86 protein-coding genes, 3 rRNA genes and 9 pseudogenes (2 of these 98 only partly in view) are annotated in these 113,056 nt (G+C 56.2%); 33 read left to right on the top strand and 65 right to left on the bottom strand.

The genetic code is table 11. The annotated features are described in order from the left end of the window. The 3 genes from MME58_RS25635 to rrf (MME58_RS25625) all read left to right on the top strand — a co-directional run. A 23S ribosomal RNA gene (locus MME58_RS25635) occupies nucleotides 1-2,597 on the top strand; it begins 297 nt to the left of the window's first position. A gap of 149 nt (nucleotides 2,598-2,746) precedes the next feature. Further along, nucleotides 2,747-2,862, top strand: a 5S ribosomal RNA gene (rrf, locus tag MME58_RS25630). 107 nt (nucleotides 2,863-2,969) lie between these two features. Continuing rightward, nucleotides 2,970-3,085: ribosomal RNA gene (gene rrf / locus MME58_RS25625) — 5S ribosomal RNA — on the top strand. Nucleotides 3,086-3,201: 116 nt separating this feature from the next. Here rrf (MME58_RS25625) and MME58_RS25620 read toward each other — a convergent pair. From MME58_RS25620 to MME58_RS25590, 7 genes are all read right to left on the bottom strand, one after another. Further along, nucleotides 3,202-3,678: an SRPBCC family protein gene (locus MME58_RS25620; RefSeq protein ID WP_055005708.1), complete on the bottom strand. Its 477-nt coding sequence runs from the start codon at nucleotides 3,676-3,678 to the stop codon at nucleotides 3,202-3,204. 33 nt (nucleotides 3,679-3,711) lie between these two features. Then, entirely contained in the window at nucleotides 3,712-7,158 is a 3,447-nt protein-coding gene (locus MME58_RS25615) for a non-ribosomal peptide synthetase (RefSeq protein ID WP_055005707.1), read from the bottom strand. Next, nucleotides 7,155-8,102, bottom strand: coding sequence for a diiron oxygenase (locus MME58_RS25610; protein WP_055005706.1), 948 nt, complete (start codon nucleotides 8,100-8,102; stop codon nucleotides 7,155-7,157). The genes MME58_RS25615 and MME58_RS25610 overlap by 4 nt, the downstream gene beginning before the upstream one ends. Nucleotides 8,103-8,143: 41 nt before the next feature. Continuing rightward, complete coding sequence (locus MME58_RS25605) at nucleotides 8,144-8,920, bottom strand: DUF3050 domain-containing protein (RefSeq protein ID WP_054985027.1); 777 nt, start codon at nucleotides 8,918-8,920, stop codon at nucleotides 8,144-8,146. A gap of 801 nt (nucleotides 8,921-9,721) precedes the next feature. Continuing rightward, nucleotides 9,722-10,459: a GntR family transcriptional regulator gene (locus tag MME58_RS25600; RefSeq protein ID WP_055005705.1), complete on the bottom strand. Its 738-nt coding sequence runs from the start codon at nucleotides 10,457-10,459 to the stop codon at nucleotides 9,722-9,724. A 317-nt stretch (nucleotides 10,460-10,776) separates the two neighbouring features. Continuing rightward, nucleotides 10,777-11,784: an aldo/keto reductase gene (locus MME58_RS25595; protein ID WP_055005704.1), complete on the bottom strand. Its 1,008-nt coding sequence runs from the start codon at nucleotides 11,782-11,784 to the stop codon at nucleotides 10,777-10,779. 20 nt (nucleotides 11,785-11,804) lie between these two features. Then, on the bottom strand, nucleotides 11,805-12,494 hold the full coding sequence (locus tag MME58_RS25590; RefSeq protein ID WP_055005703.1) for an HAD-IA family hydrolase: 690 nt from the start codon (nucleotides 12,492-12,494) through the stop codon (nucleotides 11,805-11,807). Nucleotides 12,495-12,648: 154 nt separating this feature from the next. On the opposite strand from MME58_RS25590, the gene MME58_RS25585 reads away from it, so the two are divergent. Further along, complete coding sequence (locus MME58_RS25585; protein ID WP_055005702.1) at nucleotides 12,649-14,130, top strand: YdgA family protein; 1,482 nt, start codon at nucleotides 12,649-12,651, stop codon at nucleotides 14,128-14,130. 56 nt (nucleotides 14,131-14,186) lie between these two features. On the opposite strand, the pseudogene MME58_RS27925 reads toward MME58_RS25585, so the two are convergent. The 4 genes and pseudogenes from MME58_RS27925 to acpP form a co-directional block, all read right to left on the bottom strand. Continuing rightward, a pseudogene (locus tag MME58_RS27925) lies at nucleotides 14,187-14,543 on the bottom strand (methyl-accepting chemotaxis protein); the annotation flags it as partial. Between the two features lie 555 nt (nucleotides 14,544-15,098). After that, nucleotides 15,099-16,205 (bottom strand): annotated as a pseudogene (locus MME58_RS27920) (FIST signal transduction protein); the annotation flags it as partial. 118 nt (nucleotides 16,206-16,323) lie between these two features. Then, complete coding sequence (locus MME58_RS25575; protein WP_055005700.1) at nucleotides 16,324-17,124, bottom strand: mechanosensitive ion channel family protein; 801 nt, start codon at nucleotides 17,122-17,124, stop codon at nucleotides 16,324-16,326. 171 nt (nucleotides 17,125-17,295) lie between these two features. Next, nucleotides 17,296-17,532 (bottom strand): acyl carrier protein, encoded by a 237-nt coding sequence (gene acpP / locus MME58_RS25570; protein ID WP_054985035.1) that lies wholly within the window; start codon nucleotides 17,530-17,532, stop codon nucleotides 17,296-17,298. A gap of 195 nt (nucleotides 17,533-17,727) precedes the next feature. Between acpP and MME58_RS25565 the strand changes: the two genes are divergently transcribed. Next, nucleotides 17,728-18,210 (top strand): hypothetical protein, encoded by a 483-nt coding sequence (locus MME58_RS25565; RefSeq protein ID WP_055005699.1) that lies wholly within the window; start codon nucleotides 17,728-17,730, stop codon nucleotides 18,208-18,210. Then, nucleotides 18,203-20,677 carry a PEP-utilizing enzyme gene (locus MME58_RS25560; RefSeq protein ID WP_055005698.1) on the top strand — a complete coding sequence of 825 codons (2,475 nt, stop codon included), beginning with the start codon at nucleotides 18,203-18,205 and terminating at the stop codon, nucleotides 20,675-20,677. The genes MME58_RS25565 and MME58_RS25560 overlap by 8 nt, the downstream gene beginning before the upstream one ends. 215 nt (nucleotides 20,678-20,892) lie before the next feature. Here MME58_RS25560 and MME58_RS25555 read toward each other — a convergent pair. The 18 genes and pseudogenes from MME58_RS25555 to MME58_RS25470 all read right to left on the bottom strand — a co-directional run. Continuing rightward, nucleotides 20,893-21,078: pseudogene (locus MME58_RS25555) on the bottom strand (hypothetical protein); the annotation flags it as partial. Between the two features lie 48 nt (nucleotides 21,079-21,126). After that, complete coding sequence (locus MME58_RS25550) at nucleotides 21,127-22,221, bottom strand: fatty acid desaturase family protein (RefSeq protein ID WP_055005697.1); 1,095 nt, start codon at nucleotides 22,219-22,221, stop codon at nucleotides 21,127-21,129. Next, on the bottom strand, nucleotides 22,214-23,347 hold the full coding sequence (locus MME58_RS25545; protein ID WP_055005696.1) for a sterol desaturase family protein: 1,134 nt from the start codon (nucleotides 23,345-23,347) through the stop codon (nucleotides 22,214-22,216). Before MME58_RS25545 ends, MME58_RS25550 begins: the two co-directional genes overlap by 8 nt. After that, nucleotides 23,344-23,964 (bottom strand): phosphatase PAP2 family protein, encoded by a 621-nt coding sequence (locus tag MME58_RS25540; RefSeq protein WP_055005695.1) that lies wholly within the window; start codon nucleotides 23,962-23,964, stop codon nucleotides 23,344-23,346. Before MME58_RS25540 ends, MME58_RS25545 begins: the two co-directional genes overlap by 4 nt. After that, the gene (locus MME58_RS25535) at nucleotides 23,961-25,244 is read right to left on the bottom strand and encodes a F390 synthetase-related protein (protein WP_055005694.1); all 1,284 of its coding nucleotides are present in this window, start codon (nucleotides 25,242-25,244) and stop codon (nucleotides 23,961-23,963) included. The genes MME58_RS25540 and MME58_RS25535 overlap by 4 nt, the downstream gene beginning before the upstream one ends. Continuing rightward, nucleotides 25,241-26,047 carry an MBL fold metallo-hydrolase gene (locus tag MME58_RS25530; RefSeq protein WP_055005693.1) on the bottom strand — a complete coding sequence of 269 codons (807 nt, stop codon included), beginning with the start codon at nucleotides 26,045-26,047 and terminating at the stop codon, nucleotides 25,241-25,243. Before MME58_RS25530 ends, MME58_RS25535 begins: the two co-directional genes overlap by 4 nt. Next, nucleotides 26,040-27,056 carry an NAD-dependent epimerase/dehydratase family protein gene (locus MME58_RS25525; RefSeq protein WP_055005692.1) on the bottom strand — a complete coding sequence of 339 codons (1,017 nt, stop codon included), beginning with the start codon at nucleotides 27,054-27,056 and terminating at the stop codon, nucleotides 26,040-26,042. The genes MME58_RS25530 and MME58_RS25525 overlap by 8 nt, the downstream gene beginning before the upstream one ends. Continuing rightward, nucleotides 27,053-28,060 carry a 3-oxoacyl-[acyl-carrier-protein] synthase III C-terminal domain-containing protein gene (locus MME58_RS25520; RefSeq protein WP_055005691.1) on the bottom strand — a complete coding sequence of 336 codons (1,008 nt, stop codon included), beginning with the start codon at nucleotides 28,058-28,060 and terminating at the stop codon, nucleotides 27,053-27,055. The genes MME58_RS25525 and MME58_RS25520 overlap by 4 nt, the downstream gene beginning before the upstream one ends. A 139-nt stretch (nucleotides 28,061-28,199) precedes the next feature. Next, the gene (locus MME58_RS25515; protein ID WP_055005690.1) at nucleotides 28,200-28,628 is read right to left on the bottom strand and encodes a DUF2628 domain-containing protein; all 429 of its coding nucleotides are present in this window, start codon (nucleotides 28,626-28,628) and stop codon (nucleotides 28,200-28,202) included. A gap of 291 nt (nucleotides 28,629-28,919) precedes the next feature. Next, nucleotides 28,920-29,783, bottom strand: a complete 864-nt coding sequence (locus tag MME58_RS25510) for a hypothetical protein (protein WP_233590951.1) — start codon at nucleotides 29,781-29,783, stop codon at nucleotides 28,920-28,922. Further along, nucleotides 29,780-30,769 carry a DUF2515 family protein gene (locus tag MME58_RS25505; protein ID WP_082427295.1) on the bottom strand — a complete coding sequence of 330 codons (990 nt, stop codon included), beginning with the start codon at nucleotides 30,767-30,769 and terminating at the stop codon, nucleotides 29,780-29,782. The genes MME58_RS25510 and MME58_RS25505 overlap by 4 nt, the downstream gene beginning before the upstream one ends. After that, entirely contained in the window at nucleotides 30,766-33,531 is a 2,766-nt protein-coding gene (locus MME58_RS25500) for a type VI secretion system Vgr family protein (RefSeq protein WP_055005689.1), read from the bottom strand. The genes MME58_RS25505 and MME58_RS25500 overlap by 4 nt, the downstream gene beginning before the upstream one ends. Before the next feature lie 47 nt (nucleotides 33,532-33,578). Beyond that, the gene (locus MME58_RS25495; protein WP_055005688.1) at nucleotides 33,579-34,442 is read right to left on the bottom strand and encodes a hypothetical protein; all 864 of its coding nucleotides are present in this window, start codon (nucleotides 34,440-34,442) and stop codon (nucleotides 33,579-33,581) included. Then, entirely contained in the window at nucleotides 34,429-35,418 is a 990-nt protein-coding gene (locus MME58_RS25490; protein ID WP_055005687.1) for a DUF2515 family protein, read from the bottom strand. Before MME58_RS25490 ends, MME58_RS25495 begins: the two co-directional genes overlap by 14 nt. Beyond that, nucleotides 35,415-36,572 carry a hypothetical protein gene (locus tag MME58_RS25485; RefSeq protein ID WP_055005686.1) on the bottom strand — a complete coding sequence of 386 codons (1,158 nt, stop codon included), beginning with the start codon at nucleotides 36,570-36,572 and terminating at the stop codon, nucleotides 35,415-35,417. The genes MME58_RS25490 and MME58_RS25485 overlap by 4 nt, the downstream gene beginning before the upstream one ends. 10 nt (nucleotides 36,573-36,582) lie before the next feature. Then, a complete protein-coding gene (locus MME58_RS25480) occupies nucleotides 36,583-36,675 on the bottom strand; it encodes a PAAR domain-containing protein (RefSeq protein ID WP_241409111.1) in 93 nt (30 codons plus the stop codon). 575 nt (nucleotides 36,676-37,250) lie between these two features. Next, nucleotides 37,251-37,499 (bottom strand): hypothetical protein, encoded by a 249-nt coding sequence (locus MME58_RS25475; protein WP_055005685.1) that lies wholly within the window; start codon nucleotides 37,497-37,499, stop codon nucleotides 37,251-37,253. 548 nt (nucleotides 37,500-38,047) lie between these two features. Then, nucleotides 38,048-38,384, bottom strand: a pseudogene (locus MME58_RS25470) (DUF6861 domain-containing protein); the annotation flags it as partial. A 495-nt stretch (nucleotides 38,385-38,879) separates the two neighbouring features. Here MME58_RS25470 and MME58_RS25465 point away from each other — a divergent pair. The 15 genes and pseudogenes from MME58_RS25465 to MME58_RS25400 all read left to right on the top strand — a co-directional run bounded on the left by MME58_RS25465 (nucleotide 38,880) and on the right by MME58_RS25400 (nucleotide 55,842). After that, a complete protein-coding gene (locus tag MME58_RS25465) occupies nucleotides 38,880-39,953 on the top strand; it encodes a hypothetical protein (RefSeq protein ID WP_082427293.1) in 1,074 nt (357 codons plus the stop codon). After that, nucleotides 39,946-40,674 carry a hypothetical protein gene (locus tag MME58_RS25460; RefSeq protein ID WP_082427291.1) on the top strand — a complete coding sequence of 243 codons (729 nt, stop codon included), beginning with the start codon at nucleotides 39,946-39,948 and terminating at the stop codon, nucleotides 40,672-40,674. Before MME58_RS25465 ends, MME58_RS25460 begins: the two co-directional genes overlap by 8 nt. Nucleotides 40,675-40,741: 67 nt before the next feature. Next, a complete protein-coding gene (gene tssI / locus MME58_RS25455; protein ID WP_055005683.1) occupies nucleotides 40,742-42,586 on the top strand; it encodes a type VI secretion system tip protein TssI/VgrG in 1,845 nt (614 codons plus the stop codon). 11 nt (nucleotides 42,587-42,597) lie between these two features. After that, nucleotides 42,598-43,179, top strand: coding sequence for a DcrB-related protein (locus MME58_RS25450; RefSeq protein ID WP_055005682.1), 582 nt, complete (start codon nucleotides 42,598-42,600; stop codon nucleotides 43,177-43,179). A gap of 34 nt (nucleotides 43,180-43,213) precedes the next feature. Beyond that, nucleotides 43,214-43,681: a DcrB-related protein gene (locus MME58_RS25445; protein WP_054985234.1), complete on the top strand. Its 468-nt coding sequence runs from the start codon at nucleotides 43,214-43,216 to the stop codon at nucleotides 43,679-43,681. 5 nt (nucleotides 43,682-43,686) lie between these two features. Beyond that, entirely contained in the window at nucleotides 43,687-47,931 is a 4,245-nt protein-coding gene (locus MME58_RS25440; protein ID WP_241409110.1) for an RHS repeat-associated core domain-containing protein, read from the top strand. Nucleotides 47,932-47,935: 4 nt separating this feature from the next. After that, on the top strand, nucleotides 47,936-48,370 hold the full coding sequence (locus MME58_RS25435; RefSeq protein WP_055005647.1) for an SMI1/KNR4 family protein: 435 nt from the start codon (nucleotides 47,936-47,938) through the stop codon (nucleotides 48,368-48,370). A 477-nt stretch (nucleotides 48,371-48,847) separates the two neighbouring features. After that, on the top strand, nucleotides 48,848-49,174 hold the full coding sequence (locus MME58_RS25430; protein ID WP_055005645.1) for a hypothetical protein: 327 nt from the start codon (nucleotides 48,848-48,850) through the stop codon (nucleotides 49,172-49,174). Nucleotides 49,175-49,276: 102 nt separating this feature from the next. Then, nucleotides 49,277-51,826 (top strand): annotated as a pseudogene (locus tag MME58_RS25425) (RHS repeat-associated core domain-containing protein); the annotation flags it as partial. A 388-nt stretch (nucleotides 51,827-52,214) separates the two neighbouring features. Next, the gene (locus tag MME58_RS25420) at nucleotides 52,215-52,520 is read left to right on the top strand and encodes a hypothetical protein (RefSeq protein WP_055004815.1); all 306 of its coding nucleotides are present in this window, start codon (nucleotides 52,215-52,217) and stop codon (nucleotides 52,518-52,520) included. A gap of 424 nt (nucleotides 52,521-52,944) precedes the next feature. Next, a pseudogene (locus MME58_RS27915) lies at nucleotides 52,945-53,001 on the top strand (hypothetical protein); the annotation flags it as partial. A gap of 41 nt (nucleotides 53,002-53,042) precedes the next feature. Then, nucleotides 53,043-53,495 (top strand): annotated as a pseudogene (locus MME58_RS25415) (RHS repeat domain-containing protein); the annotation flags it as partial. Between the two features lie 347 nt (nucleotides 53,496-53,842). Then, nucleotides 53,843-54,388 carry a hypothetical protein gene (locus tag MME58_RS25410; RefSeq protein ID WP_055004816.1) on the top strand — a complete coding sequence of 182 codons (546 nt, stop codon included), beginning with the start codon at nucleotides 53,843-53,845 and terminating at the stop codon, nucleotides 54,386-54,388. A gap of 530 nt (nucleotides 54,389-54,918) precedes the next feature. Next, nucleotides 54,919-55,245, top strand: a complete 327-nt coding sequence (locus MME58_RS25405) for a hypothetical protein (protein ID WP_199727396.1) — start codon at nucleotides 54,919-54,921, stop codon at nucleotides 55,243-55,245. Between the two features lie 48 nt (nucleotides 55,246-55,293). After that, nucleotides 55,294-55,842: a hypothetical protein gene (locus MME58_RS25400; protein ID WP_055004817.1), complete on the top strand. Its 549-nt coding sequence runs from the start codon at nucleotides 55,294-55,296 to the stop codon at nucleotides 55,840-55,842. Nucleotides 55,843-55,980: 138 nt separating this feature from the next. On the opposite strand, the pseudogene MME58_RS25395 reads toward MME58_RS25400, so the two are convergent. The 18 genes and pseudogenes from MME58_RS25395 to MME58_RS25310 form a co-directional block, all read right to left on the bottom strand. Beyond that, nucleotides 55,981-56,313: pseudogene (locus MME58_RS25395) on the bottom strand (transposase domain-containing protein); the annotation flags it as partial. A gap of 38 nt (nucleotides 56,314-56,351) precedes the next feature. Then, nucleotides 56,352-56,660 carry an IS66 family insertion sequence element accessory protein TnpB gene (tnpB, locus tag MME58_RS25390; protein WP_233591011.1) on the bottom strand — a complete coding sequence of 103 codons (309 nt, stop codon included), beginning with the start codon at nucleotides 56,658-56,660 and terminating at the stop codon, nucleotides 56,352-56,354. A 136-nt stretch (nucleotides 56,661-56,796) separates the two neighbouring features. Next, entirely contained in the window at nucleotides 56,797-57,891 is a 1,095-nt protein-coding gene (tssA, locus tag MME58_RS25385) for a type VI secretion system protein TssA (protein WP_055004818.1), read from the bottom strand. Between the two features lie 92 nt (nucleotides 57,892-57,983). Next, nucleotides 57,984-58,502, bottom strand: a complete 519-nt coding sequence (locus MME58_RS25380; protein ID WP_002551414.1) for an Hcp family type VI secretion system effector — start codon at nucleotides 58,500-58,502, stop codon at nucleotides 57,984-57,986. Nucleotides 58,503-58,657: 155 nt separating this feature from the next. After that, the gene (gene tssM / locus MME58_RS25375; protein WP_055004819.1) at nucleotides 58,658-61,150 is read right to left on the bottom strand and encodes a type VI secretion system membrane subunit TssM; all 2,493 of its coding nucleotides are present in this window, start codon (nucleotides 61,148-61,150) and stop codon (nucleotides 58,658-58,660) included. Continuing rightward, nucleotides 61,147-62,070 carry a type VI secretion system-associated protein TagF gene (tagF, locus tag MME58_RS25370; protein ID WP_054985217.1) on the bottom strand — a complete coding sequence of 308 codons (924 nt, stop codon included), beginning with the start codon at nucleotides 62,068-62,070 and terminating at the stop codon, nucleotides 61,147-61,149. Before tagF ends, tssM begins: the two co-directional genes overlap by 4 nt. Nucleotides 62,071-62,101: 31 nt before the next feature. Continuing rightward, complete coding sequence (locus MME58_RS25365) at nucleotides 62,102-66,022, bottom strand: type VI secretion protein IcmF/TssM N-terminal domain-containing protein (protein ID WP_054985216.1); 3,921 nt, start codon at nucleotides 66,020-66,022, stop codon at nucleotides 62,102-62,104. 30 nt (nucleotides 66,023-66,052) lie between these two features. Further along, a complete protein-coding gene (gene icmH / locus MME58_RS25360; protein WP_054985215.1) occupies nucleotides 66,053-66,766 on the bottom strand; it encodes a type IVB secretion system protein IcmH/DotU in 714 nt (237 codons plus the stop codon). Then, nucleotides 66,763-68,106 carry a type VI secretion system baseplate subunit TssK gene (tssK, locus tag MME58_RS25355; RefSeq protein WP_003394238.1) on the bottom strand — a complete coding sequence of 448 codons (1,344 nt, stop codon included), beginning with the start codon at nucleotides 68,104-68,106 and terminating at the stop codon, nucleotides 66,763-66,765. The genes icmH and tssK overlap by 4 nt, the downstream gene beginning before the upstream one ends. Next, nucleotides 68,103-68,858, bottom strand: a complete 756-nt coding sequence (gene tssJ, locus MME58_RS25350; RefSeq protein ID WP_082427011.1) for a type VI secretion system lipoprotein TssJ — start codon at nucleotides 68,856-68,858, stop codon at nucleotides 68,103-68,105. Before tssJ ends, tssK begins: the two co-directional genes overlap by 4 nt. Nucleotides 68,859-68,883: 25 nt before the next feature. Next, nucleotides 68,884-71,487 carry a type VI secretion system ATPase TssH gene (gene tssH / locus MME58_RS25345; RefSeq protein WP_055004820.1) on the bottom strand — a complete coding sequence of 868 codons (2,604 nt, stop codon included), beginning with the start codon at nucleotides 71,485-71,487 and terminating at the stop codon, nucleotides 68,884-68,886. Then, entirely contained in the window at nucleotides 71,484-72,554 is a 1,071-nt protein-coding gene (gene tssG / locus MME58_RS25340; protein WP_054985211.1) for a type VI secretion system baseplate subunit TssG, read from the bottom strand. The genes tssH and tssG overlap by 4 nt, the downstream gene beginning before the upstream one ends. Further along, the gene (tssF, locus tag MME58_RS25335; RefSeq protein ID WP_055004821.1) at nucleotides 72,518-74,350 is read right to left on the bottom strand and encodes a type VI secretion system baseplate subunit TssF; all 1,833 of its coding nucleotides are present in this window, start codon (nucleotides 74,348-74,350) and stop codon (nucleotides 72,518-72,520) included. Before tssF ends, tssG begins: the two co-directional genes overlap by 37 nt. Next, nucleotides 74,350-74,832, bottom strand: coding sequence for a type VI secretion system baseplate subunit TssE (gene tssE / locus MME58_RS25330; protein WP_003318239.1), 483 nt, complete (start codon nucleotides 74,830-74,832; stop codon nucleotides 74,350-74,352). Before tssE ends, tssF begins: the two co-directional genes overlap by 1 nt. Nucleotides 74,833-74,857: 25 nt before the next feature. Further along, the gene (tssC, locus tag MME58_RS25325) at nucleotides 74,858-76,360 is read right to left on the bottom strand and encodes a type VI secretion system contractile sheath large subunit (protein WP_054985209.1); all 1,503 of its coding nucleotides are present in this window, start codon (nucleotides 76,358-76,360) and stop codon (nucleotides 74,858-74,860) included. Nucleotides 76,361-76,374: 14 nt separating this feature from the next. Then, nucleotides 76,375-76,908 (bottom strand): type VI secretion system contractile sheath small subunit, encoded by a 534-nt coding sequence (tssB, locus tag MME58_RS25320; RefSeq protein ID WP_002551425.1) that lies wholly within the window; start codon nucleotides 76,906-76,908, stop codon nucleotides 76,375-76,377. A gap of 69 nt (nucleotides 76,909-76,977) precedes the next feature. Continuing rightward, nucleotides 76,978-77,727: a hypothetical protein gene (locus tag MME58_RS25315; RefSeq protein ID WP_002551426.1), complete on the bottom strand. Its 750-nt coding sequence runs from the start codon at nucleotides 77,725-77,727 to the stop codon at nucleotides 76,978-76,980. A gap of 1,202 nt (nucleotides 77,728-78,929) precedes the next feature. Then, nucleotides 78,930-79,757: a hypothetical protein gene (locus tag MME58_RS25310; protein WP_055004912.1), complete on the bottom strand. Its 828-nt coding sequence runs from the start codon at nucleotides 79,755-79,757 to the stop codon at nucleotides 78,930-78,932. 175 nt (nucleotides 79,758-79,932) lie between these two features. Between MME58_RS25310 and MME58_RS25305 the strand changes: the two genes are divergently transcribed. Continuing rightward, nucleotides 79,933-81,861 (top strand): RecQ family ATP-dependent DNA helicase, encoded by a 1,929-nt coding sequence (locus MME58_RS25305; RefSeq protein WP_055004911.1) that lies wholly within the window; start codon nucleotides 79,933-79,935, stop codon nucleotides 81,859-81,861. 60 nt (nucleotides 81,862-81,921) lie between these two features. Here MME58_RS25305 and MME58_RS25300 read toward each other — a convergent pair whose 3' ends face one another. From MME58_RS25300 to MME58_RS25285, 4 genes are all read right to left on the bottom strand, one after another. Continuing rightward, a complete protein-coding gene (locus MME58_RS25300; RefSeq protein WP_054985206.1) occupies nucleotides 81,922-82,383 on the bottom strand; it encodes a glycine zipper domain-containing protein in 462 nt (153 codons plus the stop codon). A 211-nt stretch (nucleotides 82,384-82,594) separates the two neighbouring features. Beyond that, nucleotides 82,595-84,931: an FdhF/YdeP family oxidoreductase gene (locus MME58_RS25295; protein WP_055004910.1), complete on the bottom strand. Its 2,337-nt coding sequence runs from the start codon at nucleotides 84,929-84,931 to the stop codon at nucleotides 82,595-82,597. Then, the gene (fdhD, locus tag MME58_RS25290) at nucleotides 84,928-85,764 is read right to left on the bottom strand and encodes a formate dehydrogenase accessory sulfurtransferase FdhD (RefSeq protein WP_054985204.1); all 837 of its coding nucleotides are present in this window, start codon (nucleotides 85,762-85,764) and stop codon (nucleotides 84,928-84,930) included. The genes MME58_RS25295 and fdhD overlap by 4 nt, the downstream gene beginning before the upstream one ends. Before the next feature lie 103 nt (nucleotides 85,765-85,867). Continuing rightward, entirely contained in the window at nucleotides 85,868-86,749 is an 882-nt protein-coding gene (locus MME58_RS25285) for a LysR family transcriptional regulator (RefSeq protein ID WP_054985203.1), read from the bottom strand. A gap of 150 nt (nucleotides 86,750-86,899) precedes the next feature. On the opposite strand from MME58_RS25285, the gene lysM reads away from it, so the two are divergent. Further along, entirely contained in the window at nucleotides 86,900-87,340 is a 441-nt protein-coding gene (lysM, locus tag MME58_RS25280; RefSeq protein ID WP_054985202.1) for a peptidoglycan-binding protein LysM, read from the top strand. A 41-nt stretch (nucleotides 87,341-87,381) separates the two neighbouring features. Here the strand turns inward: lysM and yrfG are convergent, their stop codons facing one another. Further along, entirely contained in the window at nucleotides 87,382-88,044 is a 663-nt protein-coding gene (gene yrfG / locus MME58_RS25275; RefSeq protein WP_054985240.1) for a GMP/IMP nucleotidase, read from the bottom strand. A 97-nt stretch (nucleotides 88,045-88,141) separates the two neighbouring features. Here yrfG and nudE point away from each other — a divergent pair, with 97 nt between their 5' ends. Both nudE and cysQ read left to right on the top strand, forming a co-directional pair. Then, complete coding sequence (nudE, locus tag MME58_RS25270; protein WP_005734101.1) at nucleotides 88,142-88,708, top strand: ADP compounds hydrolase NudE; 567 nt, start codon at nucleotides 88,142-88,144, stop codon at nucleotides 88,706-88,708. Next, on the top strand, nucleotides 88,705-89,547 hold the full coding sequence (gene cysQ, locus MME58_RS25265) for a 3'(2'),5'-bisphosphate nucleotidase CysQ (RefSeq protein ID WP_054985201.1): 843 nt from the start codon (nucleotides 88,705-88,707) through the stop codon (nucleotides 89,545-89,547). Before nudE ends, cysQ begins: the two co-directional genes overlap by 4 nt. 347 nt (nucleotides 89,548-89,894) lie before the next feature. On the opposite strand, the gene MME58_RS25260 is transcribed toward cysQ, so the two are convergent. The 5 genes from MME58_RS25260 to rfbB form a co-directional block, all read right to left on the bottom strand. Continuing rightward, nucleotides 89,895-90,368, bottom strand: a complete 474-nt coding sequence (locus MME58_RS25260) for a YiiD C-terminal domain-containing protein (RefSeq protein ID WP_055007197.1) — start codon at nucleotides 90,366-90,368, stop codon at nucleotides 89,895-89,897. Then, nucleotides 90,355-91,740: a sigma-54-dependent transcriptional regulator gene (locus MME58_RS25255; RefSeq protein WP_054985199.1), complete on the bottom strand. Its 1,386-nt coding sequence runs from the start codon at nucleotides 91,738-91,740 to the stop codon at nucleotides 90,355-90,357. Before MME58_RS25255 ends, MME58_RS25260 begins: the two co-directional genes overlap by 14 nt. Continuing rightward, entirely contained in the window at nucleotides 91,737-93,548 is a 1,812-nt protein-coding gene (locus MME58_RS25250; protein WP_371913027.1) for a sensor histidine kinase, read from the bottom strand. The genes MME58_RS25255 and MME58_RS25250 overlap by 4 nt, the downstream gene beginning before the upstream one ends. A gap of 168 nt (nucleotides 93,549-93,716) precedes the next feature. After that, nucleotides 93,717-94,262: a dTDP-4-dehydrorhamnose 3,5-epimerase gene (gene rfbC / locus MME58_RS25245; protein WP_054985197.1), complete on the bottom strand. Its 546-nt coding sequence runs from the start codon at nucleotides 94,260-94,262 to the stop codon at nucleotides 93,717-93,719. Nucleotides 94,263-94,342: 80 nt separating this feature from the next. Next, nucleotides 94,343-95,425, bottom strand: a complete 1,083-nt coding sequence (gene rfbB / locus MME58_RS25240; RefSeq protein ID WP_055007198.1) for a dTDP-glucose 4,6-dehydratase — start codon at nucleotides 95,423-95,425, stop codon at nucleotides 94,343-94,345. Nucleotides 95,426-95,666: 241 nt separating this feature from the next. Here rfbB and MME58_RS25235 point away from each other — a divergent pair, with 241 nt between their 5' ends. From MME58_RS25235 to MME58_RS25220, 4 genes are all read left to right on the top strand, one after another. Continuing rightward, nucleotides 95,667-98,579, top strand: a complete 2,913-nt coding sequence (locus tag MME58_RS25235) for an aminotransferase (protein WP_055007195.1) — start codon at nucleotides 95,667-95,669, stop codon at nucleotides 98,577-98,579. 258 nt (nucleotides 98,580-98,837) lie between these two features. Beyond that, nucleotides 98,838-99,716 carry an N-carbamoylputrescine amidase gene (gene aguB, locus MME58_RS25230; RefSeq protein ID WP_054985195.1) on the top strand — a complete coding sequence of 293 codons (879 nt, stop codon included), beginning with the start codon at nucleotides 98,838-98,840 and terminating at the stop codon, nucleotides 99,714-99,716. Nucleotides 99,717-99,721: 5 nt separating this feature from the next. Then, the gene (gene aguA, locus MME58_RS25225) at nucleotides 99,722-100,828 is read left to right on the top strand and encodes an agmatine deiminase (protein WP_054985238.1); all 1,107 of its coding nucleotides are present in this window, start codon (nucleotides 99,722-99,724) and stop codon (nucleotides 100,826-100,828) included. A gap of 677 nt (nucleotides 100,829-101,505) precedes the next feature. Further along, nucleotides 101,506-102,780 carry an OprD family porin gene (locus MME58_RS25220; protein ID WP_055007194.1) on the top strand — a complete coding sequence of 425 codons (1,275 nt, stop codon included), beginning with the start codon at nucleotides 101,506-101,508 and terminating at the stop codon, nucleotides 102,778-102,780. A gap of 271 nt (nucleotides 102,781-103,051) precedes the next feature. On the opposite strand, the gene MME58_RS25215 is transcribed toward MME58_RS25220, so the two are convergent. Further along, nucleotides 103,052-103,546, bottom strand: a complete 495-nt coding sequence (locus tag MME58_RS25215) for a hypothetical protein (protein WP_054985237.1) — start codon at nucleotides 103,544-103,546, stop codon at nucleotides 103,052-103,054. 160 nt (nucleotides 103,547-103,706) lie between these two features. Between MME58_RS25215 and MME58_RS25210 the strand changes: the two genes are divergently transcribed. Both MME58_RS25210 and MME58_RS25205 read left to right on the top strand, forming a co-directional pair. Next, nucleotides 103,707-104,276 carry a GNAT family N-acetyltransferase gene (locus MME58_RS25210; protein WP_055007193.1) on the top strand — a complete coding sequence of 190 codons (570 nt, stop codon included), beginning with the start codon at nucleotides 103,707-103,709 and terminating at the stop codon, nucleotides 104,274-104,276. A gap of 82 nt (nucleotides 104,277-104,358) precedes the next feature. Further along, a complete protein-coding gene (locus MME58_RS25205) occupies nucleotides 104,359-104,832 on the top strand; it encodes a GNAT family N-acetyltransferase (RefSeq protein ID WP_055007192.1) in 474 nt (157 codons plus the stop codon). A gap of 10 nt (nucleotides 104,833-104,842) precedes the next feature. Here the strand turns inward: MME58_RS25205 and MME58_RS25200 are convergent, their stop codons facing one another. After that, nucleotides 104,843-105,580: a hypothetical protein gene (locus tag MME58_RS25200; protein ID WP_055007191.1), complete on the bottom strand. Its 738-nt coding sequence runs from the start codon at nucleotides 105,578-105,580 to the stop codon at nucleotides 104,843-104,845. Nucleotides 105,581-105,766: 186 nt separating this feature from the next. Beyond that, on the bottom strand, nucleotides 105,767-106,189 hold the full coding sequence (locus MME58_RS25195) for a DUF1493 family protein (RefSeq protein WP_054985190.1): 423 nt from the start codon (nucleotides 106,187-106,189) through the stop codon (nucleotides 105,767-105,769). Between the two features lie 189 nt (nucleotides 106,190-106,378). On the opposite strand from MME58_RS25195, the gene MME58_RS25190 reads away from it, so the two are divergent. After that, the gene (locus MME58_RS25190) at nucleotides 106,379-106,720 is read left to right on the top strand and encodes a DUF5713 family protein (RefSeq protein WP_055007190.1); all 342 of its coding nucleotides are present in this window, start codon (nucleotides 106,379-106,381) and stop codon (nucleotides 106,718-106,720) included. A 98-nt stretch (nucleotides 106,721-106,818) separates the two neighbouring features. Next, nucleotides 106,819-107,463, top strand: coding sequence for a histidine phosphatase family protein (locus tag MME58_RS25185; RefSeq protein WP_054985188.1), 645 nt, complete (start codon nucleotides 106,819-106,821; stop codon nucleotides 107,461-107,463). A 90-nt stretch (nucleotides 107,464-107,553) separates the two neighbouring features. Here the strand turns inward: MME58_RS25185 and MME58_RS25180 are convergent, their stop codons facing one another. The 5 genes and pseudogenes from MME58_RS25180 to MME58_RS25160 form a co-directional block, all read right to left on the bottom strand. Beyond that, nucleotides 107,554-107,919, bottom strand: coding sequence for an addiction module antidote protein (locus tag MME58_RS25180; protein ID WP_054985187.1), 366 nt, complete (start codon nucleotides 107,917-107,919; stop codon nucleotides 107,554-107,556). 166 nt (nucleotides 107,920-108,085) lie between these two features. Continuing rightward, nucleotides 108,086-108,889: an IS21-like element ISPsy20 family helper ATPase IstB gene (gene istB, locus MME58_RS25175; protein ID WP_054986916.1), complete on the bottom strand. Its 804-nt coding sequence runs from the start codon at nucleotides 108,887-108,889 to the stop codon at nucleotides 108,086-108,088. Then, nucleotides 108,882-110,382 (bottom strand): annotated as a pseudogene (gene istA, locus MME58_RS25170) (IS21 family transposase). Before istA ends, istB begins: the two are co-directional and overlap by 8 nt. A gap of 1,391 nt (nucleotides 110,383-111,773) precedes the next feature. Then, complete coding sequence (locus MME58_RS25165) at nucleotides 111,774-112,565, bottom strand: YopT-type cysteine protease domain-containing protein (protein WP_158506055.1); 792 nt, start codon at nucleotides 112,563-112,565, stop codon at nucleotides 111,774-111,776. A gap of 202 nt (nucleotides 112,566-112,767) precedes the next feature. Next, nucleotides 112,768-113,056, bottom strand: a protein-coding gene (locus tag MME58_RS25160; protein ID WP_241409109.1) for an IS3 family transposase; it runs 862 nt beyond the window's last position. Within the gene, nucleotides 112,768-113,056 belong to an annotated coding region that runs on past the window's edge; the region does not span the whole gene.

The raw sequence follows: 113,056 nt of genomic DNA, 5'->3' as shown, positions 1-113,056 counted from the left end.
TCTGGAAAGGACGGCCATAGTGGGTGATAGCCCTGTACGCGAAAATCCCTTTGCAATGAAATCGAGTAGGACGGGGCACGAGAAACCTTGTCTGAATATGGGGGGACCATCCTCCAAGGCTAAATACTACTGACTGACCGATAGTGAACCAGTACCGTGAGGGAAAGGCGAAAAGAACCGCGGAGAGCGGAGTGAAATAGATCCTGAAACCGTATGCGTACAAGCAGTGGGAGCCCACTTTGTTGGGTGACTGCGTACCTTTTGTATAATGGGTCAGCGACTTATTTTCAGTGGCGAGCTTAACCGAATAGGGGAGGCGTAGCGAAAGCGAGTCTTAATAGGGCGTCTAGTCGCTGGGAATAGACCCGAAACCGGGCGATCTATCCATGGGCAGGTTGAAGGTTGGGTAACACTAACTGGAGGACCGAACCGACTACCGTTGAAAAGTTAGCGGATGACCTGTGGATCGGAGTGAAAGGCTAATCAAGCTCGGAGATAGCTGGTTCTCCTCGAAAGCTATTTAGGTAGCGCCTCATGTATCACTGTAGGGGGTAGAGCACTGTTTCGGCTAGGGGGTCATCCCGACTTACCAAACCGATGCAAACTCCGAATACCTACAAGTGCCGAGCATGGGAGACACACGGCGGGTGCTAACGTCCGTCGTGAAAAGGGAAACAACCCAGACCGTCAGCTAAGGTCCCAAAGTCATGGTTAAGTGGGAAACGATGTGGGAAGGCTTAGACAGCTAGGAGGTTGGCTTAGAAGCAGCCACCCTTTAAAGAAAGCGTAATAGCTCACTAGTCGAGTCGGCCTGCGCGGAAGATGTAACGGGGCTCAAACCATGCACCGAAGCTACGGGTATCATCTCAGGATGATGCGGTAGAGGAGCGTTCTGTAAGCCTGTGAAGGTGAGTTGAGAAGCTTGCTGGAGGTATCAGAAGTGCGAATGCTGACATGAGTAACGACAATGGGTGTGAAAAACACCCACGCCGAAAGACCAAGGTTTCCTGCGCAACGTTAATCGACGCAGGGTTAGTCGGTCCCTAAGGCGAGGCTGAAAAGCGTAGTCGATGGAAAACAGGTTAATATTCCTGTACTTCTGGTTATTGCGATGGAGGGACGGAGAAGGCTAGGCCAGCCTGGCGTTGGTTGTCCAGGTTTAAGGTGGTAGGCTGAGATCTTAGGTAAATCCGGGGTCTCAAGGCCGAGAGCTGATGACGAGTGTTCTTTTAGAACACGAAGTGGTTGATGCCATGCTTCCAAGAAAAGCTTCTAAGCTTCAGGTAACCAGGAACCGTACCCCAAACCGACACAGGTGGTTGGGTAGAGAATACCAAGGCGCTTGAGAGAACTCGGGTGAAGGAACTAGGCAAAATGGCACCGTAACTTCGGGAGAAGGTGCGCCGGTGAGGGTGAAGCATTTACTGCGTAAGCCCACGCCGGTCGAAGATACCAGGCCGCTGCGACTGTTTATTAAAAACACAGCACTCTGCAAACACGAAAGTGGACGTATAGGGTGTGACGCCTGCCCGGTGCCGGAAGGTTAATTGATGGGGTTAGCGCAAGCGAAGCTCTTGATCGAAGCCCCGGTAAACGGCGGCCGTAACTATAACGGTCCTAAGGTAGCGAAATTCCTTGTCGGGTAAGTTCCGACCTGCACGAATGGCGTAACGATGGCGGCGCTGTCTCCACCCGAGACTCAGTGAAATTGAAATCGCTGTGAAGATGCAGTGTATCCGCGGCTAGACGGAAAGACCCCGTGAACCTTTACTATAGCTTTGCACTGGACTTTGAATTTGCTTGTGTAGGATAGGTGGGAGGCTTTGAAGCGTGGACGCCAGTCTGCGTGGAGCCAACCTTGAAATACCACCCTGGCAACTTTGAGGTTCTAACTCAGGTCCGTTATCCGGATCGAGGACAGTGTATGGTGGGTAGTTTGACTGGGGCGGTCTCCTCCTAAAGAGTAACGGAGGAGTACGAAGGTGCGCTCAGACCGGTCGGAAATCGGTCGTAGAGTATAAAGGCAAAAGCGCGCTTGACTGCGAGACAGACACGTCGAGCAGGTACGAAAGTAGGTCTTAGTGATCCGGTGGTTCTGTATGGAAGGGCCATCGCTCAACGGATAAAAGGTACTCCGGGGATAACAGGCTGATACCGCCCAAGAGTTCATATCGACGGCGGTGTTTGGCACCTCGATGTCGGCTCATCACATCCTGGGGCTGAAGCCGGTCCCAAGGGTATGGCTGTTCGCCATTTAAAGTGGTACGCGAGCTGGGTTTAGAACGTCGTGAGACAGTTCGGTCCCTATCTGCCGTGGACGTTTGAGATTTGAGAGGGGCTGCTCCTAGTACGAGAGGACCGGAGTGGACGAACCTCTGGTGTTCCGGTTGTCACGCCAGTGGCATTGCCGGGTAGCTATGTTCGGAAAAGATAACCGCTGAAAGCATCTAAGCGGGAAACTTGCCTCAAGATGAGATCTCACTGGAACCTTGAGTTCCCTGAAGGGCCGTCGAAGACTACGACGTTGATAGGTTGGGTGTGTAAGCGCTGTGAGGCGTTGAGCTAACCAATACTAATTGCCCGTGAGGCTTGACCATATAACACCCAAGCAATCTGCGTGAGATGAGCAGATTGCGGTGACTGTGAAGATGACACGAACCGAAGGTTTGCGGTCACGAACGCACCGAGCTATCACATACCCGATTTGCTGAAGCGCGCCGCAAGGCACGATTCGGTACCCGAATTTCTTGACGACCATAGAGCATTGGAACCACCTGATCCCATCCCGAACTCAGCAGTGAAACGATGTATCGCCGATGGTAGTGTGGGGTTTCCCCATGTGAGAGTAGGTCATCGTCAAGATTGAATTCCAGAAACCCTCATCGCTTACGCGTTGAGGGTTTTTGTTTAAGTAGAAGTCACCAAAATTCGCTGGAACGTTACCTGCTAACGGATCGGCAACAGAATTTCTTGACGACCATAGAGCATTGGAACCACCTGATCCCATCCCGAACTCAGCAGTGAAACGATGTATCGCCGATGGTAGTGTGGGGTTTCCCCATGTGAGAGTAGGTCATCGTCAAGATTGAATTCCGAAACCCCTCATCGCTCACGCGATGAGGGGTTTTGTCGTTATAGGCTAACAAATAAAAAGCCCGCTCAGGCATTCGCTCCGAGCGGGCTGCTGCGATGGAAGATGAATCAGCCGAACAGGCTACGCACGTTATTCATCGCGCCGTCAGCAAACCCCTGAAGAAACGCCTCAAAGTCATCCCCTTCAGGACCTCCCGGGACAGGGTCGGCAATAATGGTCCAGCTGGCCATACACGTATCCTCACCGCCAGGCTCTACAATCATTGCCGCCCATAGGTTGCTTACCGGCAAACTGGTGTGAATCAGTGACCAGGTCATGTACAGCGCTTGATCATCCCGAGAGTTCAACTGTTCGATGGCCACGCTGCCATCCTTGAAGAGCTTCTTGCGAACCGAACCCGGCCCACTGCCGGTGACTTCAGTGCTTTCCAACGCCGGTATAAACGCCTGGAAACCACCGAAATTCCCTGCGACAGCCCACACGCTAGCGGCATCACCAGGGACTTGCACGGTCGAAACCACTCGGCACGATACTGGGTTCTTGATAAGTGTGTCAGGCTTCAGATAGCTGTGAAATGTGCTCATGTCTTTCTCCATTTACATCAGTAAAGTATTGGCTCAGATAAAACCGATTTCTTTCAGGTAATCGCAGCCCTTGCGTAGCAACGCCGGGCTTTTCTGTGGGTATTGCTCGCCCATACGGCGGATGCCGGTCAGTGTGTTCTGGTACTCGATCATCGATATGTCGCCGATGTCTTCCTCGAATCCGTCGAGATAGAAACCCAGCACCCCAAACAAGGCGTTATGGCTGTCGACACGGCTGAGTTGGGCTTGCCATTGCTCCACGCTCACCAGTTCGAACTGGCGGCCTGCCTCGCGGAAGGCTTCCACGTAGTTGCTCCAGCTCAAGGGCTCGGGGTTATGCAGATTGAACACAGCGTTATCTGGCTGATAACGGCTGGCATGGAAGCCGATGAAGCGCGCCAGAAAGTCCACCGGCATCAGGTCGAAGTTGATTGAAAACTCCGGCACCTGACCCAGTTGCAAAGAGCCTTTGAGCATCAGCATCAGGCGATTTTTTTGTGGCTGGCAGACGCCGGTGAGGCTGTTAAACGAGATATTGCCCGGGCGATAAATGTTCACCCAGACACCCTGGTCCCGGGCACATTGCAGAACGCGCTCCGCCACCCACTTGGAAAGGTTGTAGCCGTTCTTGATATAGATCGGTGGAGTAGCCGCAGCGGGTTGTTCAAGCACGTTGCCTGCGGCATCGATAGCGCTGCAGGCCGACAGGGTCGAAACGAAGTTGAAGATCTTTTTACTGCGCCCCTCACACAACTTCAGGCATTCAAAGACGGGAGCAACATTGTCTGTAACAAGGGTTTCATAGTCCTGAACATGATTCACATTGGCCGCGTTATGCACCAGCGCACCGAACTCGCTGTCCAGCCGTTCGTACACCGCTCCGCCGAGACCCAGCCTGGGCTTCGTCACGTCGGCGGGATAGACCGTCACGCGGCTCAGATTCAGATGATCCAGACGGTTTTCCCGCAGTGCATATTCGAAACGTTGCTGCGCGCTTTGTCCCGGAGTTTCACGAACCAGGCAGGCGATCTCTGTCGCCCCCCAGTTCAGCAGCGCCTCAACGATGTGTACACCGAGAAAACCGTTGGCACCGGTAACAATCACCTTATGAACGTCGCCCAGCCTGCTGACCGGCAGTGTCGACAGTTGAATGTCGGGGTTTGCATCCCGCGCTGCCTGAGCGCTGATGGTGCCGGCCGAGGCACCTTTGCTGTCGATCAGGCCAGCCAGTGTCAGTACGTTGGGCGCTTCGATAAAACGGTTGATCGGGATGCTGCGCCCAAACTGTTCACGAACCCCCAGCAACAGGCGCGACAGCAGGATCGAATGACCGCCAAGGTTGAAAAAGCTTTCGTCAGTCGAGATGTCTTCCGCAGGCAGCTCCAACAGATCGGCCCATAGCACCAGCAGTGCTTGCTCGATCTCGCTCTGGGGCAGACGACACGTGCGCTGCCCACTGAAGCTCAGCGGTATTTCCAGAAGCGCCTTGCGATCTACCTTGCCATTACTGGCAAACGGCATATCGGGCAACGTCGTATAGACAGCAGGATGCATGTAGTCAGGCAGCAGGCCTTGCACATGGGCTCTCAACGCCGGTTCGTCATGCTCCAGAGAAGGTTGGGCGAGAAAAGCCAGAATTCGCCGCTGCCTGTCGATCACTACGGCGACCTGTCGATACAGTCCGCTGTCGCGCAGGCAATGCTCGATCTCTTCCGGCTCAACGCGAAAGCCGCGAATCTTCACCTGATTATCACGGCGCCCGCTCAATACAATGCCGTCAGCCGTCCACCTGGCGATATCTCCGGTGCGATAGGCCCGCAGTGGCTGCCCGTCCGGTTTGATCAGCCACACATAGCGCTCGGCGGTAAGTTCGGGATTGTTGACATAGCCTAGGCAAACGCCAGGACCTGCGATATACAACTCACCCTGCGTGTGCTCCGCCACCGGCTGCAAGTGCTCATCGAGAATCCAGGCCTGACTGTTGGCAATCGGTCTTCCCAAGTGCCGATTGCTGCTGGAAGGTCCGAACTCGCAGGCCGTGACCAGCACCGTGGCTTCGGTAGGACCATACAGGTTGTGGAAGTGGCATTGTCCGGCGAGCTGCGCAATCACGTGCGGCTCACAGACATCTCCGCCGGTCGTTACATGCTCAAGCCCCAGCGGCTGATCCAGCGGCAGAATACTCAACAGTGCCGGCGGCAGAAACGCGTGGGTGATGCCTTGTTGCAGCACGCCGACCAGTTGCAATGGATCACGCCGCTGGTCCTCATCGGGCACCACCAGCTCGGCACCACTGAGCCAGGTGGGGAAGATGTCGATGATCGACGAATCAAAACTCAGCGTAGAGAATTGCAGAACCCGGCTGTGTTCGCTCAGGTTTACATACTCGGCGTACCAGGCCGTGAAGTGGCTGAGGTTGCGTTGGCTGAGCAGTACACCTTTTGGTTGCCCGGTAGTGCCCGACGTATAAAGCGCCATGCAGGGCGCATCAGGATCGGTGCTGACGCCTATCCGCGGTGAACCCACATCTTCCAGGCGCACGGCAGCGATATCCAGCGCTGGAAACTCTGCAGCGGCCAGCGGGTGCAAGCCATCGTGAAGCAACAGCATCGCCCCCGAGTTTTCCAGAATGTACTGTTGACGCTGCACAGGCTGGCCTGGATCAAGCGGCAGATAAATCGCACCGCAGCGCAGAATCGCCAGAATGCCCGCATACAGCTCCGGTGACTTGTGCAGGCAAATGCCGATCACGGGCGGGGTGTCAGCTTTCGCCTGCGCCAGCAGCGGCAGTAACAGACGTTGGATGGCGATGCTGTGCGCGTGCAGTGCTCTATAGCTGAGCGTCTGGTTGCTAACCGACAGTGCCGGGCGTTCGGCAAACTTCAGCAGTGCCTGCTCCAACCGGTGAGTGATCGGCGTTTCAGCCAGTGTCAGCAGGTGCGATTGTTCCGTTTGATTCAGGTGGTGCTCGAAGAGCAAGTGATCAATCGCCTGCAAGCCATTCAGCCGGTCGCTATGGGCGTGGGCTATGGCAGGCAGACTGTTGAAATACTCATCGTCTCTGGACAACCGGCTGACCTGCAACGCCGCCAGATCCACCATGCCTGCGACAGCAACATCCCGCAGTACGCGGCCGTTGCCTGATGCCTCGGCCGTCAGCCATTCATGAGCGATCAAGCATCGAGCGTCGGCCGTGCCGTGCCAGCACAGCAGCTCCAGGCGAGGCAGTCCGTGTTCCAGCGCCGTGCTGAAGCCGACCCGCAGGCTCAGAACTGTGCGCTGGTCAGACGGCTCAAGCCGTACCTCGCCCAGATCCAGGCTGCCGTCGTCGATCAAGACGCACGGGGCAGGCACCGTCAACGTCTGCAGCGCCTTTTGCTCATTCAGGTGCCGTATGCCATGCCCGTGAGCTTGCAGCTCGGCATTCAGTTCACTCAGGGTCAGGCTATGACCTATGAGTACAATCTCCAGGCGCTTCATTGCAGCGTTCCTTGCGCCGGCAGGTAGTCCGCCAGTGCACGTTGCACACAGGGATCGTCCAGCATCGAGCTGCTCTTGAAGAAGCGCACGATATTGGCGACCAATGGGTGGTGGCGGTTGACGGGAAAGCTCACGGCCCTGGTCTCGTCCTTGAGAGCCTGCTTGACGGCTTCCGGCACCTGCAAGTGCTCGATCAGGGTGAAATCGAAGCCGTTCTGGATGTCGTTGGTCAAATACTGAGCGATGAATACCGGCATGATCCGGGCGATGGACTCCCGATCCTGATCGGTCGCGGTGTGCCAGTAAATTCGTACCAGCCGCGCCCAGAATCCCGAGTGACGTCCCTCGTCCAGCAAATGGTCAGCCATCAGTCCCTTCACCGATTGCTTGACCGAGTCGTCCCTGGCGAACGCCGCTACGTCATTGGTGACGGTGTTCTCCGCGATCGCCACGCAGATCAGTTCAACCGCGCTGCGCAGATGCTCGGGAGCCAGTGCCAGCGCGGCGGGTATGGCTCGGCTGAGTTCGATTTCGTCAGGCAGCCGGATAGGCTCGATGCCGGTCAGAGCGATGGTCTGTTGCATGAAATCCATCGCCACCAGCGCGTGATAGTCCTCGTCGACCACCACTGTCATGGCGTCATAGCGGCAGGCAAACGGGAAGCGAATCGTGAAGTTGTCCTTGGCGATACTGCGCGCGGTCTTGTCGACGATCTCGGTTTCAAAGATCACCACATCGTTGATGAACTTGTAGAGGCTTTGGACCAACGCGTAGTTGCGTAAATGCGCGCATTCGCGGGTAAACGTATCGCTGAGCACCAGCGGCTGGCGGCTGACCGGGTAGATCAGTTTTTCATCGTTCTCGACGATCCTGCGTGGGCGTGTGCGAATGGTGGCGCGACCTTCCCACGCATCGATGAACGACATGTAGTCTTCTGCTTTCATGATGGCTTCCTTGTAAAGGCTTCAGGATGTTGCGAGGGGGTCTACGCACTGGCCTGCATCAGCGGCGTTCGCATACTCATGCGCAGCGTGTCCCACAGCCGAGTCCTGCTTTCCACTGCGGCGATGGCCGCCTGATAAACCTCTCGCTCGCGCTGCGTGTCGCCAGCAACGAGGCGGGCCAGCAGCTGCTCGGCCGCCGGGCCGTGGTCCTCGGAGTCCACTTCGATGTGGCGCTCCAGGTAGTAGCGGAAGGTGGGTGCCTGGTCGACGGTGATGCCCCAGTCATCGAGGATGTTCTGGAACATCAGCGGGATAACGCTCTCTCGACCATGCAGGAAGGCGGCGGCAACGCTGTGTGCCGGTGCATGAAGGGCGGTGTCGAGGGTGTGGGTCACGAATGCCGAAGCGGCCTGGCCTGCGTTGACCCTTTGCAGCGCGGTCGTGTAATGCAGGCCCTGATTCTGCAGTTCGATGAAACGCTCGATCTGTAATGTGCTTGCGCCTATCTCGCGCATGGCATCCAGGTAGAGTTCGAAATGGCTGTAATGACCGGTGTCCAATCGGTCATCGGACTCTTCCCCCAGAACGATTTCATTGATCAGCCGGGCAGCGGAAGCATCCTTGGGTGGCAGCCATGGCAATTGCGTGCAGGTCAGTTCCTGTTGCAGGCGTTTGGTCAGGGACATGAAATCCCAGACGGCAAATACATGGGTTTCCATAAAACGTCGCAGAACGTCCAGTGTGGTGATTTCTGCAAAGATCGGGTGACGGCCAAGTTCAGCTTTCTTGTGTTCAAGCAACGTTTTCTCACAATGCATGATGATGTCCTTGTGCTCAGGATAGTGATAAGTAGTCGTGCAGTTATTCACGTTATAAGTTGCCGTCAGTGCAGAATGGACGTTATGAAGTACCTGGCGGCGGGGCGAGCAAGCGCCTGAGCGTGGCGACGCTCATTCGTCACGCACACGTCGGTTACTTCAATTAAACAGCCGGTCGCCGTTTTGTTTTTTCCGACAGCAGCCCTTGTAAAGGACAGTGTCGAGCCAGGCTTGCGGTCAATGACACAGACGGCGAAGAAAACTTAAAACAAATTTAATACGGTGCGCAATCATTTTTTTATAATATTAAAGTTGCTGTTTTTTGGGTGCGTAAGTTGTCATGTAAAACATGAGGAATATGTTTTACATGGGCGCAGGCAACCCGTCCGACTGATTAAGTCAGAATGATTAATAATGAGCGAATGCCTCGCTCGGCGTTGCCGTTCTGCGGAACAATCAGACTGCTGGACTTTTAATGGGCGAAGTTGGAAATGACTTCCAATGTCTGTGTGCCCCGTTCAACAACTCCTTATCCATTGAGTTCAGATGAACAGAGAACTGCCCCCCGATCTCGCGCGGGCAGTTCAGCCGCAGCCAGGGAACACCCTCCGGCAGGTTTCCTCAGGCCACGGCCGAGTTTGCCTTATTCCAGTGTCAGGCCAACCGGCAGAATCAGGAAAACAGCGATAAAAACATCACGCCAGGGGAAAGCCTGACGGTGTTCCAGGCAGACAGGCGGGGAGCACGAGCGGCCAATCTGCAGGCGTTGTGATCGCCCTGTGGATAAGCCGCCTCAATGATTCAGGCAGGGTTTTTCTTTGTTGCGCGGGGTTGTTTCGCGTCGCTGGTTTTCTTGCTGTTCAGATATTGAGTGACGGCCTGAACACCGCGATTGAGGTGGTACTGCAGTGCTTCGACACACGGCTCGACCGCTTTCTGTTCGGCAAGCCGCAGCAGTTGCCAGTGGTCATCCTGAGACAGCTTGCCCAGCCCCATGGCCGACAGGTTGAAACGCAAGAAGCGCTCCTCTTCGTTCAGGCCTTCTTCAACGAGGCGCATCAGGCGCTTGTTATGGGTCTTTGCATACAGCGACAAATGGAACATGCGATTGAGTCTGCCGATCTGGCCGAAGTCCGTCTCGACTTCAAGCTGCTCGATATAGCCCGCCGCCGCCGCCAGATCGTCCGCGTCCAGCAACGGGACGGACAGACGCAGCGCCTCGGACTCCAACAGGATCCGCAAGGCATAAGCGTCCACCGCGTCCTCGGTTATCAACGGCGCGACGACTGCGCCCTTGTGTGTTTCGACACGCAACAGCGACTGTGCCTCAAGCTGGCGCAGTGCTTCGCGCACAGGCATCCGGCTGACGCCGAACAGGGTTGCCAACTCCTGTTGGCGCAAGGCTGTGCCACTTGGAAGGCTGCCATCGATAATGGCATTTCGCAGTTTTTCTTCAATTACGGTTCTGGCAAGGTGCGCCGGAGGCTGCTCATTGCCCAGTACGGCGCCCAGAAAGGCTTCTCTATCTGATTTGCGCATCGGCCTACTTCTTCATCAACCTGGCTGGACAAGGTCCAATTAAATCGCTGGATTGCCGACAGACTAGCCAAGACTTGCCAGTAAGTCGCGAAAATAGAAGCATCGTGATGTGTTGCAGCGTGCACCGGATTACGTACCAGCCCCGCGAGCTCCAGTAAATACCCGCCTATCTTAGCGCTCATCGGCTCGGCTTACCGGTCGAGCATTCATAGATAACAGGAATTTCACGTTATGCTTTTATGACGTGACGCTCTGAAACGGGCGTTTCAGAGCGCGTCAAAACAGCGTTCGCGGCATAAGGCCGCAGGCAGATCGCCTCAGCGAATCAGGCGGCCTGACACGAAGTGCTGAACGTCATTGAAACCGGGCGTCGACGCGTGCCCGGGCGTCACCAGAGAGTCGATGAATGTTTCGTCCTCAGCGGTGATATCGACCTCCAGCGCCTTGGTGTAGCCGTCCCACTGCTGCTCGGTCCTCGGGCCAACGATTGCCGACGTCACGGCCCGATTGTTGAGCACCCAGGCAATGGCGAATTCGACAATGCCGACCCCCTTGTCCTGCACGTACTCCTGAATTCGCTGTGCGATACGCAGTGATTCCACGCGCCATTCGGTTTCCAGCAGCCGCTTGTCCTGACGCCCTGCACGGCTTTCACTGTCGGGGGCGATGTCTGGCGCGTATTTACCGCTGAGCACCCCACGTGCGAGCGGGCTGAAGGGCACCACGCCCAGACCGTGATACGCCGCTGCCGTGATCTGCTCGACCTCGGCCTGACGGTTGACGATGTTGTACAGCGGCTGGCTGATGACCGGCTTGTCCACGCCCAGGCGCTGTGCGACGTTGACGATTTCGGCAATACGCCAGCCGCGGAAGTTAGACACGCCCCAGTAGCGGATCTTGCCCTGCCGGATCAGGTCGCCAATGGCCGAGACCGTTACTTCCAGCGGCGTGTCCTGATCTTCCTTGTGCAGGTAATAGATATCCACATAGTCGGTGTCCAGGCGTCGCAGGCTGTTCTCGATGGCATTGAAGAGGTGCTTGCGATTCAGGCCGGCCCGGTTGGGCACGCCATCGACGGGTCCGATGGCAACTTTGGTGGCCAACACCCAGTCACTGCGTTGTGCGGCGATGGCGCGACCGACGATTTCTTCCGAGCGGCCGGCGTTGTAGACATCCGCCGTGTCGATGAAATTGATGCCCTGATCCCTGGCCTTGTCGATAATACGCAGGGACTCTTCGGCACCCGTCTGCTCGCCGAACATCATTGAGCCGAGTGTCAGTGTGGAAACCTTGAGGCCGGACTGGCCGAGGGTTCGATAATTCATGCTCAACATCTCCATGTCATTCAGACGAGTTCAGGCAACCCCCACGCCTTGAGCGGGAAGTCGGCCAGCGAGGCAAGCAGCAGGTCCGCATGCTCGTACTGCTCGACCGGCATGTGTGAGTCCGGCACAGCCACCGCGTACATGCCTGCAGCCTTGGCGGCTGTCACACCGAACGGCGAGTCTTCGAAGACCAGGCAATCACTCGGTGATACGCCAAGACGGCGAGCGGCGACCAGAAAGATATCCGGTGCCGGTTTGGCTGCGCCGACTTCCGGGTCATCGGCCGTCACGACGGTATCGAACAGCTCGAACCATACGCGGTGCAGGGTCGTCTTGGCTTCGAAGTAATGCACTGAAGAACTGGTGCCCACGGCGATGGGAATATTGTGAGCGGCCAGATGGCGGACCAGCGCCTCGGCTCCGGGCATTGCAGGCGCTTTGGGAAAACGCTCGTCGAGCATGGGCTCACGAATTTCGAGAAACTCGTCTATCGACATCGGCAGTTCAAGCGCCTTGATCACGTAATCCGAGAAGTCCCGGGCACCGCGGCCAATGGTGTGCTGTTTGATGGACCAGTCGAAGGTGCGACCGTGGCGGCTGGCAATCAAGTGGGTGACCTCGGTGTAAACCCCCTCGGTGTCCAGCAACAGGCCATCCATGTCGAAAATAACGGCCTTTATCGGGCCTCGTTGGTTGTGCTGTTCGCTCATGTGATCACGTCCCGTTCTCAAATTCGTTCCAGCCTAACGTTTCCTTGAATACCGTGGCTACCCTGTGTTTCTGATAATCTTTCGCGGTTTTCAAGCTGTGCTGCCGGTCCCGGTACGACTTTTCCATCATCAGAACGGATATCTTCAGGTCACTATGAATAAATCAGCAGGTATAGCGATTGGCGTCATCGTCGTAGCGGGCGCATTGGTTACGGCAGGTGCCTGGTACACCGGCAATCAGCTGGAAGGTGCGCTGAACGATTCGATCAGCAAGGCCAATCAGGAACTCGCGAAGTCGTTCAAAGGCACCGACACCAGCGTCAAACTGGAAATGCTTTCGCTGGAAAAGCATTTCTTCAGCAGCACGGCGCATTATCGAGTCGACATCCAGAACCTGTCCGATAGCACCCAGGGCGGCCAGTTTCTGTTTGTCGATCAGATCGAACACGGCCCCATTCCGTTGTCGCGTATGAAGACCCTGAACCTGATACCGGTCATGGCCCTGAGCAATTTCCAGATGGAGAAGAGCCCCAGCGCCGAGAAGTGGTTCGCCATGAGCAAGGACGTACCGCCGCTCAAAGGACAGGCCAGTATCGGCTATGACCGCGCCACCAAAGGCACACTGCAGATGGCCCCGCTGGAAATGACCGACGTGGACGGCACGTTCAGGTTTTCAGGGCTCGACCTGAACGCCGAGTCGTCCGCCGACGCGGAAAAATTCAGCCTTGCGGGCAACATGGACAACCTGCAACTCAATGTCGCATCGCCTGACGGCCCGGTGAGCATCGACGTCAAAGGCATGACTTTCGACACCGGCGGCACCAAAGGCAAGTCCGGTTTCTATCTGGGTCACACCAACATGAAAATCCAGAACGCGGGTTTTCAGGTGGTGGGTAAGCCGCCGGTACAGATCAAGGATTTCACCAACACCAACCTGGCGCAGGAAGATGCCGGTAACCTGGCGGCCCAGATCAACTACGATGCCGGCATGATTTCTTACGCGGGCAAGGACGTAGGTTCGGGGCATATGGGCTTCAAGATCGCCAACTTCGACGTAGTGGCCACTCAGGCGCTGTATCAGTTGTATCAGGAGAAGATTCTGCCGCAGCAGCAGGAGGCTGCGCTGGAGAAGCGTCCGTTCCGTCTGGAACTGAGCACGGCTGATCAAGAGCTGATGAACACGCAGATGAAGAAGCTGTTGATTGCCAAGCCGCACATCGAGCTGGAAAAACTCTCGCTCAAGACCAGCAATGGCGAAAGCCACATGCGTATCGCCGTGGACCTGGCCGATCCAGGCCCGCTTGATCAGCCTTCCGATGCGCTGCTCTTGAAGAGCCTGGGCGAAGTCAACGCCAAGATCGTCCTGTCCAGGCCGATGATCCGCGACCTCGCTACCCAGCAGGCCATTCGTGAAGGTCAGACCGACCTCAAGGTCATTGCAGAGCAGGCCAAGGCCGCAGCTGACATGGCCAGCGCGATGGCTGAGATGATGCAACTGGCCAAGGTCGACGGCGACAACATCGTCTCCGATCTGCGTTATGCCAACCAGATGGTCGACTTCAACGGCCAGAAAATGACTGTGCAGCAGTTCATGAGCAACGTCATGGGCAGGGTCGGCGTGCTGGGCAACCAGTAAGCGTCGGCAACGCGGGTGTCGGGACGGGCAGAGTGCCGACCCGACACCAGGCTCTGCTACTGAGTCAGCCCGCGCAGGGTATCGGCCAGCAGCCGGGTACGTTGCGAAGTGCCCGCGGTCATGTCACTGGACCCTTCCAGCTCCGACAGCAGCCCCGTGAGCGTTCCGACTTCCAGGGATTGCTCTTCGATGTGCTGCGCCACCTTGCGAATCTCCTCGGCCAGACGCTCGATATCCGTACCGATGTCATTCGCGTTTTGCGAGGTTTTCTGCGCCAGTTGACGCACTTCATCGGCGACCACTGCAAAGCCACGGCCCATTTCACCTGCCCGTGCCGCCTCGATGGCAGCATTCAGCGCCAGCAGGTTGGTCTGCCCGGCGATTTGCTGGATCATCTGCACGACCGACTGAATGCGCAGGCTGGATTTGGCCAGTTCCCGTGAGCCAAGCACCACATCGTCGGCCTGGCTGACCAGGCTTTTGACGGTATTGCCAGCCTTGTCGATGACGGTTTCCTGCTGCGTGATGGTCTGGGATAACTCATCCATCGAAACGTGCAGCTCGCCGGAGTAGTGGCGCAGTTGAGCGGCCATTTCTTCCTGATCCTGGTGAGCTTTGACCAGAACATCACCCAGGTCGCTCAGGCCGCCGAACACCGGGCGGATCTGCTCGTCCAGACCGCTCGGGTCAATGGTCTGAACAAAGTTACGCTGTTTGAACTGATCGATCTGCTTGACTACCACATGGCTCAGACCGGCCAGCTTCTTGATCTGCCGACGCAGAAAGAACGCCTTGAACTCGCCGTAGTAGGCAATAAAGTTGTCGATGTAATCGTCACGGAACGGCTGGCCTTCCGGCACTTTGAAAAAGAACACGGCAGTGAGGGTCTGGTTGAGATTCAGGCCCAGAATCTCGCCAAAGGTCGAGAAGCCCACCACCGGCGTTTCGCCAAACACATCGTTCATGCGGCCCAATTCACTGCCGTTGTTCAGGCGACGCAGGATGCAGTCGCTCAACAGGCCAAGCAGCGGCTTGCCGGACTTGCCCTGCAGAAAGCGTGCAAAGTCCTTGCGCGTGGTGTCTATCATCGAGGTCCGCTTGACCATGACCAGCTCTTCGCCGGGTGCCACGTCACAGAACAGATGCACCCGTTCGCTTTCGTAATCGATACGTGCAATGGAGCGTACGAACAATTCTTCGCCCACGCGGATAGCGAACGAATACTGTGCCAGCTTGCCTTCCAGCTCATGCTGCTCACACTTGAGTGCATCACACAGTGCCGCAACCATTGTGGCGATTTCGCCTCTGGAATTGACCACCTGGCTGATGTAACGCTCTTCCAGCGAGGCGGTCAGAACACTCAGGCTCAGCGGTGTTGCCTCAAAGTTCTGGCTCTTGAACACACCGAAGCGCACGTTCTTCGCACTTTTGAGAAACACCACCTGAGCATGGTTCTCATAACTGCGCTTGCCGTCGTGAATCAGGGTCTTCTTGAAGTCGCCCTTGCCACCTGCAGAACCGCCCACGAACAGGCACGGGAAACGGCCTGATTCGTAGAGGGCTTCCATGAAAAACGACTCTGACGCCGACAGCCCGTCGAACGTGACGTAGGCCAGCGTATCCCGATGATCGATTGGCGTGCTGACCTGAGCGCGCTTGATCGAGTCCGTCAGGCGCGCAATGCGCTCACGCATCGACAGTCGCTTGCCCGCGCCGCGAATATCTTCGCTGTGCAGCGGAATGTGCACCACTTCCGCGCTCTTGATCACGCTCGAGTCAAACAGCGCCAGCACAATCCGGTCCCACTGATTGCCCGCCGCGCAGTACAGCGAATCGTTGCTGGAGCACAGCTCGCCGGAAGTCGTGCACAGGCTGATTTTTGCGTTGGGAAAGCGTGCGGCGACAGATCGGGCCACTTGATCGAAGTCGACGTGCGGTGAAACGAAACCAGTCAGGTAAACCGGATCAAAGCTCAGTGCAGACAGCTTGTCGTTCAATTCCCGGGCGGACGTAATGACACTGAGTACGCCCCCGGCCCGCGAAGTGCTGGTCCGAAGACGAGATAAAAAGCTCATGGTTGAATCCGTAAGATAAAAGGCAGAGGCCACGCAGAATATGGACCGATCTCTTTTAATCGGCTGCTGACGGGTTGGGGTTAGCCGACGGGCGATGAATTTTACCTATGCGTGCCGCTCAGGATATGTGCAGCATCAACGCTCTGATGAGGGCAAGCGTCTGGAGATGCACCGAATCATAGTGATCATTGTGGCAATAGGGCCGTACCGACAGGGTGATGGAGTCGGCCGTCGTAGAGGCCAGATGCACATCCACCGCAGGGCTGCTCAATACATTGGGAAGGCGGGCTATCTGATCCCTGAGGCGCGGGATGATCGTCTGTTCATCGGCGGTGCCGGGCAATACGGCGGTCAGCTCGACGCTGCGGAAATCATTGCTGGAAAAATTGACGATGGTGTCCGAGAAAATCTTGTTGTTGCCCACCAGATTCAACACATTTTCCGGAGTATTGATCGACGTGACGAACAAGCCGATTTCGACCACGGTCCCGGTCACACCCGCCGCTGAAATCATATCGCCGACTTTGAAGGGCCGCAGCACGATGATGAAACCACCTGCCGCCAGATTGGCCAGCAAGCCCGACCACGCCATGCCGATCGCCAGCGCCACGGCCGCCAGCAGTGCCGCAAAGCTGGTGGTCTCGATGCCGCAATAACTCAGAATGGCGATCACCAGAATGATGTTCAGCGTCACCGTGATGAACGAGCCGACATAGCGCAGCACCGTCGGATCAAACCGCTGCCGGGTCAGCGAGCGTTGCGCCATCCTGACCAGCACACCGATCAGCCAGCGACCCACTATCCACAGCAACGCTGCAATCACCAACCTTAGAACAACGGTCGCCCCGTACTGCAGAACAACGTTGAACAACGAACTGACTCTGTCAGTGCCCACATTGATGACATTCAACGCATCCATGAACGCAACTCCTGAACACAGGGCTCGCCCGACAGGTGGGCTGCCGGGTGGAGCCGTACATTGCGCGCAAATACGGAAGGACAGCTACTGGTAGTTTTGACTGGAGGCAAAAGGCCTGCAACTGGCGTTTGGGGGCTCAGCAGGTGTTGTGGCTGTTAGCCTACATCGTGTCTATTTATTGTTTTTTGAGATGTAGTCAACTATGTTTTGTACCGTTTTGAATTTTTTAATTTCTTCATCCGGTATATTGATTTCGAATTCTTCTTCTAGAGCCAGGCTGAGCTCGACAAATTCTAAACTGCTAGCCGCGAAATCCTTGGTTATGTCAGATGTCGGTTTTACATCTTCTTGCGCTGCTTCCAAATGCTTGACCACCAATTCTTTTACACGTGTCATTACATCTTCCATGATGATCATCTCCTTGATCGCGTTTTTTCACTGACTACTGAAGGATGAAATTAGGCCGCGGCAGAAAAGCTGTCTACTGGCATTAATAACAGTTGTTCAACAGTGGGAGGTCTGAGCAGTTTGGTTATGCTCGTATTAAGCCTTTCGAGAAATCGCTACACTCGCCACCTCACCAGGATGACCCAAGGACCTGCAATGCCGTTTTCTTCTGACACACTGCGCCGTACGCTGGTGATGTGGCTGTATGCCGTCGCGGCCGCGCATGTGCTGGGCAGTCTAGTGTTCACCTGGGCCGGGTTTTCCGGGTTGCTCGACGGCTACCTGACCAGCCTCGAACAGGCGTTCTGGACCGAGGCGGTTCCCGCTGCTGCGCGTGCGCAACAGGTCTGGTGGATGGCGCTGTTTGGTGCCACCTTGCAAACGTATTCGGTGTATATGCTCGCGCTTGTGCATTTAGGCAATCGCCTGAAAAGCGCCATGCCCTGGGGTTGGCTGATTGCGGGCCTGCTGCTTTGGGCACCTCAGGACATCCTTATTTCCGTGCGCGGAGGCGTCTGGTCGCACGTCTGGCTCGATCTGGCGGCGCTACTGGCGTTGTTGCCGCCGCTGATCTGGCTGTATCGCCATGATCGCCGTACTTCGGCTGTGCACGCGTCGAAGGAGCCTCGTCATGTCTGACTTGCCGCTGCTGTATCTGCTGGCGGGCAACGGCAGCAGTGCCGAATGGTGGGACGACGCGCTGCCGCATTTTCAGCGCTATCAGGTCGTGCCGCTGGAGCTGCCAGGCTTCGGCAGCAATCCCCAACCACCCTGCGAAGACATTGCGGCCTATGCTGATGCTTTGCTGGCGGCGACGGTTCGAGGCAGCGCAATCGTCGCCGTGGGTGTCAATGCATTGCTGGTCATGCATGCCTTGCAGCGTCAGCCGGGGCATTTCTGCAGAAGCGTATTGCTGGCACCGGTTGGGGCTTTTCTGTGGCAGCGGCGCCTGCCGGCACTGATGTCGCCGCTGCCGATTCGCAAAACCATTCACTGGCTGCTGGCCAACAAACCCACGCTGTTTGCGCACAAGTTTTCCAGACAAGCCTGGCCTGCGGCGCACTATCAGCGCATGGGCGAAGGTTATGCCCGCTGCCGTGCTTTCGTGCCGTATTGGGACCTGTTGCGTGCCGACACCGCGCTGCCGCTGCTGGAGTGGGTGCAAGACCCGGTAGAGCTGGTCTGGGGCGATCAGGACAAGGTGTTGGGCATCGAGCAGGCAGCAGCGTGGTCTGCCATTCTGGCGCGTGCCGACCTGACCATCAGCCTGAAACCCGGATGGGGTCATTACCCTTGGATCGACTCGCCCGCCGAGTTCGCACAATGGCTGGAGTCGGGCGAGCGCGGCTTTGTTGCACACACCAAAGGTGGCCGCCTGCGTCTGGCAACCATTGCCGGGCAACCGGTGCCCGATGCACTGACTCTGGTGCAGGGCGCTGACTCGACGTTGTCCGCGTTTCTGGCCAGTCAGCCTGAAGCTATCTGGGCGGTGCGCTCGTCCAGCTTCGGTGAGGACCAGGCCGATGCGGCCAATGCCGGTCTGAGCACCACTTTCCTTCGTGAGCCCAGCCACAACGTCCCCGCGCGCGTCGCAGAACTGCACACCGCTGGCGTCGAAGAGGTGGTGGTACAGCGCTTCATCACGCCGGTGCTTTCCGGGATCGCTTTCGTGCGTCACCTGTCAGTCGAACTGGAATGGGTGCAAGGCCATCTGGAGTCGCTGGCCGACGGTCAGGCAAGCCCGGATCGAGCGATCATTTCCCGCCTTGGCGCGGCCTGGAGCAGCGGCAGCTTCAAGCCATCCCACGGTTTGACTGAGGAGCTGCTCTGGGATTTCCTGCAGGGCGTTCTGCACGTATTCCACTACGTGCCGGGCGATGTCGAATGGGCCTGGGATGGCCGTCAGCTGTGGCTGCTGCAGTACCGCCCGATCAGTGACTACGGCTGGCGCCGACACCTGACCGCCGCCAATATTGCCGAGATCCTGCCGCCACAGCCCAGCCGGCTGGTCGAGTATGCACAGCGGCGTGCCGCAGGCAGCATCCCGGCCATCATGGCGCGCTGGGATTCACGTGTACTGCAGGACAATGAGCCATTTACCGCGTTGTTCGGCGCGGCGTCCTACATCAACAACGACCTGTTTCTTGCACGTCTGGCTGACTGGGGCATTGCGTCCAGTCATTACGCCGATGAGGTCGGCGGTGCGACCCCGCATCTGCCGTGGCGACCACTGCGTCTGGTGCGCTCATTACCCGTGTTTCTGCGGATGCAGCGTGTCGCGCGCGGCCACTTGTTGACCCTGGAAAAACACCTGCACCGCTTTGACCGAGAACTGCATGCCCTGACGGCCCAAGGTGCCGACGGCCAGCAATTGGCTGACTGGTTCACACGTTTCTACGTATTCGTCGTACAAGGCAACCTGTGCATCGCTACCTCGCTGGCCAGCAGCGGCGGAGACCTGCTAGGCCGCCCGCCGACGGCTTACGACGACCTTGAAGACTGCCCGCACCGACTGCCCTGGGAAACCGATCCCGCTACGCCGCGCCCGGCGTTCACTGATCTGCCCTTGCAGGCCTTTCCGACCTGGCCGGTTTTCATTCGCATCGTCCATCGCACGGGCCTGCCAGGCATGCGCGGCTACTACCTGCAAGTGCGCGAGTGGTATCGCGATAACCTGATGCGCCTGTTTTTCCGCCTGCACCACGCCATGCCGATTGCAGACAGAGCGTACTGGTTTGCACCCCATCCGGACATTCGCAGCCGTGCAGGCAGCTTCTGGCAGGACGGCCGTGAAGGCACCGAGCAGGCGACAGGCTTTATGATCTATCCGGGTCAGGTCCAGGGCATTCTGGGCGAGGACATCCTGCTGGAAGACACCCTCGACCCCGGACGCCACGCGCACTACCAGAACGCCCGAGCAGTGATTGCGCGAATGGGCGGGCGTCTTTCCCACGGGTCTACGTTGCTGCGCGAACTGCGCAAGCCTTCGGCGGTGCTGCCGAATGTTGATATGGCGTGGGTGGGGAGGGAAGTGCGGTATGTGGATGGAGAGTTGAAGCTGGTGGAAGGGCAGGCGTGCAATCAGATCCGCGTCGACACGGTATAGCCAAACACTTACACGCGATGGAGGGATTTGGCCATTTCCGACTTGGTCCGTCCTCCGTAGTATTGGATCCATCAAGTGGTGAACAGGAGTTCACCAGGATCAAGGATGATCGACCATCGTCTCGGAGGCAGCCGACAGGGAGTCGGGATGGTCTTGGAAAAACCCGCTTCGGCGGGTTTTTTGTTGTGCGCGAGAAAGTCCTCGTTGAGCCTGGGCTACTTGCGCAGTGCCTTTCTGTTGCGCAGGCTTTCACGATGCACCTCGAGATCCCTGCGCCGCCGCATCTCCTGACGGACCTCCTTGCGTTCGGATCGAATAATCCTCCATTGCATGCGCAATTCGCGACCGCGCTCGCTGTTGAGCGATAAGAGGCCCAGCAACGGGAAAAGCAGACAAACAATATCGATGCGGTCATGCCAGAAGTCACAAAGCTTCTGGCTCTGAGTCCGTCAGGTGATGTTCGTCACCTGCGTGTCCCGGCCCATGCTGCGCAAGAACTTTCGCTGCTGCCGAAGCAACTCACGGTAGTCGATGCAGCGATAGTGCATGCCGTGGCGGGGGGCCAGGTCAGCGATGATGTTTGCCAGCGCCGGATAGTGTCGATGACTCCAGCCAGGGAACAGGTGATGAGTCAGATGAAAGTTCAGCCCGCCCACGACATGGTGCAGCCAGCGTGGAGAGGTTTGCCAGTCACAGGTTGTCGAGAAGTTATGTCGATACCAGCCGTGTGGCATCAACGGGCTGCCTGATGGCTGATAGAACTCTGCTTCTGCCCAGTGCGTACCGAGCAGCAGAAATACCACCCAGAGAGAGGCAAGCATCTGGCTGACAAAGTACGCGATCAGCACCGTGGTCCAGCTACCCTCGAATATCACCAGCGGTACTACCAGTACCAGCAGCAGATGGCATGCCTTGCTGGCCAGAAATACTGCCCAGCCTCTGTTTCCTGGAAGAATGCTTTTGGCTTTGAGCGGTGTCTTCCCAAGGCGGTCCGACCAGTCGAATATCCATGAGATGTAGGGCAGCGAAAGCGCTGCGACCATGGGCCAGTAAAGATGTTGATAGCGCATGTGCTTCCGCCAGCCCTGGAAGGGTGACTGTCGCAGGACGCCATTTTCCTCGGTGTCCAGATCGTAATGTTCAACGTTGGCATAGGCATGATGAAACTGCACATGCCTGACCCGCCAATAATCCGGATCAATCCCGAGCGGCAAGGTCATCAACCTCCCCACCAGTCGGTTTGCCCAGGCCGCCCGGAAAAAAGCATTGTGGGTGGCATCGTGAAACACCATTACGTTGAGTAGCATGCCTGTCAGGACAAACATGAAATAGCAGCCTATGAATGCCCACACAGTGTGTTGCATAAGGCTCGATGCATAAAAACCGCCGCACAGCAGGGTAAGGAGCAATGCCGTCACCTTTTGCCGAATGCTTGCGTAGCGATGGTCGTCTGCCAGGTAGGCGTGGGCCGCCTGCTTGAGGGCATGATGAAATGCCTGTTCGCCATCGGCAGGAAATGACAAAGGGGCAAGTGACTCAGCCATGATGTTTTTCCACCGGATTTGCGGCTGAAATGTTGTAGCCACGAGAGGACAGGGCCACCCATACGCCGTGCAAGGCGAGGGCGACCATCGGCAATTGCCAGTAAACCTGCGACCAGCGGTAATAACCCAGAAAAAGTAACGCCAGCCCCATGCTGACTATCAGCCAGACGGGAACACTCCAGGTCCTCGCTTCGGTCATTCCTCCCAGCGCCACCGAGCCCACCACGAGAAAAACGAACAGGACGACCTGCGGCAAGGTGATGTCGCTGTAGCCATAGCCGTATTGATAGATATAGCCCACTACCAGCGCGAAGAGCAGCAACGCGCCGCTGAAAATGCTCAAACCCGAAACGCGCGAGCGGGTCGGTTCGTTCGATTTTATCGACAGTCGCAGGTAACGCAGAAAAGGCACGTTGCTGGCCCAGAACGGGTTCGCGGAAGAGCGAGGCCCTCCGATTCCAAACGTGTAAGGCACATCGGGCAGCCTGGAAAATGTGCCGAACAGCTTGTCCCAGAAAATGAAAGTACCGCCGAAGTTCTTGTCCGAGTAGGCCCGGTCTTTGACGTGATGCACGCGATGATGGGTCGGAGTAACGAAAATCTTCTCCAGCACGCCTAGCCTGGGTGTCAGCGCATTATGGTTAAAGAACTGCATCGAGTAATGCAGGATCGACACTGCGACAAAAACATGCAGCGGTACTCCCAGCACGGCCAGCGGAATGAAGAACGGAATCGACGTGAGTGACGAATACCACGAATTACGCACGCCCAGGGACAGATTGAAGTACTCGCCCTGATGATGCACCACATGCACGGCCCAGAGAACGCCAATGTGGTGATGCAGACGGTGCAACCAGTAGAAGCAGAAATCCCAGGCCAGCAATGCGAACGCCCAGACCAATAGGGTAGGCCATGTATCCAGCAGGCCAAGGCTCAAGTACGTGGCGGCAAGTCCGTAACAGATTACTTCCAGGCCACGGAACAGCCACAGCATGAGGTGGCCGGAATTCAGATTGAACACCACGTCATGCCAGTCAACCGGCTTGCGCTGCACCCACTGCAGAATGACGGCCTCGCCTGTTACGGCCAGCAGCATGATGATGATCGGAATGGCCAGATCGCTCATTGCATATTCCCTTTAAGTGCGACTGGCCTGCTTCGGCCAAGCGCATCGACCAGCATGCCCGCCACCAATGCGAGCACGGCGCCACTGACCACGTCGATGAACAGATGACGGCGCAATTGCAGGATTGAATAGGCAATGGCGGCCACCCACAAGATAAACACTGCAGTACGCGCGCTACGCCTTGCTGCACTGATCCCCCAGACTGCCAGCACCATCAGGGCCATGTGCAGGGATGGCAGGCAATTCTGGGTCGAGTCCACATAAGTCAGCGCTGCCAGCAGTGTGGAGCTTAACGTTGTGCCCTCATCGACCGGGTACACCATCGTTGTCGGCCACAGCAGATAGACCGTTCCGGCACCCAGTGCGGTAATACGCATAGCGCGAGACAGCCAGCGCACTCGATCAAGTGGGGTCATCAGATACCCCAGCGGAACAACCACGAAGAACGACAGGTACAGCCAGATTGCGTGCGGCGTGAATGCAATCATTCGGTCGAGCGGCGAGGGTGCCATGATCTGGCCGGTGCCTTGCAAATCATCGGTCAGCGTATAGATCAAACCGACCGACCCCCAACCAAGCAGCATATGCCACAACCGAAACATCATGGGGTTGTTCATGCTTCTGCCTGCCGGACAATACGGCGTCGTTTTCGATCGAAGTTCGGCATCACGTTCTGCACCGTCAGTTGCCATTCAAGTTTGTCAGTGGCAATACCCTGTTGCGTGAACAGGGCGACAAGTTGTCTGCGGCTGTGCTCCAGTTCGGTTTGCGTACAGTCTGCAATCAGCTGCAACCGGGTTTTCGAAAGCTGAATCAAGCGGTAGTCACTGGTCAGTGGCAGTGCATTGGCAATTGCCCGACTGCACAGGTCGGCAAAGATAATCTGCATCTCACCGTGCAGGTCAGGCAGCGAAAGCTGGTCGTCGCGGCGACCTTCGATTCGGGAAATCGCCATCGAATGCTGACCACACGGGCAGGGCTCGGATTGCCTGACCAGTACATCATCCAGCCGGTAGCGTACGATAGGTTGGGTACTGCGAGTGAAGTCGGTGATCAACGGCGTGAAGCGCTGCTCATCAAGCCACTGGGGCTCGATATGCACGAACTCTTCGTTCAAATGCATTGTGCCATGCGAGCACGTGGCCGCCAGAAAACCTTCGGTTGCCTGATAGACCTCGCCGACCTCGCGGAACACCGTTTTCAGCAACTGGCGATCCTGCGCATCCAGAACTTCGGCGACGGAGATCACTTTCTTCACGTCGAGTTGGATCTGCCCGCCCAGAACGGCCAGGGCCAGGGCGCGCAGCACCTGTGCTGGCGCAACGATAATGGTCGGCGCCTGTGCTTGTAAGCGAGACAACTGCTCAGTGAACGGCGTGAACAGGTCATAAAAGGCCAGGCTCAGCCAGCGATTGTCGACGCTGTGGTACAGGTTATTGTCCGCACGTAAAAAGAGCGCCACTCGCTCACCCGCGAAAATGCCGTCTGGGAGCATCTTGGCGAGCATCCCGCCCGCCCAGATCTGCTGTTCCTGCGGACTCACGACGAAAATGCCGCGCTGCCCTGACGTACCCGAGGACAGCCCGACGCTAAAACGGCCGATGCGTGGCGTGAAGTCGCGTTCGGCTTCGCCGCGCCTTGCGCAGGCCAGCAGTTGATCACGTTGCAGACCAGCGGTGTTCATCTGGTCGAACTGCGTCATCATCAGCGCTTTGTCCATCAGCGGCCATTCGTTGAATGGCAGAGCGCTGTATGCCCGAAAATAAGGACTTTTGGCCAGCACCCTGTAGGCAAAACGTTTCAGTTGTCTATTCTGGAAATGCTCCAGTGCCTGGCGACTGGAAAAGCGCAGGCGACGCGCTCGCCAATAATGCCAGAGTGTCATCACCGGGATCATAAATCGCCCTCGTGGCACAAACGAATATCCACATGGCCTGCTGTCCACAAAAGGTTCAGACGGTTCAGCGTCTGGTAGTAGGCCTTGCTGTCGTCCATCAGCACGTTGGCAAGTACGGAAGGCCCGCGCAATTCTTGATAGCTCAGCGGCGACCATGCGGAATCACTGGCCAGCAGTGTCCAGCCATCTTCGGTGAGAATAAATGCACCCAGGTGTCCGGCGGCATGACCTGGTAGCGGCACCAGAACAATCTGCCCGTCACTGCCCGGTAGTTCGTAGCCATGTGTAAACGGTGCCAGTTGCTCAGTCAGGCTCACCCGCTCAAAGCCCTCGACGAACTGCAATGCTGCCTCGAAACCTTCCGGAATCAGTCCAGGTACGAAGGCGCGCTTGAGCGCGGCGATGCCACGTAATGAGCGGGTTTTCTGCCAGCCTTCGCCCGAGCAGATAAAGTCGAGATGACTGAAGTCCCGTAGGCCGGCGATGTGATCGGCATGAAAGTGGGAAATGATCAGCGCCTGAATATCGTTGGCTGCGTAACCTGCATTACGCAACTGATCCAGCAGCGTTTCACCCGCATCCAGGTATACCGGGGTAACCTGGCTATAGATGCGGAACACTCCCGACCGGGTATGCTCCTGAAAATGGTTGGCGTAGCCGGTATCCCATAACCAGCGGCGATCGCCGACCTCCAGCAGATACGCCCTGGACGGAAATTTGCAGACCCGCAGGCCGGCACCCTGCAACGCCATACAACCGATATGCGTGCAGTAACCCACTTCGAAAGTGGTGATGCTAGCCATGGCGCTTCACCGCTTGAGACTTAAGCCATTGCCCCGTGAGCTGAATACTTTCTTCCATCGTATACCGAGGTCGGTAGCCCAGTTCTTCAATGGCTCGCGTCTGGCTCAGGGTCATATCGAAGTTCACAGCTGCCACACTGTAGCGGGTCAGCACGGGCTCCTTACGCGTTACAGAGGCCAGCAGCTCAAGTGCAATCGCCAGTGTGTGAAGCAACCTATAGGGCATGGGCTGAACACGATAACGAAGGCCGAGTTGATCGTGCAGTAACAACTGCAGGGTATCCACCAGTCGCATGGGCTGATGATTGGTGACGTTGTAGGCGGCGCCGGAAGACAAGGAATTGTTATGGCTCGCCAGGTCCATGGCGTGCACAACGTTCAGTACAAACGTAAGGTCCAGCACTGCCTGGCCACCACCCGGCAAACGCAGCACGCCCCGGTCGCGCTCTATCTGGCCCAGAATCCGGGGCAGAATCACCCGGTCATACGGGCCAAACAGACCACGGGGCCGCAGAATGATGAAAGTGGTCTGTGGATAAAGTGGTACTAGCGCCTGTATGGATTGCTCTGCCTGGTACTTGCTGCTGGCGTAGTGATTGGCGAATCGTCGGGCACGGTATTGCTCGTCAATACACTCATGATTCTGAAAGTCGAAGTAAATGGCGGGCGTGGAAATATGCACGAATCGCGAGACGCCGCAATGTCCGGCTGCCTCGGCCAGCTTCTGTGTTGCTACAACGTTGGCCTCATCAAACTCGACCTTGCTGCCCCAGGGAGAAGACTTCGCGGCGCAGTGCCAGACGACGTCGCAGCCGAGCATCATTCGCTCGCATTCCTTCGCGGTAGCCTTGGTCAGGTCCATTGTCGTGAATTCGGCTCCCTGATTTCGCAGCAGACCTCCCACTGTTGGGTCACGTCCGATTGCATGCACCTTATGGCCAGCGTTCAACAGCCAATCAGCTGCATTGCGTCCAAGGCCACTGGTGGCGCCGGTCAGCAGAACCTTCATGGCAGCAGCACCATGCCCGCCAGTGTCAAACCTGCAGCGGTGCCTATCAGCATTACCGGCTTGCCTGGCGTGAAGCGGCCGGTAGTAAAGGCAGTATGCAGCGCTGTTGGAATTGAGGCCGATACCTGATTGCCATGATAACGATAAATATCTACCAGCACTTCAGAAGGTACTCCCAGACGTTTTCGCATGTGCTCAAGCGAAAGATGGCTGGCTTGGTGAGGTACGACGGTGACGATATCGGCCAGGGTCAAACCGCTGCTTTCGAGTAATCGTGCGAGATAGCCCTCGATCAACGCGGCAGCCTGACGAAACAGCTGCTTGCCCTTCATGTGGAACAGAAAGTCTTTGTCAGTCATGCCGGTACGCGGATTACGGCGTGTGCCGCCTGCTTGAATCTCGCACAGGTCGCTACCTTCCGGGTAAGTCTCGGAGAGGCTGCTCAGAATGCCGCTGCTGCCGTCACCGCGTTCGACAATGGCGCAGGCTGCTCCGTCGCCGAGGATCAGAGAGCTTTCTTCGTCATCCCAGTCGATACCACGTGAAACGAGATCTGCCGAGACGATCGCGATGCGCTTGTAGATCCCGGCATTGAGCAAGCCGGCAGCGACCTGTAGCGCCGTAATGAAGCCGACGCAACTGCTGTTGATATCAAAGCCCGGCGTACCCGGTGGCAGATGGGCCGCCTTGAGAATCAATGCTGCCGTGCAGGGTAAGGCCTGCATGGGTACTGCCGAGGCCGAGATCAACAGGTCAATCGAACCCGTCGGGATCTGCTTCCTTCTCAACGCATCCTGAAGTGCTTGCGCTGCCAGTCCGGCTTGGCTGACATCGAGTGTTGCGTGAAAACGGCAATGTACGCCAGAGCGCTTTTCGACATAACCCGCATGCTTGTTCAATAACGTGTCCAGCGCAGACGAGTCCACTCGATTTGCGGGCACCGCTACGCCAGTCGCAATAATTTTCAGTGGCAGCAAGGCTGCGGGGGAGGAGGGCGCTGTCATTGGAGTCCTGGCTTCGCATCCATGTGGCAATTACCTGAATGACTGATTCACTATAACGCCGGCTGAACATGGCATGGGTCGATGGATTGTGAACCCTCATGCTCGGCAAGGGGACGGTGTCATCGGTTACCTTTTCGGGTTAGAGACGCATGCCTTTGAACGGGTTCCAGCCTTGCTCGCCTTTTACTTCTTTGAGGTAGTAGGAGTAGTTGACGGTCAACGCATACATCAGGGCGTAGGCCACATTAAGACCTCCCCCAAGCGCGTAAGGAACCTCGCTTCCCAAAAGCGTGCATACCAGAAGGATCAAGGCGTTGGTCGCGAGCATTATGCCAATCAACGCAATGCCTTTTTTCCACAGGCCCAGCACGAAGAAATAAATGGGACCAAAGAAATACGCGATGACGTTGAGGTTGATCCGCATTTTCTTCCTGAAGCCAGGAAGTGATTTGAGGCCGGCCTTGAACCGTGGATCATTCGGCGCACCATACATCTCAAAGAAATTGAAGCGCTCCTGCCACTTGGCGCTGTACTTGCCAATGCTACACGTCTGATCTGCTGTGCTCATGGTGCTGCTCCTGATGTTCCATTGGGGCGACGTTTTTCTTCCGGGAAATCCTGTGGTCTGGCGTTTTTATGATCAGGATGCTGAGTGTATGGAGTTTTCAGGTGGTGTACTACGCAACCGCGCAACCTTGGCGCTAAATCGCCACAATTCTTCATCTGGTCAGCCTGATAGACAGCCACTTCATAAAGCCGCTCGTTTTTCCGGGCAGGTTGCTGTCAGATTATCGACTGCCACGGCTGCCCCATCCCCACGACTGGACGTGCCTCAACCATCTTGCCAAGCGCATCAGGTTCAATGCTGTGCTTCCAGGATACTGATCGTGGGATTCTGGTAACGTTCGTCAATGGTGACTCCCATTTCCTTCAAACGGCTTTCCGCGATCGCACGTTGCGATGCCAGCTTTTTCAGTAGGTCGGGTAAAAGCTCTTTCATGCGATCGCGATCAGATGAATCAAAGTACTCTGAAAAAAATCTTTTTTCGGATTTGAAAGTGAGCGTAAAAAGATAGGTCCCGGTTTTAGAGGGTTCTTTTTCACTGTCTTCCCGTTGAACACTGACTGTAAGGTATTCATTACCACGGTAAAATGACCAATCACTAAAGATGGGCATTGACCGCCACAGCTCTTCGGGTAGTCGTATTGACGGATCACTCCAGGGGCCTGTCATAACAGGCTTACCGAGTACTTCATTCACTGTGCTAAGCTTGCTTAGTTCTGTTCCGGAAATTCGTGGTTCACCGAGACGTATATACCGTTTCCAACCCGCATTTTGGAGTGACGTCAACAGCTCATAAAATTTTGATTCCGCTTCAGTGTGTAATGAGTCCTCGGGTACTTCAAAAGGATTCAGACTGATCAGCTCGATTTTGTTGTCGTCTTGAGTATAGATCGGTACTGAAAAAGCAAAGACTCGCTGAATTTCAAATCTGGATGTTTCTCCACCTAACATCATGGTCAGAAATTTTCCGCTACGTACGGGTTGTCGATACCGATACCAGCACAGCTCAGAGTCACAGTCACTGGAAAGATCTGATCCTAGATTTTTCTTGGTGGTCTCGATAGTATCTCCAAGCCACAATTGCACAGCGTTGTTTTTTTGCATGTTATCCCAGCAACCAGAGAGTAAAAGAAAGGTGAGGAATAAAATAAATCTCATGTTCGCTCGTTCCAGGTGGAAATAGTACTGATTGCCGAGTTCATATAGGACGCTGAAGAAAACATTTTCTCGTGATAGCTGTTGGCAATTTCAGTAATAAAGACCATTCGGTCAATTTTGTCATAAAGTTCCCCCTTGGTCATGACGTTGTCCAGCGCTTTGGTGTTTGTTTCACATGCGGTACTTAATGCAGCCAGGCGGCGTGGTACCCCCCAGTTGCCCTCGACCACGGCCTGGGCGTCCAGTAACCTTCGAAAAACGACGTCTTCATAAATAAGTGGTTGTAAAATCTTGACTTGCTCGTGGTTGGCGATAGCGATTAAAGATTGATACTGAAGCGCCCGTCGGTCTGATACCGTCGTCATGCTTTCAGTTTTCTTTATGAATTCAAAGCCCTGTCTGAGGTAGGGGGTGACTTTGAGATTATTGATTTTTGGTACGGCAGCACTAAACCAGGGGAGTTTTTTAAAACTGGCTTGAAAGTTATCTTCGCAGTCTCCAATGCTTCGACTGCCTATGCATTCAAAGAACTGCTCGGGGTAGTTTATATAAAACCAATGCCAAACAAAAATATCCTGAAAAAGCCAAAAATTCCCCATGCCCAAAAATTGCTTTGACAAGTCCAGCGATAAGTCCATTAACGGAACCGCTCTCATCTTAGTATGGGTCGTATAGTCCAGCGCACACATGACCTGCTTGCTGGCGAATGCTGCCAATCCGGTCCAGTAGAATCGCCCTTTTAACTCAGGTTTTCCCTTGGGCTCAAGCTCAAGATAGATTCGAGCGTAATTACCTGCGATACGCGCAGCGCGCGTGCTGAAGTCGCTTATCAACTGGTATCGGGGTGGCTGCTGGTAAGGTGCGCGTGTCTGTACGCTCAACCGCCTTACGGCAACTTGCTGACCGATTGACCATAATTGTCTACACTTCGGGTTCAGATCGTTGATCGAGCAAGCCTGAGTGTTAAATTTAAAGTCATTGTTCATGATTTTTTACTTGGAGAGTATTTGTCCGACCCCGCGGGCACGATCAACTCGTCAGGCACCAGCGTAACCTTGCCATTACCAGGCTTGTCGCTAAAAATCCGTGGAATATTACCGTCTTGGTCGGTAAAAAATATTTTCTTGCCTTCGTCAGGAATATCAACCTCGACCGCGACATCCTCAAGCGGTACACCGTGGGTGGTCATGAGGCGATTTTGCTCGTCATACAGCCCTGCGGGTACTGCGATGGGAAGCTCCTTATTTGCATAGTCCATGCTTGCGGGACCGCTGAGGGTCTTTTTGGCGCCTTTGATGTCTATTGTGCCTGGCGCATGCACCTCGATATTGCCGCGTATGATCCTGATATAAGCGCCGCCACTGGTGAGCAAAATTTCCTTCTGTGCAGACATTTCCACTAACTGTGCAAGAGAGGTGATTTTCATGCCCTGCTGCGCGGTCAATTCCATCGCATCACTTTGCGCCTGTAGCTCGATCTTGCACTTGGCTGCAAACAGCTTCGCTCCCGCATTCTGGGCAAAGAGGCTGATGCTTTGCGCAACGCTGGCCAGCAGGGATTTGCCGCTGGCGATGCTGATGTCTTCGCCGGTGCTCAGGGTCAGGTGTTTGCCGCTGTGCAGGTGGGTGCTTTTCGGCGTGGCGGTGGCGATGTCGGCGGGGGAGGAGGCAATCAGCAGCGGCTGCTGGTAGCCCGGTGTCTTGCCGCGTCCGCCGCTGCGGATTGCCCAGGCAGTATCACCGCCGTTGCGTTGTTGTTCGCCGGGGCCTTGGCTCGGGGCGCCGTCGTCGCTGCCGTAGGTCACGTCGGCATCGCTGTTGAGCTGGGTGAGGCTGTCCAGACCTTCCTGCATGGGCAGTGCATTGTGCTGTTGGGCGCTGTCGGACAGGGTCTTGACGCGTTGTTCGCTGTTTTTCAGTTGCTGCTGCGCTTCGCTGGCGTCGATCTGTGCGCCCTGGGCGCCGCTGCGTTTCCAGGTGCTGAGGTAAAGACCTTGCTGGGCGCGCAGGGCACCGTAAGCATCGGTGCGTAACTCGAAACCTGTACCGCGCAGGCCGCCGCGATTGTTGCCGCGCTGGTCGATCAGGTAACCGAGGTTGAGCTGGGTATGCCCGTGGCTGCTGTGGATCTGGGTGCGAACCTGACCGGTCGAGTCATCCATCACCCAGTGGTTGAAACCACCGCCGCCGACTTCCTTGCTCTTGTAACCGGCCATCAACCCGCTGGAGTGCCAGGCGGGTTTATGGCCGCCGTAGACCTGGCCCATGACCAGCGGTCGGTCGATGTCGTTGTCCAGAAAAGTGATGACCACCTCTTCACCGGCACGGGGCACATGCACACTGCCCCAGTCCGGGCCGCTGCTCGGTTGCATCATGCGCAGCCAGCAGGAACCCAGTTCGCCGTCCTGAGACAGGCGGTCCCAATGGAAGCGCACACAGATTCGGTTGAGGGTGTCGGTAAACACTTCATGGCCACTGGGCGTGACGACTACGGCGGTCTGTTGGCCGAGGCTTTTCGGTTTGGAGTGCTCGGCGGGACTGCGGAACGGCACGCTGTGCAGTTGGCCTTCGAAACGGTTTAGGAAGAAGCCATGACTGCCCACACCCAATGCATCGGCCACTGCTGCCACGCCCGGCAACCCCGACTGCTCAGGGCGCACCGACCTGAACAGCGCTGCCAGACTGCCCGGCACTTCGCGTCTCTCCTTGGCCAGTGGCAGGTTGCTCTCGGCGAACATCTCGACTTCGATCAGCAGGAACTGACGCTCTTCAGCCGGTTTACGCGCATACAGCGGATGCTGGGTCAGTTCAAACCAGCGCCCGGCTTGCATCTGCCGCACACCGCTTTGGCCCTGCACGCGACGCGCTTGCGACTCACGCTGCTCGATCTGTACGCGGCTCAGCCATTCGCCCCGGTCCTGCTTCTGCCAGCCGTACTGGCCTTGATACTCGTAACGCTCCAGCGCCTGCGGGGCCGAAGCGGCCTGCAAGGCGGGCATCACGGTTTCGCGTGGCTGTCCGTGGGCCAGGTAATCGACACTGCGCCAGTGCAGCTTGCCGCTGAGCAACTGCGAACCGCTGCTCCACTGGGTAATGCCGTCCTGTTTTTCGGTGACGTTCTGGGTGTGAAACCGGATGCTCTGCGGTGCCAGCGCGGGCAGGGTATCGACGGTATCGGTGAACACGATGCAGTGCTTGTCAGCGGTATGTTCGACGTACCAGAAAAGACCTTCCTGCTCGCACCAGCGCTGCACGAAGTTGGCGTCGCTTTCATTGAACTGGGTGACGTAGGACAGCGGGGCGTATTCACGTCGCAGGTCCAGGCGGTAATTGCCCTTGGCCTGTTCGTACAGTGAGAAAACGGCTTCCAGAATCGCCGGCAGGTTCTTGTCCTGCCAGATGCGGCAGTCGAGTCGGTATTCAAGCAGGCTGAACCAAGGGGCGAAGACCAGTTGCCAGTCGTGCAGACCGCCGTCATTGCCCAGATAGCGCACGCTTTCAACCAACCCGTGACGCTGTGCGGGAGAACCGTCATCGCAGAGAATCGCCAGGCTGACCGGCTGACCGATGAGTTTTTCAGGATCGTATTCGGTGTCCTGCACCACCACGTCGAGGGTGTAGCGGGGCACGCGGCCGATGCGCTCGACCCCATGCATGCGCAAGGCCTGAAGCTGATGCTCGCCCAGCGGCGTGGTGAGTTGCAGCAAGCGTCCGCTCTGGCTGAGGGCGGTGCCGAATGTCAGATCCATGGTGTAACTCCTTTACTGCTTGAATCGGTTTGCGACGTATCTTCGGTTTAACCCGCTTCTACGGGAGGTTTGGCATCTTTATAGTTTTCATCGATCTTGATGCCCATTTTTTTCAGCTGCGCCTCTGTCTTTTGGCGCTCTTTCCCCATTCGGGTTAATTCAGCAGGCAGGAGCTCTCTCCAGCGTTCACGGTCTTCGGCTCTCACGAATTCGGCGTAGAACTCACTTTCTGATTTGAACGTCCATGTAAACAAGTAAGATCCACGGTTCTGCGGGTCGTCTTTGCTGTTCTCGCGCTGTACCATCAGATCAAGATACTCGTTACCGCTGTAAAACATCCACGTATTGATCATAGGCAATGAGACCCATACCTGCTTCGTAAGCTTGAGGTTCGGGTCCATCCATGGACCTGTACCCACATTTTTACCCAGCACTTCATTTAAGTTGGTAAACTTGCTGGCTTCTGTACTGGGTATTCTCGCTTCATTAGGAAAAATGTAACGCTGCCATCCTGCTGCGTTTAGATGCTGTACTTGTTGATAAAAATACGCCATTGCGTCTTCATGTTTCGCATGGGTTGACACTCCTGCTACATACACGTCTATATCTGTAATAATCCCTAGGGTATTGGTGACGACAGTGGTCGAACTAACGTTCTCAATCGCTAATAGGGTGGATGCTGAGCGTACCTTGACAGTGATCAGTTCAGAGGATTTTGACGGCACTATAAATTGGTAGAGACACATCGTATCATCGCAGTCTTTTCGCAGTTTTACAGATGTTGAAGCCAGGACAGTATCAATTGATCCTCCAAGAGAGAGTTCGATCTCACGATTTTTTGTATTCATATCCGAAGCCTCACAACCGGTCAGCAGTATGAAAACCGCTATCATATATTTAAGTGCGTTCATTCCACGTCCCTATCGTCATAATTGCCTTTTCCATCTCAATATTTTTTCTCTGCATTCTCCGATGATACGTAGAGGCAATTGTTGTAATAAAGATCATTCTGTCCTCGGCGTCGTACAGCTCGCCATCGGACATGATGACATCCTGCTCCGGGTCGCCTGTATCGCATTCAACATTCAGGGACGCCAGTCGGCGCGGCACACCCCTGTACCCCTCGACCCACGTTTGCATGTGCAACAGTGCCCTGAAGCTTTTATCCTCGTATATCAACGGTTGCAATATCATCAGTTGTTCATGTTTGGCAATTGCCAGGAGGGACTGAAATTTGTATTTTTCACGCAGTGTACCTGCCGGCTCCTTCTCTATAGCCGATATCAACTTGAAGCCGCTTACCAGATAATCAGTCACCTTCAGGTTATTTATCCTTGGCAGTGCATCATCAATCCATGGCAGTTGCGCAAAACTTTGCTTGAATCGTGGGTCATACGTGCTGAAGTCCCGAGTTTTTATACACTCATCGAACTGCTGTGGGTAATTAATATAAAACCAGTGCCAGACGAAGATGTCCTGAAACAACCAGAAGTTTCCCTTGCCCAGAAATATCTTGGTAATCTCCAAGGGCGGTACGACAGGCGGCAAATAGCGCATCTTTGTGTTGCTGGAGAAATCCAGTGCACACATGACCTGTTTGCTTGCAAACGCCGCTAGCCCTGTCCAGTAAAACCGTCCTTTTTGTTCGGGCTGGCCGTTGTGCTCTTGCTCCAGGTAAATACGTGCGTAATTGCCTGCTATTCGCGCAGCCCGCGTACTGAAGTCCTTGAGCAGTTCATACCTGGCCGGTTGCTTGTATTCGGCGCGGGTTTTCACGCACAAGCGCCTGACAGCCACTTGCTGGCCAAGTGTCCACATTTCGACACAACCCGGATTCAGATCATTGATCGAGCAGGATTTTGGATTGAAATCAAAATTCTCCTTCATGAGTCTTTGCTCTGTCCGTCGTCTTCAAGTCCGCGGTGTTCGGTTACCTCATCGCCAGCTTGCGCAATCGTCTTGCCGGTACTCAGCAACCAGGCTTGAGTCTGAGTGGAGGCGTGTCTGTCAAATATCAGCACTGATCCCTGCCTCGCCCTGCCTGCGTAAAAAGCAAGTGCCAGCGACGTCAGCTGAGTCGCGCTCCTTCCTCGCTCGCCTGCCAGTAATGCCTGCCCAGCGACGTGCTCCGATACCACCAGATTCGGCAGTTGGGTACTTGCGTAATGAGAGAGCTGCTCGAGACGTCTGTCATGAAGATGGCCGTCGATGATGAGTGCCTGAATGTCGTTAGGTTGAATACCCCTCTGCTCGCAAAGGGCCTCTGCCAGCTGTTGCAGATCGGCGCTGCTCTGCCTTGGCTGCGATGCACGCGGAGAGTGTTCGCGGGTCATGGCTGGATAGAGTTGCCAGGTATTTTCCTCGTCGGGGTTGGCGTGGTCTACGCGCTGCAGGTGCACGATCGAGATGCTTTCACCGACCATGGCGTCGTTGGACAGAGCGCCAGCCCGGTCTTTTGTCGCCCAGGTGTCTATGCTGACGCACAGCAGGCAAGACGCTTCCGTATCGTTTTGAAGCGCCCAGGGCAACCATTCATCAAAGTTCAGTGAAGGGGTGTCGAAACCCTGGCCGGGTAGGTAATCAAACGGCCAGATCGGCAACGCATGGTTCTCCCATGCTGATGGGGCTATGCCCGACGGCGCAAACAGCACGACCTTCGTATTTTCCCAATCGACGCTGGCTGCGAAATCGTCCCATTGCGCAAGCATGCCTTGAAGCAGCTGTAGCGCACGGGGCAACGTATCGATTTCCGGTTTGTGCTGGGGCAGACTAATTCGGCGCAGGTTATAACGGTGGCCCGATGGACTGACCAATCTGGGGTCGTGTTCAAAATCTCCGTTAACGGCTCCAAGCCATATCCCTGACGCAGCTTGAGCAGGTTCGAGGTTCGGCAGCCACAGCCAGGCGTTGTCTATTTTGACGCGTGTGAGGTCATAGTCTGCTGGCGGACGTGCCGGAGTCGCCTGACGTTGTTCCTGTTCGCGTCGCTCGCCAATGACATCCCATAAAGAGCGATGACCTTGGCCATAGGGCTTCAACATGCTGTCGTCCTTAAAATATGCCACAGTCACTGTTGGTGGCGATCAGACTGGAGCCACACGCAGTCTTGTCGCCGTGGCGGGCAACCGGCCGGCCATCTACCAACGTTGATTACGTTGCTCTATCAACGGGTTTTAAGGGAAAAACTATTTCTACATTGTAGCTGTAAGTTAATTTCAGGACTTGCTTTTTCCACTATCGTTAGGAGTCGATAAGCCGTGATGTGAGCGTAAGCAACGTCAGAGATATATTTACACCTATAGATAGGGTGGCCGTTTAAATTTATTTAAACATCTTTTTTAGTAGTGAAATTTTGAGATTTTTTACTCAAGACTCAGAAGTAAAAGAGGCGCCGACACGCCTTGGTGTTGAAAAAACTAAGATATCGACGACTTGACTTGTGGATTTCTACCCCAAGGACGGGATTTTTGAGACTTGGCTAGAAGGATTGACGCCATCTTTATCGTATGAGTGTGAGTCTCAGTAACTTATTTGGGTTTTAAATATCCGATGAGAGGATAATATAGAAGATAGGGCATAGTGAGACGCCAACTTCAAATTAGTTATGTTGCAATCAATTCCTGCAATCATCTAATAAAGCAGCAGTCGGCGAGTTTGCACGCACAATACGCTGGTAATCAGTCTCGTATTTATGGAGTAATTACTTTGAATTCGATTCCTCAAATTGCAATTTCCCTGTTTGTACCGGACTGTAAAATGAGCAAATCATCCATCTTTCTGTGTCTACATGTGATAACGAAAACGAGGACGGCTTCAGAATCTTTTTGAAAGAGCTCGCACCTAGTTTTGTCTATTTCATAATCAACCATGCCATTACTCACTGGAATCGAAGCGTAAAAACGTTCTGAAGTCTCTTCAATACCTACTGAGAACATATTTTTTGTTGGCAAAAAATCGTTAAATATCATGGGGTCCTCTAAAATAATGAAGTGGTGTTAAACATTTTAGCAGAAATCGCGCCCGCATCAATTACTGCTACGCTGTCACCATTCGGTAGCTTTCCTTCTAACATCCCAAACTCATTGGCAGCTGCTTTATTTCCTGAGGGGATTCGCAGATCTAACTCTCTTGGGGTCGGAATGTCTACACGCACTAACGTACTGCTCTCCAGGAAGTTCTCAGGAAGGCCGAGCGTTTTTTTTCACTGCTATTTTATCACCAGCTGTTCTGGCGAGAAGCTGATTTGCCTCATGGCTGGGCATTATAAATGAAGTCCCATCCCGTTGAGCTATTCCATATTTTTCACGATTAGATTTTGTATAACAACGCGATCCGCCATTTTCAAATTTGGCAAGATGCTGTGCTACATAGTCAGGGATCAGATATGTTTTAGGATCCGGCCTGGCACCTTTCGGTATCGCTAAAATATCCTCCGCGGTAAACCCCGGCTTAAGCATTGAGGAAGGTTGGTCAATCTTATGCAACTTTTGCTCAGGAAGCTCTTGCTGCTCTAGTCTCTGCAACGGCGCAGGCTCATTAGCACGCAGCTCCGGCTGAGCCAACAACTTCTGCTCATTACGCGCCAACCAATTCGCGAACTGCTTGTTCGAAATCTCCGCCTGAAGCTTGGTACTGCGCGCTGCGATGCTATCCATGCTGCCCATAAGGCATGCCTTGACCTGCCCACGTGTCCAGTACGTCACGATGGCAGTGAAGAGCAGCAGTACGAGCTGCTCCTGACTTTTGGCCAGTTGCTGAGCCACACGATCAATGCGATCCTGGATTATGCACGCTGAACCACCGTTGGCGTCTAGGTGCTCTGGTATAAGCCTCTCACCAACGTGCCAGGTAGAGTGGCAAAGCCTTACTGAAAGATACCGTATCGCACAGGACCGCTCGTTTTCCCTCAAGCTCTGCCACCTGCTGCAATGGCCTAGAGAAAAATGCTACTTTTGTGCATGGGTAGTGGCACTTTTGCTTTTTTGGATGGTCTGAAGGGCTGACTCAGGAGAAGCCCTGCGGAACGGCTGTAGTACGGCTCCTACGAACTTTTAGGAGACTTTACACTTATCGAGTCGGCGTTAAGCGTAGAAAAATATTTCAAAACGAAATATTTTACAGACAGGCTGAAGGCATCAGCGTCGCACCTTTGGCCAGCATTTCTCCGCGGTAGCAGCCTTAGGTACATTCAAGGATATCTATATGACCATGGATAAAGCCAAACCGGCACAGCTTGACCGCTGGCCTCAGGAACCTGGGTATCCCATCTTTTCTCTGCAGAGTCCGAGCTTCCATTGGGTATGTAGGTTCAGCGGACGACGTGATCTGGCAGCTACCGAGGCCTGCAAATGAATAAATTCTTGACCCCGCCTAGCTCCGCAAGCATGAGCTGCGAACGTAGCCAACCTGGGTTACTTGGTGGAGGCCATCGCCCTTTCGCGGGAGAGTCGGCCAGCAGCTTTTACATGCCGCTTCAGAACTTTGCAGGCACTTACGAAACTGACGACTACAGCGCGGCATTGTACATAGTCAACTTGCTATTGTCTAAAGATACAGAGCTTAGCCCTGAGGAATATAAAAATTTCGTTATTCAGTTGAGAGGGTATCTAAACACACTTAAAGAGTCGGCAAACGTCCCGATTGAGGCGCTGAGATCCCTCCAGCAGATGGCTGAAAGAATTCCAGAAATTGGTCCACTCATGTTTTCACTGGGTAATCTACCTGGAACAGTTGCTAGCGCTTCAGGCGCCATGATGGCTGCAGCCAAGGCCAGAAAAGTTACCGACTTGCTAGACTTGACTGCCGAGCAGAAAAGCAAGTTACATTCTTGGGCTAATACACGAGGAGCACCAGGTGCCAAATCAGCTCATAAGACGTTTAGAAACAGCATAACGATTATTCAAAAAAATGGGAAATCCTTTTTTAAAATACCTGTTACTGCTGTTGCGCAGCACTACAAAATATTAGGGCAAGCCGGACAGCAGTTTGCTCACATCCCGCTAGTTGGTACCAGCGCATCATTGAATCAACGCGCGCACTTACACAGCAACGGCGCCACTGGAGTACTTAAGTTTATGGGAGGCAACACTGTAGGGTTAATAATCGCTACGGTCCCCCAGGGAATCCTAGACTATACAAGTTCCTCTAGCAAAAAAGAGTTCTACTCTAAAACTTTAGACAATCAACCTACAAACATTGCCTCGGTTGGTGCCGGTATAGTTGCAGGAAATTTAGCCAGAGTAGCAATTACCTCAATAGCTGCCGCTGGTACCGGGATCGCCGCTACAGGAGCCGCGCCATTAATTGCTATCATTCTCGTCGGCTGGGGTGCGGGCTTAGCGGTACAATGGGCAATGGGGTACACGGGAGCTGATAAAGCGATTGGGAGTAAATTAAAAGAAATGTTGATAGACAATGATTAATTCTGAAACAATAAAGACCGGCGGCTGGTCTGCTTTTTTTCTGCTGGCTTTATTCATGGCTTTCGGCACCCTCATGCTAGGCAATAACTGGTATATTTACTTTTTATTGTTTTTTTCAATGCTTGCATGGACACTATACATAGTCTACGTTTGCGAGAGCTACAGTACGTATATGTGGTCGCTGTTGATTTCATGCGTTGGAGGTTTTACATTGCCCGCGTGTGTTATTGCATACGGTTTGGCGGCAGATGCATCGCCCGACTCAATTGTCTACCGTTTTCTGGCAGGTCTGGCGCCAGCTACACTAGCAAGCATTGTTTATACAGTTATAATTCATACCCGCCCAGCCTACCAGCCTTTTGAATATAACGAAAATAGAATCCAGACGCGTCGAAACGTTAACCCGAAGTCCTCTATGAATTACAGTGCTCCTCTAATTAGTGGAATCACTACCCTTGCTGCCAGTATTTTCTTAAAGTGGGCAGGAATGCTAACAGGCGCGCTCGTCAGCATGACTATCATGACAGGTGCAAGCATCTTTATACTGCTCTACGGCCGTCATGTCATCCGAGGTTTGCGAACACTCCGTATTCAAGAGCGAAATATGCCAACCCCATATACGTTCATGCAGCTCGATGAAATCCGCGAAGCACGCAGCAGGTGGTGGCTAGGCAGGTTATTCAAATGGGTAGCCTCCTGGCGCAAGCCGTCGGGAGCTTGATTTCCTGAAGAAATTACGGACAAACCGTCTCGGACGATTTGTCATAAGCTAAGGAGTAGTTGAAGCAATGGATTTTTCCTCTTTGTTTACGGCGCAAAATAGACGTCTATTCAAGCTCACAATGGCTCTCTCGGGTGGGCAGGAGCTACTGCTTGAGTCATTTGTAGGACAAGAGGGGCTTTCAAGCGATTTCGGCTTTCAGCTAGACCTGATCTCTGATGATCCAGGCGTCAAGCTGAAGTCTGCCATCGGGCAGCCTGCGACAGTCGAGATCGAGCTCGCGACCGGGGGCAGTCGCTACATCAACGGCCATGTCTTTGGCTTCGGTGCCAATGGTAGCGACGGCGGCATGTCAAAATACTCGGCTTATATTGGCTCCTGGTTGGGATTTCTTGAGCAGCGTTTCGACTCCCAAATCTATCAAGATCAAACGGTCGAGCAGGTGCTCACCAAAGTTTTCAGCCACTATGAAGGGCTTGCGAAATATGAGTTTCGTGTCAACCGCGTCCTCAAGCCGCACAGCTACATTACCCAATATAGAGAAAGTGACAGCCACTTCATCAGACGGTTGCTTGAGCATGAGGGATTGTTTTTCTATTTTGAGCACACCGCTGACAGCCATAAGCTCATTATCATGGACGACTCGACCGTCCTGACGCCTCTGCCCGAGCAGCCACAAATACGCTTTCATACAGCATCTGTGACTGAAACCGCAGACTCGATCACAAGCTGGACCTCTGCTCGCGAGTTTCAGCCTAGCAAGATCTCGGTGCAAACGTTTGATTATCGGCAGCCGAATAACCGTATTCCTGTCACGATGAATAGCCTAAATCAGCAGGGAGATGTGCCGTCTTTCGAGCTGTACGACTACATGGGTCAGTACACCCATGGCACGCCAGCGGATGGTGAGCTGTTGGTGCGCAATCGTATCGAAGCCCTGGAGCTTAAAGGCAAGACTTTCGTTGGCCTTAGTAATTGTCGCGCCCTGAGACCCGGCCATACTTTCGAGCTAACCCAGCATTACGAACACGACGCTGGCTCTGCTGAAGACCGCCAATTTCTTGTAATGAGCATTGAGCATCGAGGTAGCAATAATTACACCTCGGATAGCCAAGCCGGTTATGCCAATAAATTTTACAGTGTACGCAAAAAAATCAAATTCCGGCCTCAGATGGATCTTCTCAAGCCAGGCATTTCCGGCCCTCAAACCGCCATCGTCGTCGGCCCGCCCGGCGAAGAAATCTACACCGACGAAATGGGCCGGGTAAAAGTGCAGTTCCACTGGGACCGCTACGGCAAGTTTGACGACAAAAGCTCCTGCTGGGTCCGCGTCGCTCAATCCGGCGCAAGTGGCGGTTTTGGTAGCATTCAGATCCCGCGCGTCGGTGACGAGGTGGTGGTCGTTTTCCTTGATGGCAACCCTGACCGTCCGCTCGTCATGGGCAGCCTGTACAACAGCCAGAATACGCCGCCGTGGTCGCTGCCTGCCAACAAGACCCAGAGTGGTTTCCTGACGCGTTCGGCCAAGGGGGATGGCGGTACGGCCAACTTCTTCCGCTTTGAAGACAAGGCCGGTGCCGAACAGGTGATCATGCATGCCGAGCGCAACATGGACACCGAGATCGAGCTGGATGAGACGCATGACGTGGGTAATAACCGCAAGGTGACGGTCGGTGGTACGAACACGGAAATCATTCAGAAAGATACTGTGACGAACGTTCAGCAAGGATCGTTTACGCTAAAGGTCGACAATCAATTCATTCAGGTGGATGCCAAGCAGTACATCCTTCTCAAAGTGGGTGACAGCAGCATCTCGATTACTCCGGATGGCATCCAGATAAAAGGCAAAGTGATCAATGTTCTCGGCGAGAGCACCTTCGTCAAAGGTGACCGCGTCGACATCAACAAGTGAGAACGCAGGGCATGGAACGAACAAGTCTTTACGACCGTATTTCCGCAAAACGTATTGCGGATGAGGAGGCAGCCCGCAAGGCGGCGCTGGAAGCCCCGGTCGTTGAAGCTGCCCCTGAGCCTGAGCCAGAACCGATCACGCCGTTGCAGGACCTGCCTAGCAGTTTCAATTTTGGTGGCTTCAACCTGGCCTTTCCTGAAAGCGCCCTGTTTCGTGATGTCCAGGTTACCCTTGAGTACAAAGGCGAGCCGCTCATGTTGTCTATCAAACGCAGAGACGTAATACAGGGCGAGGCGCTGGAAGCACTTTTCGAAAGCTCCGTGCAGACCTTTCGTGAGCGCGACCCTCAACTCCGTATTATTCGTCGGCGGGACTGCACCCTGGTGGGCTGTACTGCGAAAGCACTGGATTTCCACTTTAAAGAGGGCAGCGCAGAACAACACGCACGTCTGGTAGGTGCGCTTGTTCCTCTCGCGGGAAAGGATGTGCTGCAGTGGCTGGAAATTTCTTGCCTGATCGATCCGACCAAGCCAGACCTCAGCCTTTGGCTGGCGGACTTCGATAGCATGCTGGGCGGTCTTGCCGCTCAGTGATTGTTTGTTTTTTGATTTCAGGAATTCTTATCACATGGACTACGAGTTGCACGAAGGCAGTATCAAGCTGCCAGAAGGATTTCAGGACCGCACGGTGAATATGTTCGTGATGGGCTCTACGCTTCCCGCCCCATTGAGCATTACGGTCTCCAGAGACACACTGCTGCCTTCCGAGCAGCTGAAAACTTATGTTGATCGTCAGGTCAAAATGCTTTCGTCCAAGCTTCGCGGTTACACGTTGCTGAACAGAAAAGCAGTTTCGCTATCGACTGTGGCCCCTCTTGAAGGTATCCAGATCGATGCGTACTACATGACCGAAGGGCGTGCTTACTATCAACGTCAGGCCGCGTTTCTGATCGAGCCGGAACGCGCGATTGTGTTCTCGACGACTTCCCAGACGGACTTCAGTATCGAGCAGACCCAGGGGTGGGAAAATTTGTTGGCCAGTTTCCAGCCTCGCGTGCCATCTATTCCTTCAGCCGACAGTAGCGAACAGGAGTAACGCTCATGTTCGAGGCCGCGCGGTTTGGTGACGAAATATCACATACCGGTGCCCTGGGGGGCTTCCTGATCGGGGCTGTACTCGGTATTGCGCTTATTGCGACCGTAGCGATCGCGACCTTCACGTGCGGGTTCGGCGTGGCTCTTCTGGCAGGACTTGCAGCAGGCGTCGGAGGTAGCCTGCTCACTGCCGCAGGAGAGGCCATAGGGAGTATGTTTTCCTCCCCCTCCGGCACGATCCTCACGGCCTCACCCAATGTCTACATCAACAACCGCAAGGCGGCGCATGTTGAAAAAAGCATCGGAGCCTGCGACAAGCATCCGGGGCCGGTCAAGATTGCCGAAGGCTCGACCAACGTCTTCATCAACAGCGTGGCGGCGGCGCGCAAAGGCGACAAGCTGACCTGTGGCGCGACCATCTCCGGCGGCTCCAATAACGTATTCATCGGCGGCGGCAGGTATCGCTATCTGCCAGTGGACGACGAAATTCCGGGCTGGCTGCGCACTACCGTCGATGTATTGATGGCGGTAGCCGGTGCGGCGGGCGGTATTGCCCAGCTAATCAAGGCAGGGACACAGGCAGGCATGAAAGCAGTGCTGCCCTGCGCCATGAAGTTCACCGCAGGTTTCGTGGCCGGCGAAGTGGGCAGTCGCTACGTGGTTGAGCCTGTGATGCGCAGTGCCATCGGCGGCCTGAGCGGTAATCCGGTCGACACCACGACTGGCCGCAAGCTGATCCCGGATGAGATCGACTTCAGCCTGCCGGGCCTGATGCCCATCGAATGGTCGCGTTTTTACGCCAGCAATCTGAATGTCGACAGCGTACTCGGCAAAGGCTGGGTGCTGCCGTGGGAGCAAAGCCTGCGCAAGCGCGGCAGCTTCCTCTACCTTACGGATAACCAGGGCCGCACCGTTCCGTTCGTGGACATAGCGCCCGGCCAGCGCATCTACAACCCTCACGAACAGGTTTATCTGGTCTGCACGCAGGGTGGTCACTACCTGCTGCAGACGCTGGACAACATCTTCTTCTACTTCGGCGAAGTGCCTGACGACAACAAACCGGTTCCGTTGGATCGTATCGAAAACGCACTCGGTCACTTCCTGCATTTCACCCGTACCGAGCAAGGGACGCTGACCGACATCAGCGCCACGGGCGGTGTACGCGTGCATCTGCATTACGATGAAGTGACGACGCGCCTGAGTTCGGTCAAACGCATCGTCGACAACGAGGCTGTCGAAACCCTCGTTCAATACCATTACGACAGCCACGGACAGCTGTCTGAAGTGTTCAACCGCAATGGCGATTCAGTGCGCCGTTTCAGTTATACCGACGGCGTCATGACCCGTCACAGCAACGCACTGGGCCTGACCTGCGAGTACCGCTGGGAAACCATCGACGGCCAACCGCGTGTCGTCGAACACCAGACCAGCGATGGTGAGCATTTCCACTTCCGCTACGACCGCGAGGCCCGCACCACCTGGGTCACCGACGTACTGGGCCGCGAGCTGGAAATTCATTACAACAAGGATCATCGCGTCACCTCGAGCCGCGACTACAGCGGCGATCACTACGTCATCGAGATCGACGACACCGGCAACATGACCGGCCTGACGCTGCCCGATGGCAATCAGCTGGCCTTCGAGTACGACGAGTTCGCCCGGCTGCTCAAGGAAACCGATCCGCTGGGCCGTAGCATTCGTTATCAGTACCACCACCTGACCACGCTGATCACTCAGGTCGATTACCCCGACGGCAGCGTCTGGAAGGCCCGCTACGACTCCAAGGGTAATCTGGTGGCCGAGATTGACGCACTGGGCCACATGACCGAATACCTCAATGGCGAGGACGGCCTGCCGCATACCATCGTCGACCCGACGCTCAAGTCCAAATACCTGTGGTGGAACACCCTGGCGCAAGTGCAGCGCTTTCAGGATTGTTCGGGCAAAAGCACGTATTACCGCTATGACGAGCGCCACCATCTGGTGGCCGTCACCGATGCCCTGAACAACACCACCACGCTGGAACGCAAGCCCGACGGCGAAGTGCTGCGCATCAATCACCCGGATGGCACCAGCGAGACCTTTACCTATAACGAACTGGGCCAGGTCCTGACCCACACCGACGGCAAAGGCCAGACCACCCAACTGCTGCGCAATGGCCGCGGCCTGCCCAAATGGCGACAGGATGCCAAAGGGCAGACCATCACCTACGAGTACGACAAAGCCATTCGTCTTGTCGCCCTCACCAACGAAAACAACGCTACCTACAACTTCGCCTACGACAACGCGGACCGCCTGATCGAAGAAAAGCGCATCGACAACCTGACCCGCCGTTTCAGCTACGACCTCGGCGGGCACCTGACACAGGTTGAAGAGATTGGTTACGGCGAGAAAGGCGAACAGCCACGGCGCAGCACCCATCTGGAGCGCGACCCGATTGGTCGGCTGCTGGCCAAACTCAACGACGATGCGCGTCAGGACTATGCCTACGACGACGGCGACCGGCTGCTGTCAATCGAGCGCAAACCGACGGACACCGGCAGAAAACTGGGCGTCACCGCCGAAAAACTGGAATTTACCTACGACCTGCTGGGGCGACTGACCACAGAGACCACACCCCAAGGCGCGCTGGCCTGCGACTACGACCCACTGAGCAACCTGACCACGCTGACCTTGCCTACCGGCCAGCATCTGAACCACCTGTATTACGGCAGCGGCCACCTGCATCAGCTCAACCTCGACGGCCAACTGATCAGCGACATGGAGCGCGACGACCTGCACCGCGAGATCTTTCGCACCCAGGGCAAACTCACTAGCTGCTTCGGCTACGACAGCATGGGCCGCAAGGCGTGGCAGTACGCCACAACCCTGCCCGCTGAAAAGCTGTCACAGATTCAGAACCCGCTCATAAAGCCAGAGCGTTACGTCGAACACGCCTACAACCCGATTCACCGCCGCTACGAATACGACCCGGCTGGCGAACTAAGCCGCACCCTCGACAAGCTGCGCGGCGAAACCCAGTACGAATACGAAGCCAACGGCCAATTGCTGGTGCGCAACACAGGCCGGGTAGTCGATGGCGAAGAGTTCCGCTACGACGCTGCGGCCAACCGCCTCAACTTCAACACCAGCCGCTTCGATCACGTCAAAGACAACCGCCTCAAGCAGTGGGCGAACCAAGAGTACAAATACGACGCCTGGGGCAACCTGATCGAAAAAGTCGTCGGCATTGTGCGCTGGCAAACCTTCACCTACGACTGCGAAAACCGCCTGGTCAAAACCGAGACCATGGCTGACACGCAGGTGGAAAGCACCAGCAGCTACCAATACGACAGCCTGGGCCGAAGAGTTGCCAAACAGTCCGAGATCAAAGGCCACACCGACCACAAACGCTTCCTCTGGCAAGGCCTGCGGATGCTGCGTGAGGAAAGCCCCGGCCAGAGCAGCCTGTACCTTTACGAGCCCGGCAGCTATGCGCCGCTGGCTCGTGTTGACGAGAAAGAAGGCGAAGTCGAGAACAAGGTTTACTACTTCCACACCGACCAGATTGGTACACCGCTTGAAATGACCGATGCCGAAGGGCAGATCGTCTGGCAGGCGAAGTACCGGGCCTGGGGGGCGGTTGAAAAGCTGGTGGTTAATGAGGTTGAGCAGAACCTGCGGTTTCAGGGGCAGTACTTTGATGCCGAGACGGGGCTGCATTACAACACGTTTCGGTATTATGATCCGGAGATTGGGCGGTTTATAACGCAGGATCCGATTGGGTTGTTGGGTGGGTTTAATCTTTATCAGTATGCCCCTAATACCAACGGATGGATTGATCCGTTTGGACTAACGGGATTTTTTACACCCTCCTCATTTACCGCTCCATCCGGTAGTACACATACAGTTTATCAGCAAGTTATAGACTGGGACCTACCTGTCAATACAAGGGAAGGAGTCAAGACAAACTTGGATCTCGCATCTGAGGGGAGAAGTCCATTTGTTGTTAAGAATGGCAGTTACTCTCAGCTTAATCTCCATCATTCTAAACAAGATGGATTAGGCTCTCTCTTCGAGTTATCTGCCGATACACATAAAAAATTTGGTAATACTAACGCGTTGCATCCTCATCTACCTGCACAGCATCCGATCAACCCTGTTAATAGAGACCTATTCAACGGTGATCGCGGCGCTTACTGGGAAGGACGTGCGCAAACAGAAATTAATAGAAGAGCCGGGAGCCCTAAGCTTTCGGGAAACTGCGGATAAAGTTATGATATCTAAAAAACTGATAGACTTTTTTAAGCAACAAGGCTGGTGGTATGAAGATGCAAGCGCAGATTATGAAGTAGAGCTTAAGAAGCTGGGCATTGACTTATCATCTGATTTCGCTCAGTTCTACTTACACGTAGAAGACGGTCCAACATTCATGCAGCACGGAAAGGAAATATATCAGGTATGCTGGTTCTCCAAAAATACCAATTTTGATCTAGATTTGAAGAGCACACATGAAACATTGCAGCTCCCACAGGAGTATATTCCGCTAGATAGCTTCGAAGGCGAGAGTGGCTATTTCTATAATAGAGACACTGGCGAGGTACTTAGCGTATCTTTGGGAAATGAGCTCTTGGATTTCAAACAAGGAAAATTGAGACCTCAGTGGGCAAATTTTAACGATTTCTTGGAAAGTTATTTCGAACAGGCTTGACGATTTAATGATTAATGCTGCGCAAATAAACCTTTGCTATATGATCTTAGGTTCAAATCACTTATATTGATTTAGCTACAGAGAGTGTTAAAAAATACAGTAGGGAATTTATTTTTTTGATAGGGTATTTGGCTTTTGCTGCTAGCCTTTGCCCTAACAATAAGATTCATTTAGACTACAAAAATATAATTAGTCTAAGTTAAGCTTGTAAGAAAGCTTGTTGCTAGTATTTTGTAACTCTGGCTTTTTAGAGGCTTTGCACTTTCACGATGAGATAGCGCTAGCGCCACAGTAGTGATCTTTAAAGCCTGACTGAGATGGGCAACTTCAATACCGTCCTGGCTTTGTACCAAGGTGATAAAAACCTTGTGCAAAAGAGTCCGAAATCCGGCAAATAGGTGGTACTTTTGTAAGAGTTCCTAAAACAAAACAGCTCGTTGAGCTTTCAGACGCTTCACGTATTTTGAGGGTAAAATAATGTTGGATCTCGTCAAATTCAGCGTGCCTCTTTTATACAGCAGGAACAAAAACCTACAATACAAAGAAAATATAATCCAGATGTCGACTGCGCTTTTAAAATTCTTGAAAGATGAGAATCTGATATGCACTACACCTTTCACCGAAAGTGGAGAGCTTAAGAAGGATTTTGAAATTCGCGAGTCTGATTTGACTGAGGAAGGAGTGGAGCTATTTAAAAGCGCCATTCATAAATGGTGGAAAAAAATAGACGCCGGGCTCGATAGATCAGATGTTAGCTTTCTTAAGTCTGAGCTTGAAAAAATAAAAAACTCTAAGCAACATTGATATTTCTATAGAGCCTAAATCCAGACTATCTTGGAACTCTAAAGCTCTTTAAAAAATTAATCTGGAAGAGAGGCTGCTAACACTAGCGCAGCCTCCTTTCTATTGCATCAACACAATGGCGACTCAGTGCGCCGTTTCAGTTATACCGATGGCGTCATGACCCGCCACAGCAACGCACTGGGCCTGACCTGCGAGTACCGCTGGGAAACCATCGACGGCCAGCCGCGTGTCGTCGAACACCAGACCAGCGATGGCGAGCATTTCCACTTCCGCTACGACCGCGAGGCCCGCACCACCTGGGTCACCGACCTACTGGGCCGCGAGCTGGAAATTCATTACAACAAGGATCATCGCGTCACCTCGAGCCGCGACTACAGCGGCGATCACTACGTCATCGAGATCGACGACACCGGCAACATGACCGGCCTGACGCTGCCCGATGGCAATCAGCTGGCCTTCGAGTACGACGAGTTCGCTCGGCTGCTCAAGGAAACCGATCCGCTGGGCCGTAGCATTCGTTATCAGTACCACCACCTGACCACGCTGATCACTCAGGTCGATTACCCCGACGGCAGCGTCTGGAAGGCCCGCTACGACTCCAAGGGTAATCTGGTGGCCGAGATTGACGCACTGGGCCACATGACCGAATACCTCAATGGCGAGGACGGCCTGCCGCATACCATCGTCGACCCGACGCTCAAGTCCAAATACCTGTGGTGGAACACCCTGGCGCAAGTGCAGCGCTTTCAGGATTGTTCGGGCAAAAGCACGTATTACCGCTATGACGAGCGCCACCATCTGGTGGCCGTCACCGATGCCCTGAACAACACCACCACGCTGGAACGCAAGCCCGACGGCGAAGTGCTGCGCATCAATCACCCGGATGGCACCAGCGAGACCTTTACCTATAACGAACTGGGCCAGGTCCTGACCCACACCGACGGCAAAGGCCAGACCACCCAGCTGCTGCGCAATGGCCGCGGCCTGCCCAAATGGCGACAGGATGCCAAAGGGCAGACCATCACCTACGAGTACGACAAAGCCATTCGTCTTGTCGCCCTCACCAACGAAAACAACGCTACCTACAACTTCGCCTACGACAACGCGGACCGCCTGGTCGAAGAAAAACGCATCGACAACCTGACGCGCCGTTTCAGCTACAACCTCGGCGGGCACCTGACACAGGTCGAAGAAATTGGCTACGGCGAGAAAGGCGAACAGCCACGGCGCAGCACCCATCTGGAGCGCGACCCGATTGGTCGGCTGCTGGCCAAACTCAACGACGATGCGCGTCAGGACTATGCCTACGACGACGGCGACCGGCTGCTGTCAATCGAGCGCAAACCGACGGACACCGGCAGAAAACTGGGCGTCACCGCCGAAAAACTGGAATTTGCCTACGACCTGCTAGGGCGACTGACCACAGAGACCACGCCGCAAGGCGCACTGTCCTACGAGTACGATCCACTGAGCAACCTGACCACGCTGACGCTTCCTACCGGCCAGCACCTGAACCACCTCTACTACGGCAGCGGTCACCTGCACCAGTTGAATCTGGATGGCCAACTGATCAGCGACATGGAGCGCGACGACCTGCACCGCGAGATCTTTCGCACCCAGGGCAAACTCACTAGCTGCTTCGGCTACGACAGCATGGGCCGCAAGGCGTGGCAGTACGCCACAACCCTGCCCGCTGAAAAGCTGTCACAGATTCAGAACCCGCTCATAAAGCCAGAGCGTTACGTCGAACACGCCTACAACCCGATTCACCGCCGCTACGAATACGACCCAGCCGGTGAACTGAGCCGCACCCTCGACAAACTGCGCGGCGAAACTCAGTACGAATACGAAGCCAACGGCCAGTTGCTGGCGCGCAATACAGGTCGAGTGGTCGACGGCGAAGAATTCCGCTACGACGCAGCGGCCAACCGCCTCAACTTCAACACCAGCCGCTTCGACCACGTCAAAGACAACCGCCTCAAACAATGGGCGAACCAAGAGTACAAATACGACGCCTGGGGCAACCTGATCGAAAAAGTCGTCGGCATTGTGCGCTGGCAAACCTTCACCTACGACTGCGAAAACCGCCTGGTCAAGACCGAGACCATGGCCGACACGCAGGTGGAAAGCACCAGCAGCTACCAATACGACAGCCTGGGCCGAAGAGTCGCCAAACAGTCCGAGATCAAAGGCCGCACCGAACACAAACGCTTCCTCTGGCAAGGCTTGCGCATGCTGCGCGAAGAAAGCCCCGGCCAGAGCAGCCTGTACCTTTACGAGCCCGGCAGCTATGCGCCGCTGGCCCGTGTGGATGAGAAAGAAGGCGAAGTCGAGAACAAGGTTTACTACTTCCACACCGACCAGATTGGTACACCGCTGGAAATGACCGACGCCGAAGGGCTGATCGTCTGGCAAGCCAAGTATCGGGCGTGGGGTGCGGTTGAGAAGCTGGTGGTGAACGAGGTCGAGCATAACCTGCGGTTTCAAGGGCAGTATTTTGATGTCGAGACGGGGCTGCATTACAACACGTTTCGGTATTATGACCCGGAGATTGGGCGGTTTATAACGCAGGATCCGATTGGGTTGTTGGGTGGGTTTAATTTATACATATACGCTCCAAACTCTACAGGCTGGATAGATCCTATTGGCTGGGTGAAGGTATACCGGAACCTAAGACCAGACGAGCTTGTAAGCGACGGTATCTCTGCTAAAAATCCCGGAAGAGGCATGTCACCCGCGGGCCATGTTCGCAACGGTAGCGCACCTAACTTTAAAGGTTCTCAGTATGTCTCTACCACAACAGATATGGAAGTTATAAACAAATATAAAGGAGCGGGACAAACCACTGTAAGTTTTGATACTGATGATGTAGTAAGCGACAGTCACGGTAACAAAAGTATTGTGGATATTTCCACTCCTGATAAGGCTGCATCGGCGGGGCTGAAAGGTCCTGCTGCTCATTATGCCGCAGCATCAAGAGAAATATTAGTCGAAGGGCATGTTCCATCAAGTAAGATCACTATTTGCTAAGGTAATAAATATGAACACTGAAATTGCCGTTGATCTGATCGTTACAAGACTTCTGGGAGCAGATTCTATACCAGTAAAAATACGAACCAGGGTTAAAGTTTCTGAAGAAGAAGTGGCCGAGTTATTTTCAGCCATTGACTTTATAATTAGCTATTACAGTGAGAAAGACATTATACCCAAAAAAATAGCACTAGCCTTCGTAGATATATACATCAACTTCAACATCTCGGATGACTTTTATAATGAAAGCGAAACTCAAAGATACGAAGACATCGGAATAGCCCTACAAGAAAAGGCGTATGAGCTATTTGAATAAATAGTATATAATTAGATAGTTGACTGAACTGGTCTTCATCGACGTATGGTTAAGGCTGGACGTTGTCGAATGCCGGATCAGCGATAGTGAGCACTTCGATTGCCGTTACGACTTTAAATAGTGTACACAGTGGGTAGTCGATATGCTTGGTCGTGAATTGGAGATTCATTACAGCAAAGACCGGCGCATCATCGGGCATTATTACAGCGTATTCGGGGGATTATCTCCCACAGCAAATGGCCTGTGAAGGTTGGAGATGCCTGAAAAGGGATGGCTTCTACCAAGACTTATTTTTTGTTAATGCAACTTTAACATCGATGGCTACCCTTTTACGCAAATCGACAATCTATGCTCTCACCCATCTGAACCGTAAGAATATGACGCTTGTACATGCTAACCACGCCTTGCGAAAAGTCCTATACTGATGTCTTTTTCTTTCTTTACGGACACCGCCACGCTTGCGACATTCGATCTCGACACCCTCAAACACAGGGTGGAAGATACCTGCGATTGGTGGAGTACCACAAACGCTTCCTCTGGCAAGGCCTGCGCATGCTGCGCGAAGAAAGCCCCGGCCAGAGCAGCCTGTACCTTTACGAGCCCGGCAGCTATGCGCCACTGGCCCGTGTTGACGAGAAAGAAGGCGAAGTCGAGAACAAGGTTTACTACTTCCACACCGACCAGATCGGTACACCGCTGGAAATGACCGATACCGAAGGGCAGATCGTCTGGCAAGCCAAGTACCGAGCCTGGGGGGCGGTTGAAAAGCTGGTGGTGAACGAGGTTGAACAGAACCTGCGGTTTCAGGGGCAGTACTTTGATGTCGAGACGGGGCTGCATTACAACACGTTTCGGTATTATGATCCGGAGATTGGGCGGTTTATAACGCAGGATCCGATTGGGTTGGAAGGTGGGTTTAATTTATATCAGTATGCACATAATCCAGCAGCTTGGATTGATCCATGGGGCTTATCTGAATTACTAGGCCTTGTAAATTAAGCTCACGCTTTGCTTGATCCTACCGTGCAAAAGTTCAAGACTACTGCTTTGGGAATGGATAGCAAAGGGGGATTATTCATTGCATCAAGCGATAAGACCGTGCCTAAAATTCAACGAGAGTGGGCCCAAGGTAAAGGGATTAACGTCGTAAATGGGCAGGGCCATGCAGAGGAAACTATAATAAAAGCAGGTAAAGGCGCGACCAATATAGATGCATCGAGAGGGGTATGTTTGGATTGTGAACACTTAATGAAGGAGCACGGCGTTAAGGCTGACACACATACAACTGGTAAAAAAAGTCGGAGACGGTTAGGAGGAAGCACATGCAGTGGAATTTGATTTTTGAGGACGCCACTGTGTCGTCCTATATCGAAAAACTTGATTCTCAACAAAAATCCTTGCTGATAGCAAGCTATTTGTATAGGCAAATACGTCTTATAAAAGCTTTTGATAGTTGCTATTCAGAAAATCTTGAAGATTTAGTTGTGGAAGCGCTCAAAACCTCGCTATCCGAAAAGAAAGGTTCTATTATAAAAATTGAGCATACTATAAATAAAAGCATACCAGATACCGAGGAGTTTTCTGAGCAAGAAGGTAGCTATGCACAAAACCTGATGATTGCATTAGATTATTTTTTATTATTTCTTATCGATTCCGACACTTTCAAGCTTCATAAATGCATAGACATGGCCCTGCAGAATATAGACTTATTGAACTATGAGATTGACGAGCTCTATGATGAAGATGAAGTAACCTCAAATGAAATTACCGTTGTATTAGATCTAGCCACAAAAATATCAAATACAAAATTCTCTTTTGGCGTAAGTATTAGCGAGCTAGAAAAATTAGTGAGCAGCCATATGCTTTGAATATACTATAGCATTATACCCCTAACTAAAGACAGCTCTTCCTCCACAAGCGGCAGAGCATATTCAACCTGGTGCTAGAGGGGATCTCAGTGATAGAAGCCATCCAAACCATTAGTGGTATTGTAATGCTGAAAGTCTTAAAGATTTTGAATTTATTTCTAGAGCGCAACATAAGGTTCCAAGCCAGAACAGAACAGAACAGAACAGAACAGAATTAATAGTAAAACTGGAAAGTCACTAAAAGGAGGATGTTGATGAAAAGCTTAAGTGTGGGGCAGCCCAATTACTGTTGCCGATTTGATCGACTGCATACAGTTCGGCGCTACCCTTAAAGACAATTTATGCTTGTGTGTCAACAACGACGTCGACGTAATTGCCGCCGAAACAATATGCTATTTGGATTATTATCCGGAAGTTGTAAACGACAAAGGGGTCTATAGCGAATTTGTTGCCTTCAAGGGGCTTCAACTGCTTTATTATGAGCAGCAATTCAATGATGTTTTAATGAACGCATCTAGCCAGAAAAAACCATGGAAGTAGCTGTGATCATTAAAGCTTTAAATTATCACCTCGAAAATTATGACTTTTTGGATATAATCTCATCTCATGACTTAGTCGCTGAGGTATATTTGAAAATGGCGTTGCTTCATGGCTCTTTAAAAACCTATAGGGCAGGTGGTTGCCAATCTTCTCTCAGCCACTTGCTAACTTTAAATGATGAGATATGCACGACAAACTCTATGGGGCCAATCGATTGGTCGCTTGCAGGCCAGACTCAACGACGATGCGCGCCAACCGACAGAACCCGTTGGAATGAAGAACCCAAACAGAAACAATTAGTTGACTGCAGCAGATGAGTATCGTGCAAAAGCAGCAGGTGCAAAACTTAAAACCGGAGCATCGGGATGTTGAAAAGCATAAAGTGGTCAGAAGATTCAGTACTCGTTGTCAAGGTCGACGATGTTACATATACATTAGCCCAAATGAGGAAAAATGGGCTGATCGAGTTTTTTGATGTATTTAGGTCAAATGACAGCTGGGAAGATGTTGACCTTAACGAGTGCAAGTTACTATTTTGTATTTTTGTAGCTGAGAAACGCATAAAAAATATATTCGTAAGAGTTCTCAACGACAATGAGGTTATAAAAAACTCTAGACCTATAATAAAAGAAATGCTTTCTTTTGAGTGGGTTTCAGAAAATGTATATACATCAAATCTTATAGAGTTGAGTGATAGCTATTCCAGCGTTGGTGGACGAGTGATCAAGACTGCTCTTTCAGACAAAACCGATATTGAAACCATCAATGCACATGAATTTTGTGGCGTTTTCGGGGACTCTAAAAAACTCCTCGATAGGCTCAAGTTTTTTAAAGATACGGGGATAAACTGGGATGAACAAAAAAAGTTTATTTATCCATCGATAGAAAGACCCACTGGATTTCCTGTAGATTAGCTTCTAGGACCAAATATGAATCCACCTCAGCTGGAGCTTTTAAGGCTGAAACTTTTAGAAGTTTCAGTCCTAGACCTTCAACCTCTAACACTACCAGTAATGGAAAAGCTTTTTGGTCGACTTTCTGAGTTAACTGAAGGCGCAAGTGACTTTCAAAAAATGTTTTTCGTGGATAACTTCGATGCGCGGTAGATCGGGCAGGCAATGGGTTACGCTTGCCACGGCGCTTTGCGGGTGTGACGACCTCTTCTTCAGTGGTCTCGCACGCCAACTCGACCTCGTGCTCCACTTCATTGAACAACGCCATTTGAGGCGTTGCCGGATCGACGGCCTGCTCTGATTTTCGACCGAGAAGGCGCTGCCTTAGTAGTGCAACTTGCTCTTCGAGCACGCCCATCCTGGACTGCATCTTCGCAGCATCTGCTTGAGCAATTCAGGATCATCAGGAGGTTTGTAGGGCACGAATTTCATGCCCGGGATTATACCGAATCAGGCCACGAATCGCGGCGTCAAAACCTGATGGGACGGTTACGCCAAAGGTCAAAGCCGTCGAGCATCCAATTGAGCTGCTGGACAGTCAGGACAATTGCTTCGTCGGTCACATCGGGCAATGTTTTGAAACGCTCAGACTCCAGGCGCTTGAGCCAAAGGCAGAAGCCGTTGCGCTCCCAGTACAAGATCTTCACGCGGTTGCGTGGCTCGTTGAGGAAGACGAAAAGCACGGGGTCGAACACCGCGACCTTGATGTCCAACTCGACCAAGGCTGCCAGACCGTCGATGGATTTTCGGAAGTCGACGGGCTTGGGGTACAGATACACTTATTCGACTTTTGCATCGGGACGCATCATGGTTGGCGGGCTCCAGAAAAAAATCGGGAGCACAGCATCCGGGATCAAGCAGCGGCTTTGAATGTGAGATTCATGGAGCGCTTACGATCCTACGAACTGCCCTCACTCACTGCTTAGGCTCTTTCGTACCCAGCACATCGCGAATGCTGTCCACGACGTTGCTGTCCTTGATAACGTCGTTCAGCCAGCCTTCCAGCGGCATGTTGCCCCACTTGATGGCGCGCTCGATGAGGTACGGGACGGGGCTTTGCGGCTCGGTGTTTTTGAAGAACTGTGCAATACCGGCGAGCATGGTGAAGGCTTCATCGCGAGTGGCAGGAGTAGTGCGCAGTGGTGCGGACGCGCTGTCCTGGCTGGCCTGGGTCATTACGGCACCTGCGGGTTGGTCGACGACGGTTTCGGGGCCGTCCTGAGCAGCGGCGGGGGCGGGGCTCAGTTCGATGCCTCGGTCCTTGAGCAGCTTTTCGGTCAGTTGCCCGGCGCGTTGCAGAATGTCGCTGAGGGTGACGAGGCTCGGTGCGTCGCGGCCGAACAGGGTGTCGGCAGTGGCCTGGAGTTGCTGGCAGGCGTACAGGCTGGCGGCGATTTCGCTGGCCTTGAGGCGCAAGTGGTCCGAGTCGGTCAGGACCACCGAGCGCTGGAAGATTTCGGCGTTGATCTTGCCTTCTTCAACAGCGGACTGCATGGCCTTGGGGATTTGCAACGCGAGGTTTTCAACGTGGCGCGACTCGTCGTAGCGCAACAGGCCAAAGTTCTGCCCCTGCGTGATCGGCAGGCCGCCAACGACTTCGGTCAGCGTGGTTTTCAGCCAAGCCAGGCGGGCGGCACGTTCCTCTACGCCATCCTCTAAGGATGGGTACAGATCGTCCCAGAAATTTTGCAGGATCCGTTCGGCCACAGTCAGGCCGAAGGTGATGCCGACAAAGTGGTATTTGTGCGCCAGGGCTTCGCTGAGCCAGGCAACGAGCATCAGATCCTTGCTTTGTTCGGCAAGGCCCTGTGCGGCCAACGTGATGGTCTGATCCCAGTCCGAGGACTTCAGATCGGTTTGCCAGTCACCTTGGGTGAGGTAGTCGGGGTCTGCTCGACGAGCTTCCTTGACCTGATCGAACAGGGTGGAAAAGCTCATGTCTTCGCCGCTTCCCCCGTTGATGGGAGCCGTCAGATCGGCAAGCGAAAGGTCGTTGAGAAATTCAGACATAGTCAACTCTGATCAGGGGATAAAAGAACACCGTGCCTGAGCAGACACGGTGTTGAAGACGGGCCGCTTGCGCGACCCGAGGTGTCACGGACTTATGCGAATACTTTGTTCGCAGTGCGGTCCCAGCCGCCAGTGACGTTACCGCCACCCTGGCCATCGGAACGGCTCTGTTGGGTGTAGGTGGTCTTGATGCGAGCGAAGTTGAAGCTGATTTCTTCAATCGGCAGATCGCTGACGGCGTTGTCTTCGCCTTTCTGGTTGCCGCCTGCTACAGCCTTCACGGAAGACACGACCACTTCTTCCAGGTTGATGGTCAGGTAGGTCAGCTTGTCGCCGCCTGCACGGTTGACGTTCAACTGGATCTTGGCAATGTGAGTGCCCTTGCAGCACGCTTCGAACAGCTTGGCGGAAGCCTTGTCCACAGATTTGCGGATGCTGAAGTCGCTCAGTGCAACGCGCTCGGACGAAGCACCGCCCGACGAGCTGGCGGTAGCGGAGGTGGCCTGGGTAGCGCCGAACTCGTAGCCCAACACTTCGATCCAGTCCTTGTGCTTGTCGTCCAGAACTTCGCCTGGGATGCCGTCGATTTGGATGTATGCGTCAAATGCCATTTTCTGCTTCTCCTTCTTCATTTAAAGCCGTGGCGTCTGCGGACAGAACACGGCCCTTTTGATTAACCTTCCTGAAACGATCAAGAAAGGTTCTCTTGCCACGGCCAAGGTCTCATATGGACAACCCGGGCTTCGGTTTGCTCGCTAATGTGCGGTCAATTAAGCGCGCGGACTTCGATCTCCACACGCCGATTTGGCTCAAGGCACTGAATCAACTGAGCCCTCGGCTGCTGCATATCGCATTTGACCAAGGGTTTCTCGCTGCCTTCACCGATTGCGTCCACCAGCTCGGCAGGCACGCCTTTGCCGACCAGATAGGTCTTGATGGTCTGCGCACGCTGCTTGGACACCTGCATGTTGCTTTGCGGGTCGCCTAGCTGGTCGGCGTGACCTGCAATCACGATCTTGCCGATGTTCGGTGTACTCAACAGCTTGCCGGCAATTGCACTCAGCTGATTTTGTCCTTCGGTTTTCAGGCTCTGGAAATCGGCGCGACCAAAGGCAAACAGGGTGTCCGATTCGAGCGTGATCGTCTCGATAGCCTTCAACGACTGCGTCAGCAGGCTATTGATGTAGTTACGCGAACTGGAGGTCAGGAAGGCGTTGTCGAGAATGCGTGGCACGTCCAGTTCGTGAATCTGATCGCTATAGAAATTGATCTGTCGACTGGCGTACTCGTAATCCTGACTGGAGCCTGCCTCGGCATTCGCGGTGATGGTTTTGCCGGTCTGACGGGCAATGGCCGGATACCAGTAATCAGGCATCTTCGCTTTCAGGAAGGCGGGTTCGGCCTTTTCACGCTGGGCTCGCGACAGCATCACGTAAGTGTCCAGCGTGGCCTTGCCGAAGGCGGCAATCGACTGTGCACGGTTGTCCGGCGGCAGCGCCTTGGGCTCGACGCTGTCGACGCCCGTGACCGGCATCAGGTCCTTGGCATTACGTTGATAGACCTTGATGGTGGTCAGCAGGTAAAGCGAGCGTGTCAGGTTGTCTGCGGTCGGTTTGAGCATCACCGTTTCCAGACGGTTGAAGTAGCGCGTGCGCAGCAGCGGTTCGACGTCATAGCCCCGATAGAGACCCAGGCGCAGGCGCAGCGGTACGCCTTCATCGTGGTGACGGTCGTAATAAAGCGATGTCCAGAAGCGCAGGCGATCCAGCGTTTGCCACTCGGTGTACTGCGCCGTGGCTTTGCTGTCATCGGCTGCGGCCTGGGCAAGTTCGGTAGAAATGGACTGGATGTTGTCCTTGTTGTTCCAGTACGACCAGCCCCACAGACTGCACAGCAGCAACGCCACAAGGCTTGCGCCACCGATCCAGGCAGCTTTGCGACGACGCTCGCGGTGGTTGGTGGTGTACAGCGCCACCAGATGCTGGTCGGGGATGATCACTTTGCGGAACAGGCTGTTGATGAACAGCGGGTGAGGCTGCGCATTCCCGTCGACAGCTTCCTGCTCGCTTTCCAGCAGGAATCGCTCGGTGACCTGACGCGTGTGCCCACCCATCTCGGGCTGGTCGGCATCCAGTGCGCTGGTGAAGTAGAAGCCGCGCAGCATCTCGGCGCTCTGATAAGGATTGGCGCGCAGCAGGGCATCGACGAACAGCAGCAGACGCGGTTTCAGTGCTTCCAGCTCCAGTGGGAAGCGATACACCGCCGTGTCCTGACGCGTGATCTGGATGTCCTGAAGCACCAGTTGCTGGTTGGCCACCTCTTTCCAGTAATGGATCAGTTCGGTCATCGCTACACCAAAGCGCTGGCCCCAGTCGGCTTGCTCGAAGCCCTTGTGCGGGAAGGTCTTGCCCATCACTTCGCCACGCGCCACCTCGTCAAGCTGGCGATAGAACGGCACAAAACCCGGCACCAGGTCGCACTTGGTGAACACCAGATACACCGGCAGGCGCACTTCCAGCAGCGCATGGGTTTCCTGGATTCGCTCGCGAAGACGCTTGGCAATGCGCTCCTGATCCTCGACCGAGGATTGCAGGATGTCATGAATGCTGACCGTGACAATCAGACCGTTAAGCGGCCTGCGCTGGCGATGCTGACGCAGCAATTGCAGGAAGGCCCGCCATTTGCCGGCTTCTTCCTGGTCATTCATGTAGCGACCGGCAGTGTCCAGCAGTACGGCTTCCGAGCTGAAAAACCAGTCGCAATTGCGCGTGCCGCCCAACCCGGCGACGCGTGCGCCTTCGCGCTCGGCGTAGGGGAAGTTGAGTCCCGACTGATACAGCATGGTGCTTTTGCCCGCTGCGGGCTGACCCACCACCAGATACCAGGGCAGGGCATAAAGCGCGTCCTTGGAGTTGCTGCCGTTCGGCTTGTTGCTCTGCAGGCGTTCGAGGCTTTGCAGCAGGCGCTCGCGCAGCAGGCTGACTTCTTCACGGTCCGCCGGGCTGGCGTTGAGCACCGCCTGGTCGGCGTCGTCACGCAGCAGGCCTTCCAGGTTCTGGTGCTGTGATACGCCTCGGTAAAGCAACAGCACATAGGCTGCCGACAACAGCAGAAACAGGCCGATCCCCGTCAGCAGGCTGTTCATCGAGCTGAAGCCCAAGGCACGGCCGATGCTCCAGATGATAAAGATCGCCAGGAAAAAGCAGACCCCGAGAACGTAGGGCTGGTAGCGCAGAAAGTAGTATTTGATCTTGTTCATACGGACTTCAAATCCAGCACATCGACAAAGCGGTCGATAACGTCATAAAGAGGGCGGTCAATGTCGGGAAACACATGGCCTCGGTGGTGTTCATCGAATGCGTCGAAAGGTGCCAGTACGTCATAACTCTCCGAATGCTCGCCCACGCCCGTCACCACGCGGTATACGCCAGAAGTGTTGCGCGACGGGAAGCAGAACAGCCGCGGGCGCATGAAGTCATCTGCCAGAATGCTGATCTGCGGCACTGATTTGTTCGGGTCAATACGCGTCAGCCAGTTGACCCACAGATCTGCCGTCGGGTTCTTCAGGCCGCGTTCCGCAGGCAGCGGCAGGGAAATCCCGACCGGTGCCTTGTACGACGGGCGACCTAGCGCTTGCAGCCGGGTCAGCACGGCGTTGCTGATGAACTCCGGGTAAGAGCTTTCCAGCGAAGTCGCAATGTCACGCAGGGTGAAGTTCACCAGAAACTTCTCGTGCACGCGCCGGAACAGTTCGAAGTCCTGACCTTGCAGCGGGCGCAAGGCTCTGATGCGTTCGAACAGCACCGAAGTGCCTTCGCCCTGTGCGGCCATGTGCAGCAGCGGTTTGATCTGCCCGGCGAACAGTTCGCTCAGGGTGAACGGGTTTACAAACAGCCCGGCATCACTGGACTTCACCGTTTGAAAGATGAAGAACGGGTAACGCCGTGCGCTTGAGTCCCGCGAGCTGATCAAACCGCCCACCAGCCAGTTGCCGCTGCGTGCCCGATAGCTGAAAAAGCACACGGGCAAGCGGTCGAACAGCGTGCGCCAGTCTTCGCGCTGCTGCATGTCGGCGAGTGCGCCTTGCAGCCAGGCGTCGAACTCGCAGACATCGTCGCTTGCACCGTGCAGGCTGACGAAATCTGCGCTTGCGGGCACTTTTCCGAAGCAGCCAATCATCGACCGTCCTCCAGATCCGGCATACGCATCCTCACTTGGTCCGCCCATCCGTTGCGTTAAGCGCGCTCAGCGCCTTGACGTTCGCCAGGTCCGTCAGCTTAACGCCGCCGTAGTTGCGCACCACCAGGCTGACCGGCCCTTTGGCGGTGTTCCAGCTGAAACGCTGCTGTATGCCGTCGAGGTCGGCGACGCGTGCGCTGTCGTTCATGCGCAGCAGGCCCCAGCGACCGGTGTAGTCGAACACGGTGATGCGCTCGCCGGTCAGCGTGACCACATCCAGGCGCGCGCCCGGTGCTGTGGTGGTGCCAGGCCACGAGAAGCGGCTCCAGCTGGTCTTGCCATTGCGGTAGTGCTGCTCCTGACCATCCAGCGTGAAGATGATGTCGGTGAAGTAGGCCGACGGCTCCAGCATGATCTCGAAACCGTTGTCACGGTCTGACAGGCTGGCGATGACCTCGCCCAGCGAACTGGCCTTGTCGATGTTGCTGACCATTTTCGGATTGACCAGCGGCGCAGCCTTGGCGCCGCTGCCCATGCCCAGACCTTCGCCATCGGACAGGTTGCCGATTTCATTGCGTTTGAAGTTGGGCAGCAGGCCCGATTCCGGGTCGACGAAGCGTTGCAGGTCTTTCACCGATGCCTCGTTGCGACTGTCTGCAGCAATCGGGTAACGGTGAGCCATGACCTGTTCCCAGGGTTTGGCGACCTGTTTGGCCCAGGCTTTGGCGATCTGTTCGCCTGCCGGATCGCGCAGGGTTTCCCAGGCAAACTGGATCGGCAGGCTGAACAGGCTTTGCAGCGAGGTGGAAAGCCCGCCCTGGCTGGTATCGACCGTGGTTTCAACGTAATTGCGTACGTTGGTGACTTCGCTCGGCTGCCCTTCAAGGGTTTCGCTGATCAACTGCTTGCTGCTCTTGCCGACATCCTGCGAGCGCTGGATGTTATTCATGCGCACCTTGAGTTTGCGCAGCGCCGCGAGGTAGCGATCCATGATGGTGCTGTCTGCACCCTCGGCATTCTGCGCCGCGAAAACCCGTGATACAGGTTCGAAGCGTTTGGCCAGACTGCCGTCATCAACCGCAGGCAGCGGTGAGGCCAGTACGCTGGCAGCCGCTTCCTTGTTGTCGAAGATGCCGGTGACCTTGCCCCAGAAGCCATCGTCGCGCTTGACCCCGGTCTGTTGCGCCTCGCGAACTGCCGGGACGTCCCATTGCGTGTTGTCGTTGACGGCGGCGAGCAGCAGCTTGACCGGCGAATTGCGTACATCACTGAGCAATGACAACTGCTGGGTGGCGTTGGCCATGTCGCTGAAGCGGCGCACACCGACGCTGTCGATCATGGTGTACCAGACCTGCGTGTAGTCACGTTTGTAGCGAGCCATGAATTCGCGGACGAAGTTGGCTTTCTGCACCACGCTGTCGCCGCCTTCGCCATCAAGGACCCAGTCCGACTCGTTCCGCAGGTTGCCGGACACCAGTTTGATCAGTTCGGGTTTCACAAACTCTTCCCAGCCCTGACGGGTGAAAATCGCAGGTACAGCTTCCGAACCGTACAGCAGTTGGCGACCTGGCATTGGCACCAGGTCATTCAGGCCGATAGCCGGAAACTGACGGCTGGACTCCAATTGCAGACGCAGGTATTCACGGTCCACCAGCGAGCTGGAGATCATGAAAAACTTCAGGCTCTTGCGGGTCTCGTCGATCAACTGCTCGTTGCGCGGCATGGCCGGAGCGTCGCCGTTCTTGAGCAGTTGTACGTAGACCGGCGAGTTGTCTTCGATGACGTCGTCGCTGATCGGATTAGCCTCGCTGGAAATGTCCGCCCAGGCCACCGGCAACGCCGCATTGACGAACTCGGTTTCCGGGTGCGTGGTCGGCTGAGTCAGAATCAGATAGAGCTTGAGAGCGTTATATGACTCGATGATGGACGCTACCTGCCGTTCATCGAGTCGCCCTAGCATTTCCTCTGACAACGACAGGCCGCCTGTGGTGGCCGACAACTCGGCCGCGTCGTTTGCGGTCGCCGGGTTGCGTAACGCGGCAATGGCCTCGCTGCGTGTCTGGCTGGCTGTGCCCCTCGCTGCGCCGGTCAGACGATTGGCAACTTCACCGGTGCTGCGCGGGATGCTGCTCAGGCTGGTCGGACGGCCCGCGGCGACGTTGCGGGTGCCACGATCCAGCAGTTTCCGCGCTTGTGCGCGGGCCTTGCCGGTTTTGGTATCCGAACCGGCGGGTGCAGCCCCGAAGCCATACTGCGGGTCCATGGTCTTGGCAAACTCGTTGAATTCACGCATCTGCAATTGCAGTTTCAGCGTGATCGGTTCGAGTGCCTGGGTTCGCAGTTGCTGCAGGTAGGCGGTCTGGGTGGCGAAATAGATATCGTCGCCACGGTACAGGCCCCCACTGAGCTGAAGAGGTACGCCCTTGGTGCGGTATTTTTCGATGGTCGCCAGTTGATTACGCAGTAACTCCAGGCCTTGGCCAGAGGCAAGACGTTGTGCCCGGTCCGGAGACTGCTCCAGTTCGGTCAACTGTTGGCTGATATTGGCCAGCCACTCGCGATTCTTTTGAAACGACAAGGCTTGCCAGCCGATGAATGCCAGCCCGGCGAACAGCGCCAGTGCGATGACAATCGGCCCCAGCGATCTGTCGCGGCCATGACGCGACTGGTACAGCGTCAGATCACGGTCAGGGAAAATGACGCGGCGGAAGGTATCGGTGATGAAGTAACTGCGATCACTGATTTTCCGGTTCTCATCTCCTTCCAGCGCATCGGGTGCGCTCGCTGGCCGCAAAACGAACGACTCTGAAAGCTCGTCCTCATACACCGGCGTGAGTTGCTTGTCGGTTTGCAGGGCACTGGTGAAATACAGGCCGCGCAGTAACAACTGAGTACCGTTGACGTTACTGCGCGCGAAATGCTGCAGGAACTGCTCGAGTATCGTCGACAGCTCGGCAAAGTAGCTGGGGAAGTTCAGCAGGGCGCTGTTGGCATCGGCACCCAGCGCGATTATCTGTGCATCGACGTGGCGGCTGACATGCGCCTGAAGATTCGCCAGTTTGCGATCAAGCACCGCACGCAGGCTGTCGGTGTTGATCTCGGTCAGACCGAACGTCATACCCAGTGGCTGCTGACGCTCGTGCAGGTCCATGCCTTCGAAGGCCTGGTTGAAGCCGGGCAGTTGGTCAGTCTTGGTCAACATCAGATAGATTGGCGGATTGGCGTCCAGGCAATCGGTGTACTCCTCGATCCGCGTGACCAGGCGCGCACCCATTTCGTTACGCTCGGCGGCGGAGGCGGCCAACAGTTCCGGCAGGCTGACCACCAGTACCAGGCCATTGACGGCGGCCTTGCTGCGCTGCTTTTTGAGCATGCGCAGGAACGCTGCGAATTCGCTGGCGGACTGATCGTCACGAAGGTAGCGGCCAGCGGTGTCGATCATCACGGCTTCAGGGCTGAAGTACCAATCGCAGTGCTGGGTCCCGCTTTCAGTGTCGTTGGCACTGCTGGCGATGCTGGCGGACAGGCCGGAACGCGTCAGCAATGAGGTCTTGCCGGCTGCCGACATGCCGATCACCAGATACCACGGCAGGTCGTAAAGCGCCGATGAGCCGCCACCGCCAGCCGAGCGATCGGTGCGCAGCATGGCAATGGCATGCTTGAGGCGGTCGCGCAGCACTTGCTGATCGCGGAACTCGCCGGTGGACTTCAGCGAGCGGTCAACTTCGATCTGAACCAGATTTTCGAGGTTGTGCTCAGTGCGAATCCTCCGGTACTGGCGCAGCACGATCAACAGCAGGTAGAAGGCGCTGATGATCGCCATCGCTTCGAGCGTGTAGCCTTGCAGCCAACTGATCCTCGGGGCGAAAAACCAGCAGACAGCCAGGCTGATCAGCCACAATATCGGGACCAGGAACCAGAAACTTTTTAACAGGCGCAGTAATGTCTTCATGTCTTCCTGACTCGGTTACCTGATCGGGACTCAAGCATTGAACAGTTGGCTGATTTGTTCGGCCAAAGCGGCCACGTCTTTGCCCAGCAACCAGTCCAGCGTCAGATAGACACACAGGCACACAAGGGCAATGAGTGCCAGGTAGAGCCATACCGGAACCTCATGGCGCAGCATCTGCGATACCTGATCAGGCAATGCCCAGTCAGGTGACAGTGCTTTGGGTGTCTTGCGATACCGTGCGATGTCCTGGCCCAGCGTGTTGGCCAGATAGCGCAGTTGGTCCTTCTGACCAAGGCCGAATTTGCCTTCGAAACCCAGCGCCAGACACAGGTGGTACACCTCAAGCACGTCCAGGTTCTTTTTCACGTCGGCGCGCAGCAGCTCGATCTTTTCGAAGAAACCTTCGCCTGCGAGGTGGACCCCGAAATAACGGAACTGCAACGGCTCCATTTCGAAGTGACGACGCATATCGTTGTCGCCCGAGCGCAGCACGCTTTCATCAAGGAATGCGCACAGCGCGTACTGGGCGTCCTTGACCTGTTCGACGCTGTAGTTGGCGCTGCGAGCCTGACGCTCCAGATTGGCAAAAAAAGTATCGACACTGGCTTCGAACGCTGTGACCGAGATCGCCTGGCGACCGCGACGAACAATCAGCGCCATGGTGATGAAGTCACGTACCAGATCTTTGAGCGTAGGTTTTTCGGTTGCGGCCGCAGCGGCACCTTGCATCACGGCTTCAGTCATTTAAGCACCGCCAACAGTTCAAGCTTGAGATTGGTAAACGCGCTGGGCGCGTAGAAGGAAATGGCCTGGGCTTCCATCATGCGTTCGTACACCCGGCCATGCGGCTCAATGGAGAAGTAATGGTTGTCCAGACGCACCGGAATGGCGTTTGGCAGGCGTGTCGAGTGGTTCAGGGTGACGCCCGGCATGGCACTGTTGACCACCACCTCGATGTCTTCCGGCGAACCCACCTTGAACGCACGCGGCACCAGTTCCAGCAGGCTGGAGCCGGGCATGTCGGCATGCACCGAAATGTAAAAGTCGGCCTCGGTAAGGCGCGGGTCCAGTAACTGGCCCTGCCAGTAGGAAGGCCTGACCTGACTGAGATTGATGACGATGCACTGGTTCGGAATCACGTTTTCAAGCAACAGACGAACCAGCTCGTCGAGCTTGACCAATGAGGCCGCCGGGTCCTGATGATCGTAATCCGGGATGTCGGTGAGCTGGGTGTCCAGCGAGAACGTCAGCAAACCGCCCGCCAGTTCCGCAAGAAACAGGTACAGACGCTCCGGGTGCAGGCGTGGATGCGCCAGCAGGTGGGCCAGCTGCGGGTAGGCGCGGTTGACCGTATTCAACAGCCAGAACAGCGTCACGTCGCTGGAACCGAATTCGGCGATCTGGTCGGCACGCTCGCGGCGCCGGCCTGAAAGCGCCTTGCTCTTGGCTTGCAGCACGCTGATCAAACGTCTGCCGAGACCGACCAGCGTCTCGTGGGTGCCAACATGCAGCGTCGGGTGCACAAAATGCGCATCCAGGTTGAAGCCTCCGATGCTGTTGCGTGCCAGCCGGGCAATCGGGCAGTAGCTGTAACCATCCAGACTGTCGCCATCGACCAGCATCACCACATTCAGGCGCAGGCTGGTGATTTCGTTTTCCAGATCGCCTTCGTTAAGGTCCGGCAAGGTGTCGAACTGTTTGCGGAAGCGCCGGGCGCTCTTCTGTTCCTGACCGTCTTCGACGTAATTCAGGCCAAAGGGCTCGGGCAGCTTGAGCGCTGCGTAGACCTTGATTTCCCCGCCCTTGGTCAGGTTTTTCAGATCGCGGGCGGCGGGCAGCGGGTCGTGCTGCGGCGCGTCGTAAAGGCTGCCGTCCGGGAACACGAGCTTCAGACGCTTCAGTTGCAGGGAGCCTGTCGCCAGTGCCTCAACGTCGACTTCCAGCGTCTGCACTCCCCAGTGAAAGGGCGTCGAGCGCAGTGTCGACTCAGCAAGCTGATGTTGGTGAAACTCATCCTGATATTGGAAATGTTGCGGCAAAAGGAACATGCCTTCCGACCACATCACGCGGCTTTGTTTACTCATTTGGCGCCTTCCAACAGAGAATTGAATTGTGAGTCCGCTGCTTTTTTGGCAGCACTGCCGGCCGAGTCCTGAACCTGCTGGACCGCTGCATCCTGCACACGCTCGGTAAGGCCTTTGCTTGCGGGCTGTTCCGGCATTGAATTGGATTGGGTGAATTGCTCTTCAGTCTTGAGCCGGTTCAAAACGTCCACGCCACGGACGGCGAGAATGTAGTTATTGTCGACCAGCACGCGCACGCCGTCGGACGAGAACCAGATACCATCCTTGCGCAGCGTGTTGGCGTCGAACGCTACCTTCCAGCGGCTGTTCTCGTCGGTCCGGAAGAACGCCGCGATGCCTACGTAGGAGGCGTTCGGGTTCAGCGGCCATTGATCGGTCTGCCCCATGCCGGGCAATAGAATCAGCTCCCGGCTTTCGACCAGCGTGTTGCCCAAAGCCTTTTGCGGGTCATCCCAGAGAGTGTCGGCATTGATCGACTCGAAGCGCTCCAGAGAGGACAGTTGATAAACGCGGACCACCACCGAGAGCGGTTTGCCGTATTCGTCGGGGTTGAGCTGGTTGCCGCCATCGGAAGTCAAAATGACCTTCTCGTTGTCGCCAAACATCATGTCGCCAGCCCAGGTGTCATCCATGCGCTTGGCGACGCGGTCTGTCACGCCACAGGCGGACAGGGCCATCATCATTGCCAGAACAGCCAGGCACCTTGCCAAGGCTGGCTTCGAGGAACAATTGCCTTGAAGTCTTTTATTCATGACGTGTTACCTATGGGGTGATCGATCAGGTCAGGCTGTAAGCAAAATCGCCGTCGCTGCCAAGGTCGATGGTCAGGCTCTCAATCGGCTTGTCCTGCGCCATCCGCTCCAGCACCCGCTGAGCGAGCTCCGGCATGAGCGTCTTGGACAGGATGTTGTCGATGTTGCGCGCGCCGCTGTCGACTTCTGTGCAGCGGGAAGCGATGGCCTTGATCAGCGCCTCGTCGTAACGCAGCACCGCCTGGTGGTTGCGCTCGAAACGCTTGCGGATGCGCTCCAGCTTCAGGCCGACGATGCGTTCCAGGATCGCGTCCTGAACCGGGTAATACGGCACGATGGTCAGGCGACCGAGGAAGGCAGGCTTGAACACTTGATTCAGCTCGTCGCGCAGGCCTTCCACGATGTCGTCGGGTGTCGGCTTCTGCTCCGCATTCAGGCACCACTGCATGATGCGGTCAGTGCCGGTGTTGGAGGTGAGGATGATCACGGTATTGCGGAAGTTGATCTCGCGACCTTCGCCATCGTCGAGAACGCCTTTGTCGAAGACCTGGAAAAACAGCTCGAGCACATCAGGGTGGGCTTTCTCCACCTCGTCTAGCAGCACCACGCTGTACGGTTTGCGGCGCACGGCTTCGGTCAGCACGCCCCCTTCGCCATAGCCGACGTAGCCCGGCGGTGAGCCTTTGAGGCTGGAAACGGTGTGGGCTTCCTGGTATTCGGACATGTTGATGGTGATGACGTTACGCTCGCCGCCATACAGCGTGTCAGCCAGGGCCAGCGCTGTTTCGGTCTTGCCGACACCGCTCGGACCGAGCAGCAGAAACACGCCGATCGGCTTGTTCGGGTCTTCCATGCGGGCACGAGAAATCTTGATGCGCTTGCCGATCTCTTCAAGTGCATGATCCTGACCCAGCACGCGCTCACCCAACAGTGCTGGCAGGCTTTGTACGGTATCGATCTCGTCGCGCAGCATCTTGCCCAGCGGGATACCGGTCCAGCCGGAAATCACTTCACCGATGGTGCCGCCGTCTACCAGCGCGTGGACCAGCGGTTGCTCGCCCTGCACGCTGGCCAGTTCGGCACGCACTGCAGCGATCTGCTCAGCATCAGGCGCGCCGTCTTCTGGCACGCTGAGTGCGCCAAGCTTTTCGACCAGTTCCAGCTCGCGCTTCCACTGTTGTTCCAGCGCCTCGCGGGTTTCCTGTTCGGCTTTCAGCTCTTCGTGCAAGGCCGTCAAACGGCGAGCGTGGTCGCTGCCCTTGGCGGTTTCCTGCTCCAGCACGGTGATTTCGGCGTTCAGGTTGTCTATGTGGCGCTTACAGTCTTCCAGCGCGCCTGGCTGTGCCGATTGGCCCAGCGCGACGCGTGCGCAAGCGGTGTCGAGCACGCTGACGGCTTTGTCCGGCAGTTGGCGGCCGGTGATGTAGCGATTGGACAGGCGCACGGCCCGCACCAGCGCTTCGTCCATCACCGTGACCTTGTGGTGTTCCTGCATCTTGGCCAGCAAGCCGCGAAGCATGTGGATGGCCTTGTCTTCGTCAGGCTCCTCGACTTTCACGACCTGGAAGCGGCGAGCCAGCGCGGCGTCCTTTTCGAAATATTTTTTGTATTCTGCCCACGTAGTAGCGGCGATGGTGCGCAGCTCACCACGCGCCAAGGCCGGCTTGAGCAGGTTGGCGGCGTCGTTCTGACCGGCTTGCCCGCCCGAACCGATCAGGGTGTGGGCTTCGTCGATGAACAGGATGATCGGGTGCAGGCTGCGTTTGGTTTCTTCGATGACCGACTTGAGGCGGTTTTCGAACTCGCCCTTGACCCCGGCACCGGCCTGCAGCAAACCCAGATCCAGCGTGTGGATGGCGACACCCTTGAGCACCGACGGGACGTCGCCCTGGACAATGCGCAACGCCAGGCCTTCGACCACTGCGGTTTTGCCTACACCCGCTTCGCCGGTCAGGATCGGGTTGTTCTGGCGGCGGCGGGTCAGGATGTCGACCATTTGCCGCACTTCGAATTCGCGCCCCAGTACCGGGTCGATGCGACCATCGCGGGCGCTCTGGGTCAGGTTGACGGTGTACTGATCCAGTGCGGGCGTCTTGCCGTTGCCCTTGGTGGTGGCACCGGTGCTTGCGTCGGCATTCGCCAGTGGCTTGCTCAACTTCGTCTCGGGGCTGCCTTCGACCAGCGCGCTCATGTTCAGGCGCAGGTCGTCTGCGTTGATTTTCTCCAGCTCCGGCGCTGAACCGATGACCACGCGACGCAGTGCATCGTCATCAAGCAGGGCCTGAACAAGGTGGCCGGTGCGGATCTGCGACTGACCGAACTCGATCGATGCCAGCACCCAGGCCTGCTCGATCATGCGGGTAATGTGCGGCGAGAGCGCAGGCGTCCGTGTGTTGCCTTTCTTGAACGTCCCCAGCGCGGTGACCAACTGTGCTTGCAGGCGATCAGGCACTACATCGTAGTGACGCAGGATCACGGGCAGGTCGTTGTCGTTGTTATCCAGCAGTTGCAGCAGCAAGTGCTCGACTTCGACGTCGTAATGGTTCTCCGACAGGCACAGCGCAGCAGCGCTTTCAGTGGCAGTGCGGCTCGTTTCGTTCAGCTTGGCGAACAGGGACTTCAGGTTCACAGGGAGACCCCATCAAAAGGAATGTGGAAGAGGGCGCAACGGGAAGGCTCCACGTCGACACCGGGGCGTTTGAGCCAGCCAAGCCAGCCCAGAGATACATTGCCTTGGCGGCCCAGACGGGCCACGGGTACAGCTTCGCGCTTGAGCTTGGGTGCGATCTGGAAGTCCAGTTCGGCACCCACATAAAAACGCACCAGTTCAACCAGTTTTCGGTAGTCCACCGTGCCCGGCTGAAAGCGCTGGTAATCGGCCAGATCCAGAGGGCCCATTTCGATACGCACGCACGACTGGTAATCCCAGACACGATTGCCAGCCACGGCACTTTGCCCCAGCACTGCGTTCTTGCGGCCCAACTGCGTGCACTGAGTGCTGTCCAGCCTCAACCAGCGCCCGGCGAACTGCTGAATCTTGAACGGCAGCGAGAAATAAAAGCTCAGCATGACTTCAAGATTCAGTGCGTTACGCGGCTTCTGGGCAAACATCCCCGAGAAATAGCTGAACAGTTCGCGACGCAAAGGCGACTCGCCCTTGTCGAACTTTTGCTTCAACGCCTCAGGTCCGAAACCCACCAGGTTGAGCAAATAACGATCAAAGTTCGACGTGCCGTTGCGCTCGTACTCGATATAGAACTTGTACTTCTGCCACGCCTCGTAAAACAGCGTGGTCATGCGATGCGAAAAAATATCCAGAAACGCATGGGCCGCGTCGTCTCGATACTGGATGTGCCGATCGATAAGCAGCTCGGTGTATGGGCGTGGCAGCACGCCTGAAGGGCCGACCAGGCCCATGAAGGTGACCTGCACCTCGGACAGTGGCAAACCTGCGGCCGATAACCGGCCTTCGCGTTCGAAGTGCAGGTCGCTGACTTCGCTGGCGGGGAAGTTGAGCGACAGCTGCGAACGAAAGCGCAGAGGGTCCTCATGCGGCCTGGTTTCCAGGTCCATGCGGCCGGTCCTGCTGTAATGCAGGCGAAGCAAACGCACCAACTGGAAAAATTCGAATCGGTGCGGCTCAGCCCTTGCCTGGTCGATCAGACCAGGGGTTGATCGCCTGTTCGCGGGGGCCATTGGACCACTCTCTTTTCGCGCTGCAAGGTGCGAAGGGTTAATTGGGTAAAGCTGTTCATCGAGCAGTACTGACCAAAGAAGTGGTCAAGCACCATGCCGAACAGGAACACGCCGCTGCCGGTGTACTGGCTTTCATCGAATTTCAGCGTGATGCCGACGCCGCGCACAAAGTTCGGACGTGGATGCCCGATGCGCGCCACCACCGGCTCACTGGTCACCGATACAATTCCGTTGATCTGTTTGCGAATCGCCGACACGTTGCGGTAGTTGTAAAGCGACAGCAGTTCCAGCAGCACTTCGCGACCCTTCGAAACCAGCGACATGTGGTTGAGCGACAGGTGCGAGATGAGCCGCCAGATCACGCCGTTGCCCAGCGGTACGCGCACTGTCGCAGTCGGTTTGCGCAGGCAGCGGATGTCCTTGATCACCGAGTTGGACGGGATGTTGAAATCGCCACGCTCGCCGCCAAAAGGCAGCATCAGTGGTAAATCCCGGTTGCTGCATGTCAGGCGGATACTGAGTGTGTCGTTATTGGAATCAATCAGTTCCAGGTCCCGATCCACAACGCGGATGAACATGTTCGAGCCATCGCTTTGCCGGCTCTGTGTAGGGCGTCGCCGGGCGATCCAGAAACTCTGACCGGGGCCTTGATCGCCACGTGGTTCAAAGAACGGATGACAGGTGCCGACCTGGTCGTTGCCGTTGATCTTCTTTACCCGTCGCACGCGATCAATCGAGACCACTTCGGCAGCGCTTTGCAGGCGCACATCCGGGGTAACCGCGTATTCATGCTGCACGTGAGTCAGCTTGATCGGCTCGGCCTGCTGGCGGAACAGGTTGATAATCGGCGTGCAGTTGAGCTTGAAATTGTTACGGCCGATATTCTGGGTCAGGCGTGCCAGACGATCTGTCAGGTCGTAGTCGGAGAAGTAGAAATTGATTTCCACTCTAGCGATCTCTTTGCCGGCCAGAATACGGGCAAAGCCCGACAGGTCGAAGAACATGAATTTGTCAGGAAAGGTGAAGTACTCGTGCAGCAGCCGGTAGCCCAGAAACGAACGCTCCGAGTAATCCACCAACCCTTCATCCAGCCCGTAACCGACAGACTTCAAGGCACCGGCCGGTAGCACCACTTCGCGAGTGCGGCCTTCGTCTTCGAACGACAGGGTGGCCTTGGCCAGGTTGTTGAACAACAGCTCGTACAGCTGATGCATCAGCGTGCTTTCGCCATCGAGGAAAAAGCGCAGGCTGTCCAGTTCCATCTTGCCGAACATGACGTCGGAGGTGGCTCCAAGACCAATACGCAAGCGTGCGATCAGGTCTGCACTGTGGCCGTTGAATGCCGACCGCTCCATCTCGACGAACGACGCGCTTTGCACGGCGACCGGCCATAATTCGACCGGGTAGCACGTACGAAACTTGCATACCATTCCATCTATCGGCGTGGCGTGCAGCTCTGTGTGCCGTGCTATACGGTAGGATTCTGTGACCTTTTCCTGTTTGCCCATATTGAACTCGACAATGGACATCGAGGGCGTAGGGCGCAGGTAGTGCGGGTACAGCACCTCCAGGAACGACTCGACGATTTCAGGAAACTCATCATCGAGCTTTTTGTGCACGCGCGCCGACAGAAACGAGAACGCCTCGATCAGGCGCTCGGTATGCGGGTCTTCACAGTTGTCGCCCTCAATCAGCAGTCGCGAAGCGATCTTCGGATATTGAGCGGCAAACTCCTGGCCCAGAAAGCGCAGGTGCGAGAGTTCCTTCTCGTAGTAGGGCAGCAGATCGTCGAGCATCAGTTGAGGTTCTGCACTTTGTATTCCTGAGTATTGACCTGCAGCACGGCGTCAAAGGAAACCTGACGCGAAATGTCCTGCAGACGCAGTACTGCGTCCACACGAAAAGTCAGCATGCGTTGGCCGGTCTGTTGTGCAAGCAACTGGACTTTCACGCTGCGGAAGCGTCGGTCACCCACGGAAATCGCCTTTTCCAGCTGGCGCTGGATCAAAAGACGGTCCTGTGGATCAAGCACGCTTCTGCTGGTGAAGTCGGGCATACCGTAATCGAGGATGGTGCCGCTCAGATTCGCGAAACCTTCCAGCTCGCCAGCGACCAGAGACTGGCGAGTGTTCACCAGAATCTCCAGGTCACGGACGATGCTGGCCTTGTAATCGGCCAGCGAACTCAATCGTTGCGATGACGATTCCACGGACTGATGCGGACGATCGTCGAGCAACCTGTCCAGCAATGAAGGCAACAGCTTGTGTTGACTACTCATGTTGCCTCCCTGGCTAAGTGATGGATCAGCCGCGAGTCGATTGCGGCAATTCGGCGACCAGACGCAACGATGCCGTCAGTTCATCCAGTTGGTAATGCGGACGCAGGTAAGTCACGGCCTTATAGACACCAGGCTTGCCAGGGACTTCAAACACTTCGGCACGCGCCTCGCGCAGGGGGAACTTGGCCTTGGCTTCCTGGCTCGCGGTGTCATCCAGCAACACGTAGCTGGACAGCCACTTGTTGAGGAACAGTTCGACGTCCTTGCGGGATGCAAAACTGCCGATCTTGTCGCGCATGATCGCTTTCATGTAGTGAGCGATACGCGAGGTCGCGAAGATGTATTGCAGTTGCGCCGACAGGCGTGCGTTGGCGTTGGCAATGTCGGTGTTGTACTGCTTCTGCTTCTGGGTCGACTGGGTGCCGAAGAACGCGGCGTAGTCGGTGCCTTTACAGTGCACCAGAGGAATGAACCCCAGGTCTGACAGCTCCTTTTCGCGACGGTCGGTGATAGCGATTTCAGTCGGGCATTTGAGCGCGATTTCACCGTCATCGGTCTTGAACGTATGAGTGGGCAGGCCTTCGACCAGACCACCACCTTCGACACCACGGATCGCCACGCACCAGCCGTAGCGGGAGAATGCATCGGTCACGCGAGTGCCCAGTGCGTAGGCAGCGTTCATCCACAGGTATTTGTTGTGGTCGCGGCCATCGACGCTTTCGACGAAGTTGAATTCTTCGACGGGTGTGGTATCCGGGCCATACGGCAGGCGACCCAGTACGTGCGGCAGGGTCAGGCCGACGTAGCGGGAGTCTTCAGAGGCACGGAACGACTTCCACTTGGCGTATTCGACGGTGTCGAAAATCTTCGCCAGATCGCGAGGTCCGGCCATGTCGGTGAACGAGTCCCAGCCGAACAATTCAGCCGAAGCAGCGGAAATGAATGGGGCGTGGGCCGCAGCCGCAACGTGCGAGATCTCTTCCAGCAAGTACATGTCTTCCGGGCTGCGGTTGAACTCGTAGTCACCCAGCAGCATGCCGAACGGCGCACCACCGAAGGTGCCGTACTCTTCTTCGTAGATCTTCTTGAACAGTGCGCTCTGGTCGAATTCGGACGAAGCCTTGAGGTCACGCACGAGGTCTTTTTTCGACGCGTTGAGCAGGTGGATCTTCAGCGTGGTGCTGGTCTCGGTCTGGTCAACCTGGTACTTCAGGCCGCGCCAGGACGCCTCCAACTGCTGGAACTCACGGGCGTGCATGATTTCGTTCATCTGCTCGGAGAGCATCGAATCGATCTCGGCGATGCGCGCGTCCAGCACGGCAATCAGGTCCTTGCTGGGCGTCATCTCGCCTTCCAGCACCTGGGCCACCAGCTCGCCGATCAGATCGCGGGTACGGGTACGCTCGGTTTCGGAGCGCGCAACGCGGCTTTCGGAAATGATGCTGTCGAGCAGGGAGGATTGCGGGGCGAAGTTTTCAACTTCAACCGTCGTACTGTCCTGCTGAGTCACGGGTTGCTTATCGGTCATCGTCAGGCTCCTCCTTACTCTTTGCTGTCGGTGGCAGGAACAGCGGCTTCACGGCCGAATTCCTTGCCCAGGGTTTTCAGCTTTTCAGTGTTCTGCAACACGTCCATCAGCAGCTCTTCGAGCTTGTCGTTGCCGCCCATCTTGTTACGCAGGTCAGCCAGCTTGTTGCGCACCTCCAGCAACTTGCGCAGCGGCTCTACCTGACGCACGACGTTCTGCGGCTCGAAGTCTTCCAGCGCATTGAAGTTCAGCTCGACACCGAGTTGGGTGCCGTTTTTCGCCAGGGTGTTGTCGACGCGGTATGCCAGGCGCGGCTTGATGCCTTTGAGAACGCCATTGAAGTTGTCGCGGTCGATGAAGATGAACTTGCGATCCTTGAGTTTGGGCAGCGGCTCCAGCGGGTTGCCGGAGAAATCCCCCAGAACGCCTACAACAAATGGCAGCTCTTTCTTTTCCTGAGCGTCGCCGATATCTACGTCGTAGGTGATATGGACCCGAGGCGCGCGAACGCGGTCAAGCTTGTGCTGGGTACTTTCCTTCTTCGCCATCGTCATCTCCTGTGCGAGCAACTCGCTGCAAGTCGTTTGCGTACCGGGCCTGCGGCAGGCCGGGCGCGATTAGAGTCCTTCAATCGTCAGCAAGAGGCGCTGACGGATTTCATCGTTCATTTCCAGAATATTTTCGTGTCCGACCAATTCTTCAAAGCTGGTATTGCCTGCGATCTGCGTGCTGTTGCGAATGACCGACTCATCCGGCAATTCGGAGCGAACAGGCGAGCTGATCACACAGAACGGCAGATCGCCGAAGTCTTTCAAACGCTCGAAACTGACCGGGAAGCGCAACCCTTCGAACAGGCGGCTCATGCCCGGTGATTTGCTGAGGCAGTAGAACAGGACCAGATAATGCACAACGTAGCGGTACAGCTCTGCGCTGCTGCGATTCGGGTCTTTGATGACCTTGCGAAACTGCGCCAGATCGAACGAGTTGAAGCCCACCACCCAGCGCACCGGACTGGTGATGCGAATGGTCTGCCCGCTTTGTGACAACACCATGTCGTATTCGAGCGGGAACAGCTCGGGCGTCGTACTGATCAGGTTCAGCGGCACTTCCAGTTCATTGACCAGCTTGAACGGCTCTGCCGATGCAATGCGGTCGTAGAGCTCCTTGAGCTCCTTGAAGTGGTGCTGGGTCTCGCGGCCGCTGCTGCGTTGCGCGCCCTGCAGGTATTCACCGAAGAATGTCTGCGGGCGTATCAGCAACGCGAGGGTCGACAGGTAGTCAGATGCCTGCACCTTGAGCGCGTCGGAAATAGCGCGCGTCTGCTTGCGCAGCTTGATCAATGCTTCTATATCGAACGTCTGAGTCATCGGTACATCGTCCTTGAACCCTTCACGACCGCTTCCCGGATCAGACCGGGGCGGGGAAGAGCTGCGAGTTTCTCGACTGCACACCTACTCACGAAGTGGTCCTGCCCTGTGTGTCACTGCATGACACACCGCCACAATAATGAGGGAGGATTTAGTGCTGGCATATGGATGTCGTCTAGCCAGCAGTGTGGTCTATGGCACTATTTTTAGTAGGAAAGTTCCTACAGGCGGTGGATATTTTCTCGGTTTCGTTACACTAAGCAATGATGACTATGAGCCATCATTGGGTTGAATTGCACCCTTAATATAGCTGTAAGTATTGATTTTAAAGGGCTTTAGGGCGTTATTTGGATCCGATCATGGGTGCAAATTAAGCTTAGAAAGATGAACTGATTCACCCGATTCTCAAGTGTCAAAGACGATAAGTTCGCGATACTCGCTTAGAGTCGGACATTTCATGAACCGCAGATGATGGCACTGCAAGGGTTCAGGTGGGCAATGGAAGGACAGTAAAACGAGGCAGAAGAAAATACCTCAGGCGTAAGAGCGTCTGTCGCCACAGGAGGTTGGGCAGTGGGAAGGAACCCTATCGATAACTGCTCGTGGCTTTTTCGAAAGCCAATAAAAAACCCGCCGAAGCGGGTTTTTCCAAGACCATCCCGACTTCCTGTCGGACGCCTCCGAGGCGATGGTCGATCATCCTTGATCCTGGTGAACTCCCTGTTCACCACTTGATGGATCCAATCTTACGGAGGGCGAGTCAGGGCGGAAATAGCCAAGTTCCTCCACTGCGTGTAAGCCTTTCGCTATACCGCCAGGGCTCAGGTTCAAACGGCGTGGTGGGGGGAGGGGACTCTGGCGTCAGGAAAATTATCGAATCCGGCGGGGCGATTGACAGTAAAAATCACAGGCAATAAAAAACCCGCCGAAGCGGGTTTGTACCAAGACCATTTCAACTCCCTGTCGGCTGCCTTCCCGGCGATGGTCGATCGTCCCTGATCCTGGCGAACTCCTTGTTCACCAGTTGTTGGATCCAATCTTACGGCGCTGATGAAGAGTGCAAAATAGCCAATGTTCCTCATTGCGTGTAAGCCTTTGGCTATACGTGTCAGGGATTTTGCTGATTATCAGCCGTGCAGAGACCCGCCGAACACAGGTTTATGGCGGCGAGAATACCGTGCCAGAGCGGTTTCGAGCGCTTTTTAAGGTGAGAACGTCGCTGCCACTTCACAGTAGCGCTGTTCGGCATTTTTACTGCCCTCGTCGCGATTTCGCGCCGCGCGTTTGGTCCATTCCCGGCATTCTTCCCTGAAGTTAACCTGCGCGGCCTTGCGGCATTCGCGCCGTTCGACTGAGTGAATCGCGAAATTCTTGCAGACGCTGTCGCCGTCGATCGTGTTGCCGTAAACCCGCCACTGCGCGCGGTAGCGGTTTCTGCCGTCCCATTCACGGATGGACGCCGTCGCCACACTGTAGGGTCGGGAAGGACGGGCTGCATTGCGCGCAGCGTTGTTCTTGAAGTCGGCCATGTAGTCTGCAGACACCATGCCTGTAGCAGGCTCTGCCTGAGCAGGGCGAGGGATCTGGCCGAATCGGCAGTTCAATACGCTCTCGTCGATGACGTTGCCATTCTTCATGCAGTTATCCAGCGGCTGGACGTTAACAGGCTGTTCCTGTGTTGCAGAGACAGGCAAGAGCCCAAGGCTTCGGGTCGAGAGTGCTGGCGAAGTCGTTTCGACCGTTGCGGGTTCGCCTTCGGCGGATGTCGTCTGTGTTTCTGCTTCAGGCACAGGCTGCTCGACGACGGGCACCGGCACCGCTTTTGGGCCTCGCACGTGCGAGGCGACCAGCCCGGCCAGGCAACCGGCAACGATCAGGCCTGCCAGCCATAGCCCGTAGGGGCGCGACTTGCCCGGTCGAGCGTTACGTTTACGGCCTGGATGTGCGCCTAGAACGACGTCGACCTGGCCCGGCACGAGGCGCTGAATGCGGATAATCCCGTCGTCTTCGGGTTGTTGTGTGGAATCCATTCCTGCTCCAGATCAAGCGTTACTGAGTGATCGCCGCGCGCTGCTGATACAGCAGGCAGCAAATTTCAATTCTATGGGCTATGCGCTGTGTTTCTGTAACGCATCGGTGCTGTATGCCTTTGGTGCATCACGCTAAGGTTGGGGCCGTTTTATTTGACTGATGGATGGGCAACACATGCACCAGCGTCTTGAGCAGGTTTTTGGTTACACGCAGTTCCGTCCAGGTCAGGAGGCCGCAATCAGTGCCGTGCTGGCAGGCCGTTCGGCTGCGGCGATTTTCCCTACCGGCTCAGGCAAGTCGCTATGTTACCAATTACCTGCGTTGCTGCTGCCCAATTTGACGCTGGTGGTTTCACCCTTGTTGGCGTTGATTCAGGACCAGCTCGCCTTCCTGCATCGCCACGGCATCTCGGCAGCAAGCATTGATTCTGCGCAGAGCCGCGATGATGTGGCCGACGTCATGGCGCGAGCGCGCTCCGGAGCGCTGAAGATCCTGATGATCTCAGTCGAGCGTCTCAAGAACGAGCGTTTCCGCAATTTCATCGCCCAGGTGCCGATTTCATTGCTGGTGGTCGACGAAGCGCACTGCATCTCGGAATGGGGGCATAACTTCCGCCCCGACTACCTGAAGCTGCCGGACTACCAGCGCGAATTCAACATTCCCCAGGCATTGCTCCTGACCGCCACGGCGACCCCGCACGTCATCACAGACATGCAGAACAAATTTGCCATCGCCCCCGAGGATGTTATTACCACCGGCTTCTACCGCGCCAACCTGCAGCTGTGGGTCAAGCCGGTAAGTGGACGTGACAAACGACGCCTGCTGGTGGAGTGGCTCAATGGGCGACGCGAGCAGCCGACCATCGTTTACGTGACCCTGCAAAAGACAGCCGAACACATTGCGGCGCACCTGGAACAGAATGGCCTGCCCGCCAGTGCTTACCATGCCGGACTGCCCAACGATCAGCGCGAGTCGATCCAGAAACGTTTCATGGGCGGTAGTCTGAACTGCATCGTGGCAACCATCGCGTTCGGGATGGGGATCGACAAGAGCGACATCCGTAACGTCGTACATTTGGACCTGCCCAAGTCGATTGAAAACTACAGCCAGGAAATCGGCCGGGCGGGGCGTGATGGTGCCGCCTCGGATTGTCTGGTGCTGGCCAACCGCGACAGTCTCAATGTGCTGGAGAACTTTGTGTATGGCGACACGCCGGAGCGCGAGGGCATTGCGCGTGTGCTGGAAGATCTGCTCGGTGCCCGTCATGAAGGGCAGTGGGAGTTTTTGCTGGGGCCGCTGGCCGATCTCAGCAATATCCGTCAATTGCCGTTGAAGACCTTGCTGGTGCAACTGGAGCTGCGCGGGATCATTGCGCCGCGTTACGCGTACTTTGCCGAGTACCGCTTCAAGTTTCTGCTTCAGCCGCATGATCTGATGGCGCGTTTCGAGGGCGAGCGGCGTGCATTCGTTCAGGCGTTGATTGACACGTCCAGCCGGGCGCGGACCTGGGCTACGGTCAACTTCGACGCGATGTACCAGCAATACGGTGCCGAGCGCGGGCGGGTGGTCAAGGCGCTGGATTATTTTCAGGAAAAGGGCTGGATCGAGCTCGAAAGCAAACAGATGACCGAGGTCTACAGCGTGCTGCGCAGCGACTTTGACCCGCAGGCGCTGAGTCTCGAATTGTACGATTACTTCGCCCACCACGAAGCCACCGAAGTTGCCCGCATTCACGCCATGCTGGAGGTATTTTCCAGCGACCAGTGCCTGACTCATCGGCTGGCGAGCTACTTCGGCGATTACAACGCGCCCGAGCAATGCGGTCACTGCTCAGTCTGTCACGGTGAGGTTGCCCATCTTCCTGAGCCGCCCGCACTGGAGCCACTGGAAAGCCGGGACTTTCAGCAGCTGTGCGGCGAATTTATCCACAAGCACCAAGACTACACCGGCCAGCCGCCTGGTGCCGACTGCCTGACGCGCTTCCTGTGCGGCATCAGCGTGCCGTTGTTCACCAGGCTCAAGGCCCGCGCGACCAGCGGGTTTGCCGTGCTGGAAGATTATCCGTACGCGCAGGTCAGGACGTGGGTGCAGGCAGTGCGGTAGACGAAATGAAAACCGGCCGCTCAAGGGCGGCCGGTTTTGATGCATCAGCTAACAGTCGTATCAGTCACGATGACGGCGATGGCCGTGGTGTTTCGGGCGGTGGCCATGACCACGGTAGTCACGACGATCGTCCCGGCCGCCACGGTAGCGGCGATCGTCGCTACGGGTTTCGTTGCCCATGTAGTTACCAAGCGCGGCACCGCCGCCGCCACCTACCGCCGAGCCGATCAGGCTGCCGGTACTGCCGCCGACGCTACGACCCAGCACGTTACCACCTGCTGCGCCCAGACCACCGCCGATAGCTGCTTCTGTTCGGTTGCGACGGTCTGCAGCGACCGCGCCACCGGCAGCACCACCAACACCTGCGCCAATCGCTGAACCTGTGCTGCCGCCGAGCTGTTGACCGACGACCGAACCGAGTACCCCACCCAATGCTCCGCCTGCACCTGCTTCAAGGCTGCCTGCAGAGGCTGCACCGCTGATCAAGGCAAAAGACAACAACAGTATCGAGGAATACTTCATGTATGGAATCTCATAGGGATGACGGCGCGATCTTGGTGTCAAGTGAAGAATGTAGCAATGCAATTCCGACGAGTAACACGACTGCAACACAACTTGCTAAGTTATTGTTTTAGCTGAGGAACTTAAGTTGAAAAAAACAGTCTGAGGTTACTTGCGAAAGGCCCGTTTCAAGCGAAACGGGCCTTTTTTGTGGGCGTCTTTCAGGGAAGCGTCAGAGGATGCGGGCCGACTCTGCCGAACGCTCGAGACGAATGGCCACGAACTTCGACGTCGGGGTGCTGCTGCCGTCACCAACGCTTTCCAGCGGCACCAGTGGGTTGACCTCTGGGTAATAGGCCGCAGCCTGACCGGCCGGAATGTCGAACGGCAGCAAGGTGAAGCCTTTGACACGGCGCTCGCGCTTGTCGCTCCAGATCGAAATCAGATCGGCCTTTTGACCCGGCTGGAAGCCCAGACGGATAATGTCGGCCTCGTTGACGAACAGCACGTCACGCTGACCTTTTACGCCGCGATAACGATCATCCAGGCCATAAATGGTGGTGTTGTACTGATCGTGCGAACGCATCGACTGCATGATCAGGTCGGGAATCTGCCCCGTGGAACTGATGTCCTCATGAATCAGGCTCAGCGGCAGCGCGTTGGACTTGAAGTTGGCGCGTGTCGAAGCGGTGTTCCAGCGGCGCGCACCGGCGGCATTGCCCAAGTAGAAACCGCCCGGGTTCTTGACGCGCTCGTTGAAGTCCTTGAAGCCTGGGATGGTGTCGGCGATCAGGTCACGAATCCGGTCGTAGTCTTCCACCAGCCACAACCAGTCCACCGGGTTCTTGCCCAGCGTCGCGTTGGCAATGCCCGCGATGATGGCTGGCTCTGAACGCATCTGCCTGGAAGAAGGCTGCAACTGGCCGTTGGAGGCGTGCACCATGCTGAACGAATCTTCCACGGTGACCGCTTGCGGGCCATTGGCCTGGATGTCGATGTCGGTACGGCCAAAGCATGGCAGGATCAACGCATCCTTACCGTGGAACAGGTGGCTGCGGTTGAGTTTGGTGCTGATCTGCACGGTCAGGTCGCAGTTGCTGAGGGCTTCGGCAGTCCGATGGCTGTCCGGTGTCGCCTGGGCGAAGTTACCGCCCAGAGCGATAAACACCTTGGCGCGACCCTCGGCCATGGCGTGAATGGCTTCGACCACGTTGTGGCCATTGTCGCGAGGCACTTTGAACTGGAAGCGTTTTTCCAGTGCATCGAGCAGGAATACCGGTGGGCGCTCATTGATGCCCATGGTGCGGTCGCCCTGCACGTTACTGTGACCGCGCACCGGGCACAGACCGGCACCAGGGCGACCAATGTTGCCGCGCAGCAGCATCAGGTTGGCGATTTCCTGAATGGTTGCGACCGAATGCCGGTGCTGGGTGATGCCCATCGCCCAGCACATAATGACGTTCTTGCCCTTGGCGTACATGCGTGCCGACTGTTCGATGTCAGCCAGCGCCAGGCCGGACTGCTCGACGATCTCGTCCCAGGACGTGTCATCGATGGCGGCCAGGTACTCAAGCACGCCTTCGGTGTGTTCATTGAGAAATGCATGATCGAACACGGAAGGCGCATTGTTGAGCTGCGCCTCGCGCTCCCATTGCAGCAGAAACTTGGCCATGCCGCGCAACAGCGCCATATCACCGCCCAGCGCAGGGCGGAAGTACGCCGTGTTGGTCGGGCGATCACCGTTGGTGAGCATTTCAACCGGGTGCTGAGGGTGCTGGAAACGCTCCAGGCCGCGCTCTTTGAGCGGGTTGACACACACCACCTGCGCTCCGCGCTGTACTGCTTCACGCAGAGGTTCCAGCATGCGCGGGTGGTTGGTGCCGGGGTTCTGGCCAAGGACGAAGATAGCATCAGCGTGTTCGAAATCCTCGAACGTCACGGTGCCTTTGCCCACGCCGACGCTTTGCGACAGCGCTACGCCACTGGCCTCGTGGCACATGTTCGAACAGTCCGGGAAGTTGTTGGTGCCGTAGGCGCGCACGAACAGCTGATACAGGTACGCAGCTTCGTTGCTGGCGCGGCCGGAGGTATAGAACTCGGCCATGTTCGGGCTGGGCAGGTTTTTCAGGTGTTTGGCGATGAGTGCAAACGCGTTGTCCCAACTGATCGGCTTGTAACGATCGGTTTCCGCGTCATAGGTCATTGGTTCGGTCAGGCGGCCCTGATATTCAAGCCAGTAGTCGCTCTGCTCCAACAGTGCGCTGACGCTATAGCGAGCAAAGAAGGCCGGGTCGACACGACGTTTGGTGGCTTCCCAGTTGACGGCCTTGGCACCGTTCTCGCAGAACTTGACCATGCCGCTTTCCGGCGAATCGCCCCACGCGCAGCCTGGGCAGTCGAAGCCGCCGTTCTGGTTGGTCTTGAGCATCATGCGCAGGTTTTTCAGCGCGTTGTCGCTGCCCAGCCAGGCCTGGGTCACGCTGATCAGTGCGCCCCAGCCGCCTGCCGCACCTTTGTATGGCTTGTAGCGGGGGGTAGGTGTCTTGTCGGCTTGATGATGAGTGCTCACGCTTGAATCTCCATCGCAGGGCTATAGACCCGCGGCGCACTGTGCTGCGGCAGGTGAATTAAATTGAGGTTGTGACGGCGGGCCCATTGCAGGGCCAGGCCGGTGGGCGAAGACAGGCTGACCAGAGTCTGGATGCCGGCGCGCAATACTTTTTGAATCAGCTCCAGGCTGCAGCGGCTGGTGACGATGGCAACGCCGCCGGCCATGGGAATGTCCTGACGGATCAGCGCGCCGATCAGCTTGTCCAGCGCGTTGTGACGGCCGATGTCTTCGCGGCCCAGCAATAACTGGCCGTTGCTGTCCATGAAGACGGCAGCATGTACAGCGCCACAATGGCGGCCAAGTGGCTGGAACTCACCGATGCGCTGGCGCAGGCCCTCCAGCCATTCGATCGGCGGCAACGGTGCACCCGGCAATACATTCAGGTCGGGTAATGCCTGCTCGACTGCTTCAACGCCACACAGCCCGCAGCCACTGGTGCCCGCCAGTTGCCGGCGCTGCTGCTTGAGTTCCCAGAACGCGCGGCTGGCAATCTCGACCTCAGCCTGCATGGCCGAGCCGCAACCACTGAGCTTGAAGTCATATATTTCATCACGCGAGGCGATGATGCCGCTGCCCAGGCTGAAGCCGACGATAAAGTCTTCGAGATCGCTCGGGCTGACCAGCATGACCGCCTGGCTGATGCCATTGTAGGCAATGGCCAGTGCCACTTCTTCGGCCAGCGCATTGCGCGCAGAGTCCTGCCCCTCGAGGTTCGAGTAGCTGTAAAACTGGCTTGCTTCGGGGACCGGCGCAGGAGAGGGCGCCGAGCTGACCTTGCGCGTGACGTGCATGGGCTTAAATACCGGCAGATTGACATCTACAAGATTAGGCGTCTTCCCGGGTATCGTCTAATCGCAAATGCTGATGTGCCGATAGATGACGTCGATCAGTACGTCAACGAGGTATTTCTGCTACCAGCGCAAAACAGGCTTCGGCCAGTGCCGAGCGTGGTGCACTGCGGCGCATGATCAGTCCCAGCCGGGCCAGCGTTCGGGCATCGGCGATCGGATGCAGGCGCAAATGTTCGGTAAGCGTCTCCAGGCCTCCGTCCAGTGGCATGATCGCGCAGCAGAAACCACCATGCACGGCTTGCAGCAACTGATGAACGGCATCGGTCTGTATCAACGGATTAGGGTGAAGACCGCGGCTGTGGAAGTTGTGATCGATGGACTGGCGAAAATGCATGCCGCTGGTCAGCGTGCCCAGCGGCAGTTCGATCAGGTCGGCCCAGCTCAAGGGGGCATCACCGAACGTGAAATGCCGGCGGTCATACAGAAGACCCATGCGCGTGTCGTCCAGGGTCAGCGAGTCGAAGCGCTCATTGTCCAGTCTTTCCAGGTATGAAACGCCCAGATCGATACGATTGCTCGCCAGTTGTTCAAGCACTTGCTCGGAGCTGAGTGACGACAACTCAAAGCGCAGGTTGGGGTGCATCTGATGCAGGCGGTGCAGCAATGGCAGCGGATCGAAGCTCGACAGCGGCACCACACCCAGACGCAGTGTACCGACCAAATGGCCGCGGCAGGCTGCCGCTTCAGCCTGCAGGCCGTCGTACGCTGCCAGCACGGTGCGCGCCCAGGCCAATACGCGCTCGCCTGGTGCAGTAAAACCCTCGAAACGCTGGCCACGATTGACCAGAGGCAAACCAAGCTCTTCTTCGAGATTGCGAAGACGCATCGACAGGGTGGGCTGGGTGATGTTGCAACGCGCAGCCGCTTGGCCGAAGTGCCTCGTTTCATCGAGGGCGATCAGAAACTTAAGTTGCTTGATGTCCATATTCACTCCGATGGCAGTCCAGGCAGCCGATTCTACGCTTTCAGGCCGAGCCCTGGTCGAGCCACGTTGGTCGGAAGCCTGCAGCCCGCGGTTTACAAGGGCTACACTTTTACCAATACCCCTGAAAACCTACGTACGGAGATCCAGAACATGAGCCTTATCAGTTTCCTGAAAGAAGCAGGCGAGAAAATTCTGGACGCACTGACGTCAAACCATGCCAGCGCAGAAGACGCATTGAAAAAGCATATTTCCGAGGTGGGCCTGGGCAATCCCAATGTTCATATCGAAGTCGTCGGCAGCACTGTCATCGTCGAAGGCCAGGTCGCCAATCAGGAGGAAAAGGAAAAGATTGTCATGACGCTGGGCAATATTCATGGCGTGGATAAAGTCGATGACCGAATGACGGTTGCGGGCGGCGAGACTGCTGAATCCGAATATGTCGAGGTGCAGTCGGGCGACACGCTCAGCGCCATTTCCAAGCGTGTGTACGGCGATGCCAATCAGTACCAGAAAATCTTTGAAGCCAACAAACCGATGCTCAAGGACGTAAACAGGATTTATCCGGGTCAGAAGCTTCGTATCCCCAGGTGATCTGAAGCAGGTGCTCACTTGCGAGTGGGCATCTGTCAGCCTCACAACGTCTTGATAAGCTCGCGGTAGTCGTCCACTGCGGCGAACTCTTCGGTGTCCTTTGGGCCTTTCTGGCTATTGGGCTGGCTGACAGCCAGCAAATGGGCTACACCAAAGTGGCGGGCGCTGCGCAGGATCGGCAAGGTGTCGTCGATAAACAGGCTGCGTGCCGGATCAAACGCGGTTTCGGCCTTCAAGGCGTCCCAGAAATGCTGGCTTTCCTTGGGGAAGCCGTAATCGTGAGAGCTGATCAGACGCTCGAAATAAGGTGCCAGCTCGATTCGCTCCATCTTCAGCGACAAGGAATCCCGGTGCGCATTGGTGATCATGATCACCCGCTTGCCAGCCTTCTTGATGGCGGCGAGAAAGGTTTCGGCGTCAGGGCGCAGCGCAATCATGTGCGCAATTTCGCGTTTCAGGTCGCGAACCGAAAGTTTAAGCTCGGCACTCCAGAAATCCAGGCAGTACCAATTGAGCGTGCCCGCGTTGTTTTCGAACAGTGGTTTCAATTCCAGCCAGGCCATGGCGAAACTGATGCCATGCAGTTCTGCGTAGCGCTGCGGCAGGTGCTGCATCCAGAAGTGTTCGTCGTAATGCAGGTCGAGCAACGTGCCGTCCATATCCAGCAGGACGGTATCGATTTCGCTCCAGGGCATGGAAAGCATTCTGGCCTCGTCAGGGGGTTGGTAGCGGGTGAGCATATCCGACACAGACATCGGGAAAAGCTCGGTATAGTACCTCGTTCATGTAAAGGAGCCTGTCATGCGTCAGAAACCTACCGTACTTGCCCGTGCAATCGTCGCCAGCAGTCGTCTGTTCCGCGTTGAAGAGCTGCAATTGCGCTTTGCCAATGGCGTCGAGCGGACCTACGAGCGTCTGGCCAGCAGGGGGACCGGCCCCGGTGCGGTGATGATCGTGGCCATGCTCGATGCCGACCACGCGGTGCTGATCGAAGAATACTGCGGTGGTACCGATGCCTACGAGTTGTCCTTGCCCAAGGGCCTGATCGAGCCGGGCGAAGACGTGCTGGCGGCTGCCAATCGTGAACTCAAGGAGGAAGCCGGTTTCGGTGCCCGGCAACTGGAGCTGCTGACCGAGCTGTCGCTGTCTCCCGGCTACATGAGCCAGAAAATTCAGGTGGTTCTGGCCACCGATCTCTATGAAGAGCGGCTGGAGGGCGATGAGCCCGAGCCGATTCGGGTCGACCGGATCAACCTGCGGGAGCTGTCCAGCCTTGCACAGAATGCCCAGTTCAGCGAAGGCAGGGCGCTGGCGGCGCTGTACCTCACCCGTGACCTGCTGACCCAGCGTGGATTGTTCCAGCCATGACCGATTCGTTACAAAACCTGCCGCATCCACTGCTCGCTCCGGTGATTGAACTGGCACGACTGGCGGGGGAAGTGATCCTGCCTTTCTGGCGCGCCAATGTCACCGTCACCACCAAGACCGACGACTCGCCCGTAACGGCCGCCGATCTGGCAGCTCATCAGGTGTTGGTCGAGGGTCTGCAGGCGCTTGACCCGGAGATCCACGTGCTCTCCGAAGAGGATGCCGACATTCCCCTCAGCGAGCGCGCAAGCTGGGAGCGCTGGTGGCTGGTCGATCCGCTGGACGGCACCAAGGAGTTCATCTCCGGCAGTGAGGAGTTCACCGTCAATGTGGCGCTGATCGAGCGCGGTCGTGTGGTGTTTGGCGTTGTGTCGATGCCGACCAATAACCGCTGTTACTTCGGTGGTGCCGGTCTGGGCGCCTGGCGCAGCGACGACATTGACCACATCCAGCCGATTGCAGTGCGCAATCAGCCGGGTGAGGGGCAGACGTTTACCGTGGTCGCCAGCCGTCGTCATTCCAGCCCCGAACAGGAGCATCTGTTGGCTGGGCTGTCGAACGGGCTAGGGCATTTGCAACTGACCAACATCGGCAGTTCGTTGAAATTCTGCCTGCTGGCCGAAGGCGCTGCCGATTGCTACCCGAGACTGGCCCCGACCTCGCAATGGGACACCGCTGCGGCACAAGGTGTGCTTGAGGGCGCAGGTGGAGAAGTGCTGCAACTCGACGGTAAACCGTTCAGCTACCCGGCACGCGAATCGCTGCTCAACCCGTTCTTTCTGGCCCTGCCAGCCAACGCCGAATGGCGCGACAAACTGCTGGTGCTGGCGCAGTCCTGAAGGCGGGCTTCAAGGCTTCTGCCCGGCGGGCGTAGGAGCGAACTTGTTCGCGAAGAGGGCGGTGTAGTCGATACATTTCCTGCGTCAGGAATAGCGCCTTCGCGAACAAGTTCGCTCCTACAAAAGCGTGGAAATCTGTGGCGTAGTCCTGAGGTCGGCTACAAGGCTTCTGCCCAGCGGGCGTAGGAGCGGCCGGGGCCGCGTCCGCATTGTTCGCGAAAGGGCTGGTGCATCCTTAGCAGATCCAATGCTTGAAACGACGTCTTCGCGAACAAGCGAAGCGTCGCCCGGTTCGCACACAGGCCTACTTACAACGCTGAGACCAGTGAATCCACTGCGCACAAGTTTCATCTGTGCAGCACAAACTGCCCGACAAACTTCACGGCCTGATCTTCGCTGTCCTGCGCGGTAATGTAGGTATGCAGCGTCAGGCGGGCGCGGCCTCGGCGTTGGTAAGTGGTGATGAATTTGTCCCACTGCGCCGGCTCTGGCGCATCGCACCGTGCGATGGCATCGGTGCGTACGGGCAGTGGATAACTGATCTGGCCGTCCTGAATCACGATATGCCCATCGGTGATCCCGACTTCGCGCAGCCGCAGGTGCAGCCAGCCCCAGCCCGCCAGCACGGCGCCGCAGTACAGGCTGCCGCCAAACAGCGTGCTCTTGTGATTGACGTTGGGTGCCAGTGGCAGATGCAGGCGTAATGCCTGGTTGTGCCAGTCAATCACACGCATGCCCATTTCGCGGGTCAGCGGAATGTCGTGGTGCAGTACCTGTTCCAGCCCGCTGGCTGGATCATGTCCAGGTTCAATCGTTGTCATCGGACGCTCCACTGCTGTCGCCAAATGTCAGGCCGTGCTTGCGCAGCTTGTCGTGCAGGGTCTTGCGCGGCACTCCCAGCGCCTCCGCCAGGCTGCGAACCGAGCTGTGCGGGCGAGCCAGCTCGGCGGCGATCAACGCCCGTTCGAAGCTTTCCACCTGATCGCTCAGCCCTCCGCCGGGCGGTGGGGCCTGCTCTGCATCAGCGCCTTCCAGCTCCAGTTCCAGGCCCAGTGCAAAGCGTTCGGCGGCGTTTTGCAGTTCACGGACGTTGCCCGGCCAGTTATGACGCAGCAGCAGCGCCCGCTGACCCGGTTTGAGTTCATGCTTGGGGATGCCGTGGCGCATGCTCGCGGCATCGGCATAGTGTTCGAACAGCATCAGCGCGTCCTCACCCCGTTCGCGCAACGGCGGAATGCGCAGCGAGGCGACGTTCAGCCGGTAATACAGGTCCGCCCGGAACCGGCCCTGATCGGCGGCCTGACGCAAATCCTCCTTGGTCGCTGCAATGATGCGGATGTCCAGCGGGATCTGCTGATTGCTGCCCATCCGCTCGACCACGCGTTCCTGTAGCAGGCGTAGTAGTTTGACCTGCACATCCAGGCTCATGCTTTCGATTTCATCAAGAAACAGCGTACCGCCATTGGCAAATTCGAATTTGCCGATGCGGCGTTTTTGCGCGCCGGTAAAGGCCCCCGGCTCATGACCGAACAACTCGCTTTCGACCACCGATTCAGCCAGTGCCCCGGCGTTGATCGCCACAAACGGGCCGCTGCGGCGGTTGGACAGGTCGTGCAGGGCGCGGGCGACCACCTCTTTGCCCGCGCCGGTTTCGCCAAGGATCAGCACGTCGGCACGAGTCCCGGCCAATGCCCCGATCTGCTCGCGCAGACGCAGTATCGGCGCTGACTGACCGATCAGGCGCGTGCTCAATTGCTGGCGATCACTCAAGGCCAGACGCAAGCTGCGGTTATCCAGCACCAGACGGCGCAGCGCCAGGGCGCGGCGCACGCTGTCGAGCATGGCATCGCTGGCGAAGGGTTTTTCCAGAAAGTCGTAGGCACCGGCGCGCATGGCCTTGACCGCCAATGGCACATCGCCGTGACCGGTGATCAGCAACACCGGCAGATCAGGGTCCTGTGCGTGAAGCTGGTCAAGCAGTTCCAGGCCGTCCATGCCCTGCATGCGGATATCGCTGACCACCACGCCCGGCCAGTCGCGGCCGATGCGCTCGGCCAGCCCTGTGGCTTCGGACAGCGACAGAACGTTCAGGCCCGCCAGATCCAGCGTCTGGCGCAGTGCTTGACGCAAGTGCGAGTCGTCGTCGATCAGCACCACCTGAATCTGGCTGTCGATGGCTATGTCCGAACTCATGCGGAAAGGTCCTCTGGCGGTTGAAGATTGGCCCCGGAAGCACCGGCACGCAGGCGCAGGGTGAGCACTGCGCCGCCGCTCGGGTGGTTGGCGAACAGCAACTCGCCGCCCAGTGCGCGCATCAGCGTATCGCAGATCGCCAGACCCAGGCCAAGCCCCTGGGTGCGGGTCTTGGTCGTGAAAAATGGTTCGCGGGCCCGCGCCAGTGCTTCCTGAGAAAAGCCGGGGCCGTTGTCACGAATGTACAGGTTGACGCCCTCGGCGGTCTGCTCGGCACTTATCCACAGCCTGCGCGGCGGGCCTTTTTCGGTCAGCGCGTCCAGTGCGTTGGCGATCAGATTGCCGAGCACCTGACGCAGCCGGGTTTCACCGGCCTGCACCCACAGCGTTGCGTCCGGCAAGTCGCGAATCAGCTCGACTTCCATGGCGCGACGTCGCTTGGCGAGCAACGCCAGCGCATCGTCCAGCGCCGGCTGCAGCGCCACGCTTTCAGGCGCGTGCCGGTCGCGGCGGGCAAAGGCGCGCAGGTGAGCAATGATCGACGCCATGCGCCCGGTCAGTTCGCTGATCAGCTTGAGATTGCCGCGCGCGTCTTCGGTGCGCTGATGATCAAGCAGCACTTCGGCGTTTTCGGCGTAACTGCGGATGGCCGCCAGAGGCTGATTCAGTTCATGGCTGATACTCGCCGACATCGTCCCCAGTGCTGTCAGTTTGCTGGTCTGGACCAATTCGTCCTGGGCCTGAACCAGCTCCTGCTGCGCCTGTTCGCGCTCCAGCACTTCCTGGCGCAGGCGGCTGTTGAGCCCTTCCAGATCGCTGGTGCGCTCGATAACGCGCATCTCCAGCTCGCGACGCGCCTTGGCCTCGAACGCGATGCGGTCCAGATAATGGCGGCGGCGCTGCATCATCAGGCCGAGCAACAGCATCAGCACCAGAAGCGCCGCGCCGCCAATCGCCACCACCGTACGTACCTGACGGTCGACGAGGGCGCGGGGCGCGAGGATGTTCACGTTCCAGCCAGTTTCTTCGATGGCCTGGGTCTGGGTCAGCCAGGCGTGCTCATCAATTCTCAAGGGACGCGGATCGCGGGTCGGGTAGGATTGAATCGCGACAATGGCCTGTTTCTCGTCATCCGTCAGATCGCGTGTTGCCCGAAAGCGCCATTCGGGGTTGGACGTGAGGATCACCACGCCGTTCTGGTCAGTCAGCAGCAGTTGCTCGGGCGTCTTGCCCCACAGGGTTTCGGTGTGGTCCAGATCGACCTTGACCACCAGCACGCCAATCACCCGGTCACCATCGCGCACCGGACCGGCAAAAAAGTAACCGCGCTTGGCCGACGTGGTGCCGAGGCCGAAGAAACGCCCGGTTCTGCCCGCCAGCGCATCGATGAAATAAGGCCGGAAGGAGAAATTGCGGCCAATGAAGCTGTCTTTCTGATCCGAATTCGAAGCGGCCAGGGTCAGGCCGTTGGCGTCCATCAGGTACATGACGTCGGCACCGGTCTGGCGCGTTATCTCGCTGAGCAGGCGATTGGCGTTTTTCAGGGTGGTGGTGTCGCCCGGTGCCGCCAGTGCACCGCGCAAGGCAGGCAGGTCACCGAGGATCTGCGGCAGGGTTTCATAACGGTGCAGGGTGCCGAGCAGGTTGGCAACGTACAGGTCCAGGGTTTGACGGTTCTGGTTTGCCAGTACGCTGCGGTAATAACGTTCGGCCAGGTGTTCGAGCGGCCACAGCAACGGCGCCAGGCAGATCGCCAGAAGGGCAAGGCTGCGCCAGCGTGGACGGGGCGGCAGAGCAGCAGAGGTCATGGTCATCGATTGGCCGTCGCCGAAGGGTTGGCGATGCCTGCCGACGCCAGGGCCGGTACAGGCAACAGAAACACCCGGTCGATCCTGACGTGGGCATCAGGCGCGTATTATGCCCGCCGCCGACCCGTCAGGCACCCGGACATTGCACCGGGGCCTGTGGTCAAGGGTTCAAGGAAACAGATCGGCTTCTTTCAGGCTTTTGCCTTGCTGATCCTTGGCCGACAGGCTGGGGTTGCCAGCGAATTGCCAGTCGATGGCCAGCTCCGGGTCGTCCCAGGCGATGCAACGCTCGGCTGATGGCGTGTAGTAATCAGTGGTCTTGTACAGGAACTCGGCATGCTCGCTCAGTACCACGAAGCCATGCGCAAAGCCTTCCGGAACCCACAGTTGGCGGGCGTTTTCAGCGGACAGCTCCACGCCGACCCACTGACCGAAGTTCGGCGAGCTGCGGCGGATGTCCACGGCCACGTCGAGCACCTTGCCGACAGTGACACGCACCAGTTTGCCCTGAACATTCTCGATCTGATAATGCAGGCCGCGCAGTACGCCTTGTTGCGAGCGCGAGTGGTTATCCTGCACGAACTGCCGTGTCAGGCCGGTGGCTTCCTGAAAAGCCCTGGCGTTGAAGCTCTCATAGAAAAAGCCTCGATCATCACCGAATACCTTGGGCTCCAGAATCAGGACTTCCGGCAATTTTGTTGCGACTACGTTCACGTGGCTTCCCCTGCAATCTTCAGTAAATGGTGGCGGTTCGACAGTCTGCACGCACACGTGACGGTCGAAAAGCATGGCGATCAGGCAATCAGGTCCTTCGGGTCGGTGAAGCCCAGGCGTTGGCCCTGATAACTGCCGTCCTGAACCCTGCGGCACCAGTCCAGATTATCCAGATACCACTGCACCGTCTTGCGCAACCCGGACTCGAAAGTCTCTTCGGGCGTCCAGCCCAGATCCTGGTCGATCTTGCCGGCATCGATGGCATAACGCTGATCGTGGCCCGGGCGGTCGACCACGTAGGTGATCAGGTCGCTGTAATGCGCGACGCCTGCCGGGTGCTGTGGGGCCAGTTCATCGAGCAGCGCACAGATACTGCGGACGACGTCGATGTTTTTCTGCTCGTTATGACCACCGATGTTGTAGGTCTCGCCGACTTCACCTTCCGTGACCACCTTCAGAAGTGCCCGAGCGTGATCTTCGACGTACAGCCAGTCGCGCACTTGCAGGCCATTGCCGTACACCGGCAGGGGCTTGCCCGCCAGGGCGTTGAGAATCACCAGCGGGATCAGCTTTTCGGGGAAGTGGAACGGTCCGTAATTGTTGGAGCAGTTGGTCACCACCACCGGCAGGCCATAGGTGCGATGCCAGGCGCGAACCAGATGATCGGACGCGGCCTTGCTCGCGGAATAGGGCGAGCTGGGCGCGTAAGGCGTGGTTTCGGTGAACAGATCATCGACGCCGTGCAGGTCGCCATACACCTCATCGGTGGAAATGTGGTGAAAGCGGAACGCCTGACGGTGAGCGTCGGGCAGTTTAAGCCAGTAGGCGCGAGTGGCTTCCAGCAGGCTGTAGGTGCCAACGATGTTGGTCTGGATGAACTCGGCCGGGCCATCAATGGAGCGGTCGACGTGGGATTCAGCCGCCAGGTGCATGATCGCCTGCGGCGCGAACCTTTCCAATACTGCGCTGACGCTGGCCTGATCACAGATATCGGCCTGGACGAACTCATAGCGCGTGTCGGTGGCAATCGATTGCAACGATTCAAGGTTGCCCGCGTAGGTCAATTTGTCGAAGTTCAGCACTTCGTGTTCGGTGTTGTTGATCAGGTGGCGGATCAATGCCGATCCGATGAAACCTGCGCCCCCGGTAACGAGTATTCGCATGAACTGACCTTCTTGTGTGTTTTTGAAGTAATGCAGCATAGCTGCTTGAGCGCGTCTGACGGGATCAGACCATTAAACCCGAGCAGGAAATGGAATAAAACCGCAGTTGTTTTTCCGACCTGAGGTGCTCGTGCGCGTTGGCGGTGCAGCGCAATACCCGTGCAATCCCCTTATAGTTGCGCGACCGCCTGCGCCGCCTTGCTCGCCGAGCCGGGGCCTGACAACAAGATCGAGGTAATCCATGCCGCTCGCCACGCTCATTCGCCGCTCCAGTCTGCCTTGCCCCGAGGTGAGCGTGGACCAGGCGCTGCAATTGCTCGCACAGCATTACGGGCTGAGCGGTACGCTGAAAGCGCTGGGCAGCCAGCAGGATCGCAATTTTCTGCTTGAAACAGACACGCGGCGCTATGTGCTGAAAATCTGCCACGGCGCTTACTCGGCCGCCGAGCTGAATGCTCAGCACGCAGCGCTGCACCACCTCAATCGCTACAGTGCGGTCAGGGTGCCCGGCGTGATCGGTGCCAATGACACCAAGCAATTGTTATCTATCGAGATCGACGGGCAGGCGGTGCATGTTCGCCTGCTGGAATTCATCGACGGGCAGTCACTGGGGCATGCCGGTTATTTGAGCGGTGACGTGGTGATCGGGCTGGGTGAGCTCTGCGCTCATGTGGACAAAGCGCTGGCCGATTTCGAACACCCTGGCCTGGAGCGCATTCTGCAATGGGACCCGCGCCACGCCCATGCGTTGATCAAGCATCTGCTGCCGGTGATCGAGGACGCCGATGCCCGCGCCTGTGTGATCGAAGCCGGTGAGCAGGCCCATCGCCGTTTGTTGCCATTGATTGCTGCATTGCCGATACAGGCGGTGCACCTGGATATCACCGAACACAACGTCGTCTGGCTGCGCGATGCCGGGCAGCATTGGCAAATGCAGGGGCTGATTGATTTCGGCGATCTGGTCAGTACGTGGCGAGTGGCGGACCTGTCGGTAACCTGCGCGGCGCTGTTGCACCATGCCGAGGGTGACCCGCTGTACATCCTGCCGGCGATTGGTGCCTATCACGCCCTCAATCCACTGAAAACCGAGGAATTGCAGGCGCTCTGGCCGTTGATCGTCGCGCGGTCTGCGGTGCTTGTGCTGAGCAGCGAACAACAGGCCAGCGTCGAGCCTGACAACGCGTATATCCAGGCTAACCTCGCCGGGGAGTGGAACATCTTCGACGTCGCCACCTCAGTGCCGATGAGCCTGATGGAAGCCGCAATTCTGCAGTCGGTGGGCGTGGATGTGCCGCCTGTCGAGCAACCTGCCTTTTCGCCCTTGCTGCCTGGCCTGGCAGAGCTCGCACCGGCAGTGGTGGATCTGGGTGTGCTCAGCGAACACTTCGTGGCAGGCAACTGGGAGCAAAGCGGTATTGATGAATATCTGCTTTCGCAAGCCGCCGGGTACAAGGGCCTGGCGGCCAGTCGTTTCGGTGAGTACCGCCTGTCGCGCACCTTGCCCGACAGCGCTCAACAGCCTGAAACCTTCGCTCTGCATGTTGAGTTGCATGTGCCCGCCGAAACGCCGCTGCATGCACCGTTCAACGGCATCCTGCGGCTGACGGCTGATGCGGCGGTGCTGTTGGCCGGGGACGGCATCAGTTTGAAACTGTGGGGCGTGCTGCCCGAGCCTGCGTGGCAGGACGGAGTGCTGGCGGGCCAGATGATCGGGCAGTGTGGCGGCTCGTTGCTGCTGCAATTGTGCACAGCGGCAGACCTTAACCCACCGCTGTTTGCCACGCCTGCCTGGGCAGCAGCTTGGCGCACAGTGTGCCCGTCGCCATCGGGCCTGCTGGGTTTCGATTGTGATGCACCGACGCTTGAAGATTCCGCGCAGTTACTGGCGCGCCGCGATGCCAGCTTTGCCCGCTCGCAAAAGCACTACTACCAGGCCCCGCCGCAGATCGAGCGTGGCTGGCGCAATCATCTGATCGACATGCAGGGCCGCTCCTACCTGGACATGCTCAATAACGTCGCTGTGCTCGGCCATGGTCACCCGCGCATGGCCCACGAAGCGGCTCGCCAGTGGTCGCTGCTCAACACCAACTCGCGCTTTCATTACGCGGCGATTGCCGAGTTCTCCGAGCGTCTGCTCAAGCTGGCTCCCGAGGGCATGGACCGCGTGTTTCTGGTCAACAGCGGCACCGAGGCCAACGACCTCGCGATCAGGCTGGCCTGGGCCTACAGCGGTGGGCGCGACATGCTCAGTGTGCTGGAGGCGTATCACGGCTGGTCGGTGGCGACCGACGCCATTTCAACCTCCATCGCCGACAACCCGCAGGCACTCAGCACACGCCCGGACTGGGTGCATCCAGTCACCGCGCCCAACACCTATCGCGGGCCTTTTCGTGGGGCTGACAGCGCGCCGGAGTATGTGCGCAGTGTCGATCAGGTGCTGGCAATGCTGGCTGAACAGCAGCGGCAAGTGGCGGGCTTTATCTGCGAGCCGGTGTATGGCAACGCGGGTGGGATTTCCTTGCCGCCGGGTTATCTGCAACAGGTGTATCAAAAGATCCGCGCGGCCGGTGGCGTGTGCATTGCCGATGAAGTGCAAGTGGGCTATGGCCGGCTGGGGCATTACTTCTGGGGCTTCGAGGAGCAGGGCGTGGTGCCGGACATCATCAGCATGGCCAAGGGCATGGGCAACGGCCACCCGCTGGGCGCGGTCATTACCCGGCGTGAGATTGCCGAGGCGCTGGAAGCCGAGGGCTATTTCTTCTCGTCGTCAGGCGGCAGCCCGGTCAGTTGCCGGATCGGCATGGCCGTGCTGGACGTCATGGAGGAAGAAAAGCTCTGGGACAATGCCCGGCGTGTGGGCGATCACTTCAAAGCGCGTCTGCAGGCGCTGGCCGATAAACATCCGTTGGTGGGCGCGGTGCATGGTATGGGCTTCTACCTGGGCGTGGAACTGGTCCGCGACCGTCAGACGCTGGAACCCGCCACAGAAGAAACCGCACAGCTTTGCGAGCGCTTGCGCGAACTGGGCATTTTCATGCAGCCGACTGGCGATTACCTGAACATCCTGAAAATCAAACCCCCGATGTGCACCACCCGCCAAAGCGTGGACTTTTTCGTCGATAACGTATCGAAGGTTTTGCGCGAACTGGAATAGAGGACGCAGAGCGTCCAGAAGGGCATACCCGCGCAGAGCATGGGCACAATAGGTGGTTCCTGAGACCCATCTCGGAGAAATGAGCGCCGTCATAAATATTAGGCAGATTAATATCGGCAAAATTCACAAAATAATACGAAGAATTCATATTATAAGCTTTTAATGCCGATTTATATCCGCTATAAAGGCGTTCATAATCGTCATCGCCTGTCTGCTATGGTGATAAGTCCTTTTGCAACCGCCCCTGGAGATATTTTCATGAGCCGTATCGTTTCCGTCGCTGCAACCCAGATGGCCTGCTCCTGGGATCTGGAAGCCAACATCGAGACCGCTGAAAAGCTGGTGCGTGAAGCTGCCGCCAAGGGCGCACAGATCATCCTGATTCAGGAGCTGTTTGAAACCCCGTACTTCTGCCAGAAGCCGAACCCGGACTATCTGCAGTTGGCGACCACGATCGAATCCAACGTGGCAATCAAGCACTTCCAGAAGATCGCCAAAGAGCTGCAGGTCGTGCTGCCGATCAGCTTCTTCGAACTGGCGGGGCGTGCGCGCTTCAACACCATTGCGATCATCGATGCAGACGGCACCAACCTGGGCATTTACCGCAAGAGCCACATCCCGGACGGCCCTGGCTACCACGAAAAGTATTACTTCAATCCGGGCGATACCGGCTTCAAGGTGTGGCAGACCCGCTACGCGAAAATCGGCGTCGGTATCTGCTGGGACCAGTGGTTCCCGGAGTGCGCGCGCAGCATGGCATTGCAGGGTGCGGAAATCCTGTTTTACCCGACCGCCATCGGCAGCGAGCCACACGACAAGACCATCAGTTCCCGTGACCACTGGCAGCGTGTGCAACAAGGCCATGCCGGCGCGAACCTGATGCCGCTGATCGCCAGCAACCGCATCGGCAACGAAGAGCAGGACGGCTACGACATCACCTTCTACGGGTCGTCGTTCATCGCCAATCAGTTCGGCGAAAAAGTCGCCGAACTCAACGAGACCGAAGAAGGCGTACTGGTCCACAGCTTCGACCTGGACGAGCTGGAGCATATCCGTAGCGCCTGGGGCACGTTCCGTGATCGCCGTCCGAACCTTTACGGTGCGGTCAAGACCCTCGACGGTTCGCTGGAGTCTTGATGGCCATGACCACGCTCAATAGCACGCCACGCGCCGACGGTTTCCACATGCCGGCCGAATGGGCACCTCAGACCCAGATCTGGATGGTCTGGCCCGAGCGTCCGGACAACTGGCGCCTGGGCGGCAAGCCTGCTCAGGCTGCACACGTCGCAATCGCCAAGGCCATCGCTCGCTTTGAGCCGGTTACCGTGGCTGTGTCCGCCGCGCAGTACGACAACGCACGTGCGCGGCTGGACATGCCGAACATCCGGGTTGTTGAAATGAGCAGCAACGACGCCTGGGTACGCGACAGCGGTCCGACGTTCGTCATCAATGACCGTGGTGAAGTGCGCGGCGTGAACTGGGAGTTCAATGCCTGGGGTGGCTTCGATGGCGGGTTGTACGCGCCGTGGAACCTGGACGCTCAGCTGGGCAGCAAAGTACTGGAAATCGAGCGCTGCCCACGTTACGTCACCGAAGGCTTTGTCCTGGAAGGCGGCTCGATCCATGTCGATGGCGAAGGCACACTGATCACGACCGAAGAGTGCCTGCTCAATCGCAACCGCAACCCGCATCTGACCCGCGAACAGATCGAAACGATCCTGGGTGATTACCTGGCTGTGGATAAAGTGGTCTGGCTGCCGGATGGTCTGTTCAACGACGAAACCGACGGGCATGTGGATAACTTCTGCTGCTACATCCGTCCGGGCGAAGTGTTACTGGCCTGGACCGATGATCCCGAAGACCCCAACTATGCACGCTGCCATGCTGCGCTGGGTATTTTGGAAAACACCCTGGATGCCAAAGGGCGCGCATTCATCGTTCATAAAATGCCGATTCCAGGCCCATTGTTCGCCACAGAAGAAGAATGCGCAGGCGTCGATCAGGTGCACGGCAGTCAGGAACGCAACCCTTCGGTGCGTCTGGCCGGGTCGTACGTGAATTTCCTGATCGTCAACGGCGGCATCATCGCGCCGAGTTTCGACGATCCGATGGACGAAAAGGCCCGTGAGATCCTGCAAAAGCTGTTTCCAGAGCACGAGATAGTGATGGCACCTGGCCGTGAATTGCTGCTGGGTGGCGGTAATATTCACTGCCTCACGCAGCAGCAACCTGCCCCTTGTAAAGCCTAGTCCGAAATAACTAGTAACATCCGACGGGGGCCGAGTGGTCCCTTTCTTGCTGTATCAAGCCCATCACCCGATGGGCTTTTTGTTTTTACCTGTCGAGTAACATCCTGTAACAGATGCGCGAAGCGTTTCTCCTGAAGCAGGTTGGTAAACGTTCGTTTTCTTAGCTTGACTGTCACATGGCGTGAGTAGATTTAGCCCCTCATGAAATCAAGAGGTTTTCGTTATGAACGCAGGTATGAACCAGCAGCATGCTCGTGGTTTTTCTGCTTCACTCAGTAACGAGGCCCGCCAGTTAGTGGCGGATTGGTTAAGGACGACCAGGCCCGTGAAATCCAGACCGGATGTTCGCGCAATGTTGTTACAGCGTTACCCGGCAGGTCTGTTCAACGATGCCGAGTTCGAAGCATTGCTCCGCGTTCTGACCGAGCGCGCTGACTGACCTGCATTACTCTGGCTGCGCCGCTCTGGGCCGGCCATCTGCGTGTTTGACACCTCCATGCGTCGGGACTAGGATTCGCGTCCCACCGCCTGCGGCCCAACCCTTTACGTCGTGCATCGGCAGTCCACTGCGATGAATTCGCGTCCCCCTCTATACTGCTTGTTCAGAGGCTGGAGGCCCCGATAGCCATTGGCTGTCGCTGCAGCGCGTGTCAAATTTGCAGATAAAGGAAGACAAGATGCTTAACAAACGTATGGGCATGCTCGCTTTGGGCATCATCAGTGCCAGTCAGGCCATGGCCGAGGGACAGGCAGATGCAAAGGGTTTCGTCGAAGAGAGCAGGCTGACCGTCAACCTGCGTAACGCCTACATCAACCGCGACTACAAGAACGACCGTGAAGACAAGTCCGAATGGGGCCAGGCCTTCATGGGCAACTTCGCGTCCGGTTTCACTCAGGGCACCGTAGGTGTCGGCGTCGACGCGTTTGCGCTGTACGGCATTCGTCTGGATGGCGGCAAGGGTCGCAGCGGCAATGGCGGCATCGACTTTTTCAAACAGGGTGACAGCGGTGCTGCCGCTGATGACCTGTCCCGCGCTGGCGCGGCGTTGAAGGCACGTATCTCCAACACCGTCATCAAGTACGGTGACCAGATGCCCCAGTTGCCGGTGCTCAGTTACGACAACTCCCGCCTGTTGCCGGAAAGCTATACCGGCACTCTGATCACCTCCAAAGAGATTGACGGGCTTGAAGTGGTTGCCGGGCGTTTCACCCAGCAAGCGCGCAAGAGCGCCGAGGGGCGCGACAGCGGTGATCTGAAAAGCATCAACGTCTACGGTGCCAGCTACAAGTTCACCGATGAATTCAGTGCCGCGTTCTACGCCTCCGACAATGAAGACGTACTGAAGAAGCAGTACCTGAACCTGAACTACGTCTTCGCCCTGCCGAAAGACCAGTCACTGACGTTCGACTTCAACGGCTACAAGACCAAGCTGGACAAGGACTTCACCACCAGCGATGCGCGTGACAACAAGATCTGGAGCCTGGCCGCGACCTGGGCCGTGGGCATCCACTCGTTCACGCTGGCGCACCAGCGCAGTACCGGTGACATGGGCTACGCCTACGGTGGCTATCGCAACGATGGCGGCTACGGTGATGGCGGCAACACCATCTACCTCGCCAACTCCTACTGGTCCGACTTCAACGGCAAGGACGAACGTTCATGGCAGGCTGCCTACGGCGTCGACCTGTCCGGCCTGGTCCTGCCCGGCCTGAGTTACAAGGCAGCCTACGTACGCGGTGACAATATCGACGACGGCACCGCTGGCAGCGGCGATGGCACCGAACGCGAGATCTTCAGTCAGTTGACCTACGTGGTCCAGAGCGGACCGGCCAAAGACCTCTCGATCCGCCTGCGCAATTCGTTCCTGCGCGTCTCGGACGATGCATTGGCGTACAACAGCGAAGGCAATGAAACGCGTATCTTCGTCGACTACCCGATCAACGTTTTCTGATCTGAGGGAGGCGGCCTGGCAAAGGCCGTCGCCCGACTCCTGATCGTGCCCATGCTCCAGCGCTCATCGCTATACAAGTCTGCTTTTGATTCTGGCCGGAGGCCGTGGGAGCGAACTTGTTCGCGAAGAGGGCTGGATAATCGCCGAAAATGCATGACTGAAACACCGTTCGTGCTCCAGCGTGGGCATACCTTCCCTGACGCTCTCCGTCACATCTACCCATCCCAAGTCTGTCAGTCACGTCAAAGAACATGACAGGGCCGCACCTGACTCAGTCCGCAATCAACTGAACAAACACTGCGAACCCGCCGAGGAATATCCAGAAAAAGCTGAACAGCCAAGGGCTGCGCTTGGAGAACAGCAAAGACTTTTTCGGCCCTGTTTCGCTGGACTCCCAATCGCTGAACAATGGCGAGTCATCATAGGTCAGGCCGATAACAGGCTCGCTGAGCAGCAACTGAGACTGCTTGTGATGCCAGTGCTGAATGATGTCGCATGCTGCCCGAATGCCCGGCCAGGCGAACAGCGTACTGAGCAGCCCCAGCAATGCCAGCATCGGCGGCACCACCAGCGTGAACATCACGCCCCAGGCAGTGTTCATGTTCGCCATTGACGATGCGTAGGCGATTACCAGAAATGACTGCGCCGACAAATAGGCGTTGGTGCGATTGGACAGGTTGGTGGTTTCGTAATGGATTTCGCGCCGATAGAAATCCAGCCGTTCCTTGGGCGAGCCAAATAGCTTGACCTGCTGCTCATCCACCACATTCTGAGGTGTCTGATCCGTAATGATTCTGGGCACTGGCGTTACCGATGTGTAAAAGATGCTGGATAGACTCCCGTCTACATCAAGCAGTTCGACTTAAATCCCCGGCATACGGGACCGTTCATCCTGTGAGCACTGTTCCAGGGAAGGGCACATCGTCATGACTACCACCCCCACGCTGCACACCGAGCGTCTGCTGCTGACGCCGCTTCAGCTCGAGGATGCGCCAGCGGTTCAGCAGCGCTTCCCGCTATGGGACATTGTGCGTTACCTGAATAATCGCGTCCCTTGGCCTTATCCACCGGACGGTGCGCTACGTTACATTCAGGATGTCGCGCTGCCCGCCATGGCAAATGGCAGCGAGTGGCACTGGATGATGCGCCTGCAGAGTGCACCTCACGAGATCATCGGCAGCATCACCCTCATGACCCACCGCGGCAACAACCGCGGCTTCTGGCTACACCCGGACTGGCAAGGCAACGGCTACATGAAAGAGGCCTGTCGTGTGGTCAATCGACAGTGGTTCGACGTGATGGGCATGCCCCTGATGCAAGTGCCCAAAGCCGCCCCCAACGAAGCCTCGCGGCGCATCTCGATCAGCGAGGGCATGCGCAAAGTGAGTACGCAGGACGGGGAGTTTGTTGGCGGACGGTTTGAGGTGGAAATTTGGGAAATGACGCGGGAGGAGTGGTTGGCGCGAGCGCTGCAAGCAGGCGCTTCGAACGTCTGACGTAGAGGCCGACCCGGCATTAACCTGTTGCCCATAACCACCAGCCCAAGTGATATTGCCCGATAAACAGAGAGTGACCCGAATGCCGTTGACCCGCAACACCGGGCCCGACATCACCCTGGTAACCGTCCAGCCCGAAGACTTCGAAACCTTGGTGGCCATACGTATCGAGGCCATGCGCGAAAGCCTCGAGCGTGTTGGACGGTTTGATCTGGTGCGAGTCCGAGAGCGTTTCCGTGAAGGGTTTTCTGCGTCATGCACACACTACATTCAGGTAGACGGCGGCAAGGTCGGCTTCGTGGTCGTCAAACCGACCAGCGACGGCCTGTTGCTGGATCACCTGTATATCAAGCCGGCTGTTCAAGGGCAGGGCATTGGTTCTGCCGTGCTTCGGCAGGTCTTCGCACAAGCGGACGCAACTGCATCGGCAGTACGGGTGGGCGCCCTGAAAGAAAGCGACTCAAATCGCTTCTACGTTCGCCACGGATTTCAGCTCGTTGAGAGCGGCGAGTTCGACAACTACTACCTCCGCCCGCAACGTCTGCCGATGTGCTGACGGGTTGGGATCAACCCGCAGAAGCAGCCTTCTCCGCCGCACGTGCCGCGAGCATGGCTGTCTCCGTTTCCTGGGTGTGCAACTCACCCTTCTGGGCCAACTGGTTGAAGAACATGCCGTCTACCTGCTCTTTCGACGGCGTTGACGTCTTGGGAATAAACAACGCGCCCAGGTCCAGCGAGCTGGCAAAGTTTTCCTTGGTCAGGTTGTAGCGACCCAGATAACTGCCGCTCCAGGGAGAATCGGCATCGACCATGTCGATAGCCGTCTCCCGATAGGCCGTCGCTGCTGCTTTCAGCCCGCTGGACGCGTTCAGCAGCGTGTTCAACTGCTGGGTGTTAGCCTCGCTCAACTCACCGGAACTGTTGGTTGCCTTCAGATTGCCGTTTGCCTCGATCGTGAAGCCAAACTTCTTGCTGGCCAGATCCGGATAAACCGATGCCAGCGTCGACTTGAACGCCTCATACGAACTCTTCAGCGCCTCCGTCGAATTACCGTGCTGCGCCGCCTTCTGCGGGAAGTCAGGCGACTGCGAACGGCCGATCCAGGTATCGACTGCTTCCATCGGCTCGGTGCTCGCAGGCACTTCGGTACTCGGGTGATAAACAACGGCGGGCGTATTGGCAGCCGCGTTCTTCAGCGCTTCTTTCTGCGCGTCCCTGAGCGGTTGTGGCGTGAGCGTTATGCCGGAATTGGGCAGCGTGATGTGCGGAGACGTGTTGTTGCCGGGGGTGAGTGAGATAACCATTTCATCGATCCATGATTGCGGGGTGTAAGGAGAGTATCGACGGAGGTTGGGGGAGCTTGAGGGGCAGGAGGGCGGGAAGGTTTTCAGGTTGTTTCTGTGAGCTTTGCCTCGGGAGCTGTTCTTTCCCGATACACCTTGGCAGCTCATGGTCTGCTATGTATTACCACGCGCTTCGCATAGCCAAGATCACCGACTCTTTATCTTGTAGCCATCAATCGGGATATCTTCTGTGCGCTCATACAGTGGAGCATCGCTGAATGTGGCTTGTTCAAATGCTTGTGTATCCCAACGTCTCGCTTTCAAGGCTAAATACAACATGCCCACCCTCAGCGGTATGTTTCCGCGTCTGTCTTTGGCGCGCCTGAAGGAAAAGAAGCTGAAACCTTCTTCCAGAAAGTACCGATAAGGGTCGTAATCGTTAAGATCGATAGAGAACCTTTCGAAGAACTCGACCATCAAATCATTTGCGTCATCGCCATCTACGCCCATGTCCCTCGCGACATCGGTCGCCAAGCTGAAGCTTTCAAATGCCTTTCTTCCAAAGCCTGCGGTATCGTTGATGCAGACGACAATGCTATCCATTATTTTGTAATCAAGGGGGTCGTTCATGGCTAGAAAACCTGATCTTCGGTGCTCGCAATGGAGTTATAAGTTACAACTGTCTCTTTGACTATCAGCCCTGGCTCCCGCGCCGTATGCGCCCAGCACTGCAGAGTGCGCAATAATCTTGTAATAAATCTCAGATTGTCACCTCAATTGGATTCACGCGCGCCCACTGTACATCGACGAGGGATACCTATGCAGTTGACCAATGAAACCATGGCCAGACACACCTTCCTGAAAGGCATGTACCAGGACGAGTATTTCCCTGATGCCGTTGTGAAAATGTGCGAAGACGTGCTGATCAACCTGTGCCACGAAGTCGAGCAGCAAAAGCCTTCCGACCTGGACGCGCTGTATGCCCTGACTCACCAAGCGACAGAACAAATCAACGAGCTGGAGGAGGCGTTCGAAGAGAACGGCAGTGAGATCGAAACCGTCGCCCGCGAAGCCATTGCTGATGATTTCATACGAATAGCTGACGCTTATGGTTTCACCGACGCGGACATTGAGGAGCTGATTGCGCTGCGCGAATGGTAATCGACGCCCTGTATGCCCTCTGAAGCTGATAGGTTTTGCCAGAAGGGGGCGTACGCTTGAATGGACCGAGCCTCTACACTCATGCGAGTCTCTGATTAATGAAGCAGGTCAGACTAATTCGTCACGGACAAAGCGCTGCCAACGCAGGCGAAGCCAGTGTGGATCACGCGACTATTCCTCTTACGTTGAAGGGGGTGGGACAAGCACAGTCAGTGGCCCGATCATTCACACATGCGCCGGATTTGATTGTTGCCTCACCGTTTTCCAGAGCGCAGGCAACCGCCATGGCGACCGCAGCTACCTTCCCTGCCACCCCGCTTGAAACCTGGTCTATTCAGGAGTTCACCTACCTCGAACCCGCGCGATGCGCCAACACGACCGTTGCTCAGAGGCGGGATTGGGTTGAGGCTTATTGGGCCAGGTCAGATCCAGCGTTTAAGGATGGAGCAGGGGCAGAGACTTTTTCAGGATTTATAGCGAGAGTGCAGTCTTTCCTGTCGCAAATTGCGGAGCATCCTGCCCAGCGCATTGCGGTGTTTTCGCATGGGCAATTCATCAATGCCGCCGCCTGGCTGGTCGAGCGCAAGCCGCAAGACATTTGTGGCCAAGCGATGGCGGACTGGCGGGATTATGAAATCAAGAATCATGTGGCTAACGGTGGTGGCTACATACTGGTCAGGCATGTAGGCGTTGACGACTGGCAAATATGCTCACAATCCTCACAAAACGCTGAGAGCAGATAAAGCCAAACAGCTTCACTCCCGGATGGCTCTGACGACTACAAAAAACTGCTCGCTGTTGTGAAAGCGGCACCATTTCGGGGGGAGAAATCGTCACTGGTCTGAGCTCTGGCTGCCCATGTCAGCTCTGTGCGAAACGACCTTTGACATTCCCACGCCCAGTGCCTGTAGCACCTTGAGGATGGTAGATAGCTTCGGGTCACCGCCAGCAGCGATAGACCTGTAAAGGTTGGGTCTGGCCAGGCCCGTGTTTTTTGAGAGATTACCCATGCCACCTCTCGCCTCGATCAATCGACGGATGGCCGTAAGGAAAACGTCCTCACCTCCATCCTCGTCGATTTCTTCCAGCGCAACAGACAGATATTCGATGGCAAACGCTTCGTCTTCACGGAGCATTTCCAGAACGCTTTCATCATGAGAACGCGTAGAGGTTGTCATTTCTTTTTCACCTTGTGACATTTCCATGTTGGCGCTGATTGAAAACTGACCCACCCTGCCGATTGAAAATTGACCCAGGACGGATTGCTGATTTTTGCCCCAGCAATTGTGGATAAGCTTAGCAGCAGTGTGCCGATTCAAGACGCATCAAGCCCCACCGCATGCAGCAGGGCATTTATGGTGCGGATTAAAATGGCTCATCGTCCTCGACATCATATCCGTCCTTGCGCTTTCGTTCCCGTGACTTGATCTTTGTCTGGGCGGCCAAGGTGCTGTGTTGTAGGCGGTAGGACTCGTTGCCCGTTTCGACGATGTGGCAGTGGTGTGTCAGCCGATCCAGCAACGCGGTGGTCATCTTGGCGTCGCCAAACACACTCGACCATTCCGAGAAGCTCAGGTTGGTGGTGATGACCACGCTGGTGTGTTCGTACAGTTTGGACAGCAGGTGAAATAACAGGGCGCCACCGCTTTGGCTGAAGGGCAAATATCCGAGTTCATCCAGTATCACCAGGTCTGTGCGCAGCAGTGCCTGGGCGATTCGCCCTGCCTTGCCATCGTACTTCTCACGCTCCAGCAGATTCACCAGATCCACCGTGGAAAAGAAGCGCACGCGTTTGTTGTGGGCCGTGATTCCGGATACAGCCAAGGCACTGGCCAGGTGTGTTTTCCCGGTTCCAGGGCCGCCGATGAACACGACATTCTGCGCGGTTTCAGTGAACGCCAAGCTGGATAGATCGCTGACCAGCCGGGCATCAGCGCTGGAAGCGCTGAAGTCAAAGCCAGCTAAGTCACGGTGCATGGGGAGTTTTGCCATGTTCATCTGATGATTCACCGAGCGCACCGCGCGATCCGCATGTTCCTGCTGAAGCAGATGTTCCAGCAGCCATTTCGATGAAGCCGTCGACGCTGTTCCTTGAGAGACCAGTTCTTCCCAAGCACTGGCCATGCCGTGTAGACGAAGTTCTTTGAGTTCAGTCATTAGGTCACGCATTGCGATTCTCCTCATCGGTCGCACGAAGCCGGTCGTAGCGTGCCGTATTGGCAACAGGCGCGACCTTGAGTTGCAGGCTGGTTTCTACACAGGGAGGTGGTGCGGTGGAGGTCAGGCGGGCAACGACATTGAGGATGTGATCGGCGCTCAGACTTCCCGATTCAAGTACCAGCTCCACCGCCACCAGCACTGGTTCGAGACCCGCAATTGGCACAGCAGCCAGTACCTGCATCATGATTCGATCACCGTTGGTGTGACGCCTCAGTCCTCGTTTGAGAAGCCGTAACGGTTTTGGCAGATCAGCAAATGGCGCGCCGTTGCGCAATGCACCAGGCTTGCGTTCGATGAGTGGGATGTAGTGCTGCCAGTCAAAACCGACCTGATCTCGATCAAAGAGGCGCTCGTGACTGGCGATCACCGTTTCGTCGGCAATGACCACGATCCGCGAAGGGTACAAACGGCTGCTGACCCATTGGCCCACACGCTCGCAAGGTACCGAATAACGATTGCGCGCCACGCTGATCAGACAGGTGCTGGAGACCCGCACGGTACGCTCGACGTAGCCATCAAATGCCGTCGGCATTGGCATCATTTCGATCTGCTCCAGCTCCAAGACCTCGGCCACCGTAAGCCCGTTGTACTGCGGATGCACCAGTTCGCTCCAGAGCGACCGGCAACGTTGGCCGAGCCAGACATTCAGCTCCTCAAAGGTATGGAACATGCAATTTTGAGCATCGAGCCAGATTCGCCTCCGGCTGTCCTGCACGTTCTTTTCGACGATGCCTTTCTCCCAGCCAGAGGCCACGTTGCAGAAGTCCGGATCGAACAGATAGTGCGCGCACATCACGGAAAACCGGGCGTTGACCGTGCGGCTTTTGCCTTTGTTAACCTTGTCGACAGCCGTTTTCATGTTGTCGTAGATGCCGCGACGCGGCACGCCACCCAACGCTCCAAACGAACGGGTATGGGCATCAAACAGCATCTCGTGGCCTTGGCTGGGGTACGCAACCAACCAGAATGCGCGACTCGCGCACAGCTTCATGTGGGAGACCTGGATACGTCGAAAAAGACCACCGATCAGCAGACCTTCTTCGCTCCAGTCAAATTGAAAGGCCTCACCGAGCGCAAACGTCAGCGGTACAAAAGCGCGTAAAGACTTGCCTTGCTCGCCTCGCCAAGAGCGCACAAACGCCGTGAGCTGGCTGTAACCGCCGTCATAACCCTCGGCCTTGATCTGCTCAAAAAGTGCTTTGGCGCTCCTGCGGTTGTGTTTTGGCCGGAACGAATCGGCGCTTGAGCGCCTGCTCCAGGGTCTCGTGAAAAGGGCTGAGCTTATTGAAGGTTGCGCACCGTTGGTACGCTGGCTGAGTGGCTTCGGGCGCTCTGACCCATTTTCGGATGGTGTTTCTAGACAGCCCGGTACGCTTGGCTATCTGATGCAGCGAGAGCTTGTCGCGGAAATACATCCGCCGGATTTTTCCCAACATTTCCATGCTGATCACCCTGTGTTCTCCTGCTCGAAAAGTGAGCAGAAGCAGTTGAACACCTGGGTCAGTTTTCAGTCGGCAGAAGAGCCTCTACTGGGTCAGTTTTCGGTCAGCGGCAACAGGCACCATCATCTGCGTCGCTGTTGCGGGTGACTACGGTGTTTGTCACGCCGATTGTCACGAGGGGGAATGCCGCAAAGCCTTGTACGAGTTGGGCTGCAGCAGCGGTAGGAGCGCCCGTCTCTTTCCAGGAGAAAGAGACGGGCGCAGGTTGGCGCAAGGAAATGGCCAAGCGGATAGGTTGCTGCGGGGCCGCTATGAAAGGGGATGAGTTGCCGCAGTGGGCACACTGGTAAAAGTAGGCATCCATCACATCGCTGTGACCGTGCGAGCCGCCGGACGCTAATCGCACTTTGGGAGAACCACCACGGTGTGGCGTAGCCTTAAAGGTTCTGGCTGCCTGGGTTGCTGTCAACGACAGCGCTTTGCCCGATCTTCTCTACGCCTGTGAATAAATTGGGTCAAGGCTCGGGTTTTCGGGAATTCTGCGGCTGTGGATGAGATTATCTACCAGTGGAATCTGTGGTTTTCCACAGAAAGTTCGCATTGGCTTTAGATTTTTAATTGAGGTCCATCTAAGGGCGGCGGCTTTGCAGCCTTGCTTGGATGGGCCCGCGTGGCCTAGCTGATCACCGCGAATTTGACGATTGAAGTTCAACTGACTAAGCGCCCAAAACGAAAAAACCCGCCAAAAGGCGGGTTTTTCGGAGATTCCAAAGGCTGCAAAAACCACCTTTGAAACCTTGTATGGTGCCGGCACCAGGAGTCGACCCCGGGACCTACTGATTACAAGGAAGGTGCTTTTTACCTATAAATCATGGGGTTACAGATACTCTTGTTACGTGGCGCATGCCTGAAATGCTTGAAATACGGCAGCCTATTGACCTTTGTTACGTGGTTGAAACGCGCCTTATGTTCAATCGATCCCACAAAAAAGCCCGCTCTTACGGGCTTTTTCGGCGTCTGCTGGACGCCAGAGGTACCGCTCGGCAAGTGATGGGCTAGGGCGCAACAAATACTGCAGGTCCTAGGCTCTGTACGTAAAGTGGCTACGCATCGGTAATGCTGCGTTAAAAACAGGCTCGGAATGCTCATTTACAACTCGTAGACTTCGCTTCCTACCCCGTTTTTGCTTTGCCTGACCTTCGCCGTCGACTTTTCGTACAGAGCCTAATTGCGTGGAAATGTCGGGCATCACCCTTTTTTTGAAATGCTGATTAGGGATCAATCGAAAGCGAAATAGCGGTATCTGATGCTTTTCAATTGTCGACTGAAAACGGTTGCACTTATCCGCGTAGCTATGTCCATAAATCAGGACGAAACCTACCAACTCAACACTAAGAAACTCTAAACTCGTTTACGCAGTGTACGTCGTAATTCAAGTTGTTATAGTGTTCGATCAAAGCTTTAAGCATCTGGGGGGCTTCACTACGGGATGATTGAAACTCACCAAGATTGGGATCGAACAATTTGAACCTATTTCCTTCACAAGAACTAGCGATTGCGTGGCCTTGAACGCTTGCAAAGCGCAAGCTTAGCAAGTGTTTTCTACCTGCCTGAGCCAAATCGTTTGCCAATGTTTGGGCTAATTGCGCACTACCACCTGATGCATGAACAATTTTAGGTTCTCTGCGTAATGAGAAACCTGCATTCTCGACGACAGCGGTGCTAGCAGTGAAAAACGGCGCTTCATCGTCATTTGAAAGTGCCGAGGCTAAAGCATCGTCATAGACCTGATGCCTCTGTGCTCCGTTACTTTGTCCTTCTCCATTATAGTCAAGGTGGTCCATGCGCGACTCAGCGTCGCCGCTGTTGCTCATAACAAGCCACTCGGTGGAAAGACCTGCGCAGATGTTGTTTCGATTAACATCTCTTGACTCGACCGCAAAATCTTCTAAGTTAACTTGTGTAGTAGAATCATCACCTAGACTTACACTTGAAGAAGATGCGCAGCCTTTGTCACCCAACATCAAGGCTAGAAACGGATGTATCCCGCGTGCTCTGGGCCTCAATGCTAAGTCCAGAGGCTGTTGCTCATTTGTTTGCCCATGCTCAGGTTGAGGCGCACTTGCTGCCTGTGGAACATGGTTTTCCTGATGATGCAAAATAGCTATCGATGGCGTTGCCATATTTATCTTCATACGTACCTCAGATTGTTTTCGACATGGCTCTTGGATCAAGGAGCTGGCTAGCTACCCTAAAATTGATAGTTGAGTGTCCAGATGAGCCATTCGGTTCCACGACATATGGGTGGGCGCTATTCCTCTCGACATTCCATCTTGCTCTGTCTCCACATATGCGTCAGCTGCTGATTGAATCGCCCCTGGTTTCCTAGACACTCTCCAAGCTCAGGAAATAACGTTTCTCATACTCTACTGGAGACAGCTGCATAGCACTGCTGTGCCGGCGTTTAGGGTTATAGAACATTTCGATGTAATCGAAAATATCACTTCGGGCGTCTTCACGCGTTGTGTAGATCTTTCGACGTATTCGCTCCCGCTTCAAAAGCTGGAAAAAGCTCTCGGCTACGGCATTGTCGTGGCAGTTTCCTCGCCGACTCATGCTGCTGATTACATTGTTGGCCTTCAAGAAGCTTTGCCAGTCTGAACTACTGAACTGA

It is taken from the genome of Pseudomonas syringae pv. tagetis (assembly GCF_022557255.1).
GTDB classification, from domain to species: Bacteria; Pseudomonadota; Gammaproteobacteria; order Pseudomonadales; family Pseudomonadaceae; genus Aquipseudomonas; species Aquipseudomonas caricapapayae.
Note: the sequence above shows the minus strand (reverse complement) of the source record. Positions and strands in the feature narration are given on the sequence as shown.

Coding starts and splice junctions, on each gene's coding strand:
- MME58_RS25620 (WP_055005708.1), bottom strand. CDS start 3,678: ATGAGCACATTTCACAGCTATCTGAAGCCTGACACACTTATCAAGAAC.
- MME58_RS25615 (WP_055005707.1), bottom strand. CDS start 7,158: ATGAAGCGCCTGGAGATTGTACTCATAGGTCATAGCCTGACCCTGAGT.
- MME58_RS25610 (WP_055005706.1), bottom strand. CDS start 8,102: ATGAAAGCAGAAGACTACATGTCGTTCATCGATGCGTGGGAAGGTCGC.
- MME58_RS25605 (WP_054985027.1), bottom strand. CDS start 8,920: ATGCATTGTGAGAAAACGTTGCTTGAACACAAGAAAGCTGAACTTGGC.
- MME58_RS25600 (WP_055005705.1), bottom strand. CDS start 10,459: ATGCGCAAATCAGATAGAGAAGCCTTTCTGGGCGCCGTACTGGGCAAT.
- MME58_RS25595 (WP_055005704.1), bottom strand. CDS start 11,784: ATGAATTATCGAACCCTCGGCCAGTCCGGCCTCAAGGTTTCCACACTG.
- MME58_RS25590 (WP_055005703.1), bottom strand. CDS start 12,494: ATGAGCGAACAGCACAACCAACGAGGCCCGATAAAGGCCGTTATTTTC.
- MME58_RS25585 (WP_055005702.1), top strand. CDS start 12,649: ATGAATAAATCAGCAGGTATAGCGATTGGCGTCATCGTCGTAGCGGGC.
- MME58_RS25575 (WP_055005700.1), bottom strand. CDS start 17,124: ATGGATGCGTTGAATGTCATCAATGTGGGCACTGACAGAGTCAGTTCG.
- acpP (WP_054985035.1), bottom strand. CDS start 17,532: ATGGAAGATGTAATGACACGTGTAAAAGAATTGGTGGTCAAGCATTTG.
- MME58_RS25565 (WP_055005699.1), top strand. CDS start 17,728: ATGCCGTTTTCTTCTGACACACTGCGCCGTACGCTGGTGATGTGGCTG.
- MME58_RS25560 (WP_055005698.1), top strand. CDS start 18,203: ATGTCTGACTTGCCGCTGCTGTATCTGCTGGCGGGCAACGGCAGCAGT.
- MME58_RS25550 (WP_055005697.1), bottom strand. CDS start 22,221: ATGGCTGAGTCACTTGCCCCTTTGTCATTTCCTGCCGATGGCGAACAG.
- MME58_RS25545 (WP_055005696.1), bottom strand. CDS start 23,347: ATGAGCGATCTGGCCATTCCGATCATCATCATGCTGCTGGCCGTAACA.
- MME58_RS25540 (WP_055005695.1), bottom strand. CDS start 23,964: ATGAACAACCCCATGATGTTTCGGTTGTGGCATATGCTGCTTGGTTGG.
- MME58_RS25535 (WP_055005694.1), bottom strand. CDS start 25,244: ATGATCCCGGTGATGACACTCTGGCATTATTGGCGAGCGCGTCGCCTG.
- MME58_RS25530 (WP_055005693.1), bottom strand. CDS start 26,047: ATGGCTAGCATCACCACTTTCGAAGTGGGTTACTGCACGCATATCGGT.
- MME58_RS25525 (WP_055005692.1), bottom strand. CDS start 27,056: ATGAAGGTTCTGCTGACCGGCGCCACCAGTGGCCTTGGACGCAATGCA.
- MME58_RS25520 (WP_055005691.1), bottom strand. CDS start 28,060: ATGACAGCGCCCTCCTCCCCCGCAGCCTTGCTGCCACTGAAAATTATT.
- MME58_RS25515 (WP_055005690.1), bottom strand. CDS start 28,628: ATGAGCACAGCAGATCAGACGTGTAGCATTGGCAAGTACAGCGCCAAG.
- MME58_RS25510 (WP_233590951.1), bottom strand. CDS start 29,783: ATGAGATTTATTTTATTCCTCACCTTTCTTTTACTCTCTGGTTGCTGG.
- MME58_RS25505 (WP_082427295.1), bottom strand. CDS start 30,769: ATGAACAATGACTTTAAATTTAACACTCAGGCTTGCTCGATCAACGAT.
- MME58_RS25500 (WP_055005689.1), bottom strand. CDS start 33,531: ATGGATCTGACATTCGGCACCGCCCTCAGCCAGAGCGGACGCTTGCTG.
- MME58_RS25495 (WP_055005688.1), bottom strand. CDS start 34,442: ATGAACGCACTTAAATATATGATAGCGGTTTTCATACTGCTGACCGGT.
- MME58_RS25490 (WP_055005687.1), bottom strand. CDS start 35,418: ATGAAGGAGAATTTTGATTTCAATCCAAAATCCTGCTCGATCAATGAT.
- MME58_RS25485 (WP_055005686.1), bottom strand. CDS start 36,572: ATGTTGAAGCCCTATGGCCAAGGTCATCGCTCTTTATGGGATGTCATT.
- MME58_RS25475 (WP_055005685.1), bottom strand. CDS start 37,499: ATGATATTTAACGATTTTTTGCCAACAAAAAATATGTTCTCAGTAGGT.
- MME58_RS25465 (WP_082427293.1), top strand. CDS start 38,880: ATGAATAAATTCTTGACCCCGCCTAGCTCCGCAAGCATGAGCTGCGAA.
- MME58_RS25460 (WP_082427291.1), top strand. CDS start 39,946: ATGATTAATTCTGAAACAATAAAGACCGGCGGCTGGTCTGCTTTTTTT.
- tssI (WP_055005683.1), top strand. CDS start 40,742: ATGGATTTTTCCTCTTTGTTTACGGCGCAAAATAGACGTCTATTCAAG.
- MME58_RS25450 (WP_055005682.1), top strand. CDS start 42,598: ATGGAACGAACAAGTCTTTACGACCGTATTTCCGCAAAACGTATTGCG.
- MME58_RS25445 (WP_054985234.1), top strand. CDS start 43,214: ATGGACTACGAGTTGCACGAAGGCAGTATCAAGCTGCCAGAAGGATTT.
- MME58_RS25440 (WP_241409110.1), top strand. CDS start 43,687: ATGTTCGAGGCCGCGCGGTTTGGTGACGAAATATCACATACCGGTGCC.
- MME58_RS25435 (WP_055005647.1), top strand. CDS start 47,936: ATGATATCTAAAAAACTGATAGACTTTTTTAAGCAACAAGGCTGGTGG.
- MME58_RS25430 (WP_055005645.1), top strand. CDS start 48,848: ATGTTGGATCTCGTCAAATTCAGCGTGCCTCTTTTATACAGCAGGAAC.
- MME58_RS25420 (WP_055004815.1), top strand. CDS start 52,215: ATGAACACTGAAATTGCCGTTGATCTGATCGTTACAAGACTTCTGGGA.
- MME58_RS25410 (WP_055004816.1), top strand. CDS start 53,843: ATGCAGTGGAATTTGATTTTTGAGGACGCCACTGTGTCGTCCTATATC.
- MME58_RS25405 (WP_199727396.1), top strand. CDS start 54,919: ATGGAAGTAGCTGTGATCATTAAAGCTTTAAATTATCACCTCGAAAAT.
- MME58_RS25400 (WP_055004817.1), top strand. CDS start 55,294: ATGTTGAAAAGCATAAAGTGGTCAGAAGATTCAGTACTCGTTGTCAAG.
- tssA (WP_055004818.1), bottom strand. CDS start 57,891: ATGTCTGAATTTCTCAACGACCTTTCGCTTGCCGATCTGACGGCTCCC.
- MME58_RS25380 (WP_002551414.1), bottom strand. CDS start 58,502: ATGGCATTTGACGCATACATCCAAATCGACGGCATCCCAGGCGAAGTT.
- tssM (WP_055004819.1), bottom strand. CDS start 61,150: ATGAACAAGATCAAATACTACTTTCTGCGCTACCAGCCCTACGTTCTC.
- tagF (WP_054985217.1), bottom strand. CDS start 62,070: ATGATTGGCTGCTTCGGAAAAGTGCCCGCAAGCGCAGATTTCGTCAGC.
- MME58_RS25365 (WP_054985216.1), bottom strand. CDS start 66,022: ATGAAGACATTACTGCGCCTGTTAAAAAGTTTCTGGTTCCTGGTCCCG.
- icmH (WP_054985215.1), bottom strand. CDS start 66,766: ATGACTGAAGCCGTGATGCAAGGTGCCGCTGCGGCCGCAACCGAAAAA.
- tssK (WP_003394238.1), bottom strand. CDS start 68,106: ATGAGTAAACAAAGCCGCGTGATGTGGTCGGAAGGCATGTTCCTTTTG.
- tssJ (WP_082427011.1), bottom strand. CDS start 68,858: ATGAATAAAAGACTTCAAGGCAATTGTTCCTCGAAGCCAGCCTTGGCA.
- tssG (WP_054985211.1), bottom strand. CDS start 72,554: ATGGCCCCCGCGAACAGGCGATCAACCCCTGGTCTGATCGACCAGGCA.
- tssF (WP_055004821.1), bottom strand. CDS start 74,350: ATGCTCGACGATCTGCTGCCCTACTACGAGAAGGAACTCTCGCACCTG.
- tssE (WP_003318239.1), bottom strand. CDS start 74,832: ATGAGTAGTCAACACAAGCTGTTGCCTTCATTGCTGGACAGGTTGCTC.
- tssC (WP_054985209.1), bottom strand. CDS start 76,360: ATGACCGATAAGCAACCCGTGACTCAGCAGGACAGTACGACGGTTGAA.
- tssB (WP_002551425.1), bottom strand. CDS start 76,908: ATGGCGAAGAAGGAAAGTACCCAGCACAAGCTTGACCGCGTTCGCGCG.
- MME58_RS25315 (WP_002551426.1), bottom strand. CDS start 77,727: ATGACTCAGACGTTCGATATAGAAGCATTGATCAAGCTGCGCAAGCAG.
- MME58_RS25310 (WP_055004912.1), bottom strand. CDS start 79,757: ATGGATTCCACACAACAACCCGAAGACGACGGGATTATCCGCATTCAG.
- MME58_RS25305 (WP_055004911.1), top strand. CDS start 79,933: ATGCACCAGCGTCTTGAGCAGGTTTTTGGTTACACGCAGTTCCGTCCA.
- MME58_RS25300 (WP_054985206.1), bottom strand. CDS start 82,383: ATGAAGTATTCCTCGATACTGTTGTTGTCTTTTGCCTTGATCAGCGGT.
- fdhD (WP_054985204.1), bottom strand. CDS start 85,764: ATGCACGTCACGCGCAAGGTCAGCTCGGCGCCCTCTCCTGCGCCGGTC.
- MME58_RS25285 (WP_054985203.1), bottom strand. CDS start 86,749: ATGGACATCAAGCAACTTAAGTTTCTGATCGCCCTCGATGAAACGAGG.
- lysM (WP_054985202.1), top strand. CDS start 86,900: ATGAGCCTTATCAGTTTCCTGAAAGAAGCAGGCGAGAAAATTCTGGAC.
- yrfG (WP_054985240.1), bottom strand. CDS start 88,044: ATGCTTTCCATGCCCTGGAGCGAAATCGATACCGTCCTGCTGGATATG.
- nudE (WP_005734101.1), top strand. CDS start 88,142: ATGCGTCAGAAACCTACCGTACTTGCCCGTGCAATCGTCGCCAGCAGT.
- cysQ (WP_054985201.1), top strand. CDS start 88,705: ATGACCGATTCGTTACAAAACCTGCCGCATCCACTGCTCGCTCCGGTG.
- MME58_RS25260 (WP_055007197.1), bottom strand. CDS start 90,368: ATGACAACGATTGAACCTGGACATGATCCAGCCAGCGGGCTGGAACAG.
- MME58_RS25255 (WP_054985199.1), bottom strand. CDS start 91,740: ATGAGTTCGGACATAGCCATCGACAGCCAGATTCAGGTGGTGCTGATC.
- MME58_RS25250 (WP_371913027.1), bottom strand. CDS start 93,548: ATGACCTCTGCTGCTCTGCCGCCCCGTCCACGCTGGCGCAGCCTTGCC.
- rfbB (WP_055007198.1), bottom strand. CDS start 95,425: ATGCGAATACTCGTTACCGGGGGCGCAGGTTTCATCGGATCGGCATTG.
- MME58_RS25235 (WP_055007195.1), top strand. CDS start 95,667: ATGCCGCTCGCCACGCTCATTCGCCGCTCCAGTCTGCCTTGCCCCGAG.
- aguB (WP_054985195.1), top strand. CDS start 98,838: ATGAGCCGTATCGTTTCCGTCGCTGCAACCCAGATGGCCTGCTCCTGG.
- aguA (WP_054985238.1), top strand. CDS start 99,722: ATGACCACGCTCAATAGCACGCCACGCGCCGACGGTTTCCACATGCCG.
- MME58_RS25220 (WP_055007194.1), top strand. CDS start 101,506: ATGCTTAACAAACGTATGGGCATGCTCGCTTTGGGCATCATCAGTGCC.
- MME58_RS25210 (WP_055007193.1), top strand. CDS start 103,707: ATGACTACCACCCCCACGCTGCACACCGAGCGTCTGCTGCTGACGCCG.
- MME58_RS25205 (WP_055007192.1), top strand. CDS start 104,359: ATGCCGTTGACCCGCAACACCGGGCCCGACATCACCCTGGTAACCGTC.
- MME58_RS25200 (WP_055007191.1), bottom strand. CDS start 105,580: ATGGTTATCTCACTCACCCCCGGCAACAACACGTCTCCGCACATCACG.
- MME58_RS25195 (WP_054985190.1), bottom strand. CDS start 106,189: ATGAACGACCCCCTTGATTACAAAATAATGGATAGCATTGTCGTCTGC.
- MME58_RS25190 (WP_055007190.1), top strand. CDS start 106,379: ATGCAGTTGACCAATGAAACCATGGCCAGACACACCTTCCTGAAAGGC.
- MME58_RS25185 (WP_054985188.1), top strand. CDS start 106,819: ATGAAGCAGGTCAGACTAATTCGTCACGGACAAAGCGCTGCCAACGCA.
- MME58_RS25180 (WP_054985187.1), bottom strand. CDS start 107,919: ATGTCACAAGGTGAAAAAGAAATGACAACCTCTACGCGTTCTCATGAT.
- istB (WP_054986916.1), bottom strand. CDS start 108,889: ATGCGTGACCTAATGACTGAACTCAAAGAACTTCGTCTACACGGCATG.
- MME58_RS25165 (WP_158506055.1), bottom strand. CDS start 112,565: ATGGCAACGCCATCGATAGCTATTTTGCATCATCAGGAAAACCATGTT.